Below are 115,343 nucleotides of genomic sequence, written 5' to 3' on the forward strand. Positions count from 1 at the left end.
CATCTATAGTAATTGTCAATTTCTTCTGCATAAAATACTCGTATACACGTGTGTTACACGTATGATATCATATATATAAATTAATCAACATGAGGATTATTTACTTTAGTAAACAAAGATAATAGCTATGAAAACTGACCACACAGGCAATAAGCATGATATTTTAAGACACCAGTTTTTGTTGGTAATTCTCTTTTAATTTTTGAAAATCCTCATCGGCATGGTATGAAGAACGGGTTAGCGGACTTGCCGAAACCATCAAGAATCCTTTTGTTTTTGCTACTCGCTCTAGATATTTAAACTCTTCCGGCGTAACATATTTTGCGACCTCAGCATGATTTTTGGTAGGCTGCAGATACTGCCCGATAGTTAGGAAATCAACCTTTGCTTCTCTTAAATCATCCATAACCTGTACTACTTCATTTATTTCTTCCCCAAGCCCTACCATCATACCGGATTTTGTAAAAATTTCAGGAGATAATTTTTTGATATTATGAAGTAAGCTTAAAGAATTATAATATCTAGCCCCCGGTCTAATCGTTTTGTATAAAGACGGTACTGTTTCGACATTATGGTTAAAAACGTCAGGTTTTGCGTTTGCTATTATTTCAGCTGCTCCTTCTTTTCTTAAAAAATCGGGTGTTAGAATCTCAATAGTAGTATTTGGCGATGATTTTCGGATTTCGCTAATACACTCCGCAAAATGTGAAGCTCCGCCGTCCTCAAGATCATCACGATCGACGGAAGTAATTACTACATGCTTAAGATTTAGCTTTTGTACCGCCTCCGCTAACCTTTGCGGTTCATGCGGATCAAGTAAATCCGGTCTACCCGTTTTAACGTTACAAAACCTACAGGCTCTAGTACAAACCGAACCTAAAATCATCACAGTTGTATGTTTTTTTGACCAGCACTCACCAATATTAGGACAAGCAGCTTCCTCACACACAGTATTTAATCTCAGATTCTTTATTAAATCTTTTGTATTATAGTACTCTGTAGAATTAGGAGCTTTTACTTTTATCCAATCAGGTCGTTTATTTAAATTAGCCATAAAACGGAAATAATTTAATTAATTTTGTCACTTCATTTAATACTTTCTTCTCAAGATCGCTATTATCTTCATTATTTTTTAAGCCGTCTAAAATATCTGCTACCATATAACCAACTAATACAAAATCCTTTTCTTTAAAGCCTCTAGTAGTACATGCGGGAGTACCAAGGCGAATACCTGAAGTGATAAAAGGCGAAGTTTCATCAAACGGGATAGCATTCTTATTACACGTAATCCCTGCTCTATCCAAAGAATTTGCGGCAAACTTACCCGTGATTCCGTCTTTACGCAAATCCACTAAAACAATATGATTATCGGTACCACCTGTTAATATATCATATCCTCTTTCTTGCAAGCTACTTGCTAAAGCTTTAGCGTTACTTATTACCTGCTGAATATAACTTTTATATTCAGGCTGCAAATTTTCTAAAAAAGCTACGGCTTTTGCGGCGATTATATGCATTAACGGACCACCTTGTAGTCCTGGAAATAATGCAGAATTTATTTTTTGACCTATCTCTTCATCGTTAGATAAAATTAAACCGCCTCTTGGACCTCTAAGTGTTTTATGAGTAGTAGAGGTAACAGCGTGAGCGTAAGGAATAGGGCTTTGATGCTCACCTGTGGCAACAAGTCCTGCAATATGAGCAATATCTGCCATAAAGTAAGCTCCTACTTTATCCACGATTTCTCTAAATTTTGCAAAATCAATATTACGAGAATAAGCAGAAAAACCGGCTATAAGTAATTTTGGTTTATGCAAATCCGCTAAGCGTTCAATCTCATCATAATCGATTAAATAAGTCTCTTTATTTACACTATAAGAAACGACGTTAAACCATTTACCGGACATATTAGGAGCTGCACCGTGCGTTAGATGCCCGCCGCTATCTAAAGACATACCAAGAACCGTATCCCCCGGCTGTAATAAAGCAAGATATACAGCCTGATTTGCTTGTGATCCTGAATGAGGTTGGACATTTGCATATTTGCAGTTAAAGAGTTTTTTTACTCGTTCTATAGCTAAATTTTCAGCTTTATCTACTTCCTCGCAACCGTTATAGAATCGCTTACTTGGGTATCCTTCGGCATATTTGTTAGTCAGAAGCGACCCTTGAGCTTCAAGCACAGCAGGACTTACGAAATTTTCTGATGCAATAAGCTCGATTACGCTACTTTGACGTAGCTTTTCATGCTTTATTATTTCATTAATCTCTTTATCCGTTTCATGTAAATTTTTATTAAAAATATTCATTCATCCTCATATTTTTTTTGGTTTTGTTGTGTGGAGATCTAATCGTCATTGCGAGGAAAAATTGAAAATTTTGACGAAGCAATCTCGTACCAAAATCCTGAGATTGCCACGCAGCCTACGGCTGCTCGCAATGACGGTTATTTATAAAATTAATCGCAATCTCAAGCCCCCGTCCATCTATTGAATGAGCAAGAGACGTTAATTTATGTCCGCTATGCTCTATATGCAGCTTAGATAAATAGTTTGAAGCATTATACATCTCGCTAACACCGACCACCTCATCTAATTCCCCATGAATCAAGCATATAGGAGTAAGCTTATTATTAACTTCCATAGGTGGAATTAATGCACCCGAAAAACCTATAGTACAGAAAAACGGCTCTTTTTGAACTAGTGTTAAATATAACCCTATCATCGTACCTTGAGAAAAGCCAATAATGATAGTATCTTTGTTGGTTAGATTTAACTCGTCCTGCTTTTGCTTTATTATATCTTCAACCTTAGAAATATTATTTGCAATTAGCTTTGCCATAATATGCGGGCTGCGGTCTTGCAAACTAAACCATTGTCTACCATAAGGCATCATATCATAAGCCTCGATACCATGCGGGGAAATAAAATGACAATCGGGTAAATAATTTTTGATATAAGGCACAAGTCCTATTAAATCATGTCCGTCCGAGCCGACACCGTGCAGTAATACTACTAGCTTCTTCGGCGGCTGCTCTTTACTTTCTACTTCGGGGTATTCTAAATATTTGCTCATGTTTTTATATGTTTATGTACTTAAAATATTAAGGTTGAGTAGTAGTATACGAAGGTCAATTTCAAAAAGAGCAAGGAGCGGAGCGTATACTTAATACGTGAGCACCGCAGAACTTGCTAGACGACGACGCCAATTTTTGCAATTCACCGAGTATACGCTTTCAACATCTTCTCAAGTTCCCCACTTTGATATAACTCTCTAGCAATATCACACCCGCCGACTAATTCTCCGTTAATGTATAATTGTGGGAATGTCGGCCAGTCGCTAAATTTTTTTAAATCTTCACGTAATTCAGCATCAAAAAGTACATTAATATCACGAAATTCTACACCTAATTTATTCAAAATAGCTACTACGGTTCCTGAAAATCCGCATGCAGGCGACTCTTTAGTACCTTTCATGAACAATACTACTTTATTATTTTTTATTTCATTTTCTACAAATTTAAAATTTTTATTTTCTAGCATTTTAAGACTCAATAATTTATCTTCTAAAATACACTTTCTATAGCAATATATGCAAGCACAAATAGTTAATAAAATTTTTGAGATTTTTAGCAAGAATAATCCAAATCCGAAAACCGAATTAATATATAGGAATGATTTTACCTTATTAGTAGCAGTAATATTATCTGCTCAAGCCACCGATATATTAGTCAATTTAGCAACTAAATCTTTATTTGAAACTTATGATACACCAGAAAAAATTTTAGAACTCGGCGAAGAAGGACTTAAAAAATATATAAAATCTATCGGACTATTTAACAACAAAGCAAAAAATATTATCGCATTATGTAAAATATTGATAAGCAATTATCAAGCTTCAGTACCGAATGATTTTAAGGAATTAATTAAACTACCGGGCGTTGGCAGAAAAACTGCTAATGTTGTACTAAATTGCTTATTCGGCATGCCTACAATGGCAGTTGATACGCATGTCTTTAGAGTAGCCAAAAGGATCGGGCTTGCTAAAGGCGGTACTCCTGCAATAGTAGAAAAAGAGCTACTGCAGATTATCGATAAAAAATGGCTAACGCATGCCCATCACTGGCTAATTCTGCACGGCAGATATATATGCAAAGCTAGAAAACCCGACTGCGACATCTGCCCTATTAAAGAGTATTGCGATTATTATTTTAACCTTAAATAAGAGTTATAGTAAATCTTATAAATTACCAATTATTTCTGAATAATATTCATGTTCTATAGAATTAGGTTTAGGATCAAGCGTTGCTAATGTTTCTAAATGACAAGTAACGAACGGTGCACCTTTACCTTGCCCCATGAATAAAATAGATACAGCTGTTTGCAAAACCAAGCGAATTCTCCTTCCATTTGTGCACTAGTTAATTCATGTAATATATTACCGTTTTTATCATAAAGACTAAATAAATGTGTTGTCATGATCCTCAATAAGTTTTATAGGGGTTTGTTTATTATCTAATATTTTCTTGCTGATGTCCTATATATATTTTATCTAAAACTCCTTTTTTCTCATATTCTTTAAGAATTATTTGTGTCATTTCCTTTACCGGTACAGTAATCATATATTCTTTTTTATTAGAATAAATATCTTTGGCACAGGCGGCAATAAAACTATGAAGTTTAACTGCAAGATTTTTATGTTTTATAATAAAAGGTTTTTCTTGATATATTGGAAGTCTTGCTATACCAGAATGCGAAATAAAGCTTGCATTTTGAGAAGTCAGCATGGTTATAAACATCTCTATAGATGAAGTATCAAACGAGTCACCTTTTTGTCATATTTTATTGGAAACAAAGGTTACATAATACATCGGTTAAGCCTTGATCATGATAATCTAAACTAGCGGAAAAGGCATACTTCCCCTTATCAAAATTTTTTATCACCAGATCATTGCCTTGATAAGAACTTTGAAAGCTACTCTGCTTACCCAAAAAATCTTGCCAAGTAGACATATTCGCTCCGTTGACTTTTACCATATAAAAATGTAAATCATCTTCCTGTTTATAATGATGAATTTCTGAATTTACTTTTTGTATTTGTGTCTCTTGTAACTTTTTAGAAATACCCTGTAAATCAGAATATTGTTTTTATCTATTTTACTGAAATTATACTTAGAACCAAGCCGTAAAACTTACCCATACTGCATTTCAATTCCATCCGGGGTTTTAGCTTCTTTACATGCAGCTTTTATAAATTGACTTAACTGTTCTTCATCTTTAGTAAAACTAAGAATTTTTTTAATAAAGCCTCTTTTTTCTGTAATCTGTCATATTAACATCAGTATAATTAGTAGTAATATTTATGCCTGTTTTTAATCTTAAATTAAAAATATCTTCCATATATCTATAGAAGGTATAAATTTCTATAGTTTGGGGCTCAAAAGATGAATTATCATTTAATTGCAAAATAAAATCATTTACTTCTTTCCAATTTTCATAAGTTGATATATCAAGAGAGATAATTTTATCCTTTACTATATCAGGATTTTGAAGAAAATTAAAAATCTCTTGTAAGCTTATTCCCTCTAAATTTGTACAATCTAAGACACCGTCTTTCATAGAAGATAGTGCTTCTTTCAATTGATCATTGATTTCTTTCATTTTATAAATCTTTTAAATATTAATTCTTAAAGAAATACTAAGAAATTAATATTTTATCAACAAAATATCTTATGTAATTATAAAGATACGGCTAAGTGATGTGTACAAATACTTTAAATTTTAATATATTTTCAAGTTGACAATTTTTTGCTTACTTCATAATATCTAAACTCAATTTGATCAAGGTAAAATTTATGCGTTCAGCACTTATAACTTCTATATTAGTAGCTGTAGCTTTCTTAACAAGTGCTTGTAATACAATGCAAGGTACAGGTCAAGATATGCAGGCAGCCGGTAAAAAACTTGAAGATTCGGCAGAAAGAAATAAGCCTAAAAAAGATTGCGGCTGTCCTCACAGCTCAGCTAACTAAATATACTGTTTTTTATAATGGGTCGTCTGCTGATGCTTCATTTACTCGGAGTATATATCGCAGACGACTTTTTATTTGTCCGCCTTATCGATTCCTGCTTTTAGCTTTTCTATTTCTTTTTTTGAAAGTTTAGTATATTTAATTATTGTTTCTAGAGGCTCTTTATCAATTAGCATTTCTTTTGCTATTTCAATATTTCTTCTAGCTTCGCCTTCAGCTCTTCCTTCCTCTTTCATCTTTTTAAAAGCACTAGTTTCAATTCTAAGCCACTCTAAACGATTTTCATATTCCTCTCTTTCTGCATCATTTAAATTTATTACCTCAAGCACGGTTAATGCTTTTCTCAATACATCATTATCCAATTCTTGTTTAACTTTCTTGACGACATCAGATAACTCCTCCTTAGGATTCTTAGCAAATTTATTAAGCTCTATCATATGTAACTCTATATCTTTAAAATATACTAAACCACTTTTTATTTCCTTTAACTGAAAAGAATTATGATACTTATCTGTATCTGTAATACTGGTAAAGTTAAGTATGTGTAGTATCCCTATTGTTTTATTTAATGCCGCATAATCTGATCCCTCTTTCAGTTGCTCCGTATACATTTTCGCCCAGTAATACAAAGCTCTTTTATCGTAATCTGCTGCATCGGTTACTTGGATTTCGATATTATACCTTTTACTGCTTTCACTTTTGGCTTTTATATCAAGTATAGATAGTTTATCGGCTTTAAAATTCTTTGGATTATACGGATTAAGTAATGTTACTTCTACAATCTGATCTTTCTCACTTACTATCGAATTAATAAGCGATATCAATAAATCTTTTCTTCTACTCAGATTTTTTTAAACGCTAAATCTACTCTTGGATTAACTTTTGACATATTATTATGTTACTGAATGTTATTTTCTCTTTATTTTAGCATATTCTGAGGTAAATATTCTACTATAAATTTATATTAAATCTTTTGCTTATTCACCAATCTATATATCTCTTTTTTACTATAAACATCTTTGAATTTGTCATAAACAAGTTCGGTAGTAGTTTTGCTACTTAAGTTTTTACTTAAGCAAAGTTCTATAAATTTTTCTAATTTTTTTTGTTGGTTTTGTTCCTGTATATTTCCTGAAATCAACAATACTATCTCACCTTTTAAAATATTATTTTGATAGCACTCTATTATTTCATCTATATCCCCTGTTTTTATTTCTTGATACAGTTTAGTTAACTCACGAGCTACACATATTTCTCGGTTTCCTAGTATTTCCTTAGCTACCGATAAAGTATTTATCAAACGAGGAGCCGTTTCAAAAAAAATCAAAGTAGCCTTAAGATTTACTAGTGCAGAAAAAATCTTTTTCTTACTTTCTATAGTTTTAGGTAAAAACCCGTGAAATAAAAATCGATCAGTAGGAAGAGCCGATAAAGTTAGAGCAGTAACCGGTGCAGACACTCCCGGTACTACGTCTATATGACAATTAAGATTGCGTATATCTCTAACTAACTTATAGCCGGGATCGGAAATTAAAGGAGTCCCTGCATCAGAAATTAAGCTTATTATATTGCCCGATTTTATTAAACTTATGATATTTTCTCTATCTTTCTCGTCACTATGATCATTATAAATTTGTAATTTTGTATGAATGTCATGTTTTGCTAGCAATTTTTGTGATATTCTAGTATCCTCGCATAAGATAATATCCGAATTTTTTAAAGTCGATATAGCACGAAGCGTTATATCTTCAAAATTACCGATCGGTGTTGAAACAATATATAATCCCGGTTTGGAAAGATATCTAATCATAGTTTTTTAATTTTAAGTAACATTATGGCTAGTATAAAACATAAACTACGAATCGTTCTATCATTTTTTTGCTTGATATATTTAACGTCCTGTCAAACTCCTAAAGAAGCACCTATAAGTTTTCCTAAAAAAGCACAAAAAGAAATTGAGATTGCAATTTTAATGCCAAATCAGGGTCCTGATAGTATTGTCGGGAAACAATATAAAGATTTAATTAAAATGGGACTTAACGACGGAATCAAATCTTACATACATGTTACTTCTTACGACGGTTCAGACGAAAAAAACGTTTTAGCCGCTATGGATAAAATAGTAGCACGTAAAACTAAGATTATTTTAGGTCCTCTATATTCTAACTTTACCTCTCTAATAGCCGAAAAAGCCAAGGCCAATGATATTATTATAATAACTATGTCAAATAATCCGGCTCTTGCAGAAGATAAATTATTTGTATTCGGTCATGCACCTTTAAAACAACTGATACGTATCATTAATTATTACGCAAGTAACGACCATAAAGATTTTATGGCATTATTACCTAAAGGGAAGCATTCGCAAACTATTAGTCAAGTAATGCAAAATATATTGATTCAGAACAATGCATCATTATCACACACTGAATTTTATGAGGATAATCCTGAATCTATAGCAAAAGCCGCAAGAAATATTTCAGACAATACCGATATTATAAATGAACGTAGCGACACGACAAAACCGGTTATTTATCTATCAGACGATCCAAAAAATTTAAACCTACTCGCTGATAGTATTCGTAAATATAATTTAGATAAAAAGGCTATTTTAATCGGTGATAATCGTATTGATATCGATTACCCTGAAAATATCGATATTAGCTTTACCGGCTCTTTAAATTTACTCAATAGCAACGTTCCGGATAGGGCAAAAGACTTAGGTATTAACCATATAGGCTTCATGCATCTTCTTTCTTATGATTTAGGACGTATGACTGCAAACTATATAGGCAATGAATTTGCATCTGAAAGGTTTTTAAATAGAATGAACAGTAGACAACCTTATATAGGTTTATCCGGTAATATTCATTTCATCGATGGAGTAGCTCAGAGACGATATGATATTATTAGGAAAGAGAATGGGATATATTCTACTGTTTCAGGAAATTAGGGAGTTGTTGTATCTTGGTCACTCAATGGCCTGACCATGTGTTGTACGAACGTTCAGGATGTCATTCCTGCGAAAGCGGGAATGACATTGAGTAGGTTTTTCAAGCCATGCAACAAGGCTGGTCAAGCCACGGGATGATAAAGGGACACTAAAAATTAATTATTTATTTTTATCATTATCACTACCGTCGCCTTTCATGCCGTCTTTAAAAGCTTTAAGACCTTTAGCAAGATCGGACATGACTTGCGGTAATTTGCCGGCACCGAATAATACAAAAATAATTAATAAAACTATTAATAAATGGCTAACGCTCATTCCCATGATATTTTTGCTGTATAAGTTAAAATTTAATTATATAAGATATTATAGCTCTAATCTAGGATAAAATAATTAAAGAAATGTTTACTAAAAAACAATTTTCAGAATTTTTTGCTACTTTTTTTTATATCGGGAAAATAAAATACTGCCCAGGCACTTTTGGATCGATTACTGCTTTCCCTCTAACTTATTTCTTAATATATTTTATTGTTAATAACAAAATAATCATTCCTTTCTTAAGTCTTACTCTCGGTGAAGCTCAACTTGTCAGTATATTTATTATAAGCTTTAGCCTATGTTTGATACTCTTAATACTCGGCACTTATTTTACTAAAATATATTTAAATCATACAAATTCAGAAGACCCTAAAGAAGTGGTAATTGATGAAGTAGTAGGGCAAATGCTAACTATCGTTTTAGTATTTTTTTCCGCTTTATTTGCTAATGAATCGTATTTAATTAAATATTTTAGTCCGCTAACAATAAATATTATATTACTTTTCGTATTACCTTTTTGTCTATTCCGATTTTTTGATATAGTAAAGCCCTGGCCTATTAATTGGTTGGACAAAAATATTAAGGGCAGTATCGGCGTTATGCTTGATGATTTGCTAGCCGCAATGTTTGCTGCGGTAACTCAATACGCAATTATATTTGTGTTAATAGATATTCGACAATAGATTTGCTATAAAAAAAGATCATTGACTAATTTCTAATATAATAATATAATACGACAAATATTTATAAATTTTTAAAGAGATAGTTTTCATGTTCGCAGTTATAAAAGCAGGTGGAAAACAATATAAAGTAGACAGAAATAGTATTATTAAAGTCGAAAAAATTGATGGAGAACTTGGCTCTAAAATTCAGTTTGATCAAATTTTAATGATTGGCGAATACTCAAAGCCTTCTTTTATTGGGACTCCAATAGTTAAAGGGGCTGTCGTTACGGCTGAAATTACTAACCAACTTAAAGATAATAAAATTATAGTCTTTAAGAAAAAGCGTAGAAAAAATTATCGTCGTAAAGCCGGTCATCGTCAAGAATTGACGGAATTAAAAATATTAGATATTACCAAACAATAATAATAACTTAAAAGGAATTATAAAATGGCAACCAAAAAAGCCGGTGGTAGTTCTAGGAACGGAAGGGACTCGGCCGGTCGAAGGCTGGGAGTTAAGAAAGCCGATGGACAATATGTAATACCCGGTAATATTATAGTTAGACAACGCGGCACAAAAATTCATCCTGGAACGAATGTAGGGCTTGGTAAAGATCATACAATATTTGCTTTGATAGAAGGTAAAGTAGAATTTTTAACTAAGCGAAATCATAAAATCGTGAACGTTAAAGAAATTGCCAGTACTTATTAAGTATTACGGTTTGATCTACTAGTGTTACGTGGAACGAAAAATGCTTTTTATGGCATTGTTGCGTTGATTGGTAAAATCCACTTTGTCACCCCGTGGCTTGACTACAGGGTCCATAAAAACAATTTAAAGTACTAATATTATTAGTATTTTAAGCTGGATCCTGTGATCAAGTCACGAGATGACAATTGAAAACCGTTCCACATAATAATGTCTGTAAGTGAGCTAGATGACAACAGGCGGAAATTAATTATATAACATAATATTCTATTAGGCTTTCTTTACTTATGGCCTTAATAATTCAAAAGTTTGGTGGCACTTCCGTTGCAAATATTGATAGAATCAAAAAAATCGTTCCTATCATCAAAACCGAAATAGCTAAAAATAACCAAGTAATTGTAGTAGTTTCGGCTATGGCAGGTGTTACTAATCAACTTGTCACATTGTGTAATGAAGTATCAAGCCTTAACAACATTTCTCAATTTGCAGAATATGATGTAGCACTTTCTAGCGGTGAAATAGTCACTGCTTCATTACTAGCGCTCGCTCTTCAAGAAGAAGACATAAAGGCGCGATCATTTCTAGCTTGGCAATTACCGATGCTCACCGATCATAATCATAGTAAAGCTTTAGTAGAATCAATTACTACAGATTTACTAGAAAAATATTTACAGTTAAATACCGTCCCTATAATAGCCGGTTTTCAAGGAATTAACAAATCCAATAGGTTAACTACTTTGGGCAGAGGAGGATCTGATACTACTGCCGCCTTAATCGCTGCAGCTATGAAAGCCGATAGATGTGATATCTATACCGATGTAGAGGGAATATTTACTGCTGATCCAAGAATTATTCCAAATGCCAAGAAGATAAAAGAAATAGATTTTTTAGAAATGTTAGAACTAGCATCAAGTGGAGCAAAAGTACTACACCCTAGAGCCGGAGAGTTAGTAATGCGGTATAAAATAGATATGCGTGTTCTGTCAACATTTTCACCGGATACAGAAGGTACGTTAATCACTTCAAAGGATAAAAATATGGAGAATGGGATTATTAACAGCATTACTTCTAATAAAAATTTATTAAAAATATCTGTAAAGAGCATTTCTTTAAGTTTTTTGCAAGTTGCAAATATGATTACACAAAATAATAATCATATTGAGTTTATGCAAGAGACAAAAAATAATGAAGAATATAGTTTTATTACAAATTTAACCGATAAAAATAATTTACAAGCTTTACTGACTAATTTAAAAGATGATAAGCAGATACAAGATTTTACTTTTGATACCGAAATTGCTACAATCTCTCTTATTGGTTATGGGATTAAAAATGATTGTAAATTACTTGAAACGATATTATCAAAGTTAACGAAAGATAATATAAATGTTAACATGATACAATTATCAGAAGTTAAAATTACCTTATTCATAAATGATCAAGATGCAGAAAAAACAATTTTTAATTTATATAATCTTTTTAAAATATCTTAGATTCTGCACCTGAAATTTAATTTATAGTACAAGAAGTGAAAAAGACATGGTTCCTACTACAGAAAAATTTTATAATTTGTGACCAAAAAAGTTAAAATAGATTAATTTAAATTTCATATATAAGACCTAAATACTTAATTCAATAGCTTAAATTTATTATTTTCATTATAATTATCTTCTATTTACTATTTATTAGTTATATATTAATAAATAAGTCTAAGAGACTATCTATGAAGTTATTTTAACTCTCAATTTTTAGGAGTAAATTTTACAGGAAAAAATAATGAGCGAAGATATAAGGTCAAAAGAAAGATTTAATCAGATTAACGATATATCAGAAACAAATAAAGATGGTCCAGAAGAAATTAGAAATAATTTTAAAAAATTTGTACTGAATATATTAGAAACAGACAATATAACCCCGTATAAGTTAAGTGAAAAAACAGGTACTCATGAAACAGCGTGGAAAAATTTTCTAGATGGTCGTACAAAAATGCCTGATATGGGAGCAATTGTTGCTCTTGCAGATTATAAAAATGTTCCACTAGATGAAGTAATAGGCAGAGATATAAATAAAACAAAAAAGATAACGGTAGAAACAAAACAAACTCCGAAAATATCGGCATCTATAGCTAAACTACCAAAAGATATGCTTCAAGAAGCCATGTTGATAGGAGAAAAAACTAGAGGATTTATTCATAAACCCACAAATAAAGAGACAAAATCTTTTGCTGAACAAGTTAAAAGCTCTAATAAACCGAAAGGAAGGTCTATCTAAATAAAAATATGTTTTTCAATATTGATCCTAATATAAAACCTTACTTGATATTCTAAAATGGAAAATAACTTCAAAACGACCAAAATGGCCAACAGCATTGCCGCTTACTACCACTGATATTCCACCACAAAAAATAACTAACAATAAAAATACACAGCTAAATCTCGATCGCTTCAGACAAGATGAATTTAAGGACGAGTCTGCACAGTGTACATTAGTTTTATTGATAACGCTCTCTATTACATTTAATGCATTCATTACATTATTCCTACCGGAATAAAGAGGAACTCATAAAATATAGTACTAATGAGCAATATTTAAAGCTAAAATCATATGATAAGGATTTATATGAACAATTAAAAAGGTTGCCTCCAAAAGAGCTAGAAGACAAGAGAATTAGTTATAAGAATGAATATATAGAAGTTACTAAAACACATGCTGTAAGTACAATAATTAATTGTTCAATTTGGATTATAGTTAGCCTTTTTTTATTGTACATTTGGGAGATGTATAAAAATACGCAAAACAATAATAATTAATCAAGCTGTAATATCTGTGCAGATTTTATAGAGCTTTCTAGATGAGAGGATAGAAGAACAATACCGCCGCTATTTGCTTTCATGACAATTAGATTATTTAGTAAATCCCTATTTTCTTTGCTTAAGTTAGTTTCAACTTCATCAAGTAGCCATAAGTCAGATTGGCAAGCAATAAGCCTTGCTATGGCTATGATTTTCTGCATTCCGCTAGACAAACTATAGCATTTTTCATCTAATAAGTCGTGTAATTTAAAGTAATGAATAGCAGCATATAGGGTTTCAGCGGAATTATAAATTTCCGACCAAAATTTTAGATTCTCAAAAACAGTCATTTCTGATTTTAGACCTAAATTATGACCGATATAAGTGCAGTAAAGTTTAGCGACATTGTTAATATTACAGTTTCTATAGTAGATATTACCGCTACTCGGTTGCATAATTCCTGCTATCATTCGTAGCAACGAGCTTTTCCCACAACCGTTGGCTCCTTTTATATATGTGATAGAAGAAGGAAGAAAAGTAATATTTAGATCAAATAAGTTTTTAAATTGTAATTGATGAAGTGATAGCATGTACTTGTCATACCGTGGCTTGACCACGGTATCCATAAAAGCAATTCAAAATACTAATAATTTTACTAGATATCGTGGTCAAGCCACGGTATGACATCTATTGCTTTTTAATAAATTTAATTTTCATGATGCTCTTCTGGTGTGGTCCCAGTTAATTCTGTATTATCTTGTTGATTATTATGACCAATTCCAAGTTTCTCACGAGCATCTCTTAAAGCTTCTTTATGATCTGATGCATCAGGATTTACCACATGCCTTATATCTATGCCTGTTACCTTATTAGCTTCTTGACCTAGTTTTTTAGTTGCGTTGTCTAAATTCATGGTTTATTTTTTTAGCTTCTTTTGCTATTTTTCATATAAATCTCACTTTTAAGTTCTATAATTAGAGTAGCATTTATATTTTTTGTAAGCAATTAAAATTTTACCAGCAAATTTTCCACCGATAAGCTAAATACATTTAAAATAGAACTCGGCATTAGACCAAAGTAAATAATTAATAATATTAAAGGAGCTATTGAGATTATTTCGTATTTATATAAATCTCTGAAATGCATAATTTCTTTATTGGTAATTTCACCGAGCATTACTTCTTTGTATAATTTCAGCATGTAAACCGCCCCGAAGATTATGCCGAGAGCTGCTATAAAGGTTGCTACTACATTCACCTTATAAATCCCAAGCAGGCTTAAAAATTCTCCAATAAATCCACTAGTTCCGGGTAACCCGACAGAGCCGAGCATTGCAATCATAAAAAATGCGGCAAGCACCGGCATTTTACTTGCTACACCACCATATTTAGCTATTTCTTTTGTATGCAATCTTTCGTACAAAGTACCTACTATTAAGAATAGACATGAAGAAATCACGCCGTGGCTAAGCATCTGAAATATTGCTCCGCTAACTCCGGCTTCAGTAAAGCTAAAAATACCTATCGTAACATATCCCATATGTGCAATAGATGAATATGCTATCATCTTCTTCATATCTTTTTGAGCAAGAGCAACAAGTGATGCATATATTATAGCAATAACGCTAAGGTAAATTACGTAAATTGCAAATTCTTGTGATACACTCGGACATAGAGGTAGTAATACTCTTAAAAAACCGTAACCGCCGAGTTTTAGCAAAATACCGGCAAGAATAACCGAGCCGCTGGTTGGAGCTTGTACGTGTGCATAGGGTAGCCAAGTATGAAAAGGAATCATAGGGATTTTAACGGCAAAAGCAATAAAGATAGCCCACCATAAAATTTGCTGAGCAAATAATGGAATATTATCGGTAAGTTGAAAGATATAAGTTAAATCAAAGCTATGCATTTTGCTATAAATATAAATTAATGAAAGTAGGAAAAATACAGAACCAAAGAACGTATATAAGAAGAATTTAAGAGCCGCATATATTCTATTCTCGCCACCCCATACGCCGATAATAATATACATCGGCACTAATATTGCTTCAAAAAACAGATAAAACAATAGTAAATTTACCGAGGTAAATGCCCCTATACAAAAAGATTCCATTAATAAAAAACATACCAAATATTCTTTAATATATTTTTTAACGGTAAATAAGCTTCCAATTATACAAATAAGAGTAAGAAAAGAAGTTAGAACCACAAAAAATATTGATATGCCGTCAACGCCTACATGGAATTCAAGCCCGATCTTATCAAGCCAAGCGTAGCGTTCAATAAATTGATAAGCGGGGTTTGAGGAGTCAAACTCTATTAAAATATAGATAGTTGAGATGAATGTTAAAACAGAACTAAGCACTGCAACATACATTACATATATCGGTTTATCTGCTTTTTTACTTTGACTAATAAACAGCAAAATATATAGCACGCTTATTAGCGGCAGAAAAATACTGATAGATATAATAGGTAATTCTAACATTCTTTAAGATTTTATAAGTTTTTTCCGTCATGGTGAGGCAAATTATGAAGTAATTGATGAAGCAATCTCAGGAATTTGTTATTATTTCATGAGATTGCCACGCTCTCTACGTTTGCTCGCAATGACGGTTTTAGTTTTTAACGCAAATAACATCAGTACATTATGTTTTTCCAAACAAAATAACTAATTGTTACAACAATAAATGATACTATATACAAAGCATAATTAAAAACATATCCTGTTTGTATTTTGCCGGTAAGAACGCTAAAGCAATTAACAACTCGTGAAAAACCGTTTGGTCCAAAACGATCGATTATTTGCTGATCGCCAAGATAACATAAAGAAGCTAAACAGTTAATAGGTTTCACAATTAAGCAATTATATATTTCATCGAAGTAATATTTATTGCGTAATATGTTGGAAATTAATACAAGGGGTGTTATCCCGCGGTTTGACCGCAGGATCCAGGCGTTTTTAATATTTTTACTGGATTTCCGCTTTTGCGGGAATGACATAACAGTACTTGACTTATATAAGTAAATCCCAGTAACAATCCCCACTATACCGACTGCCATAGGTAGTAGCTTAATATATAAAGGCGGGTGGCTAATTAGTAATTTATAAATATGTAAATTAAATAGGCTTGCATGGAAATAACCGTTTGGTTTGTCCATAGCAAGTAAATAATAGCCGATCATACCGCTAAAAAAGCTTCCGGCGACAAGTAATATAAGTGGATTAGTCATTACTTTAGCCGGTTCGTGAGCATGCTCAAAAACATCTTTTTCTAGCTTAGTTTTGCCATGAAATACCAACATAATAATCTTCATTGAATAAATAGCGGTAAGTATTGCTGCTGCTATTCCAAAAATAAACATAAACGAGCCACTACTATAAGCCGCTTCTAAAATCGAGTCTTTAGAGTAAAATCCTGCCAAAGGATAAATCCCTGTTAGTGCAAGTGAGCCGATTAAGAAGTTGCCATAAGTTACCGGCATTTTATTTCTTAAATCACCCATTTTAAAAATATCTTGCTCGTGAACGGTATGTATTACGTTGCCGGCTGATAAGAATAATAAGGCCTTAAAAAAGGCATGAGTTACTAAGTGAAATATTCCGCTATTATAGGCAGATACTCCGCACGCCATGAACATATAACCAAGTTGACTGCAAGTTGAGTAAGCAATAATCTTCTTGATATCGCTGTGCATAATAGCAATGCTTGCAGCAAAAAGACAAGTAACACCGCCGATAATCGTAATAAATTGTAGAATTAAAGGGCTATATTCAAATAAATACGAGCAGCGTGCTACTAAGAATACTCCTGCCGTTACCATAGTTGCTGCATGAATAAGTGCAGATACCGGAGTCGGTCCTTCCATCGCATCAGGAAGCCATACATGTAAACCGACCTGTGCAGATTTACCCATACAACCGATGAATAATAATAAACAAATAATGTCTAGAATGGAAAAATGTAAAAATATTTTTGTATTAGATAATAATTCTGCAGATGACAATACATCTTTGTAATTTGCCGAGCCACAATAAACAATAATCGTCATTACGCCTAAGATAAAAGCAAAATCGCTGGCTCTATTTATTATAAAAGCTTTAATCGCTGCTTTATTGGCTGATTCTTTTGAATACCAAAAACCTATTAGTAAATATGAGCAAACGCCGACGCCCTCCCAACCGAAAAATAACTGTAAGAAATTATCGCTAGATACTAGCATTAACATAAAAAAAGTGAATAAAGAAAGAAAAGACAAGAAGCGTATAATCCCCTTATCTTCGGCCATATAGCCAAGCGAGTAGATATGCACGACGCTTGACACCCATGTTACGGCTATAAACATTATGCTAGTTAGCTGATCGATATAAATCGACCAATTTACTTTAAAATTTCCAACTTCAATCCATGGTAATAATTTAATATGGATTATATTCCCGTCTAAGCCCGCATCGCAAAATATTATCAATGAGAATAAGGCAGATAAAGATAAAAAGCCGGTTGCAATTACTTGCGCTAATTTTTTGTCTATTACCCTTACGAATAACCCGTTTATTATGCTAGATGCAAGCGGTAACATAATGATCATTATGGAAATATTTTGATACATCATTATCCCCGCATCTGATTAATGTCGGTAATTTCAATTGAGCCTTTATTACGGAAATATATTAGTAATATTGCAAGCCCGATTGAGGTTTCGGCAGCTGCTACGGTTAAGATTATAATACTAAAAATTTGTCCCGATAATTCTTGCATATATACGGAAAATGCAATAAAATTTATGTTAACTGCAAGCAGCATTAACTCAATAGACATTAATATATTGATAATATTTTTGCGATGCATAAATAATCCAAACATTCCGATAGTAAAAACTAAGCTGCTTAAGATTAAATAATGATTAAGCGAAATATATTCATTCATATTTAATATTCTCAACACCTTTATTTAGAATAGGCTTTGTCATTAATACGGTATTTTCTTTATTGTGACGTAGTTGTTTTGATATATCTTGACGTTTTACTCCCTCACACTTCTTTAGTGTTAACGTAATACATGCAATCATAGCGACAAATAATATAAGGCCCGCCATTTGAAACGGTAGCATAAATTCTGTGTAGAGTACGCCTCCTATTGCTTTAGTATTTGAGATATTATTTGTTATGGCAAACGATACATTGGAGTTGAAATTAATATTTTTAGTACCAAGTAAAATAATTATTACTAAATCGGCAAACATAATCAAAGCTATTAAAATACTTAAAGCTAGATTTTCTTTTAGCTGCGTTATTGTCTTATTAAAATGCATATCTAGCATCATTATCACAAATAAGAATAATACTGCTACAGCTCCAACATAAATCACTATCAGCATCATAGCTAAAAATTCTGCTCCAAGCAAGATCATAAGCCCTGCACCGTTGATAAATGCAAAAATTAACCATAATACCGAATATACGGAATTTTTGCTTAAGACAACGCATAAGCTACTGATAGTTATTAATGTTGCAAATAAATAAAAAAATATAGGCATGGTGTTTATATAGGTTGTGTCTTATCTCTATTTTATCCTCGTAAAACTCGTTTTACCACATTAGGTTCTTTCTCAATAATCTTGAGAAGTAATTTTGCAGCTCCGGTAGGTAATCTTCTGCCTTGTTCCCAGTTTCTTAAAGTTGCAACACTCACTCCAAATGTTGTAGCAAATTGTTGTTGTGTTAATTTTAACTTATCTCTTGCTTCATGTACGTCTATATTAGATAATTTTATATCATATTTATTTGCTTTTAATTTTTCTTTAGTGTATAAAACAGCCTCTTGCATTCCAATTAATATACTTTTGTCGGTTTGATTAATATTTTTATTATTCATTTTTGCCTCTTCCGACATATAATTTTACCAATTCTTCAGTTAGTTTTTTTAATTCATTACAACTATTATGATTAATATTTTCCATCTTGCTTTTTATAAAACCTGTTATTAAAAATACCAGCATATTTTCATTGTAGTAAAAATAAATTATTCTTATACTGCCACTTTGATCTTTATTATTACTACTTAAAGCAAATCGTAACTTTCTTATACCTCCAGTGCCTTTTATTATATCACCTTGATCAGGATTAGCAGCAATGTAATGTATTATTTTAAAGCATTCTTTTTCATTTAAATTATTCTTAGCGAATTTTTGAAACTCTGGAAGCTCAACAACTGAAATCAGTTTTTTACTCATAATAATTATACGCCATTGGCGTAGGAGAATCAATAAATAATTTTTCTTTAGTATCATGGATACCGTGGCAAGACCACGGTATGACAGAGTGCAAATTGGCTACACCAACAAAGCATTAGAAGAAAATTTCTTGATCATCGGAATAAATAAGCTTTCTAGTTCTTTGCGTATTTCTTCCTTGTTTTCTACTTTTTGACCTTCTTTACTCAAAGTTAGCTCGCCTTTTTCTACATGACCAAGTACAGCCTCAATGATTGCTTTTTTATCATGTTTACCATCCATATATCTAAGTGCAAACTTCTCAAAGAAATTAACGCCGATCGGTTCATGTCTTAAATTTGTAACCCACATAGAAGGTGTATGGGTTGCTTGATGTATCACCATTTTTGTTGTTTTAGGCTTATCAAGCTCAGGGTTATTTCGATACTTCTGATTTGTAATACTAATATAACCTTGTAGTACTAGCTTCATTGCATTATTTAAAAGCTCAGCTTTGATTTCGTTTAATTTAGTATTATGTAGCTTTTTATTAGCTTCAGTGGTTATTTTCTCAAAGCTTAACGGATTATTTAGATTTTCGCTGAAAGTGTATAAAATAGCTTTCATATAAGGCGAACTAGTTGTTAAGTTAGAGTCTTTATTGCCGTTTAAGAAGAATTTTAAATTTTCGGAAGCATTATTAAGATCTACTTCTTTGAGTGGTTTTTCAGGCACTATATTAAAGATTATATTAAATTTCGTTATATCATCATTGTTAATATTTCTATTAATTTTCACATCACTATGACATAGTAAAGTGGTTCTAAAACGACGATTCGTAATGAAATCCATATATTGTTCGGTTCTAACTATATCGTTTACCGCTTTTAACTGCTCTACTACTTTCGGTGGCATATTACCGAGATACATAGTCGAAAGATTACAATCGGCTAAATATTGTAAATTGTGCTTTCTTGCTTCATTCATAAATTCATGGAAGTAGAATTGAGCATTTTCTTCTTCTAGATGATCATGACGTAAATAATGATCGGTTTGTTTAGCAAGTAGCCCTGCTTCGGTTTTTAATGCTTCTGCATAAGGAGTTTTAGAGTTTTCTAAGCTATCCTTAACAAATTCTAGTAACAACCTAGATTGAGCTATTCTATCCCGTACATTTGCAAATGAGCTAGAATGATACATCATCATATCTCTAATAGTACGGACCATGTTCCAGCCAGGGAGGGTATTATAGCTAATATATGCTATTCCGTTTGGACTAAGATTTTTATTACAAACTTCAAAAATTTTATCTCTAACGGTTTTTGGTACCCAAGAAATTACGCCATGGCAAATTATATAATCAAACTTACCGAAAGAATCGTCAATATCGGTTATCGAACAATGATGGAACTCTATATTTTTTAATCCTAGTGCTTTAACATTTTTATTTGCTTCGTCAATTTGTACCTTAGACAAATCAACCCCAACAAAATGAGCTTTTGGATAAAGAACTGCATGTGGTATTAAATTACCGCCTGCTGCACAACCAAGCTCTAATATTTTTGCATTCTCGACTTTAGGAGCATTTACACCGAAAAGAGTTGCAAGTGTACTTAAGTGATAAGGATTTGTAAAAGCATATGGGTAGCTTTCATACGGTACTTCATCATAAGTGTTATGATCTGAAACCACACCGTTAACAACGGATTGTACGGAATGTGTTTTTTTTGCCATCTTATCATGACCGTTAGGGGTAGAAGAAGAGTTAGTAGCTTTTGGAGACATATTTTTTCCTTATATAGTTGAATTATTCGTGTCATCCCGCGGCTTGACCGCGGGATGACATTGTAGCTTTCATATAAATATTTCACAGAATTATTAAAATGGCAATCTATAAGTAAATCCTACGCCAAATTCTCCAACGGCTATAGTTTTTTTGATAGGATTTGCTGGCACGAATTGCCCCGTTTTCATATCAAGCGTATCATAATTAATTCTTACTCTATATGCTGTTTGTAATTTTGCAGTTGCATCAATACTTAAATTTGAAGTTACATCTTGTGAAATTCCAAGACCTGCTTGCCAAGCAACACAATTTTTATGAGTTTTTCTTACTTTAAAATAATCGCTATTTATAACACTCCACCTAGAAGAGGTAGGCTTAACTTTTACTTGTGCTATTCCACCTCCAAGTATTACAAAAGGTGTGAAAGTTTTTATTTTTTCTAAATCATAAATAAGATTTAGCATATATATATTTGATAATACGGTAGTATTACCTGGGGTTTTAGGAATAGTGAGACCATTACTTAAATTTTGCTGAGGTAATACGTAGTGCAGACGATATTTAGGTTGATAAGTTGCTGAGAATTCAATAGCTATCTGTGGATATATTATATAGCCTATTTTCCCACTATACATACTTGATTTTTTTAAAATTATTTCGGTATTTGAGTGTTTATGTCGGAATTTACTAATGACCAGTTCAACTATTCCGCCTTCTGCTCCTATATAGACCCCTGTTTCTTTTGCGAAAGCAATGTTATTAAAAATGATGATAGTAATAAAAAATAATTTTAGTAATTTAGTCATTATAATTGCTTAAAAAATAAAAAAATATTATATACCCCCTTTATTAATGGTCAATCATATTGTTCCTAATTATGGAAGCAATTATACCAAATAGTAATAAAGTAATAGTTACAGTGAGCGTAACATATGCCGGAATCGCTATATAATGATGAATAAATATTTTAAAGCCGATAAATATTAAAATTAAAGCCAAAGAATATTTTATATAACTGAAACGTTCTACAATTTCTGCTAAACAAAAGAATAACGCTCTAAGCCCTAAAATAGCAAAAATATTTGAAGTATAAATTATATAAACATCATTAGTAATTGCGAATATTGCCGGTATACTATCTATAGCAAAAACTAAATCTATTGCTTCTATCAGTACTAGAGATATAAAAAGGGGAGTACAATATAGTTTGTTATTGCGTTTAACAACAAATTTATCCCCTTCAAGGTTAGGGGTAATATTTAGATTTTTTATTATTGACTGGCAAATATAAGAATTCTGTATATCAAAAGTTTTATGTGATACATAGAAAGTTTTTATACCTGTAGCAATAAGTATTACGGCAAAAATATATAATAACCAGGCAAATTTATTTATAAGAATAATACCGCCGTAAATCATTACGGCTCTGAATATTATTACGCCTATTATACCGAAAAATAAAACACGATGTTGATATTGCCCGGGAATTTTAAAAAATTGGAACATAATAGAGATAACAAAAATATTATCAAGTGACATAGCTTTCTCAATGAGAAAACAAGTATAATATTCACGAGCATGATCTGCCCCCATATTATAGTAAACATAGATACCGAATAAACAAGCTATTACAAGATAGAAAAGACTAAAAAGTACGCTTTCTTTAAAGCTCATTATGGTATTTTTTTTGTGTATTATTCCCAAATCGAGAATCAGTAAAGCAGCGATTACCGTATAAAAAATAATCCAACTCATTTATTTATCTCTTCATTTTATATTGCATGTGGAAATATAGTCCTCCACCAAACATAACTCTTAGCTGGAATCTTATAGTATTTTCTCCTTGTTTTAAATAACGCTTTATATCAATCGGTAAATTTTTAGCTTGTAATGCTTGACCTTGGTCATTTCCATTGTTACAGTACCTTTTCTCATCTAGAGAATCAACGTTAGTCGGGAGGCTAAGTAACTTTATGCCGTTGACATATATTAATGCGCAATCATCATACCATAAATCTTTTACTTCAAAATACTCAATATCGTCCATTATTGCATCTAAAGTTACTTTGAATTCTACAGTATGCAATATTGTATTATCCGGTTTATTTGCTGCCTCTATAAATGCTCCATCCTTTGGAAATGCCATAATGCTCCCCTGTGGTACCGGTTTTTTGTTTAAGATATAGTCACCTATTTTAGTTACCGGATTATAAGGGGTCTCAGGTAATTGGTCTGATGGAAAGTCGTTATAACCAACTTTTATAGGTAGTCCTTTAGATTCTCTACAGCCGACATTTTGGCCTAAAGGTTCAAACTCGACAACCTTTCTATCAAAATATGATAAACAATGGCGTTCTAAAGGTTTATTAGGATCAATAGGTATCCAATTCGTCGGGCATTTTCCTTTTGCAAGTTCTCCTATATCGCTTTCAGGCCATTCTGCATTACCATGATTGTTACCGGAAGGAGCTTTCTCTGTGCTAGGAATTTTAGCACAAGTAGGTACTAATATAGGAGCGCAAAGATTTAGCTCTTGCCAAGTTTTATCTCTTACATCTTCAGTCTCAGCTTTATATGTCGGCTCAGGAGGAGTATTGTTCTCTCCTTTTGTATATGTCACTGTATAATATTTTGAAGGATCTACCGGTACTAATATTGGTCCTATGTTAGGTTTCGGCTCGATTCTATCTGTATAATCCCTACTTAAAACACATATTGGAGTATTAGCCTTATCGTTATTGGTATAGCATTTACTCGGAATCTTATTTATATTGCAAGTATAAATTGTAATACCTCTTCCTGGACCTGACACTGTTTCTTCTAGAGTACAGCGCGTTAGATCTGTATCTTTTTTACATAAGCCAAGATTTGGATATTTAACGTTATATTTATTTTTAAAATCTTTACAATTTATAGTATCGTTGTTGTTGAGTTTAGCAAGTACACAATTTGTCGAGTCATTATTGTAACCGGGAATAGGTGATCCATCAGGTAAAGTAGGACGCAGCATAGGGTTACAATGTTGGAAATTTTTCGGCATCAAGCAGGCATGCGTTCCACCTTGGATATATTTACCGTTTATATATTCTAAATATTTTAAATATACCGCACTTGAGTCAGGATTTCCATTACTATCATAAGGTTCTTTATCGTCTTTATATTTACCGTGAATAGTCAACTGATTTAGAGCATTCTCTCCTGAAAACGGCATAGCAATATATTTATCTTCCTTTGGATCTTTTGGTGGATCTTTAGGTATAAACGCAACGGAAGAACTATACTTATAACCGGCAAGCATTACTATGCTTTCTGTGTCAGTGGGGTTGGGAGGTGGAGGTCCGGCGTATGCTAACGGCGTTACAAGAGTGCTTGTTTCATCTATGATATTATCGCCTTCTCTTACTTGTACTGACGCAATGAATTGCGGTTTATAATAAGCATCGTTGGGATTGCTATTATTAGTACAGGTAATTCCGGCATATTGCTTTGCACATTCGTAAGCAGCTAAGCTGTAAGAATGATTTACTCTCGGTACGCAATCTATTAAATTACCAGACTCAAATAAGCAAATATTATTAGGATTTTGCTTATCGTCTTCGGTATTACTAATAGAGACATAAAGCTTTCTATCTTTACCGTTATTGTCTTTTAAGGTGACATCTGTCTTTATAGGCATTAAGCTAGCTGTATCTTGCTTTTGTACCTCAGGAAATTTTACGCTTACATCCTTAAATTCGCCGATATTAACTCCCCACACTTTTTGACAGGTAGTTGAATTAGAACTTGGACAGTCCGGTATATCGCTTATGTAGTAATCGCTGGGTGTTTCTACATTTCCAATTTTCTGCGAATATACTATTCTAAATCCCTCATTACAACCGTTAGCTGTAACACTACATGGCGTAGAAATTTCTGTATTAATACATGGAGTGTCGCCTGAAGTATTCTTACACGATTTAATTAAATCTTTAAAAGCTGTATTAGTATGAGTAATTTTTGCTGAAGAAAAATCTATATTACGTGGTTCTACACAAGTTTTGAGGTCAGAGGAAGAACTCGTGCAAAGTGGAACAAGATTGCTAAAGCTAACACGTATGGTATTATTAACAATATTGTTTTTAACATTAATATTAGATGGCACTACACAAGCCGGACTAGTAGAAGATTGGTCAAACTTGCCGCTTGCATCTTTTATGCTACATACATTATTAGCACTCGCATTAATGCTAATATAATCTAAATTTGGACAATATGGCGGTGGAAAAGGCCCTAAAGGTAATTGTACACAACCAAAAGAATAGCTATCTACAGAGCCGTTTAATGACCCAAGTGCTTCAATAATTTTTATTATTAAAGCAGGAAAAAATTTGAAAATCTCTCCTATTGCATTAAGTATTGATTGAAGTACTTTTATAAATTCTGAATCTTGATTTATCATACCAAGAAGCTGCCCTAATAAACTTGGTAAACTTACTCCTTTTATCGTTTCAACTAAAAATTTTAATACTTTTGCAATAGGGCTAAGTTCGTTAGTGTGATGAAGAGGTTGACGATTAGGATTCCAGTCCATCGGATCAAGATGTACACCAGAATCTGAAACAAGGTTAACAAGTCCAGGATCGCTATAAGCACAAAGTTTAGGAGATTTTAAAGTAATTATTTGTCCGTCTATACCGATTATCTTATTATCAGTTTCTGTATAACCGACTTTATTGAGATGTACTCCATCGGTATAACCTGGATCCGCAGGGGAAGGTGGGGCATTTATCCCGGGAGGTGGAGGCATATCCGGTACGGCAACTCTAGCACAGACTCTAGTTAGAGGTAGACCGTAACCTGTAGGCCATAATACACATTCTCCATCCCAATTTAAAGTAGAGTTTTGGTGCCAACAAGCTACGGCATTACAGCTTTGAACTCTAATACGAATTTTTGGAGTAAAGTAACTACTATCAGGGGCTTCTTCTGCACATCTATTAAGTAAAAAACCGATAAATGTACCTGGGTAATCAAATTTTAATAAACAAGTATCATTATCGCGACCGTCGCTTTTATTCCAAGGAGGACATAATGTGCCTGGTTTAAAAGGCCCTCTTGGTTTTGCATTGATGCCTCCATCCTTATTCCAAATTTCCGTTCTCTCACTTTGACCGCAATTACATGGATCGCTAAGACAATCGGCTATATCACCCCAAATAGATGCATATACATTAAATGAGAAAAATGAAAATAAGAAAAATAGTAAATATTTTTTTAACACTTTGAGTATTCTTTATGCTCGTTGTTTTTATAGTTCATAATAAATTATTGTCATCCCACGAGCTTGTAGTGGGATCCAGTCCTTTTAAATGTTTTTTGGATCCCATAATAAATCACGGGATGACAGAGTGAAATATTAGTCCGTATTTAACTCATTATATAGGTAATTAACCCAATTATCCGGAGGACCTTGGTGTTGTTCAAGTATTTTTTTATAAATATCCATTTCCTCCTGTCTGCTTGATAAAATACGGACAACTCCTATTAAAGCGGCAATACTTAATTCAGAAGCTATCGATTCATTATCCTTACTAATTAAGAACATTCTTGCAGAAAGTATTAGCTGTGATAATTTTCGTATTTCCGGCTCGCTTAAACCTAAAATTTTATCTAAATCTTCTATTTTAACGTCAGACGGTAGAATAATTTTAGTATTAATTAAATCAAGCCAAGGTTTTATAGTATATTTTGGATATGACTTAAGATAAATAAAATTGAAATTACTGACGAAAATACCGTTATTTTGAGACAAATTATTATAGATTAAATTTATATTATCATAATAAACCTCAGGTCTGTAAAGTTTATCAAAATTATCGGCAGCAAATATTTTAGGTTTTGTGCCAACTAGACTTAAATGATAAGTAAAAGCATAAATTACTGCTGCACTAATACTTTGGTGTTTCTTTAAATTATTATTAAATTGTTCTAAAAATTTTCTCTCCGTCGGGTAAAATTGTTTAGAAAACGGCTCATCAGAAAGTTTATATAAATTAAACCCTATAACTTGCCCTTCTTCAATGTTAAGAGACGATCCGTCAAATAATCCGGAATATAATTGTTCTTTGGTAAAAACTTTAAGTTTATCAAGTATTTGTATTCCTCCTTCCTCCTTAAAATCTTCTAATTTTAAAATATCGGAAAAAATACGTTTTTCTTTTTCAATTGATAAAATTTTATTTTTTAATTTCTCTAGAAATGATATCTCTATTTCGCTAAGAGGTGAAATATAATGACCACTGATTAATTTTAAAAATTCTAAAATGAATGCTTGTGATTTTTCTGTATCATCTACTAAAAATGGATTGATAATTTGTTTGTCCGGTTCTAACCATTTGCCTTCTATTGCCTCGATAAAAATTTTAGAATCATTATTATTAGAGATATAAATTATTGTTGGATCGTATTTAGTCGATTCTGATATTAAAAAGTTCAATAATACGGTTTTGCCGGTTTTTTCCGTACCAAAGATGCAAGTATTACCTTTATTCGTTTTATCATGAAAATTCATGAAATATGGAGTACCTTTCTCGGTTCGTAGTAAAGTTATAGCCTTACCCCAAGGATTATATTGATTACCGAGTGTAGTATTATGAAGAGCGGTAAAAGAAGCAATATGCTCTACGGATAATGGCGACATTCTACGTATAAAGGCAAAGTTAGCAGGTAATTGCGACCAAAATATTTGCTCAATATTAAGATCTTCTTTTACATGAATAATACCAAGTTTAAAAAGTTCGGTTGATGCTTTAGCTACGGCTGCATCTAGTTTATTTTCATCTTCTTCTATAACGGCAATTGAAATTTGCTGATTACAAAATTGAAAATCTAAATTAGCTGCATCAAGCTTATTAATCCCTTTGTGATTAAGTAAAGTTGAGTCGTTAGTAATTTTTAGAATATAATCTTGACCACGCAATTTGGATATTACTTGTTTTTTGCTAACAAAGTAAAATATTTCAGTTATTATTAATTCAATCGGTAACTGTAAAAATTTATCCAGTGTATTAGAAGGAGTTTCGTGATATTCTTTTATAGATAGTAAAGAAGCGAATTTATTATTTTTCTCATGATCCGTAACTACCATTTTATCGCTGCTAATTGTATAAATACTTCTACCTAGTGCATCGGATAAATCTATTATAGGTACCAAACAATCATTATTATTAAGGTTAGCTATTCGATTATATAAAAATAAAGGATTAGAAAAAACATTATCATTTTCAAATATTATACCGAGTTTTTCAGCACCGAATTCGTTTAAATCGTTTAAAATATTATTAGTGATATTGTCTAATTTTTGAAAAGCTGAATCTAAGTAGTTATTTTCAAAATCAGTAATTAATTTATTAGATAAAGAATTTATTAAAGAGTTAAAATTTTTGATGTTAACTTTAGCAGAATCATGTACTATAGATATATATAAAGTATTAACGAATTTATCATTCCAATGGTTTTTTCTTTGCCATAGGGTATGAATATTTGCCGGTAATAATTTTTTGTAAGGAGTTGAATCGTCTAAGTTTTGTTTTTCTCGTATTGTATGTAGCCAAAAAGCAAAATCATAATCGTTTATATTTTTTTTTATAGAAGCTCTAACTATTTCACGTAAATTTTGTATGTTATCGCTTATTTTCTCTGAGTTAATGCCATGTATTTTGATAATTTGTAGTAATTTACCGTCTTTGGTAAGTAAAGTATTTTCATTATAATGACATGCTATAGGTATAAAATTAGGAGCATTGTAATTATATATATCTTTGTCAAATTTTCGTAAATCACTAAACACAAATAACCTGAATTTAAATTATCGTTTTGTATACTCGTTCAACTTGACAAATTGGCTACGTCGTCTTTGTAAGTCCTCGGATGCTCACGTATTAAGTATACGCTCTGCCCTTCGGCTTACAGACTCCTTGTTCTTTTCCAAGTTGAACTTCGTATAACAACTCTTCATTGCACAGGAGTATATACTAATGAACTTTGCCTGCGTGGATGCTAGAGTCGTCATTGCGAGCAGCCGTAGGCCTCTACTCGATGTCATTCCCGCTTTCGCAGGAATGACATAAGAGCCATGCAACAAAGCCAATTTAACAACAACTAGAAACTTTATCTTATTATTTTTATATTTAATAAACAATTATTCACTATAGGCAGTGATTTTTTGTAATCCTCCCATGTAATTTATCAAGACATCCGGTATAGTTATTGATCCATCTTCATTTTGATAATTTTCAAGTATTGCAACCATAGTTCTTCCGATAGGTAATCCTGAAGCATTTAAAGTATGAACTAAGGTAGTTTCGTTACTGCCGAATTCTTTATATCTTGCTTTCATTCTACGTGCTTGAAAATCTCCACAATTAGAACAGCTAGCAATTTCGCGATATTGCTTTTGTCCCGGAAGCCATACTTCTATATCATAGGTTTTTTTTGCCGCAAATCCCATATCTCCAGTGCAAAGTAACATAACACGATAAGGAAGATTCAGTTTTTGTAAAATAGTCTCTGATGCATTAGTTATATATTCATGCTCATTTTTTGATTCTTCAGGGGTAGTAATAGATACTAGCTCAACTTTACCGAACTGATGTAATCTAATCATACCTCTTGTATCTCTACCGCTACTACCTGCTTCTGATCTAAAGCACGGGGTGTAAGCAACATAACGCATCGGTAATTTTTCTCTTGGTATAATAGTATCGGCGACTATATTTACTAAAGATACTTCTGCGGTTGGAATTAGTCTGTAACCATTTGTTGTTGCAAAAGACTCTTCGGCAAATTTAGGTAGTTGTCCTGCATTATACATAGCATTATCTCGAACTAATACCGGAGGTGATATCTCAAAGAAATCCAACTCTTTAGTATGAACATCAATCATAAAATTAATTAAAGCACGTTCTAGCTTTGCTAAATCACCTTTTAACGTTACAAATCTAGTTCCAGAAATTTTAGCAGTTTGTTCAAAATCCATTAAATTTAATTTTATACCTAGTTCAAAATGCTGTTTATTCAAAGCATTTGGATTTGTCTCTCCGTAAGTACGAACTAATTTATTCATACTTTCATCCATTCCGTAAGGTACTTCTTCGTCCGGAATATTAGGAAACATATTTAATAGTTCATTTAATTCGTTATTATTATTTAGATCCTGTTCAAGTGCTTCCAACTTCTCATTTATATGTTTGACATCTCTTTGTAACCCTTCAAACTCTTCGCCGCTTTTAGAGGCCATATTACCTAAAATCTTTGATTTTACCTTACGTGCATGCTGAAATTCTTGAATTAAACTCATAATTTTTCTTTTCTCTCTGTCGAGCATAGCAATTTTACTAGACATAGGTTCAATAAATCTTTGGCTAAGCTTTTCATCGAACAATGCTTGATTTTCTCTAATCCATTTGATATTTAACATTTAGTGTCCTCAGTTTTTCTATAAAATTACATATCATTATTGAAGTTTCATATAATAAAAGTAGCGGTATTGCAAGAGCAAACTGGCTTAAAATGTCAGGAGGCGTTAATATTCCTGCAATAATAAAGTTAATTACCACGGCAATGCGTCTTTTTTGCTTAAGTGTTTGTACCTTAACTATTTTTAGTATATTTAATATAATTATCACAACTGGTAGTTGAAAAGCAATTCCAAAAGCAATAATTAAATGAATAACTAAATTTAGATACTCACTAATTCTTGCTTCCAAAACTATCGGTACTATCATATCACGTTTTTCAAAACTAAGAAAAAAATTCCAAGCTTTCGGCATTACAAAGTAAAAAACAAAAATACTACCGCACCAAAATAAAATAGGTGACATAAAAAGAATAAAAGCGATAATTTTTTTTTCATGGCGGTGTAACCCGGGACTGATAAATAAATAACACTCCAAAGCAATTATAGGTATAATAATAGTAAAAGCAGTAAAAGCTGCAAGTTTAATATAGGTAAAAAATGCTTCTGTAAGTCCTGTATAAATTATATTTCGTACCGTATCACCGCTTAGCTTAGCAAGCGGTTTTAATAAAACACTATAAATATAGTCGCTAAAATAATAGCAAATAGCAAATATAATTATAGAAGCAGTAAATATTCTAAGAAGCCTTATTTTTAATTCTAATAAATGTTCTTGAAAACTATATAGTTTCATAAAAATTCTGACTCTTCATTTCGCAGTAATATATATTATATATCAACATTATAAATGTTTTTTAATAATTGTCATATCTTTTTAGAAATATTCACAAAGCCTAGTTTCTTTCTATATATTTTATAAAATATCGGGATAAATAACATGCTAAACAGAGTATTACCTAAAAAGAATACAGGCCAAGTAAGATATTTTGCACAAATACCGCCAAGGCTAGCTAGAATAATACGGCTAAGAGAGCTAAAAGATGCAATAATAGAATATTGTGTGGCAACAAATTCACTATTGCAAAGGCTAGCAAAATAGATAGAGATAATAGTTCCTGCAAAGCCTGCACAAAAATTTTGTACTGTAACAGTTAGTATAAATGGCTTTATATCATAGCCGATAGTAGCAAGAATCATAAACATAAGAGGTGACAATAATTGAATAACTCCACCAATTAAGACACTATGAAATATACCCATTTTTGCAGCTAAAACGCCGCCTAAAGCTCCTCCGACGATCATGATTAGTAACCCGTAAGCTTTGTAAATAACGACAATTTCATGAGTAGTAAAACTTAAATCTAGAAATAAAGGCGAACTCATAGCCATAGGTATAGAATCCGCAGCTTTATATAAAAAGATAAACAATATAGTTAGCAGTAAATATTGCTGTTCATTTTTTAAGGAGATAATACTTTTTTTTATAACTTCAAAATATTTTCGTAATCCTATTAAATTATTAGTTGTATGGTGTATTTCTTTTGATTGTGGTTCTTTGATACATAAAATTACTATAGGTCCAATTAGAGTAATGAATAGAGCAAATTTATATACTGTATTCCAGCCGAAAATAATTGATAAATATAAAGTACCGACGCTGCCAAGTAACATACCTAAACGAAACCCTATGCTACTAAAGGTAAAAGCCATTGAAAGCTCTTCTTTAGATGTAGGTCTCTCAATTCTATATGCATCAAGTACAATATCTTGTGTAGAACTGCAGAATGAAATAATAAATAAGATAATTGCAGTAATATATAAGTTATTACAAGGGCTTATGTTTAAGAACCCCGTCATCGCTAGGATTAAAAATATTTGTGATACCAATGCCCAGCCACGCCTGTGACCGAATTTAGAACATAAAAAAAGTATAGAGTATTTATCTATAAAAGGTGACCATATGACCTTTAAGCAATACGGAAAGGCAGCTAGTGATATCGAACCTATTATATCAGTGGTGTATTTTGCTTCGGATAATTGATATGGAACTGTAAAAAAAATTAAATTGAACGTAAGACCGGAAATTAAGCCTAAAAGTAAAATACCGATTAAATATGTATGGTTATTTATGTCATTCTTGCGTGAATTGATCTTCAACGTCATTTTGAGGAAAAACTGTAAGTTTCGACGAAGCAATCCAGTAAAAAATTCTGATTTACAGAATATTCTATTATTATTTCTGGATTGCCACGCTCCTTGCAGTTGTGGCTTTGTTGCATGGCTTACTCCCACCTCTGTCATCCCGCAAGTTTGTAGTAGGAGTAGGACCCAGTTAAAAATACTAATATTGTTAATATTTTTAATTGTTTTCTGGATACTGTGGTCAAGCCACGGTATGACACCGAACACGTTTTTTGAGCCATGCAACAACGCTTTCAGTTGCTTGCAATGACGATTAGGTACACACGCAATAATGCCTCGCAGGAATGACATAAAGGAATGATTAAAAATTTTGTACACGAAATCTAATAGCTTTAAATAGTTACTTAATATTTCATTTTTAGGGAGTAAGGAGCGACTTTGGAAAATATTTTACCGACTACCGGTATTTTAGTTACAATAGTGCTGATTAAGAAAAAGGAAGGAATAACATTTCCTTTAACCATAATTAATTGCTGCTTGGTATCAATATTACCTGTCATAGTAAAATCAAAGAACGGTCCATGTGCTTCCGTATCAAAAATTGTAATTATATTTCCTCTATAATTAAACTTACCGCTCATATCTTCAAATAAAATATTTTTATTATTAGTTATTGAACTAAGAAAACCCGGCAACGAAACAAAGGAAACAAGCCGTGTTAAAAAAGGAGTATCGACTACCGTAAAATGTTTTATAGAAAATTTGCCGTCTAATATTGGCACTATTTCACCTTTTTTTACTTCATATCTTTTTGTATTTAAGTTGATGTTAATCTGACCGTTTTGCATAGTGGTATACATTCCGAGTCCCTTAAGCAATGCTCCGGCATTATCGGATTCAATTAACCATTGTTCAAAAGTTTCCTTAGCGGTAAGCGACATCTTAACTTTTTTATTATCAATATTAGCATTTAGAAAGCCGGAGAAACATCGTACTTTATCACATTTAATTGCTAAATCAAGATTACCTAGAATTATATTATTCTTTAAAAGTATTTTTGATATATTAGTTTTTAAATTAATATTACGTGTAGAATCTCCCGCTTTTTCTAAAAACTGCATCATATTAGCATTTGATAAATCTAATCCGCTTCCATAAAGTGCTGTATTAAGATTATGGTTATCTATGATTATTTTTCCTTTTAAATCCGTATGATTATGTTTAACAGAGGCTAGATTAATATTATAAATATTTTTCTTAATTAAGGCATTACCGTTAATTTTTAGATTATCCTGCCCTGAAAGGTTAAATTCAATATTTCTATCGAAATTTTTATCATTTAATTTAGTATATAAATATAAATTGGCTTTTTTATATAATTTTTTATGAATAGATACTTTATCTATATAAAATTCTAAATTATTAAGATTAGAATTAACGGTAATAAAACTCTCATTATTATGCTGTTTTTTATACTCAAAATTTAAAACGGTGCTGCCTGAAATTAATTTAAACACTCCAAATCTTTGATTATTTGCCACAATATTGCTTTTTATTTTAAGTACACACTCATTATTTTTATCCGATATATCATGATCATAAGTAAAGCTGCTTGCATAATTATTAATGTTACCTTTACCGCTAATATTTAGTTTATTATCTTTAAAACTACCTTTGGCTTCACCGTTTTGTAATAGGATATTATTGTCTAAGGTGTTAAAAGAGATATTTGTTAATGTCGACAAAACATTATAGCTATTAGGGATATTGGGGCTAATAGGAATTATTAGCTCTATTATTGAATTTGCCGTTCCTTTGATTTTTTTAAGATCAATATTTTGAGCTTTAATATTTTGATATGCATCATTTGGAACAAAGGCAATTAAGTCATTAATTTCACCTTTAGCAGTAGCATTAAAAACAAATTGTGATTTGTCCGGTCCTTCCCATTTGAAAGTCATAATACCGTCTGAAACGACACTTTTACCGCTATATGCTTCATTAATTAGAAATTTTATTTCCGGTCCTGAAATGATTATATTAGTATCAACTTTAGTCAAAGGCGGTAAATCTGTATGATATTTATATTCAAAATTCGAGATATGTAAATTTGCTTTTAAATTATCTTCTACTAAAATATTTTTTTTAAAAAATTTTTTATCTAATTTAATATTTAATTCTCCGTTTTGGATGTAACCTTGTTTTATATGTTCTCGTAAATATGAGATTATAGGATTATCCGGAATAATTTTTTCGACTGTTTGATAAATTATTAAAGGCATATTTGCGGCAGCTGCACTTGCATCGATATTTTTATCGGTTATTATACCGTTTAGTGATAAAAAAGCTTTGTTCCCAAAGGTGAGTTTGCAATTAACGGTCTTTGGATTATCTTTAGAATAGGCGGTTTTATATGAGCATAAAGCATTTCCTAGAGGTAAGTTTGCTCCTTGCTCATCAGTTAAGATATCACTTTTTATTGAAGTTAGTCGTATGTCGGTTAGGGAATCTTTTTTCATTATATTTAACGAATAATCACCGGTTGTTGAAGTATTTATAATCTCTTCATCGTTATTTGAAATTACGGAAATTTTATCGATATTAAAATTAGCCTCTATTAACGCATTAGAGAAGAAATTTTTGAAATTAAAGAAAAGATTAAAATCGTTAATTTCTCCTCTAGCATTATCTATAAGACTTAAGGAAATTTTATCTATGGATAATCGGTTTTCTTTAAATTCTAAATTATGTAGTACAGCCTTTATATCATTTTTACTTAAATAAAATTCAATTATTTTTTTCAAAGGTTCATTTAAGTTTCCTGTATTTGCACTATAAACAGTTAGAGTTATAGCCAAAGATAATGAAATCAGAATTATAAAAATAATAATAAAGGTTTTTTTAATAAAATTCATTTGAGCTTGTAAATCTATTGAAATATGATAAAAGCTTTTTATATTCTCGGATAGAACTTCAAAAATTGGCTACGTCATCCTACAAGTACTTCCGGTACTCACGTATTAAGTATACGCTTCGTTCCTCGTCTTGTAGACTCCTTGCACTTTTTGAAATTGAGCTTCGTCTATACTACTCTTCATTTATTTGAGGTATACACTTGGAATATAACGTATAATTTAAAAATTTAATATAAAAATCACAAAAAATTATGAATATTACATTTATCGGTAGCGGATATGTGGGATTAGTCTCAGGTATTATTATGGGCTATTTAGGTCATAATGTTACTTGTCTTGATAATGATGAGGTTAAAATATCCAAATTAAATAAGCAAATATTACCGATTTATGAAGCTAAACTTGATGAGTATCTTAAGCAAGCTTTAGAATCTGATAGGTTAAAATTTACAAATATTTATAATAATGAACTTCAAAATGCCGATGCAATATTTATTACGGTCGGTACACCTTCAAAATGGTTGGGAGAAGCGGATTTAAAATATGTTTATGATGCTATTGATAAAGTTTCCGAGCATATAAATAAAGATTGTTTAATAGTTATAAAATCTACCGTTCCGCCGGGTAGTTGCAGTAATATTATAGCTTATTTAAAATCAAGAGGCTTTTCATTTAATGTTGCTTCTAATCCTGAGTTTTTAAGAGAGGGTAGTGCGGTAGAAGATTTTTTATATCCTGATCGTATAGTTATCGGTGTAAATAATAAAGAATCAGAGGAAATATTGCGAAAAATTTTTGCACCTTTAATAGAACAAGGTGCAAAGTTTGTGGTTACCGATTTAGTGACGAGCGAACTTATTAAATATGCTTCAAATAGTTTCTTAGCTACCAAAATTGCTTTTATTAATGAGATGGCTGATTTATGTGAAAAAATCGGCGGTAATATTAAAGATTTATCTAAAGGTGTAGGACTTGACCAAAGAATCGGTCAAAATTTTTTAAATGCAGGACCTGGTTTTGGCGGTTCGTGCTTTCCAAAAGATATTCTAGCATTAAATAATCTTATAGAAAATCATCATATAGATTGTAGGATTCTTAAGGCAGTAATTAAAAGTAATAAGCAGCGTCCAAGTAATATGGTAGATAAAATAGCTACTTTGTTAGACGGAGATTTAAAAGGTAAAAATATAGTAATTTTAGGCTTAACATATAAAGCAGGAACAGATGATGTGAGAGCAAGCCCTGCCATCGAAATTGTAAAGATCTTATTAAATAAAGATGTATATGTTAAAGCATTTGATCCTATCGGTCTTGAAAATGCTAAAAAGAATTTGGAACATAAAAATTTGCTATATTTAGATTCAGCAGTTGAAGCCTGTAAATCGGTAGATATTATAGTTATTGCAACTGAATGGTCAGAATTTAAAAAACTTAATTGGCACGAAATTTATGATTTAGTAAAATCGCCGATAATCATTGATCTTAGAAATATACTAGATAATGAAGCAATGAAAAAAATCGGTTTTAGATATTATGCAGTCGGAAGTAAAATGTAGTCTTGTCGTTAAGGCTTCCGATGTCATTCCCGCGTAGGCGGGAACCCAGGGTAAAGCGAGATAAATCGAGCTTTTAAAAAGCTTTAAAGTACTGGATTCCCGCCTACGCGGGAATGACATAAAGAGTCATACAGTAAGACAATAAACTTTAACATTAATTTAAAATGCGACCTGAATTTATTCATTTAAGAACTCAAAGCTCTTATTCTTTTCTCGAAAGTGCATTAACGATTGAGAAGGTAGTAGAACTTGCTTCAGCGAATAAAATGCCTGCTATTTGTTTGGCAGATAAGGGAAATTTATTCGGCTCATTAGAGTTTGCATTATATGCAGTAAAAAAAGGACTGCAGCCGATACACGGAGTTATTCTAAATATAAAATACGATATAGATATTTTTGCTCAAATTTTGCTTATAGCTAAAGATGAAACTGGCTATAAAAATTTACTCAAACTATCAAGCCTTACTTTTACTAAATATGATCGTAAGATATGCGATCACATTGATTTTGAAGATTTAATCAAATATCAAGAAGGATTAATAGGATTATGCTGTTATACCGACGGTATTGTCGGAAAATGCTTACTAGCTCGCAACGAGGAGCAAGCGATGCTGTTTGCACGTAAATTACAGGAAATTTTAGGAGATCGTTTTTACTTTGAGATTATGAGACATGAGCTACCGGAAGAACAGTTTATTGAGGATAGTTATATTAGAATTGCTGCCGAGCTTGCTATTCCTCTTGTTGCTACTAATAAAGTTTTGTTTAGTGAGAAAAGCATGCATGATGCACATGATGTATTGTTATGTATATCAGCCGGTGTTACTAAAGAATATCCGGATCGAAAAACAGTTAGCGAAAATTGTTATTTTAGATCACCGCATGAGATGATAGAGCTTTTTTCCGATTTACCTAGTGCCATCCAAAATACCGTGAATTTAAGAGAGCGTTGTTATTTTGCCGCACATGCAAACCCGCCAATGCTGCCTAATTTTGCCACCAAAGATATTAGTGAAACGGATTTAATTAGAAAAGATGCAAAAGAAGGGTTGCTTGCAAGGCTTGCTACAAAGTTTAAATCTGAAAATATTTCGTTAGAGAATCAAGAAGAATTGAAAAACGAATATTTTGCTCGTCTTAATTATGAGCTGGATATTATCTGTAATATGAATTTTGCCGGTTATTTTTTGATTGTATCCGATTTTATTAAATGGAGTAAAAAAGAGGGTATTTTAGTTGGACCGGGTAGAGGATCGGGAGCAGGCTCGGTTGTTGCTTGGAGCTTGCTTATTACTGATCTCGATCCGATTAAATTTGGCTTATTATTTGAAAGATTTTTAAATCCTGAACGTATTTCAATGCCTGATTTTGATATTGATTTTTGTCAGGAAAGGCGTGAGGAAGTAATTAATTACGTACGTTCCAAATACGGTAATAATAGAGTAGGACAGATTATAACTTTCGGTAAGATGCAGGCAAAGGCTGTAATTAAGGATGTCGCTCGTGTACTTAGCTTACCTTATAAATTCGCTGATTATCTAACGGAGCTTGTCCCTTTTAGTGCAGTTAATCCAGTTAGCTTAGAACAGGCAATGCGTGAAGTTCCGGAGCTTGCAAATGCCGCTAAAGGTAATGGGCTGTATAATTTAGACGGTGAAGCGGAGTTAATTAAGCTCGTGCTTGATACTTCGTTAATTCTTGAGGGGCTGCATAGGCATTCCTCAACTCATGCTGCAGGAATCGTAATAGCAGGTACTGATTTAGTCGATATAGTACCGGTATATAAAGATGCTAACTCCGATATGCTGGTAGTCGGTTATTCTATGAAATATGCCGAGATTGCCGGTTTAATTAAATTTGATTTTTTAGGGCTACAAACCCTAACGGTTATTACCGATTGTAAGAAACTGCTTAAAGAGCAAGGGATAGAAGTAGATTTTAACAATATGACGTTTAATGATAATAAGACTTATCAAATGTTGTGTAAAGGTAAAGGAGTTGGCGTTTTCCAATTTGAAAGTATCGGGATGAAAGATGCACTTAGACGCCTTAAACCTGATTCTATACATGATTTGATAGCTCTTGGTGCGTTATACCGTCCTGGTCCTATGGAAAATATTCCTACCTATATAGCTTGTAAGCATAAATTACAACAGCCTGATTATTTACATGAGCTATTGAAGCCAATCTTAGAAGAAACTTACGGAGTGGTGATATATCAAGAGCAGGTACAAAGAATTGCTCAGGTTCTTGCAGGTTATACGCTAGGAGCTGCCGATTTACTTCGTAGAGCAATGGGTAAGAAGATAAAAAAAGAAATGGAGGAGCAGGAAGAAATTTTTGTTAAAGGAGCAATTGCTAATAATATTTCGGAATCTCAAGCTAAATCCATTTTTGCGACCGTGGCTAAATTTGCCGGATACGGTTTTAATAAGGCACATGCTGCGTCTTACGGTGTTCTTTCATACCAAACTGCATATCTTAAAGCTAATTATCCTGCTGAATTTTTAGTAGCATGCTTAAATCTTGAATTGAATAATCACGATAAAATTAATTTCTTTTTACAAGAAGCAAAAGATAACGGCATAAAAATTACTGCACCTAATATTAATATTTCTGAAGGATATTTTAGTGTAAAGTTTTCGGACACTGTCATCCCGCATAGCGTAAAGCCTGTCATACCGCGACCTGATCGCGGTATCCAGGAAATTTCAAAAGATACCGTGGTCAAGCCACGGTATGACATCGCGGGTGCAATAATCTTCGCCTTAGGTGCTATTAAGGGAGTCACGCCGAATTTTGGTAAGTTAGTAACGGATGAGCGAAAAGCAAGAGGGGCGTTTAAATCAATTACTGATTTTATTGAAAGATTACCCCCCAAATCTATTAACAGTAAATTATTGGAAAATTTAATCAAGTCAGGCTGTTTTGATGAGCTGCATGATAATCGATTGCAATTATTGTCAAGCATTCCAAAATTGCTTTCTTATTCAACTTCATATCATGAAGAGCAGGAATCTAATCAATTTAGCTTAATTAAAGTTTCTAGCTTAAGTCCAACTGTTTTAGTATCAAGCGATTATGCCGATAAAAATACTTTAGCCTTTTATGAATTTGAGGCTATGGGTTTATTTATCTCTAATCATCCTCTTACGGAATATCAAGAAATATTTAGTCGTTTAAATATTTTAAATACTGCGGATTTGCATAATAACTTACCTGATGGTACTAACCGAGTAAATCTTGCCGGTGTAATACAAAAAAAGGATTCTCGTATGTCGGCAAGAGGTAGGTTTGTGACGCTCGTGCTTTCCGATCCTGAGAATATCTTTGAACTTAGTATTTTTAGTGAGGAAGTTTTAAAAGATTATGTACATTTACTTGATGTTAAAAGTTTGGTAGTTGTTAATTGTGACATAGTTAAAGATGAGGGAGGAATAAAACTAACGGCAAAAAGCTTTTCATCAATTGAGGATGCAATTAATAATAAACAATTTGAACTACAGTTTTATCCACAAAATCATGAAGAATTACGGCAGATAGTAACCTTGCTTGCAGCTCGTATAAATAATGAAGATCAGAGTAATGCTAAAGCTACAATCTATTTACAAAGCGCAGATGTAAAGAATTTTGTAGCAAAAATTACATTACCTGAAAAATTCTTGCTCCAAGGGCAAGATTTTGAGATTTTAAAAGGATATAGTAAATAGCGTAGTTGTTGTGTGGTTCGGTTTTCCGCTGTCATTCCCGCAAGGCATTGTTGTGTGTGGATACTGAGTCGTCATTGTGAGCAGCCTATGGCTGCTCACAATGACGAAAAAACTAAGCCATGCAACAAAGCCAATGCCTCACAGGAATGACATCGAAACCTTGAGTCAACTTTTTATAGGCAATACCTGAATTGACGGTAAAATGAATCTATAATTGAGTAATATTCTTTGATGTTTTTTTACCGTACTGCATTATTATTTTTATTATCACTAAGTTCCATATATTTTGTTAGTTGATGTTTGTCTGCTATTAACTTTGCTTCTTTTTCTAAACTGATATTTTGCTCAAGATTTGGATCTTTAATTAATTCTTTAAAATAATTACTTATGGATTTTAATCCCAATTTTCTCGTTAATTTACTTAAATACTTATAAAATTTATTTTTGATAGTTTGTTTTTTAGGTTCTGAATTTTTATTGAATGTATTATCGGTTTTAACTTCTTGTTTTTTATCTTCTAATACTCCTGTATTATTAGGTAGATTTTTATTAACTTCAGTTATTAGTGCATTTACTAAATTTTATTTTTCTTCTTTAAGTACAGCGTCATTCAAAAAGCTTGATACAGGCGAATTTTTTGAGTGTATTGTATCCCCAAGTTAAGGTTAGTAGTTTCTTGTGTTTCTATGTTTGGGAGCGGTATATTAATATGCTCGTTTTTTGTTTCAATTATAGGTGAGTCTATTAATTTATTCTCTCCAAAAATATCTAGAGTTTGCTGCGTAAATTCATCTACTAATTTTTGAGCTTTTATAGGTGTTATTTATTCATTAAATTTATTTTCACTATAATCTTTGACCATTTGAGTGATTTCTTCAGATGCTTTTGCTTCCGGTATAGTCATTTTGTATTTTTGTGCCATATCTTTTATGACATCATACAATTTCTTATGTTCTTCCGATAGCTCTAGCGGTTTAGGGTTAGTATTACTTTGTTTCATTTGTTGGAAAATATCTATAGCCGGGCGGTTTGCTATTTTTGCTTGTCTTTGTGCTTTGATTAAGTATATTTACATCTGTATCATTTAAGCATTTTGCTAATAGCTCTTTAATGATTTGTTCTTTGTTAGATTTATATAATCTATAATTTTCTAAAACTTTTTTTGAGGGAGCGATTTCGTGATCTTCAAAACAAGTTTGGATATGGTTTATAACAGGCTTTAAAAGATCCTCAGTAATAGGTAAATCAGTGTCCTTATAGGGAAACACAGTAGATAAAAAATCTACTAGATCAATCTTGATATACTTTAAATTAGATTCTTCAGCAACTTTATTAAATAACTTTTCTTTTGTGCTTGGTGTATGTCCTTCATTATAAAAAAAAGTATCACAATAATTAATAGCTGAATTGGCAATATCTTTTTGAAATTGATTTTGATAAGTTGTATTTGAGATACTTTGTTCTTTTATTAAAGGTATATTTAAGATATTTGCTAAATTTTTTTGTTCACTTTCTAAGTTTGATATTATTTGTGATACTTGATTTTGTGTAATAAAATTATATATTTCACGAAATTCTGAATCCGGTACATTGTCTCTTAAAGCTTCTCTTATTGACCTGCTACTACAATTCCCTAAAGTTTGTCCGGTAACTGTTCTTCTTGAATCAGCTGTTGGATTAATAAATTGCCCCGATTTGAATCTGTTGATTTCGTTATTATGAGCTTTTATCGCTTCTATTTCATTTATAGATAATATAGAAAATATACTATCTTTTATTTCTTTATCTGTTTGATTTTTGAGTTCATATTTAATTGGGCTGAATTTTGCTTCTTGCTTCTATTGTTTCATCTATTTTAGATAATTGATCTTTTGGTGTTTGATTTAGCTTTGAATTATCTGCTCTTATCCCAGCACCGGCATTATATATATACGATAATTTTTTCCGTTTTCTTTAGAAGATTTTATAACATTTGCATGTAATTCTGTATTAGTAGGAGCATTAGAACATGATAAATATGCTTGTCCGGTTTTTTGCAGTTTATCATATATTTCATCTGTAGTTTTTTCTAAAAATTTTTTTAACTGTTCTGCTGGTGGTAATTCAGTTGAGCTAGTTAAATTACGTACTAAAAAGGATTTAAATCTCATCTAAACCATCCATAAAATGGTCTAATTTTTTACCTGTATTTTCGTCAGGCTTTAAAAGCTTTATACGCTAGCCGTTATAAAATGAGCTGAGCCTAATGTGGATTTATCATAGGTACGAGCATCGTCAAGCATTTCGCGGTACTGAGTTGCTTTTGCTTCATACTCATATTTCCGTATGCTATTTAAGGCTTGAGTGAGATTTTCATAATGCTCTTTCAGCTTATTTTGGTTATTCTCTTTTAGAGCAGTATTTGTAAGTTCATTATCATAATTTTCTAAGTGACCGAACTTCCTATCATTATTTATATTCTCAGCCATATTTTCAACTAACTAGTGAAACAAGGATAAAAATAATCATGTATTACGAATAAATAAATGTCAATATTACTCACCTTAATGTATCTACTTTATCTAATTGCTCCCATGTAAAATTTTCGTCTTCTCGGCCGAAATGACTGTAAGAAGCCGTTTTTTGATAACATGGAGTGCAAAGCTTAAGATGTTTAATAATTTTTCCTGGACGCATATCAAAATGCTGTGTTATGAGCTTAGTAATTTGTTCGTTTCCTGCTCCTACTATATTCTTAGCAATATAGCGTGCCATGTAAGCAGCCGACCTATCTGTTTTTGTTGGATCTTTTCCAGAAAAGCAACCGCCGCCATGTCTTGCCATTCCTCCATAGCTGTCCACGATAATTTTCCTACCGGTTAAACCGCAATCTGCAACGGGACCGCCTATAACAAACCGACCCGTCGGATTCATGAGGTATTTAGTGTCTTTATAAAGTAAATTGCTCGGTAATGCCTGTTTAATAATTTCTTCCATTACTGCTTCAATAAGGTCTTTTTGTTGTATTTCCGGATGATGCTGAGTTGATAAAACTACTGCATCAATGGCAATTGGTTTGTTATTTTCATATCATAACGTGACTTGAGATTTTGCATCGGGTCTAAGCCAAGACAAGACATTTTGTTTACGTAAATATGCTTGCCTTTTCATTAATAAATGAGCGTAGTAAATCGGTATGGGCATGAAACTATCCGTTTCATTACAGGTATAACCGAAAACCATACCTTGGTCTCCTGCACCTATTTCATCGTCATTTGCATTGTCAATACCCATAGCTATATCAGGTGATTGTTTAGTGATAGCTGAAATTACGGCACAACAGCTACCGTCAAATCCATAATTTGGATTATTATAGCCGATTTCTTGTATCTTGCTACGTATTATTTGCTCAATATCCACACAGGTACTAATAGTAATTTCGCCGCTCACTAGAACTAGACCGGTTGTTACAAATGTTTCACAGGCAATACGACCGTTAGGGTCTTGTTTTAGAATCTCATCAAGTACCGTATCTGAAATTTGATCGGCAATTTTGTCCGGATGCCCTTCAGAACTGACTCAGACGTGAATATAAAATTTTTCATACATTACGCTCCTTTTAAAATTCTTCAAATGTTATATTAATATATGATGTCATTCCCGCTTTTGCGGGAATGACATCAAGTCATGCAATAACGACGCCTTTAGCTAGGAATGATACACCTTCAATGAATTTCCATCCAGTTATTACCTGCTCTAATTTCGGTTATAATCGGTACATCCATATTAGTAGAATTTTCCATGATTTTTTTAATAATAGGTGTTATAATTTCTACTTCATCAATCGGTGCTTCAAATAGTAATTCATCATGAATTTGCAGTACTAATCTTGTTTTAAGTTTACGTTTTTCTATTTCTTGATCTAGATTGATCATAGCAATTTTAATTATATCGGCATTAGTTCCTTGAATCGGAGCATTAATAGCCGCACGTTCTGCAAATTGTTTAAGCTTTTTATCATGAATTAGAGGTACAAAACATTTTCTGCCAAAGAAATTTGTGACATAGCCGTTGCTACTTGCAAAAGCTTTTGTTTGCTCCATATATTCTTGCACTCCTTTATATTCAGCAAAATATTTCTTGATATATTCGGATGCTTCGCCGTTAGTAGCGTTTAATTGCTTAGCAAGCCCAAAAGCACTTATACCGTAAATGATACCAAAATTTATAGCTTTTGCTTTACGCCTATGTTCGCTAGTTAGTTCGTGTTTTTGTAAGTTAAAGATCTGACAAGCAGTTTGAGTATGGATATCGTCTTTATTGATAAATGCTTGTTTTAGTGCATCTATATTTGCGATATGGCTTAATATTCTAAGCTCAATTTGAGAATAATCGGCAGATATTAATTTATAACCTTCTTCAGCAATAAAAGCTTGTCTGATTTGATTCCCCTCACTAGAGCGAATAGGTATATTTTGTAGATTAGGTTCTTGTGAGCTAAGTCTTCCTGTAGTGGTAGAAGTTTGTAAAAATGTCGTATGTACTCTATGTGTTATATTATCTATCTGTTTCGGCAAACTATCGGTGTAAGTATTCTTTAATTTTGTCAGTTGCCGCCATCTTAATAACAAATCTGCAATATTATATCCATGCTCACTAAGTTTTTCTAGTATTTCCGCTCCCGTTGAGTAAGAGCTTGCTTTAGCTGAAGCTTTACCGAAAGGTAATTGCATTTTTTCGAACAAGATTTCGCCTAATTGTTTTGGCGAACCAATATTAAATTTAGTTCCGCTAAGAGCAAAAATTTCTTCTTCAAGTTTTAGAATTTCTGTTCCAAATTCAGCGGATAATTGTTTTAGGTAATTAGCATCTACTGTAATACCCACTTTCTCCATTTTATCTAAAATAAAACAAATAGGTAAATCAATGTCGCTATAAAGTCTAAAGGTTTTGTTGTCTTTAAGCTCCAATATAGTTTGCTTATAAAGTGAGATAAAGTTTATTACTATTTTTGCTGATTCGATAATTATATTTTCTATCAAAGTTTCTTTCAAAACTTCTTTAAATAAATTTTTCTGTGATAAGCCGGCAGATAACGCATACTGCATTAATTCTAAATCTTCTATAGCCGTAATGTCATGAGATTGGTTTGCATAAAATTTAAGTAGAGGTTTAAGAGAGTAAGTAATTTTTTTTATGGATTTATCGGTTAGTAAATTGAAGATTATATCCGAAAACCAGTTGTTATTAGTTTGAGTATTATAAGAAAATAGATCATGAGAAGTGTTTGAAATTTTAATAATATAGCTTTGGTTTTGCAGTGATAAAATAAAAGCAAGATTAGCTCCTTTATGCTGTAATAAATATATCCCGAATATTCCTATTTTCTCGGCTTCTTTAGCAAAGTCTGCTAACTCATTAGCATTATTAATTTCTTTTATTTCCGTTACTTTATTATCTGCTATCTCTTTGTGGTCATTAATTTTAATATCCAATAAATTTTCTACTCTTTTATATAAAGATCTAAAACCGTATTCCTGTAAAAATCCTGTTAATTTATCGCTATTTGGAGGTGACCATTTTAAATTATTTAGCTGAAAATCTAAATCAACATTAGAATCAAGCCCTATTAACTGCCATGAAATTAACGCCGCTTCTCTTGAATTTTGTAAAGTTTCACGTTGTTTTATGCTTGAGACTTGGTCTAAAGAGTTAAATATATTTTCTACAGAACCAAATTGCGTTATAAGACTACTTGCAGTTTTTGGTCCAATAGATGGCACACCCGGAATATTATCCGATCTATCGCCGATTAAAGCCATTACTTCACGTAATTTATCAGAAGTAGTGCCGAATTTTTTAACAACATCATCCTCCGTAATATATTTCCCTTTTAACGGATCATATATCTTGATGTGTTCAGTCATTAACTGTAATAAATCTTTATCGGAAGAGATAATGACTACATGTTCGCCAAGTGCAGCAGTTTTAGTAGCAAAGGTTGCGATAATGTCATCGGCTTCATAACCGTTCTTCTCTAGAATAGGAAAATTTAAGTTACCTGCAACATCACGAACTAAAGGTAATTGTACAATTAAATCTTCAGGGGGTGGAGGGCGGTTAGCTTTATAGTCGGAATAAATCTGATGGCGAAAATTTTTCCCGCCGCTGTCAAATACTACAGCGACATGTTGAGGCTTAAAGTCGCTCAGTAATTTTAGCAGCATTGAAGTAAAACCGTAAAGAGCACCGACAGGCTCGCCTTTTGGTGAATTTAAAGGCTGTTGTGTATAATAGGCTCTAAAAACAAATCCGTATCCGTCTATGAGCAATAAGGTATTTTTTTGAGTCATTTTATGATTTTATTTTTAATTAAATCGTCATTGCGAAGAAATTGCATAGCAATTGACGAAGCAATCTCAGGAGTTTATTATTACTTCATGAAATTGCCGTGCAGCCTACAGCTGCTTGCAATGACGACTCAATATTCGTGCAGGCAATGACGTAGCAAAACCTCACAACCCCACTAGATTTTTAGCAAAATCATGTCGGTTGAATATTTTTAAGTCTTCTATCTTCTCGCCTATACCGATAAAGTATAAGGGTAAATTAAATTTTTGTACTACTCCGACAATTACGCCCGCTTTAGCACTGCCGTCTAGTTTAGTCACGATAAGCCCCGTCAAATTAGTAGCATCATTAAAATGTTCTACTTGGTTATAAGTATTTTGTCCGGTAATAGCATCAATGACTAAAACGCTATGAGTGGGTGCATTCTTGTCTAGTTTTTTTATAACTTTTACAATCTTAGACAGTTCATCCATCAAATTTTTCTTATTATGAAGCCTACCTGCCGTATCGATAAAAAGTATATCGATATTTTGTTTTATCGATTCTTCCATCCCGCGATAAGCAACACTTGCAGGGTCAGCCGATTCTTCACCGGTAATAAGTAGTGCATTTGCTCTATCTGACCAAGTACTTAGCTGATTTACGGCAGCTGCTCTAAAAGTATCGCAGGCTGCAACTGCTACTTTTTTCCTTTGTGCCGAGTACATTGCAGCAAGCTTACCTATAGTCGTGGTTTTACCTGCTCCGTTAACACCGCAAACTAAAATTACGTTTAATTTATTTTCGCTTAAGGTAAAAGGAATTTCTGATTTTGATAGCTGCTGCTCTATTAATTTAGCAAGGGCTTCTTTTACTGTATCATTATCTATTTCTTTGTCAAATTTTACCTTTTTCAACTCTTCAATAATATTAGTTACTACCGAAACACTCATATCACTTGAGATAAGTAGCTCTTCTAGCTTTTCTAGAGTTTCTGCATCTAATTTTTTCTTGTAAAATATTTTGTCGATACCTTCCGATATTTTATTAGAAGGTTTAGATAAACTTCGTTTTAATTTACTAAATATCGAAATCATATTAGATAGTTTTTTGTTTTATGGGTGTTGGTGTTACGCCTGCGTGAGTATCAAATCGTCATTGCGAGGAAATTACGTAAGTAATTGACGAAGCAATCTCAGGACGATTAGGTATCTACACAGATAAGCCATCTTGCAATGATGATTAAGGTACTTATCTCTTTTTCTTATTTTTGCTTTTGTGTTTATTTCCATCAGTGGTTTTATTGAATCTACCTAAATTTTTAACAAATTTTTGTAGTCCGTTAAGTTCCGTTCCATATGTCCTAGTATATTCATGGACTATTTCTATATCTTGTCTATGAGAATCATCTATTACTACTACTTCCTGCATAAAATTATTAGCATCAAACGTAATTTTTACTATCTTCTGCTTTTCAATTTTTGGATTAAGCCAAGCTCTTTGAGACATAACTCTTTCAACATAATACCAGGTATTTTGGGAATATTCCGGTACCATAGTAGGTGTACCTATTAACTCTACGACTTCTGTTTTTTTTAGTTTTTGAGACTCTAATTTTACAAGTGCCGAATCATCTATGGATTGCCCTCTATTTTCGATAGTTTTGCAGCCGCTTAAGGAAAAAAAGACTAATATACTAAAAATGTATGTTATAAAAATTTTCATAAGTTTAATTTTATCTAGATTTTATTACAGGATTATAATATACTGCTTCACTAATTTGACAAATACTTTTTAATTTATATTTAGAGAGGCTAATAATGGCAGTTCCAAAGAAAAAAACATCAAAATCAAGACGTAATATGAGACGTTCGCACTTAGCACTTGGCAAAGTTAACGTAATAGTTGATTCGCAAACCGGTGAATATAAGCTTCCGCATCACGTTTCTTTAGTCGACGGTACTTATAATAATCGTCCAGTAGTAACAAAGAAAATTAAAACTGAAGAAGAAGTAGCCTAAAAGATTTATGACCTGTAAAATTATTGGTTGCGGCGGGTATCTTCCTTCAAAAATAGTTAGTAATGACGAACTTGCAAAATTCGTAGATACTAACGATGCATGGATTAGAACAAGAACAGGTATTACGCAGCGTCATATAGCAGGTGATACAGAATATACTTCCCATCTTGCTTTAAAATCAGCTGAAAAAGCTATAGCAGATGCAGGGATATCGGTAAATGATATTGATTTAATTATTACATGTACTACTACTCCCGATAATAGCTTTCCTTCGGTTGCCTCTAAGCTTCAAGGTTATCTTGGTTTAACTAATATACCGTCTTTTGATTTACAAGCAGTATGTGCCGGCTTTGTTTATGGTTTACAAGTAGCAAATTCTCTTATCTCATCAGGTAAATATAAAACTATTTTGCTTATAGGAGCCGAGAAAATGACGTCGTTATTAGATTGGAATGATAGGACTACTTGCGTTTTATTCGGTGATGGGGCCGGTAGCGTAATATTACAGCGTAGTCGTGATGACTCCGGTTTAATAGATAGTAATATCTTCTCAAGCGGGGCTGATTATGAAATATTATACACAAACGGTGGTGTAAGTATGAACGGTATTAGTGGCAAAATAGTTATGCAGGGGCAAAAATTATTTCGTCATGCAATAGAAAAAATGCAACAATCTATAAAAGATTTACTGCATGCTAATCAATTCAGTGTAAGCGATATTGATTATTTTATACCTCATCAAGCAAATATCCGTATTATAAATAAACTCGCTGAACTATTAAATATAGAAGAGCATAAAGTAGTGAAAACCGTAGAAAAACATGCTAACTGCTCTGCTGCTTCTATTCCGCTTGCTTTGAGTACTCTCAAAGCATCAGGCAAAATAAAAAAAGGTGATATTCTACTATTTTCAGCTATCGGTGCAGGTCTTACTTGGGGCAGTGCATTCATTAGATGGTGAATATACTCGTTTTATTAGATATCTTTGGAAACTCTACTGCTAGAGGTAATTTGTACGTTGATCCTGTACTCAAATCCTCACGTACCTCTATGTACGCTGCGGTTATAAGCTTCAAAATCGATTCCTCTTTGCCCCATTAAACTTCATTTATCTATTTATCCAAAGTATATACGGATAAAATTGTATTATAAAAATGATATTTTTACCACATTTATACATGAGTAATTGCATTTTATAATATTTTAGCCTTTAAACTAATAAAATAATGATATATACTAACCTCACATAGCTTTTGGTTAGTTTAGTTTTATGACTAGCTAAAATGAATTCAATATTAATAAATTATAATCTCAAGGAGTTTAATTATGAAAACAAAACTTACATTAGCTTTTCTTGCATTATTTGTGCTTGCAGGGTGTAATACAACAAAAAGAGCACCGCAATTTGACGGTAATATGATGAGCCAAGGTGAAGAAACTTCATTAATGAAAGATTTCGAGAAGCATGCAGGAAATGCAGTATGGTTTGCTTTTGATAGCTCTGCTTTATCACCAAAGGCTAAAGAAGAACTAGAGAGACAAGCTTGCTGGTTATCAAAGCATCCTGAAGTAAAAGTTACTGTTGAAGGACATTGCGATGAACGAGGTGCCAAAGAATATAACATAGGTTTAGGTGAAAGGAGAGCAGCAGCAGTGAAAAAATTCTTAGCTCATAAAGGAATCGATCATAACAGATTAAATACAATCTCTTATGGTAAAGATAGACCTGCTATGATGGGTAATACTGAAGAAGCTTTTGCTTATAATCGTAGAGCTGTAACAGTTGTACACCACTAAAATTATTTACTAATTATAGTATCCTAAAAGGTCGAGTTTACTACTCGGCCTTTTTTTACTTATAACTTGATGTTATTATTGCGAAAGCGTTGATGCGTGGATACCAAATCGTCATTGCAAGCCATAAGCTGCGTGGCAATTTCATGAAATAAAAACAAACTCCTGAGATTGCTTCGTCAATTACTTTGTAATTTCCTCGCAATGACGAAAAAACTGAACCATATTGCCCTGTTTTTTAGGTGATACCTCAAAATATAAAAATTTTACTAGACTTAACTGCATAATAATTATATAAATTTCAAATGAAAAGGGGCTGTAGCTCAGTTGGTCAGAGCACGCCGCTCATAACGGTGTGGTCGTAGGTTCAAGTCCTACCAGCCCCACCACACAAATTCTTATTTAAATTCGCATTAGCACTGAATTTATAATGATTAATCTAAAAACACTTTCTTGGTATCTTACTAAATTATATTTTAAGTGTTTCTTTATTATATTATTTCTTTTAATCGGGCTATTAATTATCTCAAATATTTTTGATCTTTTACAAAAATTCAAGAATATTTATGTTCCTTTTAGTTTTTTTTGGAGACTTATCTTATATAAGATTCCTTATTTACTAGGTCAAGTATCTTCGTTAATTAGTTTTACCGCTATGTTATTTTTTCTTAGAAATCTAACAAAAAATAATGAATTAACGGCTATGTTATCTAGCGGTATTCATATTTGGCAAGTGCTTGTTATTCCATGTATTGCAACTTTAATGTTAGGTATAGTTTTTACGACTATATTGAATCCTATCGGTACTATAAGCTTACAAAAATATGAGTTATTAGAAGCAAAACTAACTAAAAAAGCCTTGAGTGAGGGTATAATATCTAAATCAGGCTTATTATTTTTTGAAGCTTTAAATGATGAAAATCAAATTATCCAAACACAATTTATTAATGTTGCCGAGAAAAAATTAAATAATATTACAATTTTATTTGTTGATCATAATAATTCTTTTTTAAAGAGAATTGATGCATTATACGGTATTATTGAAAATAAAATGTTACATTTAAATAGAGTTAAGGTTTTCACAAAAGAGGAAACTAAGGCTTACAATAATTTAACTATACAGACAAATTTATCAATTAATAGTTTAGTAAATAAATTTATTCGTCCTGAAATGGTTTCTATTTGGGCTTTACCTAAATTAATTAATGAATTATTAAATTCAGGTTTACCGGTTATTAATTATCAAATTTATTATTACAAGCAATTATTTAAGCCTATAATGATGATGGCAACCGTAATTTTAGCAAGTTGTTTTATTAGTCTTAAACAGCGTGATAATTCCCAAGAAAAAATACTGCTATTAGGTTTATTTTCAGGTTTTATAGCATATTCGTTATCAGAAATATTATTAAAAATACTTACTTATAATAATTTGTCTTTAATTGCTGCTATTTTATTACCTAGTATGTTAATATTTTTTATTAGTAACTTTATTATGTTACATTATAAAGAAATTTAATATAGACGAAGTTTAATTTGGAAAAGAGTGAGAAGTCTCGGAATTTTTGACCGCAGCGTAGAATACTACGTGAGGATCAAAAATGAGAAGCGACGATGCCAATTTTTCAAATTAAACTTCGTCTATATTAAATTTTTATTTACTATGGGACTGTTTATTTTGTTAACAGTTCTATAGAAGTGTTTTTAGAATTTAGAGAGAAAAAATAAAATGATAATGAAATTTTTGGAAGGGTTTGCTTCCGGTATGGCCATAGATCTTGGTACGGCAAATACTATTGTCTATCAAAAAAATTGTGGAATTGTTCTAAGGGAACCTTCTGTTATTGCGTTAATAAAAAAAGACGGTGCTTTTGTGCCTTATGCTTATGGTCATGAAGCAAAAATGATGCTTGGGCGTACTCCTACGGATATTGAAGCAAAAAGACCTTTAAAAGACGGTGTTATTGCCGATTTTAAGGGTGCAGAGGAAATGATCAAGTATTTTATTAGAATGGTGCATAATCGTCGCTCTTTTTTTGGGCCGACAATTGTTATTTGTGTGCCTTCCGGTTCTACGCCGGTTGAGCGTCGTGCTATCCAAGAAGCAGCAGAAAGTGCAGGGGGTAGGGATGTCTATTTAATTGAAGAACCTATGGCGGCAGCGATCGGAGCAGGGCTACCCGTAACGGAAGCGACCGGTTCGATGATTGTTGATATTGGAGGAGGCACTACTGAAGTTGCAGTTTTGTCACTAGGGGGCATAGTATATGCACGGTCGGTAAGAGTCGGCGGTGATAAGATGGATGAAGCTATTATCTCATATATAAGAAGGCACTATAACCTATTGATAGGTGAGGCTACTGCCGAAAAGATAAAGCAAGAAATAGGTACGGCTTATGTAGATGAAAATGCTGAGCCGAGAAAGATGGAAATTAAAGGACGTGATTTAATTTACGGTATTCCTAAAGAAATGATATTGAACGAAAGACAAATTGCTGATAGTCTAATTGAACCGGTAAGTCAAATTGTTGAAGCGGTAAAAGTAGCACTAGAAGCAACACCTCCTGAATTATCTTCAGATATAGTTGATAAGGGAATTGTTTTAACAGGCGGCGGCTCATTATTACGAAATCTTGATTTTGTTCTTAGTGAAGCCACTAAATTGCCAGTAATAGTTGCAGATGATGCCCTCTCTTGTGTGGCACTTGGAACAGGAAAAGTACTTGAAGATTTTACAAAGCTAAAACATGTACTATTTAAACAGGATTAAAAATGGCAATACTTGCAAATAGAGTAAAAAATTCTTCAAATTCATTAGAATTAATAAGAATAATATCAAATACTCTTAAGCGTTTTTTTGTTATATTTGGGCTTGGATTGTCTGTATATTTATTTTTTACTACACCTAAAAAAATATCTAGTATATCACTTGAAGTAACCGGTAGTATAGTATCAATTGGTTTAGCAGTTTATGACGATATATTTGAATATATAAATTCAATAACACAAAAATTTGTTTATTTTCAAGATTTAGAACGAAAAAATATAGAACTTAAACTTGAAATAGCAAGATTACAACATTTACAAAGTGAAGTAGAAGCGGTAAGAGCCGAAAACATTGCATTAAAAGATTTGTTAACGATTGCTGAGGAAGAAGAATTTGAATATATTACTACTAAATTACTGAGTATTTCCTTTAATCCCTTTTCTAGAACTGCTTTGATTTCTGCAGGTAAAAAGCAAGGCATTGAACCTGATCAAATCGTTGTTAATTCAGGAAAATTAGTAGGAAAAGTAATAGAAGTGAGTAATAATTATGCTAAAGTAATGTTAATTAGCGATGTTAATTCTAGAATACCTATTCAAGCTAATTCTTCAAGAGAACAAGGTATTTTAGCAGGTAATAATAATAATAGTAAAATTTTATACTTGCCTAACAATCATTTAGTACAGAAAGATGAGGAGATAGTAACCTCTGGACACGGTAATATTTATCCTGCAGGTATTTTAGTGGGCTATGTGTCTAAAGTTACGGAACATGATGTTATGGTAAACGTAGCAGCTGATCTATCTAAAACAGAATTTGTACAAGTATTATTGCCTAAGGAGTAATTTCTGTTTTTTTTTACTCTATGTCATTAGCGCAGAATCGGGGCTTTGTTGCATGGGCCGGTACAATCCCCTGTGTGTCACCCCGTGGCTTGACCACGGGGTCCAAAAAACAATAAAAAATACTAATAATTTTAGTATTTTTAACTGGATCCCGCGATCAAGTCGTGGGATGACAGAGGTGAAAGTGATCCACGCAACAAAACTTTCCCGTGTAGGTGGGAATTCAGCAAAATAACTTCAATATTGCTACAGAAGTTATATGTTTGATAAAATAACCATATAAAAACAAGTTTTTATATGGTTTTACTAGATTTTCGCCTACGCGGGAATGACATTGAGTAGGCTTTTCGATCCATGTAACAAGGCTGGTAATACTCGACACACTTTGTATATATCTATCCTTTATTTATTCAGAGGTTATTAATATGGCACTTGCTACTAAAGTAAAAGAATTTTTAGAAGAAAAATTAAAACAAGAAAAGATAGATCGTAAATATCTTGCCGAAGTCACTAATATCCCTTATACGACTGTTAGCAGAATTATGAGAGCGGAAGCTAATCGTGAATTCAACCCTGAAATAGATACTATTTTAAAAATAGCAAAATATTTTAATTGTACTATGGATGAGGTAATAAAAAGAAAAGTACAGAATAATTCATAAAGCTTGATACAAGCGAATTTTGCATGACTCGCCTGTACTCACATAGTTTACCTACTGCTTTTGCAGGCTCGCATTTAAATTCATCTTGTCTAAATCTTTCTGAAATATGCTGTACCTACGCAATAAAACATAAAATATGACAATAAAAAATAAAAGAGTTCTTCAGAAATTCGCTTATAGAGAGGAATTTAAAGGAGACATGGAACGTAGCACCGCAGCGACGTCTAAATTACCTCTAGAAGTAGAACTTTCGAGGAACTCTAAAGGACTGATTATAATTTTATCTTCCCCTTCAGGTACAGGTAAGTCGAGTTTAGCTAAAGCATTATTGAAAATAGATAATAATTTGCGTTTATCTATTTCGGCAACTACAAGAAAACCACGTTTAGGAGAAGTAGAGGGCATACACTATTACTTTAAGACCGATCTAGAGTTTGAAAAATTAGTTAAGCAGAATAAATTCCTTGAATATGCTAAAATATATGATAATTATTACGGTACGCCTAAAGAATATGTCGAAATGTTATTAAATCAAGGCTTGGATGTTTTGTTTGATATTGATTGGCAAGGAGCAAGGAGTATTAAGAAAAATGCTACTAATGTTGTTGCTATATTTGTATTGCCTCCTAATATTGAAGTATTGGAACAACGCTTAAGAAATAGAGCGACCGATAATGAAGAAGCAATAAAATTACGTATGCAGTCGGCACAAAACGAAATATCACATGCTAATGAGTATGATTATGTAGTTACTAACGATGACTTTGACCAGACGCTTAAAAAAATACATGCGATTATAGTTGCAGAACGAGAAAAAGCGTTTTGACTTTGTCGTTTTTTCTTTCTATACTGAGAATTAGACGTTATGTTTCTAATTTTCATGGTACTAATTTAAATGCTTAGAAAACAATTCCTTTCATCAATAATAAAACATTTTAAAACTCATAAAGTTTGTGCCTTGTTAGGACCAAGGCAGTGCGGAAAAACTACACTTTCTAAACAATTCGTAGAAGCTTATAATATTCCTAAAATCAATATTTTTGATCTGGAAAATCCTTTAGATTTAGCAAGATTAAATGAACCGATGCTTGCTTTGTCTGATTTAAAAGGATTTGTTATTATTGATGAAATTCAGTATAAACCGAATCTATTCCCTATTTTAAGAGTTCTTGTTGATACAACTGATATTAAATTTTTAGTACTAGGCAGTGCATCAAGAGACTTAATTAAACAAGGTTCTGAAACACTAGCAGGTAGAATAGGTTATATTGAAATGACACCGTTTACCTTATCTGAAGTGTCAGGTACTCAGCAATTATGGATACGCGGCGGATTTCCTTTATCATATCTTGCAGATGATGAAGAGTTAAGTGCTTTATGGCGTCAGAATTACATTAAAACATTTTTAGAAAGAGATATACCAAATTTAGGTTTTACAATTCCGTCTATGCAGTTACGTAGGTTTTGGTTAATGCTTTGCCATTATCATGCTAATATATTTAATGCTTCAGAACTTGGAAATTCTTTATCTATCTCATATCATACCGCAAAGCATTATTTAGATATTTTAGAGGGAACTTTTATGATCCGTATTTTGCAGCCTTGGTATGAAAACCTTAAAAAAAGACAAGTTAAGACTCCAAAAATCTTTTTTAGAGATAGTGGAATATATCACGCTTTATTAGGCTTAAATAATTATGAATCTTTAAGCACTCATCCTAAAATAGGTGCATCATGGGAAGGATTTGCCTTAGAACAAATTATTAGATATTATAAAGCCGAATCCGAAGAATGTTATTTTTGGTCATCTCATAATGGAGCGGAAATAGATCTGTTAATTTTTAAAAATGGAAAACGTTTGGGGTTTGAAATTAAATATACAAATACACCGAGTATTACAAAATCAATGCAAATATCTTTAAAAGATTTAAAACTTGATCAAATGAATGTAATATTTCCAGGTGAGATTAGCTTTAAATTGTCAGAAAAAATACAGGCAATAGGTCTTTCGAGCTTAATTCAAAATGATACAAAAGCTGCAACTATATAGTTACAGCTTTTAGAATGTTATATTATTTCACATCCGTATTTAGAAGCTTTACCGGCAAGTTTGATATCTTTGGAAGCATTATCCACACAATTACCTAAATCTTGATTATATTGGTGGATTTGACTACTCGCTTGCATAGCTTCTTGAAATATTGCGTTATGTTGTTGCTGTTGTGCTTCAAATTGTACTTTTGCAGCTTCTAAAGCTGCTTTTCTTTGTTCAGGAGTTAAATTTTTAAATTTAGACATAATATTACTCTTTAGTTAAATTCCTCTCGTTTTATTATTTGTAACTTTAATATTAGGAGTACGAGCAGGATATAAACTCCTAGTATTAGTATCTTTTACTTGTGTTTGTTCTCTGATTTTATTAGCTAAAGATTTAGTTTTATCCACGTTAATTTTATTTAGTATTTTATTATGATGCTTTATATCCTTTACAACACCGTCTGTCTTAATTGCTTTATGCTGATTTTTTAGAACTACATATTTTTCATATGCATCTAAATATTTTTCTGGTTCTTTTTTATAACGCTCCTTAATATCACTTCCTAATTTCTTTATTTTATCTTTATTTATGTTGTGTTCTTTTTCATGTTTAATAATTTCTTGATCTAATATTTTTTTACTATTTTCAATCTTCTCTACATGTGCCTTATGTATTTTTAGCATTTCTTGGTAAAATTCTAATTCTCCTTTTAATTCTTTAACTTTTTGTGGTGCTAAGCCTTTTTCTTGTAATTGTTGTGATAAATTCGTTATCGTTGTATTTAATTCATTTAATTCTGTATGTGCTTGTTTGTGTTTTTCAGTTATTTTTTTATAGTTTTCATGTAATACTTTATGCGCTTGATTTAGTTTAAATATTTCTTCATGAGTTAATATTTCACGATTTAACTCTTCATGATCAATAATGTTTTCCTTTTCCAGTTTATTTATTATCTTATCTAAACGTTTATTACTTTCTTTAATTCTTTTAGTATCTTTAGTAATATTTTTTATAAATTCATTATGCAAATTATTAAGTGCAGCAATTCTTTGTGCGATTTCTTTTTCTTCTTCGGCAAGTTTTATTGTTCTTTGTGATTTTAGAAATTTTTCTTCTTGACTCCTAGCTTTCTCAAGAGATTGTTCTACTTCATAGTTCTTGAGCTTAGCTTCAGCATTCTCTTTTAGATTGGATATGTCAAAATTCAAGCCATATAAAGCTGCTTCGCTTTGTAAACTACTCAATCCTTCTAGAATTATTTCTATTTGAGAGCGAGAATAAGAATTTTTAAGATGCTCTTTTAAATTATCGAATTTATATTTTAATGTAGCTGTTATATCAGACATACATGCTAATCATCTTTAATATTAACGCCAAGAAACGTTAACAAAAGTTAATAATTAAGTCAAGAAAATTTTAACAAAAATTAATCTTGTATTTCTAGCCATTGATTTAATAACTCGTCTAGCTTCTTTTTATCATTAATTAATTGGCTAGTAATGCGGTTATATTTTTGAGGATTATCTAAATATAGATTAACGTCTTCAAGTTCTTTTTCTAAGTGTTTGATGGATATTTCTAGCTTTTCAATATCGTTGGGCAATGTTTCAAGCAAACGCTGATATTTATAAGATAGCTTTTTATTTAGAGGTTCTTTTTGAGAAGTTAGTGGTAGTGGTTTTGAAGCTTTTTTGGCTATAGGAGAGGTAGTAAAATACTGCTTATAATCTTCATAACCTCCTGTTAAATCATGAATTTTACCTTGAGCGAAAACTAAAGTTCTAGTAACTAACCTATCTAAAAAGTCACGATCATGGCTCACGACTATTAAAGTACCTGAATAATCTGCAAGTATATCTAGTAAAATTTCCAGACTATCCATATCGAGGTCATTAGTCGGTTCATCTAAAATTAACAGATTTCCAGGGTTAATTAGAATTTTTGCAAGTAATAATCTATTGGCTTCACCGCCTGATAGAATAGCGGTTTTTGCATTAAGTAGTTTAGGATTAAACATGAATTGTTTTAAATAACCGGCAACATGCATGGTTTTACCGTTTGGCAAAAATACTTGATCACCGCCTGTAGGACATAAAGTTTGTTGTAATGTATGATTAGGTTCTAGTTTTTCTCTATGTTGATCAAAATATGAAATATCTAAATTACCGCCATATATAATTTTGCCGCTTTCAGGGGTAAGCTGTTTTGTTAGTAGTTTGATAAAGGTAGATTTGCCTGCGCCATTTGCACCGATTATACCAATTTTCTCGCCTTTTTTTACACGAAAGCTAAAATTATCAATAATTTTAGTATTTTTATAACTAAAAGTAATATTATCTGCTTCAATAATGAATTTACTTTTAGCTATATTTCCGGCAAGCTCTGCCCTAACTCTTTGTGTTGAACTAGCTAGTTTTGCAGTCTGTTCTTGTGTTATTGCTCTTAAAGCTTTCAAATCCGCAAGTCTCTTTTGATTCCGCTTACGTCTAGCAGTAACACCGGCATTTAACCATTCATTTTCTTGAGATAATTTTTTATTTAATTTCCGAAGAGCGGCTTCTTCTTGGTCTATGATAATTGTTTGCCATTCATCAAAAAATTTAAATCCTTTATCAGATTTACGTAAAATTCCTCTATCAAGCCACCAAATTTTATTAGTAACATTTGAGAGAAATGTTCTATCATGACTAACGCAAATAATAGCACCGTTATAAGATTTAACAAATTCTTCTAACCATTCGATTGTTGCAATATCTAGATGGTTAGTCGGTTCATCAAGTAGTAATATTTCCGGCTCTAATATTAAAGCTTTAGCAAGGCTTGCTCTTCTCAGTTGACCGCCTGAATAGGTGGATAAATTATCTGTTCCGTTGATTTGTAATTTTTCTAGAATTATATCGATTTGGTATTTATCTATTTCTTTTGTACTATCTGTTTGTTGTAAGACAAAATCATAAACAGTTAGATGAGTTTTTATAGAAATATCTTGTCTTAAATAACCGGTTGTAACTAAAGGATCTTGAAATAATTCACCGTTATCTAGCTCATAATCACCTGATATTACTTTCATTAAGCTTGATTTCCCGCAGCCGTTACGTCCTATAAGACAAATCTTATCGCCTTTGTACAAATAAAGCTCTAAATCAGATAAAATTACTTTATCCGCAAAACTTAAGTTACCGTCTTTAATGTAATAAATTGGGGTCATAGTTGATTATTGGCTAGTTTTTATGTCATTCCTGCGAAAGCAGGAATCTAGAAAAATAACCTTAATATTGGTACAAAATTACATATTTGATAGAATAAACATATAAAAACAAGTTTTTATATGTTTTACTGGATTCCTGCTTTCGCAGGAATGACATTAGTTAAAGGTTGGTAGACGAAGTTTAATTTGGCAAAGCGCAAAGAGTCCATAAGACGAGGAGCGGAACGTATACTTAATACGTGAGTACCACAGTGCTTATAGGACTTTGTACCAATTTTTCAAATTAAACGAATATACTCTTAATCACTAAACTAGCATTAGTACCACCGAATCCGAACGAGTTGGAAAGCACGTAATCTATCTTAGTTTTCTTAGCTTTAAGTGCAACTAAATCTATATTCACCTCATCCATAGGGTTATCTAAGTTTAAGGTTGGCGGTGCAATCTGGTCTCTAATTGCAAGAGCTGAAAAGATAAACTCAACACTTCCTGCCGCACCAAGCAAATGTCCTATTGATGATTTAGTAGAAGACATTAAAACTTTGGGATTCGCTTCTAAAAATAATTTTTGTACGGCTGCTAATTCTATTCCATCACCAAGTGTAGTAGAAGTACCGTGTGCATTAATATAATCAATCATATCGGGCGTGATAGTTGCATCTAGCATTGCGTCTCTCATAGCTCTATAAGCTCCTCTACCTTCAGGATGTGGAGCTGTCATATGATAGGCGTCACCTGTAGAGCCGTACCCTATAACTTCACCGTAAATTTTAGCCCCTCGATTTAAGGCATGCTCATATTCTTCCAAGACTACAACGCCTGCTCCTTCACCCATAACAAAGCCGCTGCGGTCTTTATCCCAAGGTCTTGAGGCTTTTTCAGGATTATCGTTATATTTAGTACATAATGCTCTAGCAGCAACGAAACCTGCAACTCCGACAGGTGTAACTGGAGCTTCCGCACCGCCTGCGATCATAACATCGGCATAGCCGTGCTTTATCACACGCATAGCATCGCCTATAGCATGTGCCCCTGTAGAGCAAGCTGTTACTGCCGTTTGGTTTGGACCGCTAAAACCGTATTTTATAGAAACAAGACCGGATAAAAGATTAATTAATGAAGCGGGGATAAAGAAAGGACTAACTTTGCCGTTATTTTCTTGATAAAGTTTGATAGAGGTATCTTCGATCATTTTAAGACCGCCGATTCCTGAACCTAATATCAAGCCAGTTCTATCACGAGATTTTTCATCATCGGGTAACCAGCCACTATCTTCAACTGCTTCGGTTGCGGCTGCTACTCCGTAATGGATAAATTTATCCATTTTACTTAGTCTATTAACGTCATCTGCTTGTGTAAAATTTTCAAGTTTAAATCCATCTTTCTCAGAGTTATCTATAAGTCCGGCAATTTTACACGCAAGTTTAGAAGTGTCAAATTCTGTAATAGTTTTTATACCGCTTACTCCATCTACAATATTTTTCCAAGATGAGCTAACATTAAGCCCAACAGGAGTAACAAGTCCAAGTCCGGTAATAACTACTCTTTGATTTGACATTTTTAATTATCTATTAGGGATTTAATTTATGCAGATTAAGATTGGCGTTCTTTGATATATTTTATAACATCGGATACGGTTTTAATTTTAGTGGCTTCATCATCAGGGATATCAATACCATATTCAACTTCTATTGCCATCATTAACTCTACGGTATCAAGGCTATCGGCTTTCAAATCTTCTATAAATCTTGAATCCGTAGTTATTATCGATTTATCTTTATTTAGCTTTTCAGCAACCATTTCAATAACTTTCTGTTCGATCTTATCCGTTGTACTCATAATTTTGAACTCCATAAATCATTTAATTTTATATGCCGTATAATAGCGGTTATTCAGCTATTAGACTTTATTTTAACTGTATTTGAATATTTATTTAAAATATTCATCGCATTCTATCTTTAAAAGAACTTTTAACACAAAAAATTATTTTATGCTAGCACAAAATAATCTTATTAATTTTTATACCATTAACATACCGCCGTTTACATGTATAGTTTGACCGGTAATATATGATGCCTGATCGCTTGCTAAAAATGCGACTGAGTTTGCCACGTCTTCCGGCATACCGTAAGTGCCTAGCGGAATTTTTTGTACTATAGCTTCTCTTTGTTTTTCATTTAGTTTATCGGTCATATTTGATTTAATAAATCCTGGAGCTACTGCGTTAACCGTAATTCCTCTGGTTGCAACTTCGTAAGAGAGTGATTTGGTCATACCTATTAAACCTGCTTTAGAAGCACAATAATTAGCCTGCCCGGGGTTACCTGAAATTCCTACTATTGAAGATATGTTAATAATACGTCCATACCTGTTTTGTATCATTTTTTTTATGGCTTCACGATTTAAAATAAAATTTGCTTTTAAATTAATATCAATAACTTTGTCAAAATCTTCATCTTTCATTCTAATTGCTAGCGTATCGCTAGTAATACCGGCATTACATACTAAAATATCTAACTTTGATGCTTTAGATATTAAATTGCTACATTCTTCCTTATCGGCAAGATTACATACTTCTATCGTATAATTATCTTTTACAACATTTCCAAGGGATTTTAATTTTTCCTCATTACTACCGCTAATAATTACATGGCTTCCGAGTTTGTGCAGTAACCTCGCTATAGCTCCGCCTATGTCTCCTGAAGCTCCCGTAATTAAGGCAGTTTTACCTGTTAAATCAATCATTTTTTTCCTCCGTTTGATCAAGATTTATATTAGTAATTTTTGACGATTTTTCACGTATTATTTTCTCAATTTCGTTGGAAATTTGTGGATGTTCTTTTAAATATTGTTTGACGTTTTCACGCCCTTGACCTATGCGTACGTTCTTGTAGGAAAACCAAGAGCCGGATTTCTCAACAATATCAAGCTTAACTCCAAGGTCGATTATCTCGCCTTCTTTTGAAATACCTGAACCGTACATTATATCAAAATCTGCAGTTTTAAATGGAGGAGATACTTTGTTTTTGACTACTTTTACTTTGGTTTGACTGCCTATTACTTCTTCTTTATCTTTAATGGAGCCGATTCTTCTTATATCTATCCTAACAGAAGCATAGAATTTTAAGGCATTACCGCCTGTCGTAGTTTCAGGACTACCGAACATCACACCTATTTTCATTCTGATTTGATTAATGAAAACAGTAATACAATTGGTGCGATTAATTGATGCGGTCAGTTTACGCAAAGCCTGGCTCATTAATCTTGCTTGAGAAGCCATTTGAGCATCACCCATTTCGCCCTCAATCTCTGATTTCGGTACTAAAGCCGCAACACTATCTATTATTATCATATCAATACCGCCGGAGCGAATTAACGTATCGGCAATTTCTAGGGCTTGTTCACCTGTATCGGGCTGTGAAATAATAAGCTCATCAATATTTACGCCTAATTTTTTAGCATAAGCAGGGTCTAATGCATGCTCGGCATCAATAAAAGCACATGTACCATCCTTTTTTTGAGCTTCTGCAATTAAATGCAATGTTAGAGTGGTTTTACCTGAGCTTTCAGGACCGAAAATCTCGATGATTCTACCTTTGGGAACACCGCCGATTCCAAGAGCTATATCTAGCCCAAGTGAGCCGGTCGATACGGCCTCTATATCAACATGCGGACGCTGCCCTAGTTTCATTACCGAACCTTTACCATAGCTTTTTTCAATTTGTGCGAGTGCTGCGGCAATGGCTCTTTCCTTATCTGTATTTGACATAAATTTCTATATTATAAACTTACCAATCAAAATATAAGCTTGAGAAAGAAAAATCAAATTTTATTTATGTTATTGTGCTTGTAAGATTAAATCTTGACTTCCATACTAGGTGATGCTTAGATGTTAAATTTACTTGTGTTATGGTTAATTGATTTGGACTTGCTTACTATGTTACCAACTGAATTAACCTAGGACTATTAACAAAATAAATTTTAAAGCTAATTAAATTACTTGTTAACAGTTCCATAGTTCTCGAAAAAGATAGATTTAGTAAAACCCTTATTAAATAACTTATCACATATGGTATCACAATTTCCGCAAACTGAATATATCACTAAAGATAATTCATCATCTATATCTTATAAATTTAGATGGCATATTTTAATTATTTTAAGCATTTGCTTACTTTTGGTATCGATGGATGCTACAATCTTGCATGCTGTTATGCCTACTATAATCCTTGATTTAAAACCATCTAATTTACAACAATTATGGATAATCAATGCATATGCATTAGTATTATCAGGTCTTCTAATTACCGCAGGTGCATTAGGAGATAGATTTGGTCGTAAAAGATTATTACTTTGGGGGCTTTTAGTTTTTTCCATCGCTTCAATGTTAGTTTATGTATTTGATAGCTCATGGGGATTAGTATTATGTCATGCTTTACTTGGGTTAGGAGGATCAGTGATGATGCCTTCCACTTTATCGATATTGCGTAACATTTTTACTAATACACATGAACGTATGATCGCAATATCCGTGTGGGGAATAATGGCAACCGTAGGAGCTACAGGACCAGTACTAGGAAGGAGTATTGGTTGAGCTTTTAAGTGGCAATTTGCATTTTTTATAAATGCACCTATTGCATTAGTAATTATTGCTTTTGGCATAGTTTGGATTCCTGAATCATCTAATCCTAGTAATGAACCATGGGATTGGATAGGAGTATTTCAATCGTTTTTTGGGACGGCAGCTTTAGTTCAAGGCATTAAGATGTTGGCTAAATACGGTATTATGAATCTAGCATCCGGCGGAATGCTATTAATTGGCATTGTGTTACTAATAATAATATTTACCTTACGTCAACTTAAAAGTGATGATCCGTTAGTGGATATGCGTTTATTCTTAATTAGCAATTTTAGTATAGAAGTAATAGTTTATTTGCTGATTACGTGTGTCTTAGGATCCATAATGTATCTTATGTCCTTATGGTTACAGTTTATCAAAGGGGTTAAGTCCTTTGTATGTAGGTCTTTATATGTTGCCTGCAGCAGTTTTTGCTTTAATTGCCTCTTTAGTTATGCAATATTTACTCACACGATTTATCGCACGTGTAATAATGTTTAGTGGGCTTATCTTTACTACTATATCATTAATTTTACCTAGTATATTAGACTATAGAGATTTATTATCGAATACTATATATCTTGGATTGCTTGGTATAGGAAGTAGTCTATGCCTCTCTACCACCGTAACAGTTATGATGAATGCAGTACCGGCAGAGAGATCCGGAGGGAGGTGCAGCAGCATTACAAGAAACAGCATATGAATTAGGTAATGTATTAGGTATAGCTGTTATTGTGAGTATTACGTCTTTTATATATAGTAACAATCTAGTAATTCCTCACGGTGTTTCTGTATCAATGGCAGAAATAGCTCGTGACTCAATCGGTGAAGGAATAATTATTGCTCAACAAATACCACCTTCATTTGTTCACGAATTAATTAAGGAGGTTAATATTACTTTTATAAATGCATTTAATAGTAGATATTATTCTAGGAATAATCATGCTAATATTGGCGGGTGTGATTATGTATGTTCTTCCTCCTTTTAAAGCATCTACCTCTCTACATTAATATGATGAAACTGGTATAGAAACCTTACCGTCTTTTGCTATTTTTGCACTATTTACCATAATGGTTAAATGATCTTAGTGCTTATTTTTATAGTAGGTAGTTAATAAAATGAGATGATGATATTTTTAAGGCTATAAATCATTACTAAATATTTTTTCTAATTCTGCTAAGCGTTGTTCTATTCTTTCGATATTGCTTTTTGTTATAGGTCTTTCTAGTAAATCTGCTCTCTCGGCTTTTAGATTTTTTTTATTTTCATTTAAAGTACATTCTATGACGAGTCTTGAGATGGTTTTAGTATTTTGGTCAGACATATTTGTTCCCGATTGATTAAACTTAAACTGCTCACGTTTCAACCACCGAAGAGAAATAAACTCTTGGTGGTTGGGGGAGTAAGAAAACCATCAACGATAGCCATAATAGCCTTTAAGTTCTAAGCTTAAGCTTTAAACCTTGGACATAACTATTATAACCCCGACCTAAATAAAGCCGAGGATTGCATCAGTTTTGTGAGAAATGTTCTCACTTTTGGCAGAGGTTTCGACGCCCCGAAATAGCACTTTGCTACTCTAAGTATCATTTTATGTATAACTTTCAAAAAGTCAATGATGGTTTGTTATGGTACTAACAACGTTCTATGCTTCTATACCTGAGGAGTCATATAGTGATGATACATCGGCTAATAAAGGCATTTCGCAATTTTGATAGTCAATATCTGTGTAACGAGGGCTAAATATCTCAAATATTTCTGTAATGCTTTCTTTATATTCTTCAGACTTGGGATTTGCTGTTCGTATAATTGTTATTAAGCGTGCAAAGTTGCTGATAGTATTAAAACTATCATCACCGCCAAGACGCTTACATATTTCATGCAATATTCCGCTTGAAGAAGCTAAGTTTATTGCTATAGCGGATGGGGAATTTAATTTTACAATTTCATTATTTAAATTAGTTAGTGGTAGTATTGAGAATTCATATTCCTCAATAGATTTTGCTAGTTTTATAATATCATGTAAATTATTAATTTTTATAACTTCATCTAATATAACTGCATTATTCTTAAAATTTTCATGTAGTAGTTCTATAAATGCTAATTCTTTATTCTTCATTACTAAATCCAAATTTTCATTTTTTATATTTCTTCCCTTATACCAATCCCATCCATATTTAATGTAATACCCTAAGATAGTACCTACAGCTAATGTTCCTAATGCTACTCCAGCTATATAATAAGCACCGCTATATCCACCGTCATTTGTATCATCGTTAGGTCTTTCTGTAGTAGGGTCAGTGTAAGCTTTACCGAGTTGATCTAAAATATCTTTACCTATTTCTGTAGGAGAGACATTATCTAAAGAGAGACCTAAGTGATTTAGAGTATTTTCAAGAGTATTTATAAACGATTCACGAGGGATTAAAGTTTCTTTATAAGCGTTATAGTTTTGTAAAGCACTCATAGCTTCTTCTTTAGTGCATTCATTTAAACCTAAGAAATCAGCTTCGCTAGTTTCGGTAATATTGCCTTGAGAGAACACATAATCATTCGTTACTTTATAAAGTTGACCAAGAATACTAGCCGTACCGTTTTGATGAGGTGTTACGGCTTGTTGTAAAAGTATATGAGGATTATTTTCAGCATCGATAAAAATATTATTTATTGGAGTATTTAAACCATTGTTGCACTCTTGGTGTAGTATTGAAAAATCATTTGGGGACTCATTGAAAGATTGTTCAATGTTTTTCCAATTACACTGTGCATTATCCACTATATAACCTTTTTTAAAAGCTCCTTCAACAGTACTATATACTGATGAAAATATAGTACCGCTTAATTTATGAATGATGTGACTTATATTACCCGTTAAATTGCTTACTATTTCATTTCCAAATATAGGCATAACGCATTTAAAATTTATAAATATAGATGCCATAATGTTACTCCGTTAATTAATAAAACGTGGTTTCTAAAGTATGTTAATGTTTTTGTCAAGATAAAGTTAAAATAAATTAATATATGGAAAGATTTGAGAAAGATGATTGTTATGCTGTAATGTTTCGTTTTTTCGTCATTGCGAGGCGAGGCAAAGCTTCGACGTGGCAATCTCAGGCATTTTGTACTAGACTTCTTGCATAACCTCCTTCTAAAGGTAATTTGTACGTCAATCCGGTACTCGCATCCGTTTCCTGCAAATTCCTCTTTATAAGATAGGTTATGCAAGAAGTCTAGTACAAAATGCCTGAGATTGCCACGTCGAAGCTTTGCCTCGCCTCGCAATGACGATTTGGTGTCCATGCAATAATACCTTGCGGGAATGACATAGAACGAGCTATACAATATTACTTACCTATGCAGAAATTTTTAAAGATCTCGCCTAGTATTTCTTCTACGTTGATAACACCCATAATTGCACCGATGCAGCGTGCCGTCATTCTGATATCTTCAGTTGCTAGAACTAAATCATTATCTAAGCTAAAAGCAGTTAAATGTGAGAGAGCTTGTTGTAAATAGTTACGATGACGCTGATTTGTTATATAAGGAGTTTCGGTAAATCCTGCCATGTTTTCGGCAATATTTTCAATATTTTTTAATATACTTGAAAGAGCAATATTATTTTTTACTGAAACTCTTAAGCATTTATATTTATTTTCAATAGAAAAGATTTTACTAGCTTCGATTAAATCGATTTTATTAATTATTGTGATAGTATTTTCATCAATTAAATTAATAATATCTTCATTTATAGAGGAGTCTAATTTTTCGGCATCAAACATTATAATTTTAATATCTGCTGTTTTAGCTGAATTTATAGCTCGTTTTATACCTTCCTGCTCGATAATGTCACTACTTTCTTCTCCTATACCTGCTGTATCCTGTAAAATAATAGGATAGCCGCCAATGTCTAAATGTCCCTCAATTATATCTCTAGTAGTTCCTGCAATATTTGAGACAATCGCTATCTCTCTCTGCATTAAGAAGTTTAGTAAGCTAGACTTACCAACGTTTGGTGGACCGATAATTGCAAGCTTAAGACCACTTCGTAGTAATTCTCCTTTTCTGTTATCATTAAGATATTCCGATATTGTATTTACAAGAATTGTATGAGTATTAGTAACTTCATTAAGGACGGTATCAGGTATATCTTCATCAGGGAAATCTATATAAGCTTCAAGCAGAGAGATAATTTTTAAAAGCTGACTACGCCAATTATTATATAATTCTTCAAGTTTGCCGTTTGCTTGTCTAATTGCTTGCTTATGCTGCATTATAGTTTCGGCATTAATTAAATCGGCTATCCCCTCTGCTGCCGTTAAATCAAATTTGTTATTTAAAAAAGCTCTTTTGGTAAACTCTCCTGCTTCTGCCAAACGAATACCAGCTATATTTAATAATGCATTTGTCAGCATTATAGATATAGCTTTACTTCCATGCGTGTGAATTTCGACTACGTCTTCCCCGGTAAAGCTACCAGGTGACTTAAAATAAACAACCATAACATTATCGATTAGCTCCTTAGTTTCAGGGACTGTAATTTGTTGATAATACATTAATCTCGATTTAAAGTCCTTTCTACCGGTAAGTAGCTGTAAAACTTCTAAGCTTTTAGGACCAGAAATCCTAAAAACCGCTACGCCTGCTTTACCGAATGCAGAGCTTTGTGCAAATATCGTTTCCACTTATTTTCTATGCCTCTTGCTTAAGTTATTTTATATAATATAATAACAACAGAAATAATCATATTATTATTACTTAAGAAAATTATGACCCCAAAAACAACCTCTTTAAACTTTAGCCGTTTAAATTGTCAAATTCCGAATTATAAAACTAAAATTCTAGAACTTAGCAAGGAACGTGAGTCAAGTTCTATATATATAGATTTTGTTCAAAAGTTTTTAAATTATATTCCGATAGATTATGATTTTGAGAATAGAGAAAAATTATTCCAAAATTTTGCAGATGAAGCCTTTAAGTTTTTTAAGCAAAGGATAGTAAGAGCAAGAAAAATAGCAATAACAAAGGCAGTTATCGAAAATGATCCGGCAATAAATGTCTTGATATTACTTGATAATAAGCCGCATATTGTTGATTTTATCATATGTCTGCTTAAAAACATGAATTTGCAAACTAAGTTTTTACTCCATCCGGTAATAAACTGTGTCCGAAATAGTAAAGGAGAATTAGAAAAAATATTAGAAAATTCTGTGTCGGATGAAAAATCAGAATCAATACTACATTTAACCATTTTAGGAAATTTTGACGATAAAACTACTACATTTTTAACCGAGGCTATAAATGAAAGATTAGAAAAGTTAGAGCAAAGCTATAGCCATTTACCGCAATTACTCACAAAATTACAAGATTTATCTAAAAATATAATTGATAATTATCAATTAAATTTTAAAGAGGCTCAAGAATTCTTAAATTGGTTACAAAACGATAATTTGGTTTTATTAGGGACTCTTGATTTTGAAGTAAAATCTTTAAAATTAAGCAATGAAATAGGAGCAGCAAAAATATGGCAAGAAGTAAAAGACGAGATTGATGATATTATAAAATGTTCTGCTAATCCTTTATATCAAAATCAATTAATAATACTCGGTAAAATAAATAGTGCGTCGCTTATCCATTCAGATAATTTAATCGACTATATCTTAGTGAAAAAATTTGACTCTTCGGGTGAATATATTGCGGGAAGTATAATTTTCGGTATATATAATTCAAATATGTATTACCATTCAATAAGTAATATTCCAATCCTACGACAAAAATTTAATTTTGTAATTGAGAAAGCCGGTTTTGCATTGTCTGGTTATAATGCCGATAAGTTAAGAATTTTAATGGAGTCGTTACCGAGAGAAGCTTTAATACAAATTGATCAAGGCGATTTATATTGTATGTGTTTACATATGCTCTCAAGTATGATGAGTAAGAAGCTTAAATTATTTATTCAATATGATTGGTCTAGTTCTTTTCTTAATATCATAATTTTTCTGCCACGAGAACGTTTAACGTCTGAAATGCATAATATGATAGATTGTTATTTAGCAGAAAAATTCGGTAGTAAAATTTTATCCAACTATATCACCGAAGTAGCCGGTAATTTTTCTTATCTTTTTGTAACGCTTGAAGCACAAGGGGAACATAAAATAAATTTTGAAGCAGAAATAATACAGCAAGATTTAGATCGTATCTCTACACGTTGGAGTGAAGATTTTTATTTTAAGCTTTCTAAAAAATTCGGCGAATATCAAGCAGGTATTAATTTAAAGCTTTTTGATAATGTTTTTCCGGCAGATTATAGGCAAAAATTTTCTCCGGAAATAGCTTTAGTAGATATTGAATATCTAACGGAAGCAAGTAAGTCACAAAAATGTATGTTTAATCTAGTTTCTGTAAATGAAACGGAATTTTACTTAAAAATATATAGTCCAAAAGTAAAACTTGCACTTTCTAACATATTGCCGCCAATAGAAAATTTAGGTTTTAAAGCAATTGATGAACAAACTTTTGCAATTAAGGAGGCTCTCGAAATCAAAGAAAGCTGGATATATAATTTTATCTTAACTTCTATTGTACCTGTAAAGGATAATATTACCGAATTAAAAATAAATGTTGAAGAAGCTTTAGACAAAATGGCACTTGGGATGCTTGCTAATGATTCTTTAAGTAAATTAATAGTGCTTGCCGGTTTTAATTGGAAGCAAGTTAAACTCGTCAAAGCTTTAACAAGATATTTACATCAAACGGGATTTAGTTACGGTAAAGGTTATGTACAGTTAACGTTACTTAAACATCCCGAATATACAAAAATGTTGGTAAATCTATTTGATATAAAATTTAATCCTAAATATTCGGATAATAATTGTGACGTAATTAAAGACAAACTAAATAATTACTTAGTAACCGTTGAGATGAGTAGTGAAGATAAAGTACTACGTAATATGCTTGGTATAGTTAATGCTATTACTAGAACAAATTACTATCAACCACATAAACATATTTTTTCATTTAAGTTTGATTCTTCAAAAGTACCGGATTTACCTAAACCTGTTCCGTTTGCCGAAGCATTTGTTTATTCTAGAAATTTTGAAGCTATTCATTTAAGAGGCGGTCCCGTATCACGCGGAGGGCTTAGATGGTCGGATAGAGCAGAAGATTATAGGCTTGAGGTCCTTGGGCTTATGAAAGCACAGATGACTAAGAATTCCGTTATTGTCCCTGTCGGTTCTAAAGGCGGCTTTTATGTTCATTTTACTGAGGAAGGGCTTACTCGTGATGAATATATGGAAAAAGTGGTAGAATGCTATAAGAATTTCCTAAGAGGTTTATTAGACATAACTGATAATATCATTGACGGTAAAGTAGTACATCCAAAAGACGTTATTATTTATGATAAAGAAGATCCTTATTTAGTTGTTGCTGCCGATAAAGGTACAGCCTCATTTTCGGATTATGCTAATAGTGTGGCAAGAGAATATAATTACTGGCTTGATGATGCTTTTGCTTCCGGTGGTTCTGCAGGTTACGATCATAAAAAAATGGCTATTACTTCCAAAGGAGCTTGGATTTCCGTAACTAATCACTTTAAAACTTTAGGGTTAGATGTCCAAAAAGACCCTATTACCGTCGTAGGTATAGGAGATATGTCAGGAGATGTGTTCGGTAACGGTATGCTCAGATCAGAGGCTATTAAGTTAGTTGCTGCCTTTAATCATAAACATATATTTATTGATCCTACTCCTGATCCTTTATCAAGTTTTAATGAGCGTTTGCGTTTATTTAATTTAAAGGGTTCTAATTGGTCTGATTATGATTCTAAGCTTATTTCTAAAGGAGGCAAAGTATTTGAACGCAGTAGTAAATTAATAAAATTATCACCGGAAATTAAAAAATTACTTGATATAAATGATAATGAATTATCACCGGAAGAATTAATTAAAGCTATTTTAAAAGCAGATGTTGATTTATTGTGGAATGGCGGAATAGGTACTTATATCAAAGCTAAAACGGAAAATAATTTAGAAATCGGTGATAAAGCAAATGATAACCTTAGATGTAACGGTGAAGAAATTAGAGCAAAAGTTATAGCAGAAGGCGGTAATGTTGGGGTATCACAGAGAGGTAGAGTTGAATATGCTAAAAAAGGCGGACGCATAAATGCTGACTTTATTGATAATTCAGCAGGTGTTGATTGCTCCGATCATGAGGTAAATATCAAGATTGCTTTAAGTAGTGCAATAACCTCAGGAAAAATTACTTTAGAAGAACGTAATAAACTTCTAAACGATATGACAAAGCAAGTTGAAGAGTTAGTATTACTTGATAATTATAAGCAAACTGAAGCAATAACAATTATGCAACTATCTCCTACTTTAACTGTTAATATACTTAGTCAATTTATAGATATTTTAGAAGAAGCAAAAGTATTAGAGCGGGAAAATGAATTCTTGCCTAGTGCAGAAGAATTGAATAGAAGAGCTATTAGCGGTGAAGTATTAACTCGTCCTGAGCTTTGCATATTGCTATCATATAGTAAGAGATCTGCTTATCATGAGTTAATTAATTCTACTTTTTCCCATGATAAATATTTTGATGCATATCTTATAGATTATTTTCCTGAAATGATGCAAAAAAAGTTTCGTAATGAAATTTTATCTCATCCACTTAAACATGAGATTATTAAAACCGTTACTATAAATAAAATAATTAATCAGCTTGGAGGACCGCTTATTAGTATTGTAAAGCGTGAGATTGGGGCTCCTCTTTGTGATATAATAAGGTCATATACCATTATTTGTGAAATTTTTGATCTTGATGATATATGGGAAACGATAAGTAATAAGCTACCTACTAATATTGATTACAATGTAAAAATCGACATGTTTACCGAAATAACGAAATTAATGCGTCGAGGTATTTCGTGGTTTATTAAAAATTTAAAACATCCTATTAATATTAGTGGAACTATAGAAGAGTTTAGAGTCCCTGCACAAAACTTAAGAAAAATGGTAGATACTTTATTAGTCGGAGAAACTAAAATAAGATTTGAAGAAAAATTAAATTATTATACCACTAGCGGGGTAGAGGAGTCATTTGCTGCTACTATCGCTACATTTGACAATTTAATTTCAGTATTTGACATTATATATGTAACAAAACAGACTTCAGGGAATAATAAAGAGATAGCAAAAGCTTATTTTGTTATAAGTGATATGTTTAGTCTTGATTGGTTACGTAAAGCTTGTGATAGGCAATTGAACGATTCATTTTGGCGTCGCTTAGGTATTCAATCGCTAAAAGATGATTTATATGACAAACAACGTAGATTATTAATAAAAATAATTAATAAATCTAAAACAACTATTGATTTAGATTTATGGATTGATAATAATAATAACTTAGTTAGAAATTTTCTTGATTTTATTAAAGAAATTAAAGCTCAAGAAACTATAGACTTAAATATAATTATTTTAGCAAACAAGACATTTGAAATATTCTTACAAAAACTTGAGTAAATTATGTCGTCAATGCTTAAGCAAATTAGGTTAGATTCAGGTAAAACTTTAAATCAGGTATCTAGTGATTTAAAAATTAGAAAAAAATATTTAGTAGCTTTAGAAGAGGATGATTTTAATGTTTTACCGGGAGAAGTATACGTAAGAGGTTACTTAAAATTATACTTGGATTATCTTAATGTAAAAGATAGAAATGCAGAGCAGATAGAAGCTACTAAACAGAACGAAACCGAAAAATTATTAAATAATAAAAGAGCTACGGTATTGATAAATTATAAACGTAAAAAACAATTAGTACTTATATCTATTATAATGTTATCAATTATTATTGTAAGTCATCCATTCATAATTAACGTTTAAACGAAAATGGATAATGAAATATTAGACTGCTTACAGAACGAAGCTAATAAAGAGGCATTTGAAGGAGACACGGAACGCGGCACCGCAGCATACATAGACAGACGTACGTGAGGATGCCAGGATCAACGTACAAATTACCTTTAGAAGCAAGTTATGTAAGCAGTCTAAAGAAATTAATGGAAGAAGTAGAACATAAACTCGATGATTTGTTGAGTATGCTTGTAAATAATCAAAATGAAGTTCAAAAATTACAAAACGAAAATAAAGCATTAAAAGATAATTATATAACAATGCTAGATCAAATTAGCATTTATATTAATGAACTTGAAGAACTAAAAAGACAGCAAAAATAATTATGTCAATTGTTACAGTAACATTAAATAACAAGAGTTTTCAATTATATTGTAATAATGGAGATGAGGAAGAATTACTATCTTTAGCGAATAAATTGAATGATAAAATAGCGGAAATTAAACTTGGTAGTCCCACAGCTTCTTTTGAGCTATTATTAGTTATGGCATCACTTAATGCGCAAGCTGAAATAGCTAGTCTAACAGAAACACTTAATAAAAACGGTCTTCAAAAAAATCATCCCGACGAAGAAAAATTCGCAGAAACCTTAACTACTATAGCAGGTTACCTAGAAAACCTTGCACGTAAAATGGGAAAGTGATATATTAGCTCTTGGCTGCTTGGTTCGTGAGCTTAATATTAACCTAGGACTACCACTAACTTTTAGGACATCGTCCCTGTCTAATACTAATTCAGTTTAGATATATGAAGTCCACCTTTACATAAAGGTCTTTGAAGGATTTTAAGTAACGGCCAAAGCGGTTATGTATACTCGTTTAATTTGAAAAATTGGCTACGTTGTCTTTTGCTGATAATCCTCACGTACTAGTATGTACGCTGTGGTTATCAGCTTCAAGACGCCTTGCTCTTTTCCAAATTAAACTTCGTCTACCTACTTTTCGTTTACTCACAGTATACCTTTAAAATGAAACAAACAAAATCACGCAATAAAGTTCTCGGTGCTTTTTTAGGCACTATTATTGAATATTACGACTATAGTTTATATGGTTTTTCAGCGGCAATTATCGCTGATAAATTCTTTTCAGCCAGTACTGATCTATTAACAAAACTTGTAAATGTTTTTGCCGTTTATGCAGCAGCATATTTATCAAAGCCTATGGGTGCTTATATTTTTGGACGTATAGGGGATATATACGGTCGAAAAAAAGCCTTAAGTTTTACGATTATCGGTATTGTAATCCCTACCTTAATAATAGGTTTATTGCCCGATTATGCCTCGATAGGAGTTTGGAGTACAATAATTTTAGTTTTATGTCGCTTCATGCAAGGTATTTTTATTGGAGGGGAATATGACGGTGCAGCGATTTATGTTATTGAACATTTAGGAGCAAAATACCGATTTACTGCCTCGGCAATAACTAGATGTACAGGAGTAATGGGTTTATTATGCGGAATCGGTGCAACTAATTTCTTTAATTCTCATATTTTTCCGGAGTGGGGTTGGCGTATTCCGTTTTTACTAAGTTTACCACTTGCATTAATAACTCTTTATTATCGCCAGAAATTTGATGAAACACCGGCGTTTAAAAAAGCACACTATAGCCAAGATTCTATTGAAAAACTTAGCTCTATAATTAAAAAGCAATGGAAAAATATTGCACGGTTAATATTTTTAGCCGGAGGTTTTGGAGCAACATATCAAATTGCGATCATCTTTATGAAGCAATATTTACCGATCATATTACCTTCAGTCGGTATTATTATGAGTTCTTTTTCGGTCTTAATAGTAATATGTTTTGCTGTTTGCATGCCGATTGCCGGTTTTATTGCCGATCGCTTAGGAGTTAATTCGGTATTAAAAATCGCATTTATATGTACTATTACAGCAAGTGTATTTTTTGTGATAGCAGTAAAATATCAAATGACTAATTTAGGACTTGCAACTAGTTTAATGTTAGCTGCATCAGTTGCACCTTTTAATGCTCTTGCTCATAGTATAGTTATTAAGTCTTTTGTAGTTAAAGAACGCTATCGTGTTATAAGTTTAGGACATAATATCGGCTCAATGTTAATGTCCGGTACTGCTAATTATATTTGTGCAAAGGTAATAAAATCATTTGATTTTAACCTATTCCCGATTTTATATCTTTGCATGTTTGCCGTACTTGCTTATTCTATGACCATATTATTTAACCATAATAGGTAAAAAATAAATCTTGACGAAATAATGAATGTAAGTATCTTTATTTGTAATTTTTTTAACTTTAAATGTTATGCATAAAATTTTTCATAAATCTATAATTTTTATTATCTTATCTATACAAGGAAATATTAGTTTTACCGATGCAAACGGAAGTATATATGCTAGATATTGGTAATTGCAAAGAACGTAAATATGACTATGAAGATCATTTGGAAGAATTGTTGAAGCAAGAAATTTCTTTAGCAATGCAGAAGAATGGTTTAAGAGTTAAGCTATTGCAACAACAAAGATATTAGAACACAAAAGCTTGATGATTTAGTATCTCGTTCCGTAGCTCCTATAATAATGCTTATACTGCTTTATATACGCCTTTATTATGGCCTGAAGCAAAAGCTTTCTCAATGACCTAAAATATAGGTGAACCTGTTATAATTTTAGGAGAAAAAACAGGAACTGATATATTTGTATTACTTAATTATGTGCAAATGATAAAGACTAATGGAGCTCGTACACGTGACTTTTTAATGAGTGCTTTGGGTTGTTCAGTAAGTAATGCAGATAATATATTTATGTCTATAGGAATAGTAGAAGCCAAAAGTGGTAGAATATTATGGACTAATGCAATGCCCCAAGCACAACCATTTAGTAGCTCTATTTTCTCTTCTCGTGATAAATCAGAAATTGGCAATTTTCATTCAGTAATAAATATGCTGTTATCTCCATTATAAACTGAATTTTGTGTCGTTCAGGGGTGGTTTTGGTGTGGCTTATTATTATTCCTCTCTGTCATCCCGTGATTTATTCACGGGATCCAGTAAAACATATAGTATGGGTAGACAAAACACATCTAATTTAAGTTCATAAACTATAAATCGTTTTTATCAAATAGGAAAAATTCACCTATTTCAGGGATAATAAACTTATTTTCATCAATATTATGTTTTTTCATAGCTTGTCGGAGTTCCAAAGGAGCGGCATTAAATGCTTCATCAGCTAATTGAAAGACGTCAAAATGACTAGCTATAGAATAATTTAGCGCCTAAGTCCAAATGAGTAAATACGGCTTCTTCAGGATGCATATGCACCGGTTTCATAAACCATCTTGGTTCATAAGCCCCTATCGGAATAAGGCTTATTAAAATATTATGTTTTTTTCCGATCTCTTTGAAAAGAGTATAGTTATAACCCGAATCACCTATAAAACAAATATCTCCTATCTTAGTTTTAATGATAAAAGTTCCCCATAATGCTTTATTTTTATCAAATATTCCTCTAGCCGACCAATGCTGTATCGGTTCTAAATAAAATTCTACATCGCCTTTAATTGCATCTTCTTGGAAACTTTTTGAATTTAGCTGTATTTCTTGTTCTTTATATGACTCTCCCCACCCTAAGGTAACAATTTCTGCATCGGTAATATGTTTTTTGATTATTACGTCATTCATTAGCGGTGTAATAATCTTAGGCTTATCTCGTACCCATAAATCTTTAATTGTTCTGATATCTCAATGGTCATAGTGATTATGGCTTATTAATATAACATCTATTTTAGGTCAATCAGTAAAATTAATACCGGGTTTTACCACTCTCTTTGGTCCTGCAAAAGTAAAAGGACTAACCCGCTCCGACCGTACTGGATCGGTCAAGATATTTAAACCGTCTATTTGAATTTAAAAGGTTACATGCCCTACATAGGCTACTCGTACAGCGTCATCTCGATCGCTTGATACTAATGCATTTCGTGGAACTCGTCTGTAGTCACGTACTAATGTAGTAACAAAACAAACTACCATACTATAAATCTGTTTTATAAACATAATTTTTTAGTTTTTATAATTATTTACAATTAAGAGAATAAAAGTCAAAAAAAAGCAATAATTAAATTACAAAGGTTTATGAAATCTCGAATGCAAGGTTCGAATTTTCATGATATATTTTTTTAATTTAACTTTTTTGAAATGAACCTATTAACAGAATCACAATAGCATAATATACGTATATATTCCGAATAAATGAAGAGTAGTTAAACGAGTATATTACCTATACTCGTAATCTTTGTGTAGTTTACTAGCGAGTGCCTGTTCCCATCTATCGCCATTTTGCAGTAATCTTTCTTTATCGTAAATAAGTGCGGTATGAGTTAGACTTGCAAACTCAAAATTAGGACCTTCAACTATTGCATCTACAGGGCAAGCTGCCTGACATAATCCGCAATAAATGCATTTTGTCATATCTATATCATAACGAGTAGTACGCCTGCTGCCATCTTCGCGTTCGTCCGCTTCAATTACTATCGCTTGTGCCGGACAAATCGCCTCACAGAGTTTGCACGCAATGCAGCGTTCTTCACCATTTTCATAGCGACGCAGGGCATGTTCACCCTTAAATCTTGGACTAACAGGGCTTTTTTCATAAGGATAATTTATGGTAACTTTGGGCTTAAAGAAATACTTTAAAGTCAAAGCCATCCCCCTTACTATCTCATATAGAAAAAACGATTTTAAATAGTTTATCATAAAAATTATATATTAAAGATCGATGTATTTCTCTGCGGGGCATTGCCCGTATGGATACCGAGTCATCATTGCGAGCAGCCGTAGGCTGCGTGGCAATCTCGTCAAATATCCTGAGATTGCTTTGTCAATTACTTCGTAATTTCCTCGCAATGACGGGTAAACCGATCAAGCAACAATGACAATAACACCTAAATACTCGGTAAATTATCTGTATAAACAAGCACACTTGATACTAACACCACCCAAAATAAAGTCAGAGGTAAAAATACTTTCCAGCCAAGTCGCATTAATTGATCATAGCGATATCTTGGTAAGGTCGCCCTAATCCATAAAAAACAAAACAATAAGAATCCGACCTTAAATACAAACCAAAAGAACCCCGGAATACAATCTAACCACGATATATTAAAGGGCGGCAAGTAACCTCCTAAAAAGAAAGTCGTAGTCATTGCACTAACTAATATCATATTAGCATATTCACCTAGAAAAAATAAAGCAAATCCCATAGAGGAATATTCAACATTATAGCCAGCAACTAACTCCGATTCTGCTTCAGGTAAATCAAAAGGTAATCTATTTGTTTCGGCAAGCACCGAGATAAAAAACACGACACCCATAGGTAGTAGCATTAAATCAATCCACCACGGCATTGTTCTTTGTGCTTTAATGATCTCACTTAAATTGAGAGTACCGGTAGTAAGTAGCACGGTAATAATAACCAGCCCCATCGACACTTCATAAGAAATCATTTGGGCAGAGGAACGTATAGCTCCTAAAAAAGCATATTTTGAGTTACTAGCCCAGCCGGCAATAATAATGCCGTAAACACTTAAAGAGGAAATAGCAAGAATATATAAAACACCTACATTAATATCTGCCAGAACTACGCCCTGTGCAAAGGGTATAACTGCCCAGCCGATTAAACTTAATATAAAAGTTATCATCGGTGCTAAAATAAATAATATTTTATCGGAATTGGTTGGAATGATCGGCTCTTTGAATAAGAGCTTAACCGCATCAGCAATAGGCTGAAGTAATCCAAACGGACCGACAACGTTAGGTCCTCGTCGAAGCTGCATTAATCCAATAACACGACGCTCTGCATATGTTAAATACGCAACACACAATATTAAAGGGATAGTAATTGCAACTACCTTTAGAGCGATGATAATTAACGGAAAAATATATTCAAAAAAGAATTCTAGCATGATTGTACTCTTATTATATCATTCCCGCAAAAGTGGGAATCCAGAAAATAATTTACAAAAAAAGAGCTGGATTCCCGCTTTTGTGGGAATGATATATGGGGTGAGAATAGCATATTTTTCATCATGCTGCCTCCCCGTTTCTTGCTTCCTTAGCCTCAACGCACTTAGCCATAGTGACCGAATTTTTACTAATCACGTCAGTCATATAATAATTAATAGGTTCTGCAGTTATAGGCTCTTTTGATAACTTATCTTTAGAGCTAAACTTACTAAATTTATTTTCTATAATTCTATCAATACTAGCAAATACCTTATATTCTTTAGCAAGCCTTACTCTTACTTCTTGCAAATTATCCATTCCGATATCTATTTTTAGATAACCAGCAAGCTCTTTAATAATTTCTATATCTTCTTTAGCTACCCCTACAGGCGATACTGCTTTTTCTGCTATTTGCGGTCTACCTTCTAAATTTACGTAAATTCCGCTCTGCTCGGTATAAGCAGCCGCAGGTAAAATTACGTCAGCACTGCTAGCACCTGCGTCCCCGTGATGTCCTTGATATATTATAAAAGTCGATTTCAGCTTATCAAATGGGACGGCGTCCGCTCCAAGTAAATAAGCGAGTTCCAACTCTTCGAGCTTAATAGGAGTATTAAAACCAATATCAAGACCGCCAACTATAGAAGCGTGATTATGCAATATATTAAAGCCTTTCCAATCATCACGCATAATATTATATTCAGTCACTATCTTATGAATAAGCGACAATATAGCATATCCGTCATCTCTTGCATATACACCGTCACCTACTATAATTATCAGATATTTTGCTGCTTTTAAGGCTTTCGTAAACTCATGAGTACCAATGGCTAGCTCCTCAATAATCTTAATATCACTTCCTAAATCCTGAATTTTATAGGTTTGGTTATGCCCTCCACCTATTCTTGCTACTTTTAGTGAGTCGGCACGTACTCGCATACCTATTCTACTATTTAATACTGGAGCTATTTGCCTTGGATTTGCTCCGATTAGCAAACATAAATCAGCCTTTTCTATCTCTGCAATAGTAGTATTAAATAAATAATTGCCTCGCTGCGTGGTATCTAGTTTATAGTCAAACTGATTAACACTATAATTATTAGAACCAAGCTTTTGCAATAATGTTTTTAACATAAACATTGCTTCGACAGAAGAGAGAGAACCAGCAATAGCAGCAATCTTTTCTGGTTTTACTGATTTTATTTTATTCGCTACTGTCTTTAAAGCTTCACTCCAGCTAGCTTCTACTAACTTACCGTTTTTTCTGATATAAGGACGATCCAAGCGCTGATATTTTAAACCGTCATAACTAAAACGATTCTTATCCGAAAGCCACTCTTCATTTATTTCTTCATTAACACGAGGTAATATCCTCATTACCTCATCGCCTCTACTATCAATACGAATATTAGAACCTTCGGCATCATGCACTCCAATGCTAGCGGTATGTTTTAGCTCCCATTTACGAGCTTTAAAAGCATAAGGCTTAGAGTTCAAAGCACCGACGGGACAAATATCGATCATATTACCGGAAATTTCGGAATCTAAAGTTTGCTCTAAATATGAAGTTACTTCCATGTGTTCTCCACGGTGAATAGCTCCCATTTCCTCTATTCCCGCTATATCGCTAACAAATCTAATACATCTTGTGCATTGTATGCATCTAGTCATCGCTGTTTTAATCAGCGGTCCCATATATTTATCTTTAATAGATCTCTTATTTTCGTGGAATCTATTAGTACCTTTGCCGTATCTGAAAGCTTGATCCTGTAAATCACACTCTCCGCCCTGATCACAAATAGGACAATCTAAAGGATGGTTAATCAGTAAAAACTCCATCACCCCTTCACGTGCTTTTTTTACCATAGGCGTATCGGTATGAATAACCATACCGTTACTTACCGGCATAGCACAAGAAGCTATAGGCTTTGGTGATTTTTCCATTTCAACCAAGCACATACGGCAATTACCAGCGATTTTTAGACGCTCATGATAACAAAAATGAGGGATTTCTTTTCCTGCTTGTGTACAGGCTTGATAAACGGTGCTACCTTCTGATACTTCTATTTCAGAGCCGTCTACGTTCAGCTTTATCATTTTTATTTTATCCAATAAGTCATAGGGTTTGGGTATGCTTTGTCTTCTATCATATATTTAAAACCGATGGCAACACGAAGTATATACCAAACAGCGAGTATAAAGTATAGTACTACTCCAATCATGATAAACGTAAATATAAAACATACAATCCACCCAAGAACCCCAAGGCAAAAAGTACGAAATAAAAACACGTAATGACTAATTGCAAAGTTATCGCCTTTATCTTTGTTAAGATATGCAAAAAATACCCCGATTAACGGCAATATCGGAGCTACTATCCCGCATAAATATAATATATATACCACAATTAAATTTTTCTTACCGCTCTTGGTATATTCTTTAAGATGCTTGTCCATATTTTTACCTCTTTATGTCGTTCCCGTGTGGCGTTGTTGCATGGCTATCTGAGTTGTCATTGCGAGCAGCCGTAGGCTGCGTGGCAATCTCATGAAATAATAACAAACTCCCAAGATTGCGTACGTACAATTGCTACGCAATTTCCTCACAATGACGATACCAGCAAACTACCCCTTCAAACTCTCTACCACAAAATGCATAATACTACCGTGCTTTATATAATTTATCTCATTATCCGTAAATATTTGCAATATTAAATCGATTGTTCTTATTTCACCGGTTTGTTTTTTTATCACGCATTTAACAGGATTATAAGAGCTTATATTCTCGCTTAAGCCTGTAATGTCAATAGTTTCTGAACCATCTAACTTTAAATCTAATCTTGTATTATTACCGGTAAAAGTTAGCGGTAAAATACCCATACCTACTAAATTTGAGCGATGTATTCGCTCAAAGCTCTCGGCAATCACTGCCTTTACACCAAGCAACCCAGGTCCTTTTGCTGCCCAGTCTCTAGATGAGCCACTGCCATATTCTTTACCTGCAAAAATCACTACCGGTACATCATGAGCTTTGTAGTCCATAGCTGCATCGTAGATAGTTTGCTGCGTGCCGCTTAACTGGTTTATGGTAAACCCGCCTTCTACACCTTTACACATCTCATTTTTTATACGAATATTAGCAAATGTGCCACGCATCATTACTTCATGATTTCCTCTACGTGATCCGTAAGAGTTGAAATCTAGAGGCTCTATATGATGGTCCGTTAAATATTTAGCAGCAGGACTGGTTTTACTAATACTACCTGCCGGCGAAATATGATCGGTAGTAATAGAATCACCGAGAATTGCTAGAATTTTTGCAGATTTTATATCTTGTATATTATTCTTACTTCCTATATCCTCAAAATAAGGCGGATTATTAATATAGGTACTATTCTTATTCCAGTTATAAGTAGAACTATTTGTAACCTGTAAATCTTTCCACTCTTTCGTTCCGCTAAATATATCAGAATATTTTTCTATAAACATAGAGGAATTAATGGAATTTGCAATAACTTCATCTATCTCTTCTTTGCTTGGCCAAATATCTTTTAAATAAATATTTTCTCCTATGGGCATATTTGTTAGATCTATATTAAGAGTGCCGCTAAGTGCATATGCTACGACTAAAATAGGCGAGCCGAGATAGCTTGCTTTAGTAAGCGGATTAATTCGCCCTTCAAAATTCCTATTACCAGATAAAACAGAAGCAACAACTAGCCCGTTTTTGTTAATAGTTTCCTCTATTTCCGGATTTAGAGGTCCGGAATTACCGATGCAAGTAGTGCAGCCGTAACCTACTAGATTAAACCCTAATTCATCTAAATATTTATCAAGACCGCTAAGCTTCAAATATTCCGTTACGACTTTTGAACCAGGAGCAAGAGAAGTTTTAACCCAAGGTTTTACCTTTAACCCGTGTTCTAGTGCTTTTTTAGCAAGAAGTGCTGCACCAATCATAACCGAAGGATTAGAAGTATTAGTACAGCTAGTAATTGCTGCAATTACCACATCGCCGTTACCGATTTCGTAATTCTGATTTGCTACGGCATATTTTTTATCAATGTCTTTATTTTCTAAAGCAAAATTCGGTAATTCATATTTAAAATTACTTGCTACATCGTTTAAGTTTACTCGATCTTGCGGACGTTTTGGACCGGCAAGTGAACTATGTACCGTAGATAAATCTAGCTCTAAAACCTCGGTATATTCTGCTGCATGTTCAAAATCATACCAAAGATTCTGCTCGGTTGCGTATTTCTCTACTAATCTGATTTGCGTTTTTTCTCTACCTGTTAGCTCTAGATATTTTATAGTTTCTTGATCAATCGGGAAAAAGCCGCAAGTAGCACCGTATTCAGGCGACATATTAGAAATAGTAGCACGATCGGCAATCGTTAGGTTTTTAAGCCCCTCACCGAAAAACTCGACAAATTTACCTACTACTTTCTTTTTCCGCAACATCTTGGTAACGGTTAAAACTAAATCGGTTGCGGTAGCTATACCTGTTAATTTTCCTGTTAGTTTTACCCCAATTACCTCCGGCAGGATCATAGTAAGAGGTTGACCTAGCATGGTAGCTTCTGCCTCTATTCCGCCGACTCCCCAACCAAGCACCGATAAACCGTTTACCATAGTTGTATGGCTATCCGTTCCAACTAAACTATCAGGATAAAGGGTGCCGTCTTTATGCCACACGACTTTTGCTAAATATTCTAAATTTACCTGATGACAAATACCCGTACCCGGTGGCACTACTTTAAAATTATTAAATGCTTGCTGCCCCCATTTAAGAAATGCATAACGCTCCATATTACGTTTCATTTCTATTTGAACATTTTTATCGAATGAATCCTTAGCTGCATAAGAATCAACGCTTACGGAATGGTCTATTACCAAATCAACAGGAATAAGCGGGTTAATTTTTAACGGATCGCCTCCTATTTTCTTCATTGCATCACGCATAGCCGCCAAATCTACAATAGCAGGCACACCGGTAAAGTCCTGCATCAAAACTCTTGCCGGCATAAAATCTATTTCCGCATCAGATTTTTTAGTTTTTAGCCATTCTTTAAATACAAGTAAGCTTTGCTTTGAACCATTAGAACGTAATACATTCTCAAATAATACTCTTAAACTATATGGAAGCTTTTTTAAGGGAAGATCGATATCACTTGCTGCTTTACTTATATCGTAAATTTTGTATGAAGTATTATCGACTGATAACTCTTGTATATATTCTGAATTATGTACTTTTGACATTTGTTTCTCACTTGATTATGTGGAATGAACATCGTCATTGCGAGCAGCCTTAGACTGCGTGGCAATCTCAGGAAGGTTGACAAGATTGCCGCGTCGCTTCGCTCCTCACAATGACGGAAAAAAGCCTTGCAATGACATTAAAATAACCTTATCCCAAAACGTAGATTTTTCAAACAAATTAATGTTGATCTGATAAAGGTTTTTGAAGATCGAGAAGCTTAGTTGCTATTTCCGCTTCACTTAAATCCGTAACGTTAATAGCCGTTTCCGTAGCTATATTAATATAATTTGCCGTTACTTTGGTTACACCACCGGAAATAAGATAAGTGTTTTCGGATTTATGCATATCATCTATATAAACCTGCACTAAACCGGCTTTTAAACTAACAATCATCAGAACGTGACTCGGCAGCACTCCAAACATACCCTCCTCACCCGGCATTGTTACCATTTTAGCTTGCTTTTCAAATGCAATACTTAAAGGAGTAATTATTTTGACTAGAATTGTTGCGTTCATAGAATAATATAGTAAAATTACTACGTCACTTCAACGTCTGCGCCTTCTCTATAGCCTCGTCTATAGTTCCGACCATATAAAAAGCAGCTTCCGGTAAATCATCGTATTTACCCTCTACAAGTCCTTTAAAACCTACGATAGTATCGGCTAGATTAACAAATTTGCCTTCAGCTCCGGTAAATACTTCAGCGACATGGAAAGGCTGCGATAAGAAACGCTGTATTTTTCTAGCACGTGCCACGGTTAGTTTATCTTCTTCGGATAGCTCATCCATACCTAAAATAGCGATAATATCCTGCAACGATTTATAAGTTTGTAAAACCTGCTGCACTTGTCTTGCTACACTATAATGTTCTTCACCGACAATCATCGGATCAAGTACCTGCGAATTACTATCTAACGGGTCAACTGCCGGATAAATCCCAAGCTCGGCTATCTGACGGCTAAGTACCGTTGTAGCATCTAAATGTGCAAAAGAAGTAGCAGGAGCAGGATCAGTTAAATCATCCGCCGGTACATATATAGCCTGCACGGAAGTTATTGAGCCGTACTTAGTAGAGGTGATACGCTCTTGTAGTTCGCCCATATCGGTTGCAAGAGTAGGCTGATACCCTACCGCTGACGGAATCCTACCGAGTAACGCCGATACTTCAGAACCTGCTTGAGTAAAACGGAAAATATTATCTACAAAAAACAAAACATCTTGCCCTTCATTCATATCTCTAAAACTCTCCGCAATGGTCAGACCGCTTAACGCAACTCTTGCCCTTGCTCCCGGCGGCTCGTTCATTTGTCCATAAACTAAAGCTACTTTTGACTTTTCAGGCTCTGCAAGGTTAATAACACCCGAGTCAATCATTTCATGGTAAAGATCATTACCTTCTCTAGTTCTCTCACCGACTCCTGCAAATACCGTATAACCGCCGTGTGCTTTAGCTACGTTATTAATAAGCTCCATTATAAGCACGGTTTTACCGACTCCTGCACCACCGAATAGTCCTATTTTACCGCCTTTAGTATAAGGAGCAAGTAAATCAATAACTTTAATACCGGTTACTAATATATTACGCTCGGTTGACTGATTGGTAAAATCAGGAGCAGGCTTATATATAGAAGAAATATTTGAACTTTTAATGTCTCCTTTACCGTCAATCGGCTCACCTACAACATTCATAATACGCCCAAGCGTCTCAGTACCTACAGGAATACGAATAGGACTGCCTGTATCTATTACTTCTACGCCCCGCACTAACCCTTCCGTAGAATCCATAGCAATACAACGCACCGTATCATCACCTATATGTTGTGCTACTTCCAGTACTATCCTTTGTTTATCGTTATAGCACTCTAGAGCATTTAAAATTTCCGGTAACTCACCGTTATTCGTAAATTTTACATCCACCACCGCTGAAATAATCTGAGTAATTTTTCCAATATTTTTTGCCATGATTTTTTCTTTTGTTAAAAAATATACTACAAATAAAATGAAGAGCAGATAGACACAGTTTAATGTGGAAAAGAGCAAGGCGTTTCATATTTTTTGACCCTCACGTACTAGTATGTACGCTGCGGTCAAAAAATATGAAACAACGACTCTAATTTTGCAAATTAAACGAGTATATCTAAACCGCTTCTGAACCGGCTATAATCTCTATTAATTCCGTAGTAATAATAGCCTGTCTTGATCTATTTAGCTTTAAAACTAACTTGCTTATTAAATCATTAGCATTATTCGTTGCATTTTCCATAGCGGTCATTCTAGCTCCCTCCTCACTTGCTCTACTTTGTAGTAAAGCATAATTTATTTGGGAATTCACATATAAATTAATTAGATTAGAAATGAGATTCTCTCCCTCATATTCATAATTATAGTCAATTGATTTGGACTCGCCTACTATGTCACTCGTCGCTCTCCTATTATTTATAGGCTTCGCCCCTCGTTCCTTGTATCCGAATCCGACTAAATTAACTATAGGATTATCTATCATAGAATCATCCTGAGATTTTGCTACCGGTAAAATCTGTTGTCTAGTCATAATTTGAGTCATTGCGTTCTTAAATTTATTAAAATATATAACACAATTACTAACTTCTAGATTTTCTACTGCCGACATAATTTTTTGTTTTACTTGTAGCATCAGATTTTCATCATGAATTTTGGGTAACTCAAAATAACTATCAATATAATTTACATATTGCCTTTTTAGTGCTTCGTAACCTTTTTTTCCAATAATGATAAGTTTTATTTGTTCGCTTTTATTTTCTAACTCTTTAATATCATTCTTAACTTGCTTAATTATATTGTAATTAAACGTTCCGCATAAACCACGCTGTGATGTCATAACTATCAATAAATTTGCTTTATTCGGCACGGTATTAAAAAATTTCTGCTCTTCTATAGATAACTCATACATATCAATTGATAATATAGCAGACATCATTTTACTAATAGCCTCAATATAAAAATTTGAATTGGCTATTTGACTCTTTATTTTTGCCATTTTAGAAGCTGATACTAGTTGCATTGCTTTAGTAATCTTTTGTGTAGATTTAACGCTTTTAATTCTAGTGCTTAACTGCTTTAAATTTGACATATTTATTTAGTATTTTTATGTCATTGCGAGGAACGAAGCTTTGTTGCAATCTCGTCAAATATCCTGAGATTGCCATGCTCCTTTCAGTCGCGCGCAATGACGATTTAGTATCCACACAAAAACAACATCATCTTATTTAACAAATTTCTTAACGAAGTTTTCTAAAAATGCTTTCAGTTTCTGCTCGGTTTCTTCGGTTATACGTTGCTCGTTTTTTATTGATTCCAAAATATCTTTTTTATTTAACCTTATCTCTGTAAGCATTTTATCTTCAAATTCTTTTACTTTCTGAATCGGGACATCATTTAAATATTTCTTAGTTCCGACATAAATACTTACTATTTGTTCTTCTACCGGAAAAGGATGATATTGAGCTTGTTTTAATATCTCAACTAATCTTTTACCATGATCGATTTGTGCTTTAGTGGCAGGGTCTAAATCTGATCCAAATTGCGAGAAAGACTCAAGCTCTCTAAATTGAGCAAGCTCTAGCTTTACCGAACCTGCTACCTGCTTCATAGCCTTTATTTGTGCTGCAGAACCAACACGACTTACCGAAATACCGACATTAACGGCAGGTCTTACGCCTTTATAAAATAGCTCACTTTCTAAGAAAATTTGACCGTCAGTAATCGAAATAACATTTGTTGGGATATATGCGGATACGTCACCTGCCTGCGTTTCGATTATAGGAAGAGCAGTAAGTGAACCGCTGCCTTTTGCCTCTGACATTTTAGCAGCACGCTCAAGCAACCTTGAATGCAGGTAGAACACGTCGCCGGGATAGGCTTCTCGCCCGGGAGGTCTTCTAAGTAATAATGAGATTTGTCTATATGCAACGGCATGCTTACTTAAATCATCATAAATAATAAGTGCGTGCATACCGTTATCACGAAAATATTCGCCCATACTACAGGCAGAATAAGGGGCAATGAATTGAAGAGCTGCAGCTTCCGAAGCAGTAGCCGAAACAATGAGTGTATAGTCCATGGCTCCGGCATCTTCTAGTTTTTTTACTATTTGTGCAACACTTGATCTTTTCTGCCCAATAGCTACATAAATACAATAAATTTTATCACTTTCATTAGTAAGTGAATGAGCTTGTTTTTGATTAATAATAGTATCAACGGCTATAGCTGTTTTTCCGGTTTGCCTGTCACCGATTATTAACTCTCTTTGTCCTCTACCTATTGGGATTAACGAATCTATAGCCTTTATTCCGGTTTGTACGGGTTCGCTCACACTCGTTCTTTCTATTATCCCCGGAGCCTTCATCTCGATATGTCTGTACTCTTTACTTGCAATATCGCCTTTGCCGTCAATAGGATTACCTAGAGCATCAACAACACGACCAAGCAAAGCTTTTCCTACCGGTACTTCTAAAACTTCTTTAGTTCTTTTGACATTATCACCTTGCTGTACTTGGTTATCATCCCCCATAATTACAGCACCAACACTATCGTTTTCCAAGTTTAAAACAAGGCCCTTAACACCGGATTTAAATTCTACTACTTCACCAGATTTTACATTAGCAAGACCGTAAATTTGGGCTATACCGTCACCGACAGTTATTACCTGCCCTACTTCCTCAAGCTCACTTAAGCAATCAATATTAGCTATTTCCTTTTGTAATATTTCAGCTACTTCAATAGGCTTTAGTTTCATGTGGTTTATGTCTCCTAATTTTCTTGTCATTGCGAACGAGCATTGCCCGTGTGGATCCCGAGTCGTCATTGCGAGGAGCGAAGCGACGTGGCAATCTCATAAAATATCCTGAGATTACTGCGTCAATTACTTCGTAATTTCCTCACAATGACTATATAAATATCTATGCAGCAATATTAACTGTCTTTAAAGCTTTCATTATTTTCTCTAAACTACCTTTTATTGAGTAATCTTGCAACATACTATCATATTTAATTACAATACCGCCAATAATAGTACTATCTATATCAAATAATATTTCTGTTTTTTGATTTAATTCTTTTTCTATAAGAGATTTAATCCACTCCTGCTCTTTAGGTTGTAACTTATTTGCAGAAATAACCTGAACTATCTTTATATTTTTACTTTCATATAGTAAAGTATTATAAGCATCTACTATATTAGATAAACTAGCAGTACGAGAATTTTTTACCAATAACAATAAAAAATTTTGTACTATTGTGCTAATTTTAATATTTTTTGCTAACAAATTGACTGCGTTAATTTTGTCGTTCTTATTTACTATAGGAGAAAATAGGAACTCTCTAATATCAAAATTATCGGTAATTATACGGTTTATAGAAGTAATTTCTTCAAAGATCTTATCTTGTATATTATCAACCATAGCGTTATTAAATAACGCTACTGCATAATTCTCAATTAAATTACCTTTGTTCATTTTCTTAATTTATATCTCCGAAGTAAAATGAAACGTATATACGGAGATCAACTTCAACAAGAGCAAGGAGTCTATAAGGCAAGGAGCGGAGCGTATACTTAATATGTGAGCACCACAGCTCTTATAAGACGACGTAGCCAATTTTTGAAGTTGATCGAATATTATATATGTATTGCCCTATCATAAGCAGAGAATACTGATTCATGCATCATTTCCGATAAAGTCGGATGCGGGAAGATAGTGTTAATTAAATCCAACTCCGTTCCTTCTAAATTTTTTGAAACCACATATCCTTGTATTAATTCTGTAACTTCCGAGCCTATCATATGAGCTCCAAGCAACTCACCCGTCTTAGCATCAAATATAGTTTTAATTAAGCCATCGCTATCACCGTTTACTAAAGCCTTACCGTTAGCTATAAAAGGAAATCTGCCTATTTTAAGCTCATAACCTAAGGTTTTTGCTGCTGCTTCAGTCAAACCGACGCTTGCTATTTGCGGCGAAGAATAAGTGCAACCAGGAATATTATGTTTATTAATAGCATGCGGTTTTAAGCCTGCTATGCTTTCCGCTGCAATAATACCTTCATGGCTTGCTTTATGAGCTAAACAAGGCACTCCTGCTACATCGCCTATAGCATAAATTCCTGACGCCGCAGTTTGCATTAACCCGTCAGTAGTTATATAGCCGTTTTCTACTTTAATTTTTGTTTTCTCAAGACCTAAATTTTCCGTATTAGCTGTAATACCTACTGCCATAAGTAAAATTTCAGCTTGTAATTTTTGTGTTTTATCTGCTAACTCTAACTCAACTTCTATCTTATCTTTTGATTTTGTTTGCTTAATTAACTTAGCATTTGTAATAATTTTTATACCTTTCTTCTCAAAGTTCTTATGAGCGATTCCGGTAATTTCCGTATCTTCAGCAGGCAATATTCTATTATGTGCCTCAATTACGGTAACATCCACACCAATACTATTATAAAACGAAGCGAATTCTATACCGATTGCACCTGAGCCGACAATAATCATAGATTTCGGCACATGCTGCGGTATCATAGCTTCTTTAGAAGTCCAAATTTGTTTACCGTCAGGCTTAAAGCCTTTTAAAACCCTAGATCTTGCTCCGGTAGCTATAATAATATTTCCTGCTTTTACTGTAGGTTTATCATTTATATTTATTACCTTATTTCCTGCAAGACTTGCTACTCCGTCTATCACGGTAACTTTATTTTTTTTCAGTAGTAACTTAACACCGCCTGCAAGCTTATTTGAAATCTCTCTTGAGCGTTCGACTATTTTCTTAATGTTGATTTCAGCACCTTTAACATCAATCCCATAATCTTTAGCATGTTTTATATATTCAAAAACCTCAGCAGATTTAAGCAGGGATTTAGTCGGTATACACCCCCAATTAAGACATACCCCACCCAAATGCTCTTTTTCTATTAATACAACTTTTTTTTTTAATTGTGCTGCTCTAATTGCTGCAACATATCCACCTGGACCACCGCCTATAACAGCTACATCATATTGTTCCATTTTATTTTTATTTTGTTAGTTTGTTTGTTATGAGCATTAACGTCATTGCGAGGTAATGCACAGCATCGACGCAGCAATCTCAGGAATCATACACTATCTCCCCTGAGATTGCCACGCTCCTTTCAGTCGCTTGCAATGACGAAAATGGAAATGACACTAGAGTATACTACTCTTCAGCATCCATCTATTCTTTTCATGCACCTTAATTCGTCCAATAATCATATCGGCTGTACCCTCATCGCCCTCTGCTTGTGCTACTTTGAGTCCCTTATATAATGTATCTCTAATAATATCTTGATCTTTTGTTAAACTTTTAAGCATTTCATTTACTGTTGCGTTTGGATTTGCCTCATCTATAGATGCAAGTTTTATTAAATCTGATAATGCGGGAACTTTAGCATTTAAACTTCTTATTCTTTCAGCTAAATCTTCACACTGATACTGCCCCTCAAATAATAAATGTAAACTTCTACACTCTGCTTCTTCTACATTCCAATGATAATTTTGTGTTTTAAAATATAAAGCATAGCTATCTTGCTAAAATTTGTTCTAAAGCTTTTACCCTTAAATTTCTATGAACTTTTTGAGTTTATAACATTTCTTTAGATACTGCAAGCGATATTGAAATTTATATAATTGCACCTAATTGCAATAATTATAAATGATTATATATTAATTATTAATTTTTGTTAATAATTTCTTGACTATCAAATAAGTACTGCTGATTATGCCCTTCAATTTTAAAAATCCAAAGGAATAGCAAAATGATACATCAATTAACTTCATTTTTAACCACTGTGGCAAGAATTACTACAGCAAGAGCAACAATTGGAGATCAAGAATATAATATGCTTCAGGATATAACGGAGAAAATTATTATATAGATCCTACTACAAAAAATTTAATTGTATCGAATTGTCCTAAAAACAATATGGCAGCGATGGAGTGTAGCAAAGGAATTGAATTATTAAATAGTGATATCATGAACCTAATATTTAGAGGGTTTTCAAAATAAAGAAAGCGTTAACTAGAGACGAGGCTATTATTACTGCAGTTAATAATAATGGAGACGATATACGAGATTATATATTTAAAAAACAAGGTGATAATACTTTTATGTATGAGGAAGCATTGATGAAAATATGTCAAGAAAATTTTCGTTATTATTCTGATCCACAAAATTATACTAAAATTTAAAACCCTACTATTGAGTATATACTTAATACTGCAGCAACTAATAACCCTATTACTATAGGTTATAGTAAAGGATACGAAATATTTGAGGTACTTAAAGGAAATAATTTGAATGGAATTTCTTCAGAAATAAAGGATTTAATATCTAACCCGATATCTAGCACTACTCAAGGTACTAGCACAATAAAAAACTTATTAGAACTCATAACAAAAGACTTATCTGAAATAGCAGCTAATCCGATTAATAACACCTTAGCAAACCTTACTAATACTGCTTTCAATACAACTTACAACTCTCAAGAAAATATGTTTGATGAGAATGATAACGATAATTCCTTGGTGGTTGCTCAATATATAAGCATATTGGCACAGCTGTAGTTGCCTCCATAGCTGTTATAATAGGTGTAGGGGTAACTTGGGTATGTTAGAAATAAAAACGCAAAAAAAAGCTAAATTAAAACAATATATTGATGAAATTGAAGCTGAAAAACTTGCTGCTGAAATTAATGAAGATGTTACTACTGAAAATAACACTCTACTTGATAATGATCATGCTGTGGTAGATATGACCGGAGTGAAGAAGAGAAGGTACTTTAGTATAGATAACCTAGAGTATTGCTTTTTAATCAACAACCAATAGCAAACTCACTGTTGGTTGTGCCTCGAAAATAAAAATTGAGATTTATTTCAATTCTTTATTTATCAATTCTTTTAGCTTTTCTTTCGCTGCTTCTTTAGAACGTCGCCCTGCATAAGAATCATAATTTTTATTATCTTCAATGAAATGTACAAAGAAAACTGTTCTATCATTTTTTTGTAGCCAACCTATAAACTATCCGATTTTACGATCCTTTAACTTTACAGTTCTATCTTGGCTAAGTTTATTACCGCTGTCTGTTTTACCGTAACGCTTCCAACAATCTACAAAATCTTCAATAAACAAAATATTTTTGTCATTTCTTGGGCTTTAACACTTACAGGCAATTTATTCTCTGCTAGTTTCTGAAGAAAAGCTAATTGTTCTTACGGTGCAATTTCTAAAGAACTAGAAAACCATGCATTAGTTAAACCGTTATTCTTTCCTTTATCTCCTGAAATATCACGATTACCACAATCAAATTTTGTTACATAATCACGAAATTTTTCAATACCTAATTCTTTATTAGTAATAACCTGAGAATACCAAACACAGCTATTCTTCATCCAATCTTTAGGTGTTTGGGATTGTTTCCAAACTTCAAGATAGTCAGCATATCATTCTTTAAAAGGTAATTTTGGATGAGTTTCATCAATTAAAACCCATCATCATAACCCATTAAACTTATAGCAATTTTAAATGTTGAGCATGGAGCATAACGAGACTCGCAATTACCTTCTTGTTTTATAATTTTATCATTTTTATTTAACTAAAAAACAATCCGCTTGGGTTATAAAAGGTATAGTAAGTGATATTAGGGCAGTGAGATATAAAATAATTTTTTTCATAGGTTAAAATAAAAATAGGTGGTTTTATTGCATGACATCGAGAACAGGGAATGACATCGGCTTAAACTAATTATACAGTTTAGTAAATTTCCTGCGATTGATCTTCCTTACTCGGTACATAATCAAAAATATCATTATTATCTTGATTATCAATCATATCTTCATTCTCAAGCATCTGAACATTATTTACTTTAAATGCTTCTATAACAGTACCGCTTGGTGTAATTTTACCAGTTGCTCTATCTACGGCGATTAGCTTAATTGAATCTGGAACTTTGAAAGGCAGCGATGGCTCATCCTTATAAGCATTACTCATAAAATCAATAAAAATCGGTAATACTACGTTTGAACCTGTTGCTCTTTTTCCAAGCTCTTTCGGTATATCATAGCCCACATAACTGCCGACTACTATTTTGGGTGTAAAACCTACAAACCATGTGTCTTTACTATCGTTACTAGTACCGGTTTTTCCGCCGATAATTTTTCCTAACTTCTTCGCAGCATAACCGGTACCTCTATCTATTGCTCCGGTTAAAAACGAAGTAATTTGATAATCACTAGCTTCATCCGTAACTCTATAGATATATTCTTTCGGTATTTCTAATATTGCGGTATCTAAATTACTATCCGAAACATTACAAGCAAGACATTCTCTATCATCGCGCCTATAAATAATTTTACCGTTACGATCTTTAATTAATTCTACAAAATGAGGCTCAACTTTTTTACCGCCGTTAGCAATAATTGCATAAGCATTAGTCATTCTGCTAAGTGTGGTTTCAATTGAACCAAGTACCATAGAGTAAACTTTTTTTGGTTCATTATTAATACCGAAACGCTTAATTATATCAACGATTTTTGTAAGTCCTACGGCAGTTGCAACTCTTACGGTTATAAGATTACGAGATTTTTCAAGACCAGTACGCATAGTGATTTCACCTAAAAACTTACCCTCATAATTTTTAGGACGCCAACTAGGCATCCCTGGACCTTGCGAAATCTCAATAGGTCCATCGTTAAAAATCTGATTCGGCTTAACACCGTTTTCAAGAGCTGCTAAATAAACAAAGGTTTTACTCAAAGAACCGGGTTGACGAAGTGCTTGAGTTACTCTATCAAATTTACTTGTGGAAAAATCATAACCGCCGACACTTGCAAGTACCTGTCCGGTATTTGGGTTCATAACCATAATAGCACCGTTTACTTCAGGAATCTGACGAAGAGCATACCCCTCTTTTATAGCCTCAACCACTATCACATCACCTTTTTTAAGCAATGTCTTAACTGATTTAAGATTACTTCTTGCCCATTTCATTTCAGCAATAGGCATCTTAGATTTGCTGCCGTCTATAAGTCCAATCTCTACATGATTATCGGCTACATCTAGAACTACAGCTAATTTATACTCTAAAAGCGATGGAGGAGTCGGTAGTTTTTTTAGCTCTCCTTGCCAATTATCAAGAGAAATATTAGCTATAGGTTTTCTAAAACCACGCCTTCTATCAAACTCCCTTAGACCTTTTCTTAGAGAGTTTTCAGCTAATTGCTGCATCTTTGCATCTAAAGAAGTAATGATAGTAAGACCTCCGGTATAAAATTCTTCCTTACTATTTAACATCCTAATTACTTCTTCTCTGACCTGTGCAGCATAATAATCTGCCGTAACAGTTTCTTCTTTAGCTCGTTTACGTAAAACTATCGGGCTATCCATAGCTTCTTTCGCAGCGTCTCTTGTTATATAACCATCTTCAAACATACGTGCTATTACGTAATCACGACGAGCTTTTACTCTAGCATAGTTTCTCTCAGGATTAAGTTCGGAAGGGGCTTTAGGCAGTGCCGCAATAAAAGCTGATTCTGCAATAGTAAGTTCCTCTACGGATTTATTAAAATAATTTTGTGCAGCTGCCGCAACACCATATGCACCACGACCAAAAAATGTTTGATTAAGATATAATTCTAAAATTTGATCCTTAGTAAATACTCTTGAAATCATATAAGAAAGAATCGCTTCTTTAATCTTACGTTCAAGAGAAACTTCGTTAGTTAGCAGAAAATTTTTAACCACTTGCTGAGTAATGGTAGACGCTCCTTCCATACGCCTATGATGTAAATAATTAGATATGTTTAAAAATGCCGCTCTAACTATTCCAAGCAAATCAATGCCTGGATGGTTATAGAAATTCTTATCCTCAGCTGCAATAAAACTTTCTATTAGCGAACTCGGTACGCTATTAATCGGTACAAATACACGACGTTCAAAAGCGTACTCCTCCATTAATTTGCCGTCACGGGAATAAATACGCGTTACCGACGGTGGATAATAACGTGCAAGCTGTGAGTAATCAGGCAAATCACGTGAATAGTGGTATATTATATAAGCAGTAATCCCGCAACCTACTAAAATAAGGAAGGCAAAAATTTTTAAACAAAAAAGAAGAGATTTATACATGACTTATAATATTTCGCCGGTTAAACTATTAAGTGAAGCCTTAATAATTTTTATATCAATGATTTTACCAAGTAAAGATTTATTAGGGTTTTGGATATATACGGACTGCATGTATGGAGTTTTACCTATTATCTGGTCGTCGCATTTACCATTGCGATCAAATAGAACTTTCATAGTACTACCAACACAACTTGCATTAAAAGCTAGTTGCTGAGCCATGAGTTCTTGTTGTAATATAGTTAATCTCTCTGATTTTATATGTTCAGGTATTTGGTCGGTTTTAGTTGCACCAGGTGTGCCGGGACGTGGGCTATATTTAAACGAATAGCACTGACCATATTTTACTCTGCGGACCAAATCTAACGTATCCTCAAAATCTTCATCTGTTTCACCGGGAAACCCGACAATAAAATCAGAGGATAAAACTATATCGGGCCTTGCTTCTCTTAAACGATTAATTATATCAAAATAATATTCCCGATCATATTTGCGGTTCATGGCTTTTAATATTTTATTTGAACCTGACTGCACCGGTAGATGTAGAAACGGCATTAATTTAGGTTCGGTGCCGTGCAGTTTTATTAGATCATCATTCATATCTATCGGGTGTGAGGTGGTATAACGTAATCTCTCTAAATTGGGAATTTGTGCTAGATGTTTGAGTAAATCGGCTAGAGTAAATATTTTATCTGCAGGACCTTTACCATGATATGCATTGACATTTTGTCCAAGTAACATAATTTCTTTAGCACCGCTACTAACTACTTTTAGTGCTTCTCTGTAAACCTGCTCTACATTTCTTGAAAATTCAGCACCTCTAGTATAAGGTACTACGCAGAAAGTACAAAATTTATCGCACCCTTCCTGTACCGATATAAAGGCACTTGTTCCTTGCGGATATAATTGCTCAGGTAGCTGATCAAATTTTGCTTCTTCCACAAAATCAAGATCGATTAAGTGCTTTTCGTGTCTAACGACTTTTGAGATTAATTCCGGTAGGTTATAATAAGATTGCGGACCGACAACAATATCAACATAAGGAGTTCTTGTAAAAATCTCCTCCCCTTCCGCCTGTGCAACACAACCGGCTACAACTATTATTGCAGAACTTAAACCTTGTTTTGTTCTGGTATCTTGTAGTTTCTTAATACGACCGAGTTCAGAATAAGTTTTCTCGGCTGCTTTCTCTCTGATATGACAAGTATTTAGAATAATAACATCTGCTTCTTCAATATTTTCAGTAGGTTCATAGCCAAAGGGATAAAGCAAATCCTGCATCTTAACGGAGTCATAAACATTCATCTGACATCCGTAGGTCTTAATATAAAGCTTCTTACTCATAATTTTTTATATATATCTTTAAACTAAAAGCCTAGTATACGAAGATCAACTTCAAAAAGAGCGAGGAGTTCACAAGGCAAGATGAGCTGCGTATAACGTAATACGTGAGAACCGAAGCTCTTGTAGAACGACTCAGCCAATTTTTGCAGTTCATCGAATATACTATATTTAATTAACTTTATCAATCTTTAAACTAAAACCTTGATGGGCATTGCTCAATAACTATAGATATCTTTAAGCCCCCATCATTGCGAGGAAATACGAAGTATTGACGAAGCAATCCAGTTAAAAATGCTAATATTTAGATTTTTATTATTTTTGCTAGATTGCCACGCTCCTTGCAGTCGCTCGCAATGACGACTCGGTATCCACGCAGGCAATGCTGAGTTAGGAATGACACTCAATCCTTACTGATTAATTCTTGCTGTGCAGATTCTTTCGGTGATTTCTTTTAATTTTTCTCTTCTTTCAATAAGACAAAGCAGCTGTTCTTTAGTAATTTTATAGTTTTTATCATATCTTGCATCAACATAAGCTTTTTCAAGAAGCTCAAAACACTTTTTTTCGGTTAATTGAAGAAATACACTCCATAATTCATTGTCATAATTTCCTGCCATGCTACCTAGTTCTTGTAAATTATGTAATTTAGGTTTGTAGTTTGAGAAAACTAATAAAAAATAGTACTGTAAAGACTTTCCGTAGCTTGATGAGAAGGGCAAAGGCTGATAAAGCAAGCATACTCCAAATCGTTTAAATAAGTAGTTGCCCCTTTTAAAAAACCTTTACCTCTACCAAACCAATATTCATAATAATCTTTAGCGATGTCTTTCATCTCGCTCCAAGGTAAATCTTTAGCCTCGCTAAGTATAAATTCACTGCTATCATATAAAAGAATACCTTCTTTTTTTATATCGGTATAAAAATAACGTCCTTTTCTAACTGCCTATTTATTTCCTCTATTGACTCTAGAATTATCGATATTCTTGAATCATACAGAATAATTTGCTTAGGGTTTATTATTCCTGTTTTTTCTAATCTTATATATATATATATATATATTATCTTTTAATCTTAAAGCAGTGTATCCTTTATATTTACCTTTTTTCAGAATTATCAAAATATCAGTATCGCTATGATAGCCGTGAGGTTAGATCACGTACCCAATCGCCTCTAGCAAAAGAGCCGTACAAGATAATCATAGCGATTTTTCCTGTGCAATATCTAAAATCTGTTGCACTATAAAATTAAGCCTTGCTCTAATTTTAAGAGACCGTTTGGGTAAGGTGGTTTTCATTTAAATATCTATACTTTATATTTTTCTGCTTTTAGCTTTTTTATTTCTTCTATTGTAAGCTTAGTATATCGTGCTATTTTCTCTATAGGTCCGTTCTCTATTAACATTTCTTTGGCAGTTTCAATTTTCTCTTTCTCTATGCCCTTCTCCATCCCGGCATTAAACTTTTCTTCAAACTTGTCTATTTCTTGTTGTATAGCCATTTCAGCTCTAAAATAATCATCATGCTCCTGTTCTGTCCATTTATATTGCTCTAAACTTGCATATGCCGATAACACAATTTCATTTTTAATCTCTTTTGGCGGTTCTTGTTCTTGCGAAGCATATTTTAATAAATGCAACCATTCATCGGTATCATCTTTAAGATCATTTTTTTTAAACTTCCCTAGTTCAATAAATACATAAGTTAATGAAAACAAATATTGTTTATGGGTATTGCTTCCTTTTATATGATGATAGCTAATATACGGCAATTCATCAGGCAAAGCTTTTGCTCCTATGATAGAAATTATTACTACCGGCAATAAATCCTTATGTTTCATACCCTTCTTAATTTGACTAACGTAGGTATAACAACCGTAAAGCTACGTTCTATTAAGATAATCTTTCTCCATTTTACGCTGCATCTCGATTATATACCATCTACCGGTTTCATCTTTAACTTTTAGATCGAACAAACTTCTTCGCCCTTCAAGAAATAAAGGCAACTGTAGTTATATAGCTTAAATCTATGATTCTATCCCCTTTCGATAATCTAAGAAGAGAGTTCAATAAATTTATTAATTGTACTTTATCGCTAAATAATTTTTTAAATGCGACATCATTTGTACCGTCTAAATATCTTTGCATAAATAATTATATCTTTGGTAAGTTTTTATATATAGCAAATTAACTTCAGGCAGTAAATTACTTTTACAATTTATTATCGGTACTAGGCTTCTTGCATAACCTATCTTATAAAGAGGAACTTGAAGGAAACACGAAACACAGCACTGCAGCGTACATAAAAGTACGTGAGGATGCGAGTACCGGATTGACGTACAAATTACCTTTAGAAGGAGGTTATGCAAGAAGCCTAGTAATACCTATCATTATCATCATACACTCCCCAAATTACTTTCTTGGAAATCCAACCTGTGTAATCCTTACATGTAATTTGGCAGAATTGTTCTTTACATTTTTTTAAACTACAACGAACTTTTGGCATTAATTTTGCTATAACTCGGCTTTTAGGGTCTGCGGATTTGGTAAGTTCTATTTCCTTATCAGAAGTAATAACTACTGATCTTTTACCTGATAAAACGCTTGAATGTATCCAACCGCCTTCGCCATTAATGTCACGTACTTGTCGCCATTGCTTGTACTCTGCAGTTATTTCTACCGGTTCGCCTTTTTTAACAAAAACCCATTCTACGGCAGATTTAGTAGTTGGTCCGCTCCTTGCATTTACTTCATTAGATTTTATTGAAACAAATCTCGGAATAGGCAATTTTTTATTATCGGCATTAATTGTTGTTGATAATATTACAATAATTAAAGTAATAAGAATTTTAATCATTATATTCCGCTTCAGATAAAGCATCCTCTTTTTTTGCTATTATATAATTACCAAGCCTAAATTGTACTTTTATTCTATTAATTTCCTGCTCGCTAATACCTATATTTTTTAGGACTGTTCCACCTATTTGTAATCCAGTCTCATAACTTTCCGGAATAATAGTTGTGGCACCTAAATCATAAAACTCTCTAGCATTTTTTAAATTTTTTAACTTAACGACAACCGGTACATCCTGATAATTACCGCTAATTGTTTTAAGCGATTTCTTGATAGTTACTTGATTATTCATAGTAAGTATTATAGCGAATGCTCTTTCCGTACCTAATGCCTTTAGAGTATCGGCTTGCGATACATCACCTTTAAAAACCGGCAAACCGTTTGATAGCTCTTCTTTTACTCTATCATCATCTAAATCAAGTATTACGTAACTTATACCTTCCGCTTCCAAAACTCTTGCTACCATTTTACCGGTATTACCGAGTCCGGCAATAATAATATGGTTTGTTAAATCTCTTGCCCCAAGCTCAATCATTTGAGTCGGAGTTTTACCAAGTCCTTTATCAACTTTCTCGGCAATCTTTTGCCCTAAAGCTGCGAGTAATGGAGTAAGTGCCATAGTAAAAGTAACTACGAGTAATAATATATCGGCAGTACTTTCTTCTAATACTCCGCTATCTTTACCTAAACTGAATAATATAAAACCAAACTCTCCGCCTTGCGATAATAATAAGCCTGAATAAAAAGCCACTCCTTTATTAAAACCGAATAAAATACAAAAAGCCGTTATGATTAAGGTTTTTATACCTATTAAAGCAATAGATAAAGTAAGAATATGAGATATTTTTTCATACATTTCTAGGGCATCGATATTCATACCCACGGTCATGAAAAACAATCCTAAAAATAAACTTTTGAAAGGATAAATACTTTCCTCTGCCTGCAATCTAAATTCAGTTTCCGCAACTAATACTCCGGCAACAAATGCTCCTAGAGCTAAAGATAAACCAAATGTTTCAGTAGCCCAAGCAGCAGAAAGTACTATTAACAAAGTCATCGAAATAGGTAACTCACTTGCATTATTACTTTCTGATGAAATGAATGAAAATACAGGACGAAGAAAAACACGACCGACAATAAATATTGTAAGTAAGGCCGTTACGGCTTTTAAGAGTGCAATACCAAGAGCCGCTGCAAGCGAGGCTTTATTGTTACCGGCAAGTAACGGAACTATCACAAGCAATGGCACTACGGCCAAATCTTGTAGTAACAGAATAGCTAAAGAAACTCTTCCTATTTGCGTTGATTGACTACGATTTTCCTCAATAACCTGCATAACAAGTGCCGTAGATGAAAGGGCCAGACCACCACCGGTAATAATAGCCGCACTACTATTGCCGTCTATAAGCACCATTGCACCAGCAATTACTATAGCGGTTGTTAAAACTTGCAAACTACCGAGACCAAATACATATCGTCTCATAGCTTTTAATCGCTCGAAGGATAACTCAAGTCCTATCGCAAATAATAGAAATACTACACCAAGTTCACCTAATAACTTAGTTTGGTCATATGTTACGATTTTTAAACCGTGATCACCTATCGCGGCTCCGGCAATTAAGTAACCAAGTACCGGACTTAATCTAAGACGCTTAAGTATAGCCACGATAAAAACCGCAGTACCGAGTAAAATTATAACGTTAATAAGAATATGATCGTTCATCTTTTCCAAATTTCTTCTAACTTAAAATGCTCCCGTACTTCAGGATAAAAAATATTAATTAAAATAGTACCTGCATCTATTAGTACCCATTCTGATTTACCAAGCCCCTCAATATTACTATTTATACCAGCATTATTTTTTAATTCTAAAGCTACATATTCAGCAATTGCTCTAACATTTTTAGTCGAACGACCACTAGCAAATATAATATAATCGGCTAATTTATGTTTTCCTGTTAAATCAATTACCTCAATATCTTCTGCTTTTTTCTCACTTAAACATTCTAAGATAAATAATTTTAATTCTTCAGTTTCTTTTTTCATAATAATTAATAAATGACATAATAATATTAATTATTATATGCATAAGAGTCAATTTTATCAATGAATGTTTAAAATTCTATAATAAAAATTCATATAAAGCTTTACTTTAAGCAAAAAAACTTTAATTAATACTTAAATTAATACTGATAAAATAATGGCAATATCTATAGAAGAGTTAGAAAAAATACTTAAAGAATCATTTCCGAACAGTACAATGAAAATTACTGATTTAGTAGGAGATCAAGACCATTATGCCTTAGAAATATCAGACGTTCAATTTAATGGACTTTCTTTAATTAATCAACATAAATTAGTAAAAAACGCCCTGTCTGAAATATTAAATAAAAAACTACATGCAATTACCATAAAAACTATCGCAGTTCCCGAAAAATAATTACAGATATTAATATAATAATCCTTATACAAATTCAACTTATCATTTAATTTTATGCAAACAGCTGATTATATAGTAATCCGCTATTCGGTGTGTAATTAAGAATAAGGATTTTAAAATCCTTATTCTTAATTGATGCAGGTTTTTAGAAGTTTGCTTTAAGTCTTAGCGTACCGGACTGGGCATGGTATTTTTTAGCTAAGTTCAGACTGTAATGCACTCCGTACTCCATTCTACCCTTCTTAATTACTTTACTGCACCTGCCCCTAAATCATATAGCATTTTAGTAGGTTTAGGTGCTGGTACCGGTAGAGGCTTACTAAGACCGTTAAGATCTGCAACGATTGCCGGTGTTTTACCTTTAAAGTCGTAATTAACGCGAGTTTCGAATTAACAGAGCATAGAATTTAGACTAGCAAGAGAGATGTAATAGAAGGTTTATTATCAGACATTTGATAATTTATCAGTGCTGCAACCATATGAACAAAGGCATTTGTAACTGATCTATGCTTTGAATGCTCAAACTTACTCAATAGTTTAATTTTGCTAAAAACAGATTCTATCAATGATCTTTTAAGCAATAATATTTTATCCAACATAGACATAAGCTTATTTTTCATATTTTTCTTTACTCTAGTTACTATAAAAACTCCTTGCTCTAAAAGTTGTTGAAATAATTTTTGTGAAATATAATCACGATCTCCAAATATTTTACCAAAAAGATTTTTTATCATCAATTCTAGCTGTTTTCTATCATCCTTATTACCAGGACTAAAAGATGCTTTAACTTATACCACCAGCTCTATTAATTATTAAATGTAGTTTGAGTCCATAGAACCAACCTTTTGTTGTTGCACCACGTGCTGCTATACTAGCAAACACTTTATGCATTGAAATACGATATTTCTTGCATACCTCTATACTACTTGAATCTACAAATAGATAGTCCGTCACACTGATCCAAAATAGAATTTAATATTAATACTAATAGTGGTAAATGTGGACCTATTATTTTTATAAATTGGCTATAAGCTTACTAACTGAAAATCTCTTTGATGATGAATCCATATCTGTTTCAGATAATAGTTTTTAAAACAATCATAAGATGACTGTCAGTAACCTATTATAATCGTTATTACCTCACTTCTATGCAGTCTACTTTTTGGACCAGATTTGTTGTTATTTTGAGTAATTGAATTTGTATGCTTATCTAATTCTTGCAAATCGACGTAGCAAAATATTTCTATAAAATCTATGCTCATATCATAGGTTATTGCTCTTTATATTATTTTTCAATAACCTATAAACTTTTTTCTAATACTGTAAAGACACTACCTTAATTCAAACCTTAATTCAAAACGTGTGTTTTCTCACTAATTTTATAACAAAAACAGTATTATTAATACACTCGTAACCTAGTGATTATCAGCTATACAACGCCTTTATTAATACGAAATTCGCGTTAAGTAATAAAGACATGAATTTGCGGTCTAATTATGAATTCATCCTTATAGTAGGTTGTCTTAATTTCACCGCTGAGTATACTTTCAACCTTGTTATATTGACGTTTCTGAATAGTTAGGTTTTGGAAAGAAGTACCGTATTCCTGATAACCGGAATCTTTACCTTAGTAAGCCTGATTCCTGCCATCAGTACAAATGAAGTTTCTTTCCATAGATAATTATAACCCCCAACTACTTGACCGCTATAAGAAGTTGAATGATACTTACCGTGTGCTGTTTCACAACCGCCTATAATATTACGTAGTTCATTAGTTTTAATATCACTTCGTGCATAGGTGGTTACGCCTTCTATAAATAGGTTATTTATAAAGTTATATAAACCGTATATAGAGCCCATATTAGTTCCGACCTTAGGCCGGCTTTAGCATTTTGGTAACGTAACTTCGTATCGACTCTAGTATAAGCAGCACCAAGAACTATATATCGTTTATAACGGTATCAACCTCGATTGAGCCACCGGTAGATTTAGCTTTATAACCACTAAGTTAAGTCCGTTAAAGGCTTTTTTGTACTGCCTTACCGTAATATAGGCTAGCCCATACCCCGTAAATGGAATTATTAGCTTTACTTTCATCAAGTTCACAATGCAGGATTCGTAGCTTTTTGATTACCGATACTAGTATTATCTTGTGCAACATTAAAGCCGTCGTTCGCTTTAGCACGACTTATTCCGCTACCTGAGCTTCCACCGCTACTTGTACCTGCAGAATTATCTCGGCTACTACCTATAGCAGACATATCGCTACCGGAACTACTTCCCATGCCGTTAATATTATTAGCGGGAGAAACACCTGTTGCTTTAGGATTACCGCTATTACCGTATGGACTACTTCCGCTGTTGGTTACACCGCCTTTAGTTGTACCTCCCAAACTAAAACTGCTCCCTTGTGCTGAAGAGTTACCGCTATTAGCAGGAGCAATATCGGTTGCAGCAGGACTATTATAACTTGAGGCCACCGGCACCACTCTGACCACTAGAAGCCGTTGATGGACTGTATACATCCGAACCGGAAACTGGACTATTGTAGCTTGAGCCACCTGTTGATGGACTGTTATAGCCCGTAGTACCTCCAAAACTACCACCTCCTCCGGTTGATAACTGGTTAGCGCCTACGTTTGAGGTTGGAGTCGTTACGACCGAAGCATTTGGACCGTCAGGATTGCCTCCGACATTAGCAGGACCGTTAGGACCAAAGCCTCTTCCTGTACCAGGTCCGTTAGGACTAAATCCGCCTGTGCCTGTTACCGCTTTTTGTAACCATACATCATCATCGAATTTATGACTACCGCCGTTAATCGGTGCTTGTACAAGTGCAGCATTAGTGTATTCCGCTGAAGAGTTGCTGCTGCTCCCTTTTTTGAAGTTCTCTGAAACGATTTTTGTTTTGTAATTAAATTTTGTTGTTGCTCTTGGCACTTTAACACCGCCGACCGTGGCTGACGGAATGTCTAAACTTCTACTGTTATAACCGGTAAATACCGCTGATTTACCGGCATCAATAGTAATATCTTTAGCATAGGTATCCCCTTTTACCATGCCTTTATTACTACTGAACTAGTTTAAGGTTTAAATTCTCACCGCCTAAATCATCGGTAAAACCATTATTAGCGTTAAATCGTTAAATATTGCCGTACCTTGATTATTAGTCTTGGTTGTTATACTCGAGTAAAAATCTTCGCTATCGATTGTGATTTTACTGTCTACACCGTTGAACTGAACGGTTTTAAGGTGATTTGAGTCTGAACCTACCGAACCACTACCGCTAGATCCAGTTGTTAAATCATTTGATATTGCAAGAGTATGGATTTTATTACCTGTGGTCGTAATTGATTCATTTATTATACTTGTATTATTAAGGCTTAAAGTTGTAGACTGAGCAGTAGTAAATGAAATTGAGCCTGTTTTCACGGTACCTTGAATTGTAACATCACCCCCATCTATTTGAACTATATCGACCATTCCTTTAGTACCTATTATACTACCGGAATAATAATAGCGGTAGATTCATCAAAAATTACCACGCTATCCTCAGGATTTATAGCTAAAGCAAAAGGAGAAAAGCTTGATCCTTCAGAAATATCTAAACTATTAGTTGTTCCCTTAAATTTTATGTTGCCACCATTTATTAATATTACATATCCTGCATTAATACCTCCGGTACAATTTAATACATCACCGCTAATAGTTATATCACCAACTTTTGAAGTACTGCTACCTATAACTCCACTAACGCTGCTTGGACCGGTAAACATTAAATCCACAGCTTTACCGCCTGTGATGTTAATACCACTGGTTAAATTAGTTGCTTGAGTAAACACTATATTACCCGTGCCGGTTCCTTGGATTTCAGCAATTGACATATTACCGCCGGCGTTAATCGTAACGGTACTGTTGTCAGCACCCACTTTTAACATTGCAAGGTTCGTAATTGTATTCGTTGAGTTGCCGTTACCGTCAACTGTACTTATAGTACCGTTAGTACCTCCGGTACTTGTTATATTACCGGTAATAGCTGATGTTATATTATTTGCTATATCACTAGCAAATATTGCGGTACCGGCATTATTTTGGAAATTCATATTACCGTCAATCTTTACAGCCCCAAGCTCGCTATTAATAGGACCGGAAGGAGTGGAGAAAAAACATTTACTATCATATAGCAACTTTTGCAATGAATACGTCGATATTTGGGGTATTAAGAGCAGTTATTACCCAGTGTTCTGTGCCCTGTAAGTTGTACTTTACTCACCAGATTTGCTTTTGTTCCGATAGCATATTTATTAGCCATACCATCTATTGTTAACTTGCTATTAGCATTTCTTGCATTTATCTCAACTACACCGGTATTTGGAACAACTGGCTCTATATTACCTGTTAACTCTATAGTACTGTTCTTGCCGCTAGCTACGGTAGTCATTAACTTTAAAACAGATGCGGGATTCACGCATGTAACACCTGGTGCATCTAATGGAAAATCACCGTTTAATGCATCAAGGGCATAAACGGCTGGTCCAGCATTAACCTCACCGATATTAATTTTGGCAATCTTAGCCGAGGTAAGTGATGCATAGGCAAAAACCCCGCCAACAGCAATATTAAGCACTGCAGTATTACTCATATCAAGTCCATTTGTACCTAACGTAGCATTAGTACCAACAACGCCGACATTACCACTAACATTTATAACAGTAAGGGGATTTGCCTTTGTGCTAAGAGTTTCATTACCCAAATTACCCTGCAAAGTTAACACATTGTTATTAGGTATAAGTACTAGAAGTACTACTTAAATTGACGCTACCGCCTCCACCGGCAAAACCATCGACACTATTCATAAAGGTAACTTGTCGATTTTTGCTAGTAGTTAAACCAAATACGGCTTTAGTATTATTCAAATTAATAGCACTTCCTAGAGTTAAAGCCTTGTTAGATACATCTATCGTAAATGCTGCAGCTGCATTTCCCTGCCCGTTAATTGTGTTTACCGTACCTATACTTGAATCAGTAGCCGTTAAAGTAGTGCCGGTAATGTTCCTGTGTTCCCGTTTTTGATTTGGCTGTTAAGTAAATCACCTGCAGGATTTGCTCCCGAAAACTCTAAAACACCGCCATTGGTAAAATCCACGCTACCGCTTGTTGTAAGCGAGTCTTGTAAATTCGCCACAGCATTGTTACCAAGTGTTAAAGAAGTAGCGGATACACTTTTTTGAAAGATAACCGTTTTATTACCTGCTACATTAACAGTAATTGTTCCAATATTATTTATGACTCCAGTAACGTTACCACCTCCTAAAAATACTAAATTACCGTGTTAGTTGCTGCACTACTTGTCACTGCTACTAAAGTACCAGTATCATTAACGTTAACCGTACCTGCAGACCCTTTAAAATCAGTCTATCCTGTAATAACTGTTGTGTTAATAGTTCCGGCCCCGCCAAAAGTTGCATTACCGGTAATATTTCCTGCATATGTTCCTGTTCCGACAGTAACATTACCCGTAGTATTTGTTGTAAGTTGGCCTCCTCCGACCGCAGCATTACTGGTAAAACCATCCGCAGCTGTAGCTACCACACCTGCATTATTTATGGTAAGAGTAGTTACACTAGATGCTCCGACTATCACAACATTCCCTGCTCTGTTAATATTCAAAGCTGCAATACCTGTTACAGGTCCAAGCGTACCGGCTCCTAAAACATTAACAATGCCATTAACACCTCCGCTACTTGTTACTGCCGCTAAATTACCGCCCGCAGCAAGGTTTATTGTACCAGCATTATTGCCCTGAACATTTAATATATTTGCACTTCCTCCTAATTTATTATCTATATTACCACCGGTAGCCCCAACAACATTCTTACCATCAGCGATTGTTATTTGTGCAGCCGTACCTTTAAAATCTATATCAGAAATTACATCTTGCTGAAATCGTACTAATCCGCCCGCGCCGGTATCCAATTGCCGTTACCCAATCCACACCATACGGCGTGTCTACTCCTATATTAATAGGCTGATACTGGTTCCCTATCTGAATAGTTTGAGCAAAGATGGTTCCTGTAATTGTAGCTGGATTTTGATTTAGAGGAGCTCCTATCCCATCGGTAAAAAATTTGTTAAGCCTTATTGTCCCTCCTGTTCCATTACCGCTACCTGCATTAAGTGCAATTTCTCGGCTACCGGAAGCCACGTGTACTCTTAATTGACCATCTACATCATTTGCTGGAACTAGGTTGAAACTAGCCACAAATTCTGCAGCATTTGGCGATTCATTACTTACGTCATAAGTAGCATTTTGGCCGCCGAACTTGATACTATTTTCTATAGGTTGTATATCCATAACTTCATTAAAGTAAAGACCTACGGCTGGTGAAGTATCAGTAGCAAAATTAAGTAGCTGATTATTTGCAATATTAAAAGTTTTTGCCTTAATCCAACTTGGATGTTTAAATTAAAAGTCAGTGTCAATCTGTAACGTAAGATCTGCCTGGCCTTGAACAGAAGTTACTATACTACCTGGACCTGAGAAATAAAGGCGATTCTATTATCACCAGTAGGAGGAAAAAGTGATGTAGCCTGAAAAATCAAAGTACTAGCTAAATCGTTAAAATTAAAGCTGTTAAAATAGTAAGGTATTCCCTGGTGCTTCTCCTGGTCCTGGAGCAAAAGGAGGAACCGCTGCAAGTGCTTGTGCATTTGTAACTGGCGTACCTGTTAAAGTGATGTTTATAGCGTTAGGGACATCTACAACGAGCCCGACATTTTCTTTAGTAAGATCAACAGGTATAACCGGTCCAAGAGTTATGTTATTTGGACAGTCATTGTTGCATTATTAAAGGTATCTAAATATATAGCAGGAATTGCTGACACATCTGCAGTAAAATTATTTACTTCGCCAAGGGTTACAAATGAACCTGGTACATATGCTCCTCTGTCAAAAGCACTACCATCAGCTACTGAGCCACCCCCTACTGTTACGATTCGGTTAGCAGTACCAAGGGCACTAGTGCTAGCAAGCATCAATGCCGCAGTTGATGCAAACATGCCTTTTTTATTAAATTTTTTATCGTTGACTTGACATAATATCTCCTAAATTTGGGCTTAATTTTTCTAACTTATGATTTTGTTGTATAAATAACATATTATAGTTGAAAAACATTAATTAAATACTAAAATATCTATAAAAATACTTATAAATAAGGTATTTTCTATATAGAAAAAGTATGATTACTTTTTCTTGTTCAAAATAAATTAAACTTTATGTACTTTTTATAGAAATTCGGTAAATCGTATATAAAACTTAAGAAACACAAGGGTAAAACCTATCTATTTTAGCTTCTTAGTGAAAACCGCAAAACTTTATTAATTTTTGTATCTCTTATGTCATTCCTGCGGAAGCAGGAATCCAGTAATCTTTAATGTCATCCCGCAACTTGATTGCGGGATCTCAGGACACAGTCTGTTATACAAGATCGGGGCCAAGTCACGGTATGACAGCAAAAAAGACTGGATTCCCGCTTCCGCGGGTAAAACATAAGGGCCATACAACAAAGCCGTAGGACTGATACAATGACGCTTAGAACCTAACAACACCACTTTTTCTAGGTAAAATCTATAAATTTTTACATAAACAAATTGATTTGCTAAGAATAATAGAGTATATAGTATAGACATCATTAATTATCGGGGCGTAGCGCAGCCTGGTAGCGCATCTGGTTTGGGACCAGAGGGTCGGGAGTTCGAATCTCTCCGCCCCGACCATAAAAACATAAATTATAATGTCAAAAGACGACCTCATTCAGTTTACAGGTACAGTACTTGAACTTTTACCTAATGCTACTTTCAGAGTAAAGCTTGAGAATGATCATGTAATTATTGCTCATACTGCCGGTAGGATGCGTAAAAATCGTATCAGAATATTACTAGGAGATAAAGTTATGGTAGAAATGACTCCTTATGATTTAACTAAGGGGCGTGTGATTCATCGTCACTAGTCTTTATAAGTATGAAGCAGAACAGAAAAAACCTACCGATTATATTAGTATCAAGCTCTCCTGCAAGAATTGAGTTACTAAATAGAATCAAAATTATCCCTTCACAAGTTATTCCGGCAGATATAGACGAAACACCTAATTTGTGTGAATTACCCGCTCCCTTAACCATAAGACTTGCTTACGAAAAAGCTATAAAAATTGCATCTCAAATAGAGGAATCAGCTATAATTATAGCTGCCGATACCGTAGCGGCAGTAGGTAGAAGAATATTGCCGAAAGCTACTACTTATGAAGAAGTCAAGAATTGTATTAAGATGTTATCCGGGCGTCGTCATCGTGTCTATACAGGTTTATGTATTATCAAAAAAGAGAATGATCAGCTTACAGTTAGACAAAAAATAGTTCAGACTATTGTTAAGTTCAAAAAATTAAGTGATGAAGAGATTAATTTTTATTGTTCTTTGGATGAGGGAATAGATAAAGCCGGCGGATGTAAAATTTCCGGTTATGCAGAAGCTTTTATCTCATTTATTTCCGGCTCATATTCAAATGTTATGGGATTACCTTTATTTGAAACAGTAAATGCTCTAACTTCTTTAGGTTTTAGATGTTCAAGTGTCATTCCTGCAAAAATGAATTATTGTCATTCCGCGACTTGATCACGGAATCTAGTTAAAAATACTAAAATTATTAATATAATAATTTGTTTTTCTAGACCCCGTGGTCAAGCCACGAGGTGACATTAAATGTTTTTGGATTCCTGCGATCCACGCACATAAATTACCTAACTACTTAATTCCCAGGCTCATCCAAATGACTTCTCTCATAATTTTCATGACGCTCTTGAGCTTCAATACATAATGCAGCAATAGGTCGTGCTTCTAATCTTTTTATACCTATTGGCTCGCCTGTTTCTTCACAGTAACCGTATTCCCCATTTTTAATACGTGATAATGCTTCTTCTATTTTACTCATTAATTTACAATATCTATTTCTACTACGAAGCTCAAAAGCTCTTTCTGTTTCATGAGTAGCACAATCGTTAAGATCGGATTCTTTTAAATTTTCTTCCTTTAAATGATTTAAAGTCTCTTGAGATTCCTTTAATAAATCCTCTTTCCATCTTAAAAGTTTTTGTCTAAAATATTCTAGGTGATTAGGACACATATATTCTTCATCGTTAGAAGGTTTATATCCCATAGGTAATTTAGGTGTTTCTAGCATATTAATATCTCAATATTAGCTTTAATATATTAGTTAATAAGGTTTTTAAAATAATATAATATATCACTTAAAATTAACGCAAGAAGATTATGAATATTAATATATTTTATTTTTTAATTGGATATGCGGTAGTATATACAGCTTCTAAATGCTTTATACTTGTTTTAGTATAGTTTTGTGTAGTAGATAGACTTTTATGACCTAATAGCTCTTGAATAGAACGTAAATCTGCACCATGCGCAAGCAAATGTGAAGCAAAACTATGTCTAAATGAATGAGCAGTTAAATGCTGCGGTAAACCATAGAAATGCTTTAATTTAATTAATTCACGATTAAATACCGGTGGCTGCAATTTCTTACCCTGCTTTCCTCTAAATATGGGTTCATTATCACCTAACTTATACGGCAATATTTCTAAATATTGGGTAATTAAATTTTTAGCAATCGGTAACCACGGAATTATTCTTTCTTTACTACCTTTACCTATTATTCTTATAAATTCTAGATTTTGTAGATGAAGTTTCGTAATTGATAATGCTTCCGATATACGTAGACCTGAAGCGTATATAAGAACAAGTAGGGCTTTATTTCTAAGTTCTACCCACTTAACATTCCCGTATTCTTCAATATGTTCAAGTGATATTACTACATCATCTTCCGATAAAGCTTTTGGTAACAATTTAGTCTTTTTAGGAGATTTTATAGAAAAAATTATATGACTAT

At 33.2% G+C, this 115,343-nt stretch carries 115 protein-coding genes, 2 tRNA genes, 1 other RNA gene and 11 pseudogenes (2 of these 129 only partly in view); 40 read left to right on the forward strand and 89 right to left on the reverse strand.

Annotation, left to right across the window (positions count from 1 at the left end):
* The 3 genes from MCC_RS09205 to glyA form a co-directional block, all read right to left on the reverse strand.
* Positions 1–3, reverse strand: the 5' end (the start) of a protein-coding gene (locus MCC_RS09205) for a hypothetical protein (protein ID WP_014409016.1). The gene continues 165 nt to the left of window position 1, outside the view; 3 of the gene's 168 nt are visible here — the first part of the coding sequence; it begins with the start codon at positions 1–3; its stop codon lies beyond the left edge, outside the window.
* A gap of 160 nt (positions 4–163) precedes the next feature.
* Positions 164–1,054 carry a lipoyl synthase gene (lipA, locus tag MCC_RS06370; protein WP_014409017.1) on the reverse strand — a complete coding sequence of 297 codons (891 nt, stop codon included), beginning with the start codon at positions 1,052–1,054 and terminating at the stop codon, positions 164–166.
* Complete coding sequence (gene glyA, locus MCC_RS06375) at positions 1,047–2,309, reverse strand: serine hydroxymethyltransferase (protein WP_014409018.1); 1,263 nt, start codon at positions 2,307–2,309, stop codon at positions 1,047–1,049. The genes lipA and glyA overlap by 8 nt, the downstream gene beginning before the upstream one ends.
* A 28-nt stretch (positions 2,310–2,337) precedes the next feature.
* On the opposite strand from glyA, the pseudogene MCC_RS11560 reads away from it, so the two are divergent.
* Positions 2,338–2,457 (forward strand): annotated as a pseudogene (locus tag MCC_RS11560) (zinc ABC transporter substrate-binding protein); the annotation flags it as partial.
* Here the strand turns inward: MCC_RS11560 and MCC_RS06380 are convergent.
* Both MCC_RS06380 and grxD read right to left on the reverse strand, forming a co-directional pair.
* The gene (locus MCC_RS06380) at positions 2,425–3,075 is read right to left on the reverse strand and encodes an alpha/beta hydrolase family protein (protein WP_014409019.1); all 651 of its coding nucleotides are present in this window, start codon (positions 3,073–3,075) and stop codon (positions 2,425–2,427) included. The pseudogene MCC_RS11560 and the gene MCC_RS06380 sit on opposite strands and share 33 nt — an antisense overlap.
* A 143-nt stretch (positions 3,076–3,218) precedes the next feature.
* Complete coding sequence (gene grxD, locus MCC_RS06385; RefSeq protein ID WP_014409020.1) at positions 3,219–3,542, reverse strand: Grx4 family monothiol glutaredoxin; 324 nt, start codon at positions 3,540–3,542, stop codon at positions 3,219–3,221.
* 49 nt (positions 3,543–3,591) lie between these two features.
* On the opposite strand from grxD, the gene nth reads away from it, so the two are divergent.
* Positions 3,592–4,224, forward strand: a complete 633-nt coding sequence (nth, locus tag MCC_RS06390) for an endonuclease III (protein ID WP_014409021.1) — start codon at positions 3,592–3,594, stop codon at positions 4,222–4,224.
* A 15-nt stretch (positions 4,225–4,239) separates the two neighbouring features.
* On the opposite strand, the gene MCC_RS09215 is transcribed toward nth, so the two are convergent.
* The 3 genes from MCC_RS09215 to MCC_RS09695 form a co-directional block, all read right to left on the reverse strand.
* Entirely contained in the window at positions 4,240–4,386 is a 147-nt protein-coding gene (locus tag MCC_RS09215; RefSeq protein WP_155813872.1) for a hypothetical protein, read from the reverse strand.
* A gap of 124 nt (positions 4,387–4,510) precedes the next feature.
* A complete protein-coding gene (locus tag MCC_RS06395; protein ID WP_014409023.1) occupies positions 4,511–4,786 on the reverse strand; it encodes a hypothetical protein in 276 nt (91 codons plus the stop codon).
* A gap of 511 nt (positions 4,787–5,297) precedes the next feature.
* Positions 5,298–5,660, reverse strand: a complete 363-nt coding sequence (locus tag MCC_RS09695; RefSeq protein ID WP_041405454.1) for a hypothetical protein — start codon at positions 5,658–5,660, stop codon at positions 5,298–5,300.
* Between the two features lie 194 nt (positions 5,661–5,854).
* On the opposite strand from MCC_RS09695, the gene MCC_RS06410 reads away from it, so the two are divergent.
* Positions 5,855–6,031, forward strand: a complete 177-nt coding sequence (locus tag MCC_RS06410; protein ID WP_014409024.1) for an entericidin A/B family lipoprotein — start codon at positions 5,855–5,857, stop codon at positions 6,029–6,031.
* A gap of 71 nt (positions 6,032–6,102) precedes the next feature.
* Here the strand turns inward: MCC_RS06410 and MCC_RS06415 are convergent, their stop codons facing one another.
* Positions 6,103–6,855, reverse strand: a complete 753-nt coding sequence (locus tag MCC_RS06415; protein WP_014409025.1) for an Rpn family recombination-promoting nuclease/putative transposase — start codon at positions 6,853–6,855, stop codon at positions 6,103–6,105.
* A 140-nt stretch (positions 6,856–6,995) separates the two neighbouring features.
* On the reverse strand, positions 6,996–7,841 hold the full coding sequence (rsmI, locus tag MCC_RS06420; RefSeq protein WP_014409026.1) for a 16S rRNA (cytidine(1402)-2'-O)-methyltransferase: 846 nt from the start codon (positions 7,839–7,841) through the stop codon (positions 6,996–6,998).
* Positions 7,842–7,865: 24 nt separating this feature from the next.
* Here rsmI and MCC_RS06425 point away from each other — a divergent pair, with 24 nt between their 5' ends.
* Positions 7,866–8,984 (forward strand): penicillin-binding protein activator, encoded by a 1,119-nt coding sequence (locus MCC_RS06425; protein WP_014409027.1) that lies wholly within the window; start codon positions 7,866–7,868, stop codon positions 8,982–8,984.
* A 159-nt stretch (positions 8,985–9,143) separates the two neighbouring features.
* On the opposite strand, the gene tatA is transcribed toward MCC_RS06425, so the two are convergent.
* Entirely contained in the window at positions 9,144–9,305 is a 162-nt protein-coding gene (tatA, locus tag MCC_RS06430; protein WP_014409028.1) for a twin-arginine translocase TatA, read from the reverse strand.
* A gap of 77 nt (positions 9,306–9,382) precedes the next feature.
* On the opposite strand from tatA, the gene MCC_RS06435 reads away from it, so the two are divergent.
* The 6 genes and pseudogenes from MCC_RS06435 to MCC_RS11285 all read left to right on the forward strand — a co-directional run.
* Positions 9,383–9,982 (forward strand): phosphatidylglycerophosphatase A family protein, encoded by a 600-nt coding sequence (locus tag MCC_RS06435; protein WP_014409029.1) that lies wholly within the window; start codon positions 9,383–9,385, stop codon positions 9,980–9,982.
* Positions 9,983–10,070: 88 nt separating this feature from the next.
* Positions 10,071–10,388: a 50S ribosomal protein L21 gene (rplU, locus tag MCC_RS06440; protein ID WP_004997480.1), complete on the forward strand. Its 318-nt coding sequence runs from the start codon at positions 10,071–10,073 to the stop codon at positions 10,386–10,388.
* A 24-nt stretch (positions 10,389–10,412) separates the two neighbouring features.
* The gene (rpmA, locus tag MCC_RS06445; RefSeq protein ID WP_014409030.1) at positions 10,413–10,676 is read left to right on the forward strand and encodes a 50S ribosomal protein L27; all 264 of its coding nucleotides are present in this window, start codon (positions 10,413–10,415) and stop codon (positions 10,674–10,676) included.
* 284 nt (positions 10,677–10,960) lie between these two features.
* A complete protein-coding gene (locus MCC_RS06450; protein ID WP_014409031.1) occupies positions 10,961–12,166 on the forward strand; it encodes an aspartate kinase in 1,206 nt (401 codons plus the stop codon).
* 283 nt (positions 12,167–12,449) lie between these two features.
* The gene (locus MCC_RS06455) at positions 12,450–12,944 is read left to right on the forward strand and encodes a hypothetical protein (RefSeq protein WP_014409032.1); all 495 of its coding nucleotides are present in this window, start codon (positions 12,450–12,452) and stop codon (positions 12,942–12,944) included.
* A gap of 8 nt (positions 12,945–12,952) precedes the next feature.
* Positions 12,953–13,164 (forward strand): annotated as a pseudogene (locus MCC_RS11285) (palindromic element RPE3 domain-containing protein); the annotation flags it as partial.
* A gap of 315 nt (positions 13,165–13,479) precedes the next feature.
* Here the strand turns inward: MCC_RS11285 and ccmA are convergent.
* From ccmA to MCC_RS06550, 18 genes and pseudogenes are all read right to left on the reverse strand, one after another.
* Entirely contained in the window at positions 13,480–14,055 is a 576-nt protein-coding gene (gene ccmA / locus MCC_RS06465; protein ID WP_014409034.1) for a heme ABC exporter ATP-binding protein CcmA, read from the reverse strand.
* Between the two features lie 116 nt (positions 14,056–14,171).
* Positions 14,172–14,378, reverse strand: coding sequence for a hypothetical protein (locus MCC_RS06470; protein ID WP_014409035.1), 207 nt, complete (start codon positions 14,376–14,378; stop codon positions 14,172–14,174).
* A gap of 92 nt (positions 14,379–14,470) precedes the next feature.
* Positions 14,471–15,952: an NADH-quinone oxidoreductase subunit M gene (locus MCC_RS06475; RefSeq protein WP_014409036.1), complete on the reverse strand. Its 1,482-nt coding sequence runs from the start codon at positions 15,950–15,952 to the stop codon at positions 14,471–14,473.
* A gap of 152 nt (positions 15,953–16,104) precedes the next feature.
* Positions 16,105–18,078 carry an NADH-quinone oxidoreductase subunit L gene (gene nuoL, locus MCC_RS06480; RefSeq protein WP_014409037.1) on the reverse strand — a complete coding sequence of 658 codons (1,974 nt, stop codon included), beginning with the start codon at positions 18,076–18,078 and terminating at the stop codon, positions 16,105–16,107.
* The gene (nuoK, locus tag MCC_RS06485) at positions 18,078–18,392 is read right to left on the reverse strand and encodes an NADH-quinone oxidoreductase subunit NuoK (RefSeq protein WP_014409038.1); all 315 of its coding nucleotides are present in this window, start codon (positions 18,390–18,392) and stop codon (positions 18,078–18,080) included. Before nuoK ends, nuoL begins: the two co-directional genes overlap by 1 nt.
* Positions 18,385–19,002 carry an NADH-quinone oxidoreductase subunit J gene (locus tag MCC_RS06490; RefSeq protein ID WP_014409039.1) on the reverse strand — a complete coding sequence of 206 codons (618 nt, stop codon included), beginning with the start codon at positions 19,000–19,002 and terminating at the stop codon, positions 18,385–18,387. The genes nuoK and MCC_RS06490 overlap by 8 nt, the downstream gene beginning before the upstream one ends.
* Positions 19,003–19,034: 32 nt before the next feature.
* Positions 19,035–19,340, reverse strand: coding sequence for a helix-turn-helix domain-containing protein (locus MCC_RS06495; protein ID WP_014409040.1), 306 nt, complete (start codon positions 19,338–19,340; stop codon positions 19,035–19,037).
* Positions 19,333–19,755, reverse strand: a complete 423-nt coding sequence (locus tag MCC_RS08580; protein ID WP_081498446.1) for a type II toxin-antitoxin system RelE/ParE family toxin — start codon at positions 19,753–19,755, stop codon at positions 19,333–19,335. Before MCC_RS08580 ends, MCC_RS06495 begins: the two co-directional genes overlap by 8 nt.
* A 42-nt stretch (positions 19,756–19,797) precedes the next feature.
* Positions 19,798–21,462 carry a methyltransferase regulatory domain-containing protein gene (locus tag MCC_RS06505; RefSeq protein ID WP_014409042.1) on the reverse strand — a complete coding sequence of 555 codons (1,665 nt, stop codon included), beginning with the start codon at positions 21,460–21,462 and terminating at the stop codon, positions 19,798–19,800.
* Positions 21,463–21,555: 93 nt separating this feature from the next.
* Entirely contained in the window at positions 21,556–22,269 is a 714-nt protein-coding gene (locus MCC_RS06510; protein ID WP_014409043.1) for an outer membrane protein, read from the reverse strand.
* A gap of 43 nt (positions 22,270–22,312) precedes the next feature.
* On the reverse strand, positions 22,313–23,218 hold the full coding sequence (locus MCC_RS06515; protein ID WP_014409044.1) for a TerC/Alx family metal homeostasis membrane protein: 906 nt from the start codon (positions 23,216–23,218) through the stop codon (positions 22,313–22,315).
* Positions 23,219–23,222: 4 nt separating this feature from the next.
* Complete coding sequence (locus MCC_RS06520) at positions 23,223–26,723, reverse strand: hypothetical protein (protein ID WP_014409045.1); 3,501 nt, start codon at positions 26,721–26,723, stop codon at positions 23,223–23,225.
* A gap of 135 nt (positions 26,724–26,858) precedes the next feature.
* Entirely contained in the window at positions 26,859–29,291 is a 2,433-nt protein-coding gene (locus tag MCC_RS06525; protein WP_014409046.1) for a VirB4 family type IV secretion/conjugal transfer ATPase, read from the reverse strand.
* A gap of 38 nt (positions 29,292–29,329) precedes the next feature.
* Positions 29,330–29,432: pseudogene (locus tag MCC_RS11290) on the reverse strand (palindromic element RPE5 domain-containing protein).
* 210 nt (positions 29,433–29,642) lie between these two features.
* Entirely contained in the window at positions 29,643–30,920 is a 1,278-nt protein-coding gene (gene serS / locus MCC_RS06535; protein ID WP_014409048.1) for a serine--tRNA ligase, read from the reverse strand.
* Positions 30,898–31,653: a twin-arginine translocase subunit TatC gene (tatC, locus tag MCC_RS06540; RefSeq protein ID WP_014409049.1), complete on the reverse strand. Its 756-nt coding sequence runs from the start codon at positions 31,651–31,653 to the stop codon at positions 30,898–30,900. Before tatC ends, serS begins: the two co-directional genes overlap by 23 nt.
* A 71-nt stretch (positions 31,654–31,724) precedes the next feature.
* A complete protein-coding gene (locus tag MCC_RS06545) occupies positions 31,725–33,380 on the reverse strand; it encodes an MFS transporter (protein WP_196792954.1) in 1,656 nt (551 codons plus the stop codon).
* A 26-nt stretch (positions 33,381–33,406) separates the two neighbouring features.
* The gene (locus MCC_RS06550; protein ID WP_014409051.1) at positions 33,407–35,917 is read right to left on the reverse strand and encodes a YhdP family protein; all 2,511 of its coding nucleotides are present in this window, start codon (positions 35,915–35,917) and stop codon (positions 33,407–33,409) included.
* Between the two features lie 251 nt (positions 35,918–36,168).
* Between MCC_RS06550 and MCC_RS06555 the strand changes: the two genes are divergently transcribed.
* Both MCC_RS06555 and dnaE read left to right on the forward strand, forming a co-directional pair.
* Positions 36,169–37,473, forward strand: coding sequence for a UDP-glucose dehydrogenase family protein (locus MCC_RS06555; protein ID WP_014409052.1), 1,305 nt, complete (start codon positions 36,169–36,171; stop codon positions 37,471–37,473).
* Between the two features lie 164 nt (positions 37,474–37,637).
* Complete coding sequence (gene dnaE, locus MCC_RS06560) at positions 37,638–41,183, forward strand: DNA polymerase III subunit alpha (RefSeq protein WP_014409053.1); 3,546 nt, start codon at positions 37,638–37,640, stop codon at positions 41,181–41,183.
* Between the two features lie 208 nt (positions 41,184–41,391).
* Here dnaE and MCC_RS06565 read toward each other — a convergent pair.
* A pseudogene (locus MCC_RS06565) lies at positions 41,392–41,587 on the reverse strand (hypothetical protein).
* Between the two features lie 40 nt (positions 41,588–41,627).
* Here MCC_RS06565 and MCC_RS09230 point away from each other — a divergent pair.
* Positions 41,628–41,846, forward strand: coding sequence for a hypothetical protein (locus MCC_RS09230; RefSeq protein WP_155813876.1), 219 nt, complete (start codon positions 41,628–41,630; stop codon positions 41,844–41,846).
* Positions 41,847–42,006: 160 nt separating this feature from the next.
* Here the strand turns inward: MCC_RS09230 and MCC_RS09700 are convergent, their stop codons facing one another.
* From MCC_RS09700 to MCC_RS06600, 8 genes and pseudogenes are all read right to left on the reverse strand, one after another.
* Entirely contained in the window at positions 42,007–42,183 is a 177-nt protein-coding gene (locus MCC_RS09700; protein WP_014409055.1) for a hypothetical protein, read from the reverse strand.
* Positions 42,170–42,451 (reverse strand): hypothetical protein, encoded by a 282-nt coding sequence (locus tag MCC_RS06570; protein ID WP_014409056.1) that lies wholly within the window; start codon positions 42,449–42,451, stop codon positions 42,170–42,172. Before MCC_RS06570 ends, MCC_RS09700 begins: the two co-directional genes overlap by 14 nt.
* 636 nt (positions 42,452–43,087) lie before the next feature.
* Positions 43,088–43,346 (reverse strand): annotated as a pseudogene (locus tag MCC_RS06575) (hypothetical protein).
* A gap of 47 nt (positions 43,347–43,393) precedes the next feature.
* Positions 43,394–43,651, reverse strand: coding sequence for a hypothetical protein (locus MCC_RS06580; RefSeq protein WP_014409058.1), 258 nt, complete (start codon positions 43,649–43,651; stop codon positions 43,394–43,396).
* A 70-nt stretch (positions 43,652–43,721) separates the two neighbouring features.
* Positions 43,722–44,767, reverse strand: a pseudogene (metK, locus tag MCC_RS06585) (methionine adenosyltransferase).
* 120 nt (positions 44,768–44,887) lie between these two features.
* Positions 44,888–47,515 (reverse strand): DNA polymerase I, encoded by a 2,628-nt coding sequence (gene polA / locus MCC_RS06590; protein ID WP_014409059.1) that lies wholly within the window; start codon positions 47,513–47,515, stop codon positions 44,888–44,890.
* A gap of 162 nt (positions 47,516–47,677) precedes the next feature.
* Entirely contained in the window at positions 47,678–48,589 is a 912-nt protein-coding gene (ftsY, locus tag MCC_RS06595; RefSeq protein ID WP_014409060.1) for a signal recognition particle-docking protein FtsY, read from the reverse strand.
* 154 nt (positions 48,590–48,743) lie between these two features.
* Positions 48,744–49,217: an outer membrane protein assembly factor BamE gene (locus MCC_RS06600; protein ID WP_014409061.1), complete on the reverse strand. Its 474-nt coding sequence runs from the start codon at positions 49,215–49,217 to the stop codon at positions 48,744–48,746.
* Between the two features lie 95 nt (positions 49,218–49,312).
* Between MCC_RS06600 and rpmF the strand changes: the two genes are divergently transcribed.
* A complete protein-coding gene (gene rpmF, locus MCC_RS06605) occupies positions 49,313–49,513 on the forward strand; it encodes a 50S ribosomal protein L32 (protein ID WP_014014787.1) in 201 nt (66 codons plus the stop codon).
* Between the two features lie 7 nt (positions 49,514–49,520).
* Positions 49,521–50,474: a beta-ketoacyl-ACP synthase III gene (locus MCC_RS06610; RefSeq protein WP_014409062.1), complete on the forward strand. Its 954-nt coding sequence runs from the start codon at positions 49,521–49,523 to the stop codon at positions 50,472–50,474.
* Here the strand turns inward: MCC_RS06610 and MCC_RS11575 are convergent.
* A pseudogene (locus tag MCC_RS11575) lies at positions 50,464–50,577 on the reverse strand (palindromic element RPE1 domain-containing protein); the annotation flags it as partial. The gene MCC_RS06610 and the pseudogene MCC_RS11575 sit on opposite strands and share 11 nt — an antisense overlap.
* A gap of 262 nt (positions 50,578–50,839) precedes the next feature.
* On the opposite strand from MCC_RS11575, the gene pal reads away from it, so the two are divergent.
* From pal to MCC_RS06650, 8 genes are all read left to right on the forward strand, one after another.
* Positions 50,840–51,310, forward strand: coding sequence for a peptidoglycan-associated lipoprotein Pal (gene pal / locus MCC_RS06615; protein ID WP_014409063.1), 471 nt, complete (start codon positions 50,840–50,842; stop codon positions 51,308–51,310).
* Positions 51,311–51,619: 309 nt separating this feature from the next.
* A tRNA-Ile gene (locus MCC_RS06620) sits at positions 51,620–51,696 on the forward strand.
* Positions 51,697–51,737: 41 nt separating this feature from the next.
* Positions 51,738–52,826, forward strand: coding sequence for an LptF/LptG family permease (locus MCC_RS06625; RefSeq protein WP_014409064.1), 1,089 nt, complete (start codon positions 51,738–51,740; stop codon positions 52,824–52,826).
* A 210-nt stretch (positions 52,827–53,036) separates the two neighbouring features.
* Positions 53,037–54,077 (forward strand): rod shape-determining protein, encoded by a 1,041-nt coding sequence (locus tag MCC_RS06630; RefSeq protein WP_014409065.1) that lies wholly within the window; start codon positions 53,037–53,039, stop codon positions 54,075–54,077.
* Positions 54,078–54,079: 2 nt separating this feature from the next.
* Complete coding sequence (gene mreC / locus MCC_RS06635) at positions 54,080–54,919, forward strand: rod shape-determining protein MreC (protein ID WP_014409066.1); 840 nt, start codon at positions 54,080–54,082, stop codon at positions 54,917–54,919.
* A gap of 425 nt (positions 54,920–55,344) precedes the next feature.
* Complete coding sequence (locus MCC_RS06640) at positions 55,345–55,581, forward strand: helix-turn-helix domain-containing protein (protein WP_004997409.1); 237 nt, start codon at positions 55,345–55,347, stop codon at positions 55,579–55,581.
* 136 nt (positions 55,582–55,717) lie between these two features.
* Positions 55,718–56,407, forward strand: coding sequence for a guanylate kinase (gmk, locus tag MCC_RS06645; RefSeq protein ID WP_014409067.1), 690 nt, complete (start codon positions 55,718–55,720; stop codon positions 56,405–56,407).
* Positions 56,408–56,476: 69 nt separating this feature from the next.
* Entirely contained in the window at positions 56,477–57,631 is a 1,155-nt protein-coding gene (locus tag MCC_RS06650) for an ATP-binding protein (RefSeq protein WP_014409068.1), read from the forward strand.
* A 17-nt stretch (positions 57,632–57,648) separates the two neighbouring features.
* Here the strand turns inward: MCC_RS06650 and MCC_RS06655 are convergent, their stop codons facing one another.
* The 7 genes from MCC_RS06655 to recA all read right to left on the reverse strand — a co-directional run bounded on the left by MCC_RS06655 (position 57,649) and on the right by recA (position 64,596).
* Positions 57,649–57,879, reverse strand: coding sequence for a hypothetical protein (locus MCC_RS06655; RefSeq protein ID WP_014409069.1), 231 nt, complete (start codon positions 57,877–57,879; stop codon positions 57,649–57,651).
* A gap of 15 nt (positions 57,880–57,894) precedes the next feature.
* Positions 57,895–58,965, reverse strand: a complete 1,071-nt coding sequence (gene roaM / locus MCC_RS06660) for an actin-based motility regulator RoaM (RefSeq protein ID WP_014409070.1) — start codon at positions 58,963–58,965, stop codon at positions 57,895–57,897.
* Between the two features lie 80 nt (positions 58,966–59,045).
* A complete protein-coding gene (locus MCC_RS06665) occupies positions 59,046–60,827 on the reverse strand; it encodes an ABC-F family ATP-binding cassette domain-containing protein (RefSeq protein WP_014409071.1) in 1,782 nt (593 codons plus the stop codon).
* 283 nt (positions 60,828–61,110) lie between these two features.
* Positions 61,111–62,385, reverse strand: a complete 1,275-nt coding sequence (gene fabF / locus MCC_RS06670) for a beta-ketoacyl-ACP synthase II (RefSeq protein ID WP_014409072.1) — start codon at positions 62,383–62,385, stop codon at positions 61,111–61,113.
* Positions 62,386–62,420: 35 nt separating this feature from the next.
* The gene (gene acpP, locus MCC_RS06675; protein WP_008579292.1) at positions 62,421–62,681 is read right to left on the reverse strand and encodes an acyl carrier protein; all 261 of its coding nucleotides are present in this window, start codon (positions 62,679–62,681) and stop codon (positions 62,421–62,423) included.
* Between the two features lie 165 nt (positions 62,682–62,846).
* Positions 62,847–63,572, reverse strand: a complete 726-nt coding sequence (fabG, locus tag MCC_RS06680) for a 3-oxoacyl-ACP reductase FabG (protein WP_014409073.1) — start codon at positions 63,570–63,572, stop codon at positions 62,847–62,849.
* Positions 63,565–64,596: a recombinase RecA gene (recA, locus tag MCC_RS06685; protein ID WP_014409074.1), complete on the reverse strand. Its 1,032-nt coding sequence runs from the start codon at positions 64,594–64,596 to the stop codon at positions 63,565–63,567. Before recA ends, fabG begins: the two co-directional genes overlap by 8 nt.
* Before the next feature lie 300 nt (positions 64,597–64,896).
* Here recA and MCC_RS06690 point away from each other — a divergent pair, with 300 nt between their 5' ends.
* Both MCC_RS06690 and MCC_RS10705 read left to right on the forward strand, forming a co-directional pair.
* Complete coding sequence (locus tag MCC_RS06690) at positions 64,897–65,421, forward strand: MFS transporter (protein WP_014409075.1); 525 nt, start codon at positions 64,897–64,899, stop codon at positions 65,419–65,421.
* Between the two features lie 665 nt (positions 65,422–66,086).
* Positions 66,087–66,434, forward strand: a complete 348-nt coding sequence (locus MCC_RS10705) for a hypothetical protein (protein ID WP_231288695.1) — start codon at positions 66,087–66,089, stop codon at positions 66,432–66,434.
* Between the two features lie 153 nt (positions 66,435–66,587).
* Here MCC_RS10705 and MCC_RS06705 read toward each other — a convergent pair whose 3' ends face one another.
* The 3 genes from MCC_RS06705 to mnmE all read right to left on the reverse strand — a co-directional run bounded on the left by MCC_RS06705 (position 66,588) and on the right by mnmE (position 70,131).
* Complete coding sequence (locus MCC_RS06705) at positions 66,588–66,770, reverse strand: hypothetical protein (protein ID WP_014409076.1); 183 nt, start codon at positions 66,768–66,770, stop codon at positions 66,588–66,590.
* 321 nt (positions 66,771–67,091) lie between these two features.
* On the reverse strand, positions 67,092–68,387 hold the full coding sequence (locus MCC_RS06710; protein WP_014409077.1) for a DUF5460 family protein: 1,296 nt from the start codon (positions 68,385–68,387) through the stop codon (positions 67,092–67,094).
* 406 nt (positions 68,388–68,793) lie between these two features.
* Positions 68,794–70,131: a tRNA uridine-5-carboxymethylaminomethyl(34) synthesis GTPase MnmE gene (gene mnmE, locus MCC_RS06715; protein WP_014409078.1), complete on the reverse strand. Its 1,338-nt coding sequence runs from the start codon at positions 70,129–70,131 to the stop codon at positions 68,794–68,796.
* A gap of 84 nt (positions 70,132–70,215) precedes the next feature.
* Between mnmE and MCC_RS06720 the strand changes: the two genes are divergently transcribed.
* From MCC_RS06720 to MCC_RS06750, 8 genes are all read left to right on the forward strand, one after another.
* Positions 70,216–74,970, forward strand: a complete 4,755-nt coding sequence (locus tag MCC_RS06720; protein WP_014409079.1) for an NAD-glutamate dehydrogenase — start codon at positions 70,216–70,218, stop codon at positions 74,968–74,970.
* A gap of 3 nt (positions 74,971–74,973) precedes the next feature.
* On the forward strand, positions 74,974–75,330 hold the full coding sequence (locus MCC_RS06725) for a helix-turn-helix domain-containing protein (protein ID WP_014409080.1): 357 nt from the start codon (positions 74,974–74,976) through the stop codon (positions 75,328–75,330).
* A 113-nt stretch (positions 75,331–75,443) separates the two neighbouring features.
* Positions 75,444–75,683: a hypothetical protein gene (locus MCC_RS06730; protein WP_041405456.1), complete on the forward strand. Its 240-nt coding sequence runs from the start codon at positions 75,444–75,446 to the stop codon at positions 75,681–75,683.
* Between the two features lie 2 nt (positions 75,684–75,685).
* A complete protein-coding gene (locus MCC_RS06735; RefSeq protein WP_014409081.1) occupies positions 75,686–76,003 on the forward strand; it encodes a cell division protein ZapA in 318 nt (105 codons plus the stop codon).
* Positions 76,004–76,012: 9 nt separating this feature from the next.
* A non-coding RNA gene (gene ssrS / locus MCC_RS08615) (6S RNA) lies at positions 76,013–76,171 on the forward strand.
* 156 nt (positions 76,172–76,327) lie between these two features.
* Positions 76,328–77,569 carry an MFS transporter gene (locus tag MCC_RS06740; RefSeq protein WP_014409082.1) on the forward strand — a complete coding sequence of 414 codons (1,242 nt, stop codon included), beginning with the start codon at positions 76,328–76,330 and terminating at the stop codon, positions 77,567–77,569.
* A gap of 137 nt (positions 77,570–77,706) precedes the next feature.
* A complete protein-coding gene (locus MCC_RS10710; RefSeq protein WP_231288696.1) occupies positions 77,707–77,862 on the forward strand; it encodes a hypothetical protein in 156 nt (51 codons plus the stop codon).
* Positions 77,863–78,051: 189 nt separating this feature from the next.
* Positions 78,052–78,294, forward strand: a complete 243-nt coding sequence (locus MCC_RS06750; protein WP_231288697.1) for a hypothetical protein — start codon at positions 78,052–78,054, stop codon at positions 78,292–78,294.
* 288 nt (positions 78,295–78,582) lie between these two features.
* On the opposite strand, the gene MCC_RS10715 is transcribed toward MCC_RS06750, so the two are convergent.
* The 14 genes and pseudogenes from MCC_RS10715 to MCC_RS06815 all read right to left on the reverse strand — a co-directional run bounded on the left by MCC_RS10715 (position 78,583) and on the right by MCC_RS06815 (position 94,170).
* Positions 78,583–79,011 carry an MBL fold metallo-hydrolase gene (locus MCC_RS10715; protein WP_014409084.1) on the reverse strand — a complete coding sequence of 143 codons (429 nt, stop codon included), beginning with the start codon at positions 79,009–79,011 and terminating at the stop codon, positions 78,583–78,585.
* Between the two features lie 225 nt (positions 79,012–79,236).
* Positions 79,237–79,383 carry a hypothetical protein gene (locus tag MCC_RS09240; RefSeq protein ID WP_155813877.1) on the reverse strand — a complete coding sequence of 49 codons (147 nt, stop codon included), beginning with the start codon at positions 79,381–79,383 and terminating at the stop codon, positions 79,237–79,239.
* Positions 79,384–79,602: 219 nt separating this feature from the next.
* The gene (nuoI, locus tag MCC_RS06760; protein WP_014365379.1) at positions 79,603–80,082 is read right to left on the reverse strand and encodes an NADH-quinone oxidoreductase subunit NuoI; all 480 of its coding nucleotides are present in this window, start codon (positions 80,080–80,082) and stop codon (positions 79,603–79,605) included.
* A gap of 188 nt (positions 80,083–80,270) precedes the next feature.
* Positions 80,271–81,290 carry an NADH-quinone oxidoreductase subunit NuoH gene (gene nuoH / locus MCC_RS06765; RefSeq protein ID WP_014409085.1) on the reverse strand — a complete coding sequence of 340 codons (1,020 nt, stop codon included), beginning with the start codon at positions 81,288–81,290 and terminating at the stop codon, positions 80,271–80,273.
* A gap of 121 nt (positions 81,291–81,411) precedes the next feature.
* A complete protein-coding gene (nuoG, locus tag MCC_RS06770; RefSeq protein ID WP_014409086.1) occupies positions 81,412–83,427 on the reverse strand; it encodes an NADH-quinone oxidoreductase subunit NuoG in 2,016 nt (671 codons plus the stop codon).
* 2 nt (positions 83,428–83,429) lie between these two features.
* Positions 83,430–83,786: a DUF4870 family protein gene (locus MCC_RS06775; RefSeq protein ID WP_014409087.1), complete on the reverse strand. Its 357-nt coding sequence runs from the start codon at positions 83,784–83,786 to the stop codon at positions 83,430–83,432.
* Positions 83,787–83,954: 168 nt separating this feature from the next.
* A complete protein-coding gene (gene acnA / locus MCC_RS06780; RefSeq protein WP_014409088.1) occupies positions 83,955–86,591 on the reverse strand; it encodes an aconitate hydratase AcnA in 2,637 nt (878 codons plus the stop codon).
* 178 nt (positions 86,592–86,769) lie between these two features.
* Entirely contained in the window at positions 86,770–87,108 is a 339-nt protein-coding gene (locus MCC_RS06785; protein WP_014409089.1) for a F0F1 ATP synthase subunit epsilon, read from the reverse strand.
* Positions 87,109–87,133: 25 nt separating this feature from the next.
* Positions 87,134–88,555, reverse strand: coding sequence for a F0F1 ATP synthase subunit beta (gene atpD / locus MCC_RS06790; protein WP_014409090.1), 1,422 nt, complete (start codon positions 88,553–88,555; stop codon positions 87,134–87,136).
* Positions 88,556–88,730: 175 nt separating this feature from the next.
* Positions 88,731–89,702 carry an ATP synthase F1 subunit gamma gene (gene atpG / locus MCC_RS06795; protein WP_014409091.1) on the reverse strand — a complete coding sequence of 324 codons (972 nt, stop codon included), beginning with the start codon at positions 89,700–89,702 and terminating at the stop codon, positions 88,731–88,733.
* Between the two features lie 132 nt (positions 89,703–89,834).
* Positions 89,835–91,367 (reverse strand): F0F1 ATP synthase subunit alpha, encoded by a 1,533-nt coding sequence (gene atpA / locus MCC_RS06800; RefSeq protein ID WP_014409092.1) that lies wholly within the window; start codon positions 91,365–91,367, stop codon positions 89,835–89,837.
* Positions 91,368–91,530: 163 nt separating this feature from the next.
* Positions 91,531–92,085: an ATP synthase F1 subunit delta gene (atpH, locus tag MCC_RS06805; RefSeq protein WP_014409093.1), complete on the reverse strand. Its 555-nt coding sequence runs from the start codon at positions 92,083–92,085 to the stop codon at positions 91,531–91,533.
* Positions 92,086–92,246: 161 nt separating this feature from the next.
* Positions 92,247–93,626, reverse strand: a complete 1,380-nt coding sequence (lpdA, locus tag MCC_RS06810) for a dihydrolipoyl dehydrogenase (protein WP_014409094.1) — start codon at positions 93,624–93,626, stop codon at positions 92,247–92,249.
* 156 nt (positions 93,627–93,782) lie between these two features.
* Positions 93,783–94,170: pseudogene (locus MCC_RS06815) on the reverse strand (Dps family protein).
* A gap of 758 nt (positions 94,171–94,928) precedes the next feature.
* Between MCC_RS06815 and MCC_RS06825 the strand changes: the two are divergent.
* Complete coding sequence (locus tag MCC_RS06825) at positions 94,929–95,198, forward strand: hypothetical protein (RefSeq protein ID WP_014409096.1); 270 nt, start codon at positions 94,929–94,931, stop codon at positions 95,196–95,198.
* 43 nt (positions 95,199–95,241) lie between these two features.
* Positions 95,242–95,460, forward strand: a complete 219-nt coding sequence (locus tag MCC_RS06830; RefSeq protein WP_014409097.1) for a hypothetical protein — start codon at positions 95,242–95,244, stop codon at positions 95,458–95,460.
* Positions 95,461–95,502: 42 nt separating this feature from the next.
* On the opposite strand, the pseudogene MCC_RS10720 reads toward MCC_RS06830, so the two are convergent.
* The 12 genes and pseudogenes from MCC_RS10720 to rsfS all read right to left on the reverse strand — a co-directional run bounded on the left by MCC_RS10720 (position 95,503) and on the right by rsfS (position 104,993).
* Positions 95,503–95,804, reverse strand: a pseudogene (locus MCC_RS10720) (penicillin-binding transpeptidase domain-containing protein).
* 39 nt (positions 95,805–95,843) lie between these two features.
* Positions 95,844–96,023: a penicillin-binding transpeptidase domain-containing protein gene (locus tag MCC_RS11585; RefSeq protein ID WP_014409099.1), complete on the reverse strand. Its 180-nt coding sequence runs from the start codon at positions 96,021–96,023 to the stop codon at positions 95,844–95,846.
* 89 nt (positions 96,024–96,112) lie between these two features.
* Positions 96,113–96,208, reverse strand: a complete 96-nt coding sequence (locus MCC_RS11590; RefSeq protein ID WP_408005731.1) for a penicillin-binding transpeptidase domain-containing protein — start codon at positions 96,206–96,208, stop codon at positions 96,113–96,115.
* A 176-nt stretch (positions 96,209–96,384) separates the two neighbouring features.
* Positions 96,385–98,757, reverse strand: a complete 2,373-nt coding sequence (locus MCC_RS06845; protein WP_014409100.1) for a penicillin-binding protein 1A — start codon at positions 98,755–98,757, stop codon at positions 96,385–96,387.
* Positions 98,758–98,760: 3 nt separating this feature from the next.
* Complete coding sequence (miaB, locus tag MCC_RS06850; RefSeq protein WP_014409101.1) at positions 98,761–100,098, reverse strand: tRNA (N6-isopentenyl adenosine(37)-C2)-methylthiotransferase MiaB; 1,338 nt, start codon at positions 100,096–100,098, stop codon at positions 98,761–98,763.
* A gap of 407 nt (positions 100,099–100,505) precedes the next feature.
* Entirely contained in the window at positions 100,506–100,715 is a 210-nt protein-coding gene (locus MCC_RS10730) for a HEPN domain-containing protein (protein WP_041405547.1), read from the reverse strand.
* Between the two features lie 50 nt (positions 100,716–100,765).
* The gene (locus MCC_RS10735) at positions 100,766–100,930 is read right to left on the reverse strand and encodes a hypothetical protein (RefSeq protein WP_187145915.1); all 165 of its coding nucleotides are present in this window, start codon (positions 100,928–100,930) and stop codon (positions 100,766–100,768) included.
* Between the two features lie 470 nt (positions 100,931–101,400).
* Positions 101,401–102,099, reverse strand: a pseudogene (locus tag MCC_RS08635) (Rpn family recombination-promoting nuclease/putative transposase).
* Positions 102,083–102,241, reverse strand: a complete 159-nt coding sequence (locus MCC_RS10740; protein WP_231288698.1) for a hypothetical protein — start codon at positions 102,239–102,241, stop codon at positions 102,083–102,085. The pseudogene MCC_RS08635 and the gene MCC_RS10740 overlap by 17 nt, the downstream one beginning before the upstream one ends.
* A 226-nt stretch (positions 102,242–102,467) precedes the next feature.
* On the reverse strand, positions 102,468–102,950 hold the full coding sequence (locus MCC_RS06870; RefSeq protein ID WP_014409102.1) for an SH3 domain-containing protein: 483 nt from the start codon (positions 102,948–102,950) through the stop codon (positions 102,468–102,470).
* Positions 102,943–104,670: a monovalent cation:proton antiporter-2 (CPA2) family protein gene (locus tag MCC_RS06875; RefSeq protein ID WP_014409103.1), complete on the reverse strand. Its 1,728-nt coding sequence runs from the start codon at positions 104,668–104,670 to the stop codon at positions 102,943–102,945. Before MCC_RS06875 ends, MCC_RS06870 begins: the two co-directional genes overlap by 8 nt.
* On the reverse strand, positions 104,667–104,993 hold the full coding sequence (gene rsfS / locus MCC_RS06880; protein WP_014365362.1) for a ribosome silencing factor: 327 nt from the start codon (positions 104,991–104,993) through the stop codon (positions 104,667–104,669). Before rsfS ends, MCC_RS06875 begins: the two co-directional genes overlap by 4 nt.
* Positions 104,994–105,147: 154 nt before the next feature.
* On the opposite strand from rsfS, the gene MCC_RS06885 reads away from it, so the two are divergent.
* A complete protein-coding gene (locus MCC_RS06885; protein WP_014409104.1) occupies positions 105,148–105,387 on the forward strand; it encodes a BolA/IbaG family iron-sulfur metabolism protein in 240 nt (79 codons plus the stop codon).
* A 214-nt stretch (positions 105,388–105,601) separates the two neighbouring features.
* A complete protein-coding gene (locus tag MCC_RS09715; RefSeq protein ID WP_196792957.1) occupies positions 105,602–105,760 on the forward strand; it encodes a hypothetical protein in 159 nt (52 codons plus the stop codon).
* 34 nt (positions 105,761–105,794) lie between these two features.
* On the opposite strand, the pseudogene MCC_RS11695 reads toward MCC_RS09715, so the two are convergent.
* From MCC_RS11695 to MCC_RS06950, 12 genes and pseudogenes are all read right to left on the reverse strand, one after another.
* Positions 105,795–106,649 (reverse strand): annotated as a pseudogene (locus MCC_RS11695) (IS982 family transposase).
* Positions 106,650–106,965: 316 nt separating this feature from the next.
* Positions 106,966–107,247: an autotransporter domain-containing protein gene (locus MCC_RS06900; protein ID WP_231288699.1), complete on the reverse strand. Its 282-nt coding sequence runs from the start codon at positions 107,245–107,247 to the stop codon at positions 106,966–106,968.
* Between the two features lie 242 nt (positions 107,248–107,489).
* Entirely contained in the window at positions 107,490–107,867 is a 378-nt protein-coding gene (locus MCC_RS09720; RefSeq protein WP_231288700.1) for a hypothetical protein, read from the reverse strand.
* Positions 107,851–108,447: a hypothetical protein gene (locus tag MCC_RS10750; protein WP_231288701.1), complete on the reverse strand. Its 597-nt coding sequence runs from the start codon at positions 108,445–108,447 to the stop codon at positions 107,851–107,853. Before MCC_RS10750 ends, MCC_RS09720 begins: the two co-directional genes overlap by 17 nt.
* A 45-nt stretch (positions 108,448–108,492) precedes the next feature.
* A complete protein-coding gene (locus MCC_RS06915) occupies positions 108,493–108,870 on the reverse strand; it encodes a hypothetical protein (protein WP_014409105.1) in 378 nt (125 codons plus the stop codon).
* Between the two features lie 14 nt (positions 108,871–108,884).
* Complete coding sequence (locus tag MCC_RS10755) at positions 108,885–109,583, reverse strand: hypothetical protein (protein ID WP_231288702.1); 699 nt, start codon at positions 109,581–109,583, stop codon at positions 108,885–108,887.
* Between the two features lie 23 nt (positions 109,584–109,606).
* A complete protein-coding gene (locus MCC_RS07295) occupies positions 109,607–110,161 on the reverse strand; it encodes a hypothetical protein (RefSeq protein WP_231288703.1) in 555 nt (184 codons plus the stop codon).
* Positions 110,162–110,168: 7 nt separating this feature from the next.
* The gene (locus MCC_RS10975) at positions 110,169–110,303 is read right to left on the reverse strand and encodes a hypothetical protein (RefSeq protein ID WP_269208488.1); all 135 of its coding nucleotides are present in this window, start codon (positions 110,301–110,303) and stop codon (positions 110,169–110,171) included.
* Positions 110,304–110,419: 116 nt separating this feature from the next.
* Entirely contained in the window at positions 110,420–110,572 is a 153-nt protein-coding gene (locus tag MCC_RS10760) for a hypothetical protein (protein ID WP_231288704.1), read from the reverse strand.
* Positions 110,573–110,802: 230 nt separating this feature from the next.
* A complete protein-coding gene (locus MCC_RS06940) occupies positions 110,803–111,363 on the reverse strand; it encodes a hypothetical protein (protein WP_041405458.1) in 561 nt (186 codons plus the stop codon).
* Positions 111,311–111,742 carry a hypothetical protein gene (locus tag MCC_RS06945; protein ID WP_014409106.1) on the reverse strand — a complete coding sequence of 144 codons (432 nt, stop codon included), beginning with the start codon at positions 111,740–111,742 and terminating at the stop codon, positions 111,311–111,313. The genes MCC_RS06940 and MCC_RS06945 overlap by 53 nt, the downstream gene beginning before the upstream one ends.
* Before the next feature lie 461 nt (positions 111,743–112,203).
* Complete coding sequence (locus MCC_RS06950; protein WP_014409107.1) at positions 112,204–112,446, reverse strand: hypothetical protein; 243 nt, start codon at positions 112,444–112,446, stop codon at positions 112,204–112,206.
* Positions 112,447–113,086: 640 nt separating this feature from the next.
* Here MCC_RS06950 and MCC_RS06955 point away from each other — a divergent pair.
* The 3 genes from MCC_RS06955 to MCC_RS06965 all read left to right on the forward strand — a co-directional run bounded on the left by MCC_RS06955 (position 113,087) and on the right by MCC_RS06965 (position 114,055).
* Positions 113,087–113,163, forward strand: a tRNA-Pro gene (locus MCC_RS06955).
* A gap of 17 nt (positions 113,164–113,180) precedes the next feature.
* On the forward strand, positions 113,181–113,396 hold the full coding sequence (infA, locus tag MCC_RS06960; protein WP_014366118.1) for a translation initiation factor IF-1: 216 nt from the start codon (positions 113,181–113,183) through the stop codon (positions 113,394–113,396).
* A gap of 11 nt (positions 113,397–113,407) precedes the next feature.
* Positions 113,408–114,055, forward strand: coding sequence for a Maf family protein (locus tag MCC_RS06965; RefSeq protein ID WP_014409108.1), 648 nt, complete (start codon positions 113,408–113,410; stop codon positions 114,053–114,055).
* Between the two features lie 133 nt (positions 114,056–114,188).
* Here MCC_RS06965 and dksA read toward each other — a convergent pair whose 3' ends face one another.
* Together dksA and MCC_RS06975 are read right to left on the reverse strand one after the other, a co-directional pair.
* The gene (gene dksA, locus MCC_RS06970; RefSeq protein ID WP_014409109.1) at positions 114,189–114,620 is read right to left on the reverse strand and encodes an RNA polymerase-binding protein DksA; all 432 of its coding nucleotides are present in this window, start codon (positions 114,618–114,620) and stop codon (positions 114,189–114,191) included.
* Between the two features lie 106 nt (positions 114,621–114,726).
* Positions 114,727–115,343: the 3' portion of a tyrosine recombinase XerC gene (locus MCC_RS06975; RefSeq protein ID WP_014409110.1), read on the reverse strand. Its footprint extends 301 nt past the window's final position; only the last 617 of its 918 coding nucleotides appear in the window; its start codon lies beyond the right edge, outside the window — the gene reads right to left on this strand; its stop codon occupies positions 114,727–114,729.

The sequence above is a fragment of the Rickettsia rhipicephali str. 3-7-female6-CWPP genome (genome assembly GCF_000284075.1).
Lineage (GTDB): Bacteria > Pseudomonadota > Alphaproteobacteria > Rickettsiales > Rickettsiaceae > Rickettsia > Rickettsia rickettsii.

Bases quoted from the DNA above. Each gene is read 5' to 3' on its own strand.
- lipA (WP_014409017.1), bottom strand. From the start codon at position 1,054: ATGGCTAATTTAAATAAACGACCTGATTGGATAAAAGTAAAAGCTCCT.
- glyA (WP_014409018.1), bottom strand. From the start codon at position 2,309: ATGAATATTTTTAATAAAAATTTACATGAAACGGATAAAGAGATTAAT.
- MCC_RS06380 (WP_014409019.1), bottom strand. From the start codon at position 3,075: ATGAGCAAATATTTAGAATACCCCGAAGTAGAAAGTAAAGAGCAGCCG.
- grxD (WP_014409020.1), bottom strand. From the start codon at position 3,542: ATGCTAGAAAATAAAAATTTTAAATTTGTAGAAAATGAAATAAAAAAT.
- nth (WP_014409021.1), top strand. From the start codon at position 3,592: ATGCAAGCACAAATAGTTAATAAAATTTTTGAGATTTTTAGCAAGAAT.
- MCC_RS06395 (WP_014409023.1), bottom strand. From the start codon at position 4,786: ATGCTGACTTCTCAAAATGCAAGCTTTATTTCGCATTCTGGTATAGCA.
- MCC_RS09695 (WP_041405454.1), bottom strand. From the start codon at position 5,660: ATGAAAGAAATCAATGATCAATTGAAAGAAGCACTATCTTCTATGAAA.
- MCC_RS06410 (WP_014409024.1), top strand. From the start codon at position 5,855: ATGCGTTCAGCACTTATAACTTCTATATTAGTAGCTGTAGCTTTCTTA.
- rsmI (WP_014409026.1), bottom strand. From the start codon at position 7,841: ATGATTAGATATCTTTCCAAACCGGGATTATATATTGTTTCAACACCG.
- MCC_RS06425 (WP_014409027.1), top strand. From the start codon at position 7,866: ATGGCTAGTATAAAACATAAACTACGAATCGTTCTATCATTTTTTTGC.
- tatA (WP_014409028.1), bottom strand. From the start codon at position 9,305: ATGGGAATGAGCGTTAGCCATTTATTAATAGTTTTATTAATTATTTTT.
- MCC_RS06435 (WP_014409029.1), top strand. From the start codon at position 9,383: ATGTTTACTAAAAAACAATTTTCAGAATTTTTTGCTACTTTTTTTTAT.
- rplU (WP_004997480.1), top strand. From the start codon at position 10,071: ATGTTCGCAGTTATAAAAGCAGGTGGAAAACAATATAAAGTAGACAGA.
- rpmA (WP_014409030.1), top strand. From the start codon at position 10,413: ATGGCAACCAAAAAAGCCGGTGGTAGTTCTAGGAACGGAAGGGACTCG.
- MCC_RS06450 (WP_014409031.1), top strand. From the start codon at position 10,961: ATGGCCTTAATAATTCAAAAGTTTGGTGGCACTTCCGTTGCAAATATT.
- MCC_RS06455 (WP_014409032.1), top strand. From the start codon at position 12,450: ATGAGCGAAGATATAAGGTCAAAAGAAAGATTTAATCAGATTAACGAT.
- ccmA (WP_014409034.1), bottom strand. From the start codon at position 14,055: ATGCTATCACTTCATCAATTACAATTTAAAAACTTATTTGATCTAAAT.
- MCC_RS06470 (WP_014409035.1), bottom strand. From the start codon at position 14,378: ATGAATTTAGACAACGCAACTAAAAAACTAGGTCAAGAAGCTAATAAG.
- MCC_RS06475 (WP_014409036.1), bottom strand. From the start codon at position 15,952: ATGTTAGAATTACCTATTATATCTATCAGTATTTTTCTGCCGCTAATA.
- nuoL (WP_014409037.1), bottom strand. From the start codon at position 18,078: ATGATGTATCAAAATATTTCCATAATGATCATTATGTTACCGCTTGCA.
- nuoK (WP_014409038.1), bottom strand. From the start codon at position 18,392: ATGAATGAATATATTTCGCTTAATCATTATTTAATCTTAAGCAGCTTA.
- MCC_RS06490 (WP_014409039.1), bottom strand. From the start codon at position 19,002: ATGCCTATATTTTTTTATTTATTTGCAACATTAATAACTATCAGTAGC.
- MCC_RS06495 (WP_014409040.1), bottom strand. From the start codon at position 19,340: ATGAATAATAAAAATATTAATCAAACCGACAAAAGTATATTAATTGGA.
- MCC_RS08580 (WP_081498446.1), bottom strand. From the start codon at position 19,755: ATGATACTAAAGAAAAATTATTTATTGATTCTCCTACGCCAATGGCGT.
- MCC_RS06505 (WP_014409042.1), bottom strand. From the start codon at position 21,462: ATGTCTCCAAAAGCTACTAACTCTTCTTCTACCCCTAACGGTCATGAT.
- MCC_RS06510 (WP_014409043.1), bottom strand. From the start codon at position 22,269: ATGACTAAATTACTAAAATTATTTTTTATTACTATCATCATTTTTAAT.
- MCC_RS06515 (WP_014409044.1), bottom strand. From the start codon at position 23,218: ATGAGTTGGATTATTTTTTATACGGTAATCGCTGCTTTACTGATTCTC.
- serS (WP_014409048.1), bottom strand. From the start codon at position 30,920: ATGTTAAATATCAAATGGATTAGAGAAAATCAAGCATTGTTCGATGAA.
- tatC (WP_014409049.1), bottom strand. From the start codon at position 31,653: ATGAAACTATATAGTTTTCAAGAACATTTATTAGAATTAAAAATAAGG.
- MCC_RS06550 (WP_014409051.1), bottom strand. From the start codon at position 35,917: ATGAATTTTATTAAAAAAACCTTTATTATTATTTTTATAATTCTGATT.
- MCC_RS06555 (WP_014409052.1), top strand. From the start codon at position 36,169: ATGAATATTACATTTATCGGTAGCGGATATGTGGGATTAGTCTCAGGT.
- dnaE (WP_014409053.1), top strand. From the start codon at position 37,638: ATGCGACCTGAATTTATTCATTTAAGAACTCAAAGCTCTTATTCTTTT.
- MCC_RS09700 (WP_014409055.1), bottom strand. From the start codon at position 42,183: ATGAAACAAAGTAATACTAACCCTAAACCGCTAGAGCTATCGGAAGAA.
- MCC_RS06580 (WP_014409058.1), bottom strand. From the start codon at position 43,651: ATGGCTGAGAATATAAATAATGATAGGAAGTTCGGTCACTTAGAAAAT.
- polA (WP_014409059.1), bottom strand. From the start codon at position 47,515: ATGACTCAAAAAAATACCTTATTGCTCATAGACGGATACGGATTTGTT.
- ftsY (WP_014409060.1), bottom strand. From the start codon at position 48,589: ATGATTTCGATATTTAGTAAATTAAAACGAAGTTTATCTAAACCTTCT.
- MCC_RS06600 (WP_014409061.1), bottom strand. From the start codon at position 49,217: ATGAAAATTTTTATAACATACATTTTTAGTATATTAGTCTTTTTTTCC.
- rpmF (WP_014014787.1), top strand. From the start codon at position 49,313: ATGGCAGTTCCAAAGAAAAAAACATCAAAATCAAGACGTAATATGAGA.
- MCC_RS06610 (WP_014409062.1), top strand. From the start codon at position 49,521: ATGACCTGTAAAATTATTGGTTGCGGCGGGTATCTTCCTTCAAAAATA.
- pal (WP_014409063.1), top strand. From the start codon at position 50,840: ATGAAAACAAAACTTACATTAGCTTTTCTTGCATTATTTGTGCTTGCA.
- MCC_RS06625 (WP_014409064.1), top strand. From the start codon at position 51,738: ATGATTAATCTAAAAACACTTTCTTGGTATCTTACTAAATTATATTTT.
- MCC_RS06630 (WP_014409065.1), top strand. From the start codon at position 53,037: ATGATAATGAAATTTTTGGAAGGGTTTGCTTCCGGTATGGCCATAGAT.
- mreC (WP_014409066.1), top strand. From the start codon at position 54,080: ATGGCAATACTTGCAAATAGAGTAAAAAATTCTTCAAATTCATTAGAA.
- MCC_RS06640 (WP_004997409.1), top strand. From the start codon at position 55,345: ATGGCACTTGCTACTAAAGTAAAAGAATTTTTAGAAGAAAAATTAAAA.
- gmk (WP_014409067.1), top strand. From the start codon at position 55,718: ATGACAATAAAAAATAAAAGAGTTCTTCAGAAATTCGCTTATAGAGAG.
- MCC_RS06650 (WP_014409068.1), top strand. From the start codon at position 56,477: ATGCTTAGAAAACAATTCCTTTCATCAATAATAAAACATTTTAAAACT.
- MCC_RS06655 (WP_014409069.1), bottom strand. From the start codon at position 57,879: ATGTCTAAATTTAAAAATTTAACTCCTGAACAAAGAAAAGCAGCTTTA.
- roaM (WP_014409070.1), bottom strand. From the start codon at position 58,965: ATGTCTGATATAACAGCTACATTAAAATATAAATTCGATAATTTAAAA.
- MCC_RS06665 (WP_014409071.1), bottom strand. From the start codon at position 60,827: ATGACCCCAATTTATTACATTAAAGACGGTAACTTAAGTTTTGCGGAT.
- fabF (WP_014409072.1), bottom strand. From the start codon at position 62,385: ATGTCAAATCAAAGAGTAGTTATTACCGGACTTGGACTTGTTACTCCT.
- acpP (WP_008579292.1), bottom strand. From the start codon at position 62,681: ATGGAGTTCAAAATTATGAGTACAACGGATAAGATCGAACAGAAAGTT.
- fabG (WP_014409073.1), bottom strand. From the start codon at position 63,572: ATGATTGATTTAACAGGTAAAACTGCCTTAATTACGGGAGCTTCAGGA.
- recA (WP_014409074.1), bottom strand. From the start codon at position 64,596: ATGTCAAATACAGATAAGGAAAGAGCCATTGCCGCAGCACTCGCACAA.
- MCC_RS06690 (WP_014409075.1), top strand. From the start codon at position 64,897: ATGGTATCACAATTTCCGCAAACTGAATATATCACTAAAGATAATTCA.
- MCC_RS10705 (WP_231288695.1), top strand. From the start codon at position 66,087: ATGCAGTACCGGCAGAGAGATCCGGAGGGAGGTGCAGCAGCATTACAA.
- MCC_RS06705 (WP_014409076.1), bottom strand. From the start codon at position 66,770: ATGTCTGACCAAAATACTAAAACCATCTCAAGACTCGTCATAGAATGT.
- MCC_RS06710 (WP_014409077.1), bottom strand. From the start codon at position 68,387: ATGGCATCTATATTTATAAATTTTAAATGCGTTATGCCTATATTTGGA.
- MCC_RS06720 (WP_014409079.1), top strand. From the start codon at position 70,216: ATGACCCCAAAAACAACCTCTTTAAACTTTAGCCGTTTAAATTGTCAA.
- MCC_RS06725 (WP_014409080.1), top strand. From the start codon at position 74,974: ATGTCGTCAATGCTTAAGCAAATTAGGTTAGATTCAGGTAAAACTTTA.
- MCC_RS06730 (WP_041405456.1), top strand. From the start codon at position 75,444: ATGCCAGGATCAACGTACAAATTACCTTTAGAAGCAAGTTATGTAAGC.
- MCC_RS06735 (WP_014409081.1), top strand. From the start codon at position 75,686: ATGTCAATTGTTACAGTAACATTAAATAACAAGAGTTTTCAATTATAT.
- MCC_RS06740 (WP_014409082.1), top strand. From the start codon at position 76,328: ATGAAACAAACAAAATCACGCAATAAAGTTCTCGGTGCTTTTTTAGGC.
- MCC_RS10710 (WP_231288696.1), top strand. From the start codon at position 77,707: ATGCAAACGGAAGTATATATGCTAGATATTGGTAATTGCAAAGAACGT.
- MCC_RS06750 (WP_231288697.1), top strand. From the start codon at position 78,052: ATGATAAAGACTAATGGAGCTCGTACACGTGACTTTTTAATGAGTGCT.
- MCC_RS10715 (WP_014409084.1), bottom strand. From the start codon at position 79,011: ATGAATGACGTAATAATCAAAAAACATATTACCGATGCAGAAATTGTT.
- MCC_RS09240 (WP_155813877.1), bottom strand. From the start codon at position 79,383: ATGTTTATAAAACAGATTTATAGTATGGTAGTTTGTTTTGTTACTACA.
- nuoI (WP_014365379.1), bottom strand. From the start codon at position 80,082: ATGATAAACTATTTAAAATCGTTTTTTCTATATGAGATAGTAAGGGGG.
- nuoH (WP_014409085.1), bottom strand. From the start codon at position 81,290: ATGCTAGAATTCTTTTTTGAATATATTTTTCCGTTAATTATCATCGCT.
- nuoG (WP_014409086.1), bottom strand. From the start codon at position 83,427: ATGATAAAGCTGAACGTAGACGGCTCTGAAATAGAAGTATCAGAAGGT.
- MCC_RS06775 (WP_014409087.1), bottom strand. From the start codon at position 83,786: ATGGACAAGCATCTTAAAGAATATACCAAGAGCGGTAAGAAAAATTTA.
- acnA (WP_014409088.1), bottom strand. From the start codon at position 86,591: ATGTCAAAAGTACATAATTCAGAATATATACAAGAGTTATCAGTCGAT.
- MCC_RS06785 (WP_014409089.1), bottom strand. From the start codon at position 87,108: ATGAACGCAACAATTCTAGTCAAAATAATTACTCCTTTAAGTATTGCA.
- atpD (WP_014409090.1), bottom strand. From the start codon at position 88,555: ATGGCAAAAAATATTGGAAAAATTACTCAGATTATTTCAGCGGTGGTG.
- atpG (WP_014409091.1), bottom strand. From the start codon at position 89,702: ATGTCAAATTTAAAGCAGTTAAGCACTAGAATTAAAAGCGTTAAATCT.
- atpA (WP_014409092.1), bottom strand. From the start codon at position 91,367: ATGAAACTAAAGCCTATTGAAGTAGCTGAAATATTACAAAAGGAAATA.
- atpH (WP_014409093.1), bottom strand. From the start codon at position 92,085: ATGAACAAAGGTAATTTAATTGAGAATTATGCAGTAGCGTTATTTAAT.
- lpdA (WP_014409094.1), bottom strand. From the start codon at position 93,626: ATGGAACAATATGATGTAGCTGTTATAGGCGGTGGTCCAGGTGGATAT.
- MCC_RS06830 (WP_014409097.1), top strand. From the start codon at position 95,242: ATGTTAGAAATAAAAACGCAAAAAAAAGCTAAATTAAAACAATATATT.
- MCC_RS11585 (WP_014409099.1), bottom strand. From the start codon at position 96,023: ATGAAGAATAGCTGTGTTTGGTATTCTCAGGTTATTACTAATAAAGAA.
- MCC_RS06845 (WP_014409100.1), bottom strand. From the start codon at position 98,757: ATGTATAAATCTCTTCTTTTTTGTTTAAAAATTTTTGCCTTCCTTATT.
- miaB (WP_014409101.1), bottom strand. From the start codon at position 100,098: ATGAGTAAGAAGCTTTATATTAAGACCTACGGATGTCAGATGAATGTT.
- MCC_RS10730 (WP_041405547.1), bottom strand. From the start codon at position 100,715: ATGGCAGGAAATTATGACAATGAATTATGGAGTGTATTTCTTCAATTA.
- MCC_RS10735 (WP_187145915.1), bottom strand. From the start codon at position 100,930: ATGAAAGACATCGCTAAAGATTATTATGAATATTGGTTTGGTAGAGGT.
- MCC_RS10740 (WP_231288698.1), bottom strand. From the start codon at position 102,241: ATGCAAAGATATTTAGACGGTACAAATGATGTCGCATTTAAAAAATTA.
- MCC_RS06870 (WP_014409102.1), bottom strand. From the start codon at position 102,950: ATGATTAAAATTCTTATTACTTTAATTATTGTAATATTATCAACAACA.
- MCC_RS06875 (WP_014409103.1), bottom strand. From the start codon at position 104,670: ATGAACGATCATATTCTTATTAACGTTATAATTTTACTCGGTACTGCG.
- rsfS (WP_014365362.1), bottom strand. From the start codon at position 104,993: ATGAAAAAAGAAACTGAAGAATTAAAATTATTTATCTTAGAATGTTTA.
- MCC_RS06885 (WP_014409104.1), top strand. From the start codon at position 105,148: ATGGCAATATCTATAGAAGAGTTAGAAAAAATACTTAAAGAATCATTT.
- MCC_RS09715 (WP_196792957.1), top strand. From the start codon at position 105,602: ATGCACTCCGTACTCCATTCTACCCTTCTTAATTACTTTACTGCACCT.
- MCC_RS06900 (WP_231288699.1), bottom strand. From the start codon at position 107,247: ATGGGCTCTATATACGGTTTATATAACTTTATAAATAACCTATTTATA.
- MCC_RS10750 (WP_231288701.1), bottom strand. From the start codon at position 108,447: ATGGTAAAAGGGGATACCTATGCTAAAGATATTACTATTGATGCCGGT.
- MCC_RS06915 (WP_014409105.1), bottom strand. From the start codon at position 108,870: ATGGTCGATATAGTTCAAATAGATGGGGGTGATGTTACAATTCAAGGT.
- MCC_RS06945 (WP_014409106.1), bottom strand. From the start codon at position 111,742: ATGGATATACAACCTATAGAAAATAGTATCAAGTTCGGCGGCCAAAAT.
- MCC_RS06950 (WP_014409107.1), bottom strand. From the start codon at position 112,446: ATGTTTGCATCAACTGCGGCATTGATGCTTGCTAGCACTAGTGCCCTT.
- infA (WP_014366118.1), top strand. From the start codon at position 113,181: ATGTCAAAAGACGACCTCATTCAGTTTACAGGTACAGTACTTGAACTT.
- MCC_RS06965 (WP_014409108.1), top strand. From the start codon at position 113,408: ATGAAGCAGAACAGAAAAAACCTACCGATTATATTAGTATCAAGCTCT.
- dksA (WP_014409109.1), bottom strand. From the start codon at position 114,620: ATGCTAGAAACACCTAAATTACCTATGGGATATAAACCTTCTAACGAT.